This window comes from Pseudomonas sp. B19125 (assembly GCF_044218855.1).
GTDB lineage: Bacteria > Pseudomonadota > Gammaproteobacteria > Pseudomonadales > Pseudomonadaceae > Aquipseudomonas > Aquipseudomonas edaphica.
Map to the genome: position 1 here is coordinate 5,212,144 of NZ_CP162589.1, position 108,954 is coordinate 5,321,097.

At 60.7% G+C, this 108,954-nt stretch carries 114 protein-coding genes, 2 tRNA genes, 1 pseudogene and 1 riboswitch (1 of these 118 only partly in view); of the genes and pseudogenes, 59 read left to right on the forward strand and 58 right to left on the reverse strand.

The annotated features are described in order from the left end of the window. Positions 1-220: 220 nt before the first annotated feature. Complete coding sequence (locus tag AB4P96_RS23620; RefSeq protein ID WP_177032575.1) at positions 221-2,008, reverse strand: ABC transporter transmembrane domain-containing protein; 1,788 nt, start codon at positions 2,006-2,008, stop codon at positions 221-223. A 235-nt stretch (positions 2,009-2,243) separates the two neighbouring features. Here AB4P96_RS23620 and AB4P96_RS23625 point away from each other — a divergent pair, with 235 nt between their 5' ends. Further along, positions 2,244-2,417, forward strand: a complete 174-nt coding sequence (locus AB4P96_RS23625) for a PA1571 family protein (RefSeq protein WP_017137411.1) — start codon at positions 2,244-2,246, stop codon at positions 2,415-2,417. 193 nt (positions 2,418-2,610) lie between these two features. On the opposite strand, the gene pdxB is transcribed toward AB4P96_RS23625, so the two are convergent. Continuing rightward, positions 2,611-3,753 carry a 4-phosphoerythronate dehydrogenase PdxB gene (gene pdxB / locus AB4P96_RS23630; protein ID WP_177032577.1) on the reverse strand — a complete coding sequence of 381 codons (1,143 nt, stop codon included), beginning with the start codon at positions 3,751-3,753 and terminating at the stop codon, positions 2,611-2,613. Between the two features lie 208 nt (positions 3,754-3,961). On the opposite strand from pdxB, the gene AB4P96_RS23635 reads away from it, so the two are divergent. Beyond that, complete coding sequence (locus tag AB4P96_RS23635) at positions 3,962-5,344, forward strand: MATE family efflux transporter (RefSeq protein ID WP_395600136.1); 1,383 nt, start codon at positions 3,962-3,964, stop codon at positions 5,342-5,344. Here AB4P96_RS23635 and tusA read toward each other — a convergent pair. Further along, the gene (gene tusA / locus AB4P96_RS23640; protein ID WP_395600137.1) at positions 5,341-5,586 is read right to left on the reverse strand and encodes a sulfurtransferase TusA; all 246 of its coding nucleotides are present in this window, start codon (positions 5,584-5,586) and stop codon (positions 5,341-5,343) included. The genes AB4P96_RS23635 and tusA overlap by 4 nt on opposite strands. A 125-nt stretch (positions 5,587-5,711) precedes the next feature. Further along, positions 5,712-6,788: a 23S rRNA (cytidine(2498)-2'-O)-methyltransferase RlmM gene (rlmM, locus tag AB4P96_RS23645; protein WP_017137407.1), complete on the reverse strand. Its 1,077-nt coding sequence runs from the start codon at positions 6,786-6,788 to the stop codon at positions 5,712-5,714. 196 nt (positions 6,789-6,984) lie between these two features. Between rlmM and acnA the strand changes: the two genes are divergently transcribed. Next, the gene (acnA, locus tag AB4P96_RS23650) at positions 6,985-9,726 is read left to right on the forward strand and encodes an aconitate hydratase AcnA (RefSeq protein WP_395600138.1); all 2,742 of its coding nucleotides are present in this window, start codon (positions 6,985-6,987) and stop codon (positions 9,724-9,726) included. A gap of 64 nt (positions 9,727-9,790) precedes the next feature. On the opposite strand, the gene AB4P96_RS23655 is transcribed toward acnA, so the two are convergent. After that, entirely contained in the window at positions 9,791-10,729 is a 939-nt protein-coding gene (locus tag AB4P96_RS23655; RefSeq protein ID WP_017137405.1) for an aspartyl/asparaginyl beta-hydroxylase domain-containing protein, read from the reverse strand. Positions 10,730-11,041: 312 nt separating this feature from the next. Continuing rightward, a complete protein-coding gene (gene cysK / locus AB4P96_RS23660) occupies positions 11,042-12,016 on the reverse strand; it encodes a cysteine synthase A (RefSeq protein WP_395600139.1) in 975 nt (324 codons plus the stop codon). A 124-nt stretch (positions 12,017-12,140) separates the two neighbouring features. Between cysK and AB4P96_RS23665 the strand changes: the two genes are divergently transcribed. The 3 genes from AB4P96_RS23665 to AB4P96_RS23675 all read left to right on the forward strand — a co-directional run bounded on the left by AB4P96_RS23665 (position 12,141) and on the right by AB4P96_RS23675 (position 15,478). Then, on the forward strand, positions 12,141-13,217 hold the full coding sequence (locus AB4P96_RS23665; RefSeq protein WP_395600140.1) for a DUF748 domain-containing protein: 1,077 nt from the start codon (positions 12,141-12,143) through the stop codon (positions 13,215-13,217). Between the two features lie 237 nt (positions 13,218-13,454). Continuing rightward, positions 13,455-14,300 (forward strand): MoxR family ATPase, encoded by an 846-nt coding sequence (locus AB4P96_RS23670; RefSeq protein WP_138816245.1) that lies wholly within the window; start codon positions 13,455-13,457, stop codon positions 14,298-14,300. Continuing rightward, positions 14,300-15,478, forward strand: coding sequence for a VWA domain-containing protein (locus tag AB4P96_RS23675; RefSeq protein ID WP_395600141.1), 1,179 nt, complete (start codon positions 14,300-14,302; stop codon positions 15,476-15,478). Before AB4P96_RS23670 ends, AB4P96_RS23675 begins: the two co-directional genes overlap by 1 nt. Positions 15,479-15,584: 106 nt before the next feature. Here the strand turns inward: AB4P96_RS23675 and AB4P96_RS23680 are convergent, their stop codons facing one another. Genes AB4P96_RS23680 through AB4P96_RS23690 form a run of 3 tightly spaced genes read right to left on the reverse strand, consistent with a single transcriptional unit; the run spans position 15,585 to position 17,937 of the window. After that, complete coding sequence (locus tag AB4P96_RS23680; RefSeq protein WP_099548666.1) at positions 15,585-16,499, reverse strand: biotin-dependent carboxyltransferase family protein; 915 nt, start codon at positions 16,497-16,499, stop codon at positions 15,585-15,587. After that, positions 16,496-17,200: a 5-oxoprolinase subunit PxpB gene (pxpB, locus tag AB4P96_RS23685; RefSeq protein ID WP_395600142.1), complete on the reverse strand. Its 705-nt coding sequence runs from the start codon at positions 17,198-17,200 to the stop codon at positions 16,496-16,498. Before pxpB ends, AB4P96_RS23680 begins: the two co-directional genes overlap by 4 nt. Next, complete coding sequence (locus AB4P96_RS23690; protein WP_395600143.1) at positions 17,197-17,937, reverse strand: 5-oxoprolinase subunit PxpA; 741 nt, start codon at positions 17,935-17,937, stop codon at positions 17,197-17,199. Before AB4P96_RS23690 ends, pxpB begins: the two co-directional genes overlap by 4 nt. Positions 17,938-18,112: 175 nt before the next feature. On the opposite strand from AB4P96_RS23690, the gene AB4P96_RS23695 reads away from it, so the two are divergent. Continuing rightward, positions 18,113-19,027 carry a LysR family transcriptional regulator gene (locus tag AB4P96_RS23695; protein ID WP_017137397.1) on the forward strand — a complete coding sequence of 305 codons (915 nt, stop codon included), beginning with the start codon at positions 18,113-18,115 and terminating at the stop codon, positions 19,025-19,027. Positions 19,028-19,131: 104 nt separating this feature from the next. Here the strand turns inward: AB4P96_RS23695 and AB4P96_RS23700 are convergent, their stop codons facing one another. The 3 genes from AB4P96_RS23700 to AB4P96_RS23710 are packed head-to-tail and all read right to left on the reverse strand — an operon-like array spanning position 19,132 to position 21,029. Next, entirely contained in the window at positions 19,132-19,674 is a 543-nt protein-coding gene (locus tag AB4P96_RS23700; RefSeq protein WP_099548664.1) for a DUF2937 family protein, read from the reverse strand. Between the two features lie 11 nt (positions 19,675-19,685). After that, positions 19,686-20,462, reverse strand: coding sequence for a class II glutamine amidotransferase (locus AB4P96_RS23705; protein WP_017137395.1), 777 nt, complete (start codon positions 20,460-20,462; stop codon positions 19,686-19,688). A gap of 30 nt (positions 20,463-20,492) precedes the next feature. After that, a complete protein-coding gene (locus tag AB4P96_RS23710; protein ID WP_017137394.1) occupies positions 20,493-21,029 on the reverse strand; it encodes a hypothetical protein in 537 nt (178 codons plus the stop codon). A gap of 21 nt (positions 21,030-21,050) precedes the next feature. Between AB4P96_RS23710 and AB4P96_RS23715 the strand changes: the two genes are divergently transcribed. Then, positions 21,051-23,093: a S9 family peptidase gene (locus tag AB4P96_RS23715; RefSeq protein ID WP_395600144.1), complete on the forward strand. Its 2,043-nt coding sequence runs from the start codon at positions 21,051-21,053 to the stop codon at positions 23,091-23,093. 70 nt (positions 23,094-23,163) lie between these two features. Continuing rightward, on the forward strand, positions 23,164-23,637 hold the full coding sequence (locus tag AB4P96_RS23720) for a cyclic nucleotide-binding domain-containing protein (protein WP_017137392.1): 474 nt from the start codon (positions 23,164-23,166) through the stop codon (positions 23,635-23,637). Here the strand turns inward: AB4P96_RS23720 and AB4P96_RS23725 are convergent. Further along, positions 23,634-23,918 (reverse strand): hypothetical protein, encoded by a 285-nt coding sequence (locus tag AB4P96_RS23725; RefSeq protein ID WP_026013726.1) that lies wholly within the window; start codon positions 23,916-23,918, stop codon positions 23,634-23,636. The two genes, AB4P96_RS23720 and AB4P96_RS23725, sit on opposite strands and share 4 nt — an antisense overlap. Positions 23,919-23,996: 78 nt before the next feature. Between AB4P96_RS23725 and AB4P96_RS23730 the strand changes: the two genes are divergently transcribed. Further along, positions 23,997-24,683 carry a spermidine synthase gene (locus tag AB4P96_RS23730; protein ID WP_065929156.1) on the forward strand — a complete coding sequence of 229 codons (687 nt, stop codon included), beginning with the start codon at positions 23,997-23,999 and terminating at the stop codon, positions 24,681-24,683. A gap of 140 nt (positions 24,684-24,823) precedes the next feature. Here AB4P96_RS23730 and AB4P96_RS23735 read toward each other — a convergent pair whose 3' ends face one another. Further along, positions 24,824-25,744 (reverse strand): ParB/Srx family N-terminal domain-containing protein, encoded by a 921-nt coding sequence (locus AB4P96_RS23735; RefSeq protein WP_099548661.1) that lies wholly within the window; start codon positions 25,742-25,744, stop codon positions 24,824-24,826. A gap of 151 nt (positions 25,745-25,895) precedes the next feature. Between AB4P96_RS23735 and AB4P96_RS23740 the strand changes: the two genes are divergently transcribed. The 3 genes from AB4P96_RS23740 (at position 25,896) to AB4P96_RS23750 (ending at position 27,312) form a co-directional block, all read left to right on the forward strand. After that, complete coding sequence (locus AB4P96_RS23740) at positions 25,896-26,270, forward strand: YajD family HNH nuclease (RefSeq protein ID WP_003210675.1); 375 nt, start codon at positions 25,896-25,898, stop codon at positions 26,268-26,270. Between the two features lie 165 nt (positions 26,271-26,435). Further along, positions 26,436-26,903, forward strand: a complete 468-nt coding sequence (locus AB4P96_RS23745; protein WP_003189607.1) for an RNA methyltransferase — start codon at positions 26,436-26,438, stop codon at positions 26,901-26,903. A 67-nt stretch (positions 26,904-26,970) separates the two neighbouring features. Continuing rightward, entirely contained in the window at positions 26,971-27,312 is a 342-nt protein-coding gene (locus AB4P96_RS23750; RefSeq protein WP_017137388.1) for a DUF2892 domain-containing protein, read from the forward strand. A 55-nt stretch (positions 27,313-27,367) separates the two neighbouring features. Here AB4P96_RS23750 and AB4P96_RS23755 read toward each other — a convergent pair whose 3' ends face one another. Both AB4P96_RS23755 and AB4P96_RS23760 read right to left on the reverse strand, forming a co-directional pair. Continuing rightward, the gene (locus AB4P96_RS23755; RefSeq protein ID WP_395600145.1) at positions 27,368-28,588 is read right to left on the reverse strand and encodes a hypothetical protein; all 1,221 of its coding nucleotides are present in this window, start codon (positions 28,586-28,588) and stop codon (positions 27,368-27,370) included. Between the two features lie 13 nt (positions 28,589-28,601). Beyond that, positions 28,602-29,051: a YcgN family cysteine cluster protein gene (locus tag AB4P96_RS23760; protein ID WP_017137386.1), complete on the reverse strand. Its 450-nt coding sequence runs from the start codon at positions 29,049-29,051 to the stop codon at positions 28,602-28,604. Between the two features lie 153 nt (positions 29,052-29,204). Between AB4P96_RS23760 and AB4P96_RS23765 the strand changes: the two genes are divergently transcribed. Beyond that, positions 29,205-29,789, forward strand: coding sequence for a nitroreductase family protein (locus AB4P96_RS23765; protein WP_017137385.1), 585 nt, complete (start codon positions 29,205-29,207; stop codon positions 29,787-29,789). Positions 29,790-29,925: 136 nt separating this feature from the next. Here AB4P96_RS23765 and AB4P96_RS23770 read toward each other — a convergent pair whose 3' ends face one another. From AB4P96_RS23770 to AB4P96_RS23790, 5 genes are all read right to left on the reverse strand, one after another. After that, a complete protein-coding gene (locus tag AB4P96_RS23770; RefSeq protein ID WP_395600146.1) occupies positions 29,926-30,858 on the reverse strand; it encodes a D-2-hydroxyacid dehydrogenase in 933 nt (310 codons plus the stop codon). Positions 30,859-30,966: 108 nt separating this feature from the next. Beyond that, on the reverse strand, positions 30,967-31,260 hold the full coding sequence (locus tag AB4P96_RS23775) for a YcgL domain-containing protein (protein WP_017137383.1): 294 nt from the start codon (positions 31,258-31,260) through the stop codon (positions 30,967-30,969). Continuing rightward, the gene (gene rnd, locus AB4P96_RS23780; RefSeq protein ID WP_017137382.1) at positions 31,257-32,390 is read right to left on the reverse strand and encodes a ribonuclease D; all 1,134 of its coding nucleotides are present in this window, start codon (positions 32,388-32,390) and stop codon (positions 31,257-31,259) included. Before rnd ends, AB4P96_RS23775 begins: the two co-directional genes overlap by 4 nt. 122 nt (positions 32,391-32,512) lie before the next feature. Beyond that, on the reverse strand, positions 32,513-33,112 hold the full coding sequence (locus AB4P96_RS23785; protein ID WP_017137381.1) for a class I SAM-dependent methyltransferase: 600 nt from the start codon (positions 33,110-33,112) through the stop codon (positions 32,513-32,515). A gap of 240 nt (positions 33,113-33,352) precedes the next feature. Further along, entirely contained in the window at positions 33,353-34,723 is a 1,371-nt protein-coding gene (locus tag AB4P96_RS23790) for a glutamine synthetase family protein (RefSeq protein WP_169985532.1), read from the reverse strand. Between the two features lie 333 nt (positions 34,724-35,056). On the opposite strand from AB4P96_RS23790, the gene AB4P96_RS23795 reads away from it, so the two are divergent. Beyond that, positions 35,057-35,821, forward strand: coding sequence for a transporter substrate-binding domain-containing protein (locus AB4P96_RS23795; protein ID WP_186618444.1), 765 nt, complete (start codon positions 35,057-35,059; stop codon positions 35,819-35,821). A gap of 50 nt (positions 35,822-35,871) precedes the next feature. After that, a complete protein-coding gene (locus AB4P96_RS23800; protein ID WP_017137378.1) occupies positions 35,872-36,708 on the forward strand; it encodes a cache domain-containing protein in 837 nt (278 codons plus the stop codon). Between the two features lie 71 nt (positions 36,709-36,779). On the opposite strand, the gene AB4P96_RS23805 is transcribed toward AB4P96_RS23800, so the two are convergent. Next, positions 36,780-38,297, reverse strand: coding sequence for an MDR family MFS transporter (locus AB4P96_RS23805; protein ID WP_169985528.1), 1,518 nt, complete (start codon positions 38,295-38,297; stop codon positions 36,780-36,782). A gap of 67 nt (positions 38,298-38,364) precedes the next feature. Then, positions 38,365-39,549, reverse strand: a complete 1,185-nt coding sequence (gene pobA, locus AB4P96_RS23810; protein ID WP_170040596.1) for a 4-hydroxybenzoate 3-monooxygenase — start codon at positions 39,547-39,549, stop codon at positions 38,365-38,367. Between the two features lie 190 nt (positions 39,550-39,739). Between pobA and AB4P96_RS23815 the strand changes: the two genes are divergently transcribed. After that, the gene (locus tag AB4P96_RS23815) at positions 39,740-40,615 is read left to right on the forward strand and encodes a helix-turn-helix domain-containing protein (RefSeq protein ID WP_017137374.1); all 876 of its coding nucleotides are present in this window, start codon (positions 39,740-39,742) and stop codon (positions 40,613-40,615) included. Between the two features lie 76 nt (positions 40,616-40,691). Here AB4P96_RS23815 and AB4P96_RS23820 read toward each other — a convergent pair whose 3' ends face one another. After that, positions 40,692-40,868 (reverse strand): hypothetical protein, encoded by a 177-nt coding sequence (locus tag AB4P96_RS23820; RefSeq protein WP_167353682.1) that lies wholly within the window; start codon positions 40,866-40,868, stop codon positions 40,692-40,694. A gap of 99 nt (positions 40,869-40,967) precedes the next feature. Continuing rightward, positions 40,968-41,873, reverse strand: coding sequence for a LysR family transcriptional regulator (locus tag AB4P96_RS23825; protein ID WP_170040559.1), 906 nt, complete (start codon positions 41,871-41,873; stop codon positions 40,968-40,970). Positions 41,874-41,977: 104 nt separating this feature from the next. Here AB4P96_RS23825 and AB4P96_RS23830 point away from each other — a divergent pair, with 104 nt between their 5' ends. Next, entirely contained in the window at positions 41,978-42,844 is an 867-nt protein-coding gene (locus AB4P96_RS23830; RefSeq protein ID WP_395600147.1) for an MBL fold metallo-hydrolase, read from the forward strand. A 33-nt stretch (positions 42,845-42,877) separates the two neighbouring features. Further along, complete coding sequence (locus AB4P96_RS23835; protein WP_177032600.1) at positions 42,878-43,492, forward strand: NAD(P)-dependent oxidoreductase; 615 nt, start codon at positions 42,878-42,880, stop codon at positions 43,490-43,492. A 250-nt stretch (positions 43,493-43,742) separates the two neighbouring features. Here the strand turns inward: AB4P96_RS23835 and AB4P96_RS23840 are convergent, their stop codons facing one another. Then, positions 43,743-44,615 (reverse strand): LysR substrate-binding domain-containing protein, encoded by an 873-nt coding sequence (locus tag AB4P96_RS23840; protein WP_099548654.1) that lies wholly within the window; start codon positions 44,613-44,615, stop codon positions 43,743-43,745. A gap of 111 nt (positions 44,616-44,726) precedes the next feature. On the opposite strand from AB4P96_RS23840, the gene AB4P96_RS23845 reads away from it, so the two are divergent. From AB4P96_RS23845 to AB4P96_RS23855, 3 genes are all read left to right on the forward strand, one after another. Continuing rightward, complete coding sequence (locus tag AB4P96_RS23845) at positions 44,727-46,352, forward strand: 5-guanidino-2-oxopentanoate decarboxylase (protein ID WP_395600148.1); 1,626 nt, start codon at positions 44,727-44,729, stop codon at positions 46,350-46,352. Further along, positions 46,349-47,791: an aldehyde dehydrogenase family protein gene (locus AB4P96_RS23850; protein WP_395600149.1), complete on the forward strand. Its 1,443-nt coding sequence runs from the start codon at positions 46,349-46,351 to the stop codon at positions 47,789-47,791. Before AB4P96_RS23845 ends, AB4P96_RS23850 begins: the two co-directional genes overlap by 4 nt. A gap of 266 nt (positions 47,792-48,057) precedes the next feature. Next, entirely contained in the window at positions 48,058-48,993 is a 936-nt protein-coding gene (locus AB4P96_RS23855) for a LysR family transcriptional regulator (RefSeq protein ID WP_395600150.1), read from the forward strand. A gap of 3 nt (positions 48,994-48,996) precedes the next feature. Here AB4P96_RS23855 and AB4P96_RS23860 read toward each other — a convergent pair whose 3' ends face one another. The 3 genes from AB4P96_RS23860 to AB4P96_RS23870 all read right to left on the reverse strand — a co-directional run bounded on the left by AB4P96_RS23860 (position 48,997) and on the right by AB4P96_RS23870 (position 51,576). After that, positions 48,997-49,359, reverse strand: a complete 363-nt coding sequence (locus AB4P96_RS23860) for a 5-carboxymethyl-2-hydroxymuconate Delta-isomerase (protein WP_099548650.1) — start codon at positions 49,357-49,359, stop codon at positions 48,997-48,999. A 68-nt stretch (positions 49,360-49,427) separates the two neighbouring features. After that, complete coding sequence (locus tag AB4P96_RS23865; RefSeq protein WP_395600151.1) at positions 49,428-50,615, reverse strand: low temperature requirement protein A; 1,188 nt, start codon at positions 50,613-50,615, stop codon at positions 49,428-49,430. A 25-nt stretch (positions 50,616-50,640) separates the two neighbouring features. Continuing rightward, complete coding sequence (locus AB4P96_RS23870) at positions 50,641-51,576, reverse strand: LysR substrate-binding domain-containing protein (RefSeq protein WP_017137363.1); 936 nt, start codon at positions 51,574-51,576, stop codon at positions 50,641-50,643. Positions 51,577-51,705: 129 nt separating this feature from the next. Here AB4P96_RS23870 and AB4P96_RS23875 point away from each other — a divergent pair, with 129 nt between their 5' ends. Continuing rightward, the gene (locus AB4P96_RS23875) at positions 51,706-51,885 is read left to right on the forward strand and encodes a hypothetical protein (protein WP_017137362.1); all 180 of its coding nucleotides are present in this window, start codon (positions 51,706-51,708) and stop codon (positions 51,883-51,885) included. A gap of 31 nt (positions 51,886-51,916) precedes the next feature. Then, positions 51,917-52,309, forward strand: coding sequence for a VOC family protein (locus tag AB4P96_RS23880; RefSeq protein ID WP_017137361.1), 393 nt, complete (start codon positions 51,917-51,919; stop codon positions 52,307-52,309). A 125-nt stretch (positions 52,310-52,434) separates the two neighbouring features. On the opposite strand, the gene AB4P96_RS23885 is transcribed toward AB4P96_RS23880, so the two are convergent. After that, complete coding sequence (locus AB4P96_RS23885) at positions 52,435-52,587, reverse strand: hypothetical protein (protein ID WP_157786503.1); 153 nt, start codon at positions 52,585-52,587, stop codon at positions 52,435-52,437. 191 nt (positions 52,588-52,778) lie between these two features. Here AB4P96_RS23885 and AB4P96_RS23890 point away from each other — a divergent pair, with 191 nt between their 5' ends. Then, positions 52,779-54,083 (forward strand): MFS transporter, encoded by a 1,305-nt coding sequence (locus tag AB4P96_RS23890; RefSeq protein WP_017137359.1) that lies wholly within the window; start codon positions 52,779-52,781, stop codon positions 54,081-54,083. Next, positions 54,083-54,841: a substrate-binding domain-containing protein gene (locus AB4P96_RS23895; protein ID WP_017137358.1), complete on the forward strand. Its 759-nt coding sequence runs from the start codon at positions 54,083-54,085 to the stop codon at positions 54,839-54,841. Before AB4P96_RS23890 ends, AB4P96_RS23895 begins: the two co-directional genes overlap by 1 nt. Here AB4P96_RS23895 and AB4P96_RS23900 read toward each other — a convergent pair. After that, positions 54,833-55,735, reverse strand: coding sequence for a LysR family transcriptional regulator (locus AB4P96_RS23900; RefSeq protein ID WP_017137357.1), 903 nt, complete (start codon positions 55,733-55,735; stop codon positions 54,833-54,835). The genes AB4P96_RS23895 and AB4P96_RS23900 overlap by 9 nt on opposite strands. Before the next feature lie 345 nt (positions 55,736-56,080). Between AB4P96_RS23900 and AB4P96_RS23905 the strand changes: the two genes are divergently transcribed. Genes AB4P96_RS23905 through AB4P96_RS23915 form a run of 3 tightly spaced genes read left to right on the forward strand, consistent with a single transcriptional unit; the run spans position 56,081 to position 57,602 of the window. Further along, on the forward strand, positions 56,081-56,362 hold the full coding sequence (locus AB4P96_RS23905; RefSeq protein ID WP_176991364.1) for a type II toxin-antitoxin system ParD family antitoxin: 282 nt from the start codon (positions 56,081-56,083) through the stop codon (positions 56,360-56,362). Further along, complete coding sequence (locus AB4P96_RS23910) at positions 56,359-56,673, forward strand: type II toxin-antitoxin system RelE/ParE family toxin (protein ID WP_177032608.1); 315 nt, start codon at positions 56,359-56,361, stop codon at positions 56,671-56,673. Before AB4P96_RS23905 ends, AB4P96_RS23910 begins: the two co-directional genes overlap by 4 nt. A gap of 50 nt (positions 56,674-56,723) precedes the next feature. Further along, entirely contained in the window at positions 56,724-57,602 is an 879-nt protein-coding gene (locus tag AB4P96_RS23915) for a hypothetical protein (RefSeq protein ID WP_017137354.1), read from the forward strand. 92 nt (positions 57,603-57,694) lie between these two features. Here the strand turns inward: AB4P96_RS23915 and AB4P96_RS23920 are convergent. The 6 genes and pseudogenes from AB4P96_RS23920 to AB4P96_RS23945 form a co-directional block, all read right to left on the reverse strand. After that, a pseudogene (locus tag AB4P96_RS23920) lies at positions 57,695-57,930 on the reverse strand (histone deacetylase family protein); the annotation flags it as partial. Positions 57,931-57,950: 20 nt separating this feature from the next. Beyond that, on the reverse strand, positions 57,951-58,718 hold the full coding sequence (locus AB4P96_RS23925) for an anti-sigma factor (protein WP_176991236.1): 768 nt from the start codon (positions 58,716-58,718) through the stop codon (positions 57,951-57,953). Further along, a complete protein-coding gene (locus tag AB4P96_RS23930; RefSeq protein ID WP_017137351.1) occupies positions 58,715-59,212 on the reverse strand; it encodes an RNA polymerase sigma factor in 498 nt (165 codons plus the stop codon). Before AB4P96_RS23930 ends, AB4P96_RS23925 begins: the two co-directional genes overlap by 4 nt. 60 nt (positions 59,213-59,272) lie before the next feature. Continuing rightward, on the reverse strand, positions 59,273-59,824 hold the full coding sequence (locus AB4P96_RS23935; protein WP_017137350.1) for a tetratricopeptide repeat protein: 552 nt from the start codon (positions 59,822-59,824) through the stop codon (positions 59,273-59,275). Positions 59,825-59,864: 40 nt separating this feature from the next. After that, positions 59,865-60,416 (reverse strand): cytochrome b, encoded by a 552-nt coding sequence (locus tag AB4P96_RS23940; RefSeq protein ID WP_017137349.1) that lies wholly within the window; start codon positions 60,414-60,416, stop codon positions 59,865-59,867. Between the two features lie 143 nt (positions 60,417-60,559). Beyond that, positions 60,560-60,814, reverse strand: a complete 255-nt coding sequence (locus AB4P96_RS23945) for a hypothetical protein (RefSeq protein ID WP_017137348.1) — start codon at positions 60,812-60,814, stop codon at positions 60,560-60,562. A gap of 276 nt (positions 60,815-61,090) precedes the next feature. Here AB4P96_RS23945 and AB4P96_RS23950 point away from each other — a divergent pair, with 276 nt between their 5' ends. The 4 genes from AB4P96_RS23950 (at position 61,091) to AB4P96_RS23965 (ending at position 64,523) form a co-directional block, all read left to right on the forward strand. Further along, entirely contained in the window at positions 61,091-61,963 is an 873-nt protein-coding gene (locus AB4P96_RS23950) for a DUF6216 family protein (protein WP_099548643.1), read from the forward strand. A 392-nt stretch (positions 61,964-62,355) separates the two neighbouring features. Beyond that, complete coding sequence (locus AB4P96_RS23955; protein ID WP_017137346.1) at positions 62,356-63,582, forward strand: MFS transporter; 1,227 nt, start codon at positions 62,356-62,358, stop codon at positions 63,580-63,582. Positions 63,583-64,006: 424 nt separating this feature from the next. Continuing rightward, entirely contained in the window at positions 64,007-64,246 is a 240-nt protein-coding gene (locus tag AB4P96_RS23960) for a type II toxin-antitoxin system RelB/DinJ family antitoxin (RefSeq protein ID WP_026013721.1), read from the forward strand. After that, positions 64,236-64,523: a type II toxin-antitoxin system RelE/ParE family toxin gene (locus AB4P96_RS23965; protein WP_170040570.1), complete on the forward strand. Its 288-nt coding sequence runs from the start codon at positions 64,236-64,238 to the stop codon at positions 64,521-64,523. Before AB4P96_RS23960 ends, AB4P96_RS23965 begins: the two co-directional genes overlap by 11 nt. 69 nt (positions 64,524-64,592) lie before the next feature. Here the strand turns inward: AB4P96_RS23965 and AB4P96_RS23970 are convergent, their stop codons facing one another. From AB4P96_RS23970 to dapA, 7 genes are all read right to left on the reverse strand, one after another. Next, positions 64,593-65,042 (reverse strand): DUF86 domain-containing protein, encoded by a 450-nt coding sequence (locus tag AB4P96_RS23970; RefSeq protein ID WP_017137342.1) that lies wholly within the window; start codon positions 65,040-65,042, stop codon positions 64,593-64,595. Then, positions 65,032-65,427, reverse strand: a complete 396-nt coding sequence (locus AB4P96_RS23975; RefSeq protein ID WP_017137341.1) for a nucleotidyltransferase domain-containing protein — start codon at positions 65,425-65,427, stop codon at positions 65,032-65,034. The genes AB4P96_RS23970 and AB4P96_RS23975 overlap by 11 nt, the downstream gene beginning before the upstream one ends. Positions 65,428-65,546: 119 nt before the next feature. Then, positions 65,547-65,636, reverse strand: a tRNA-Ser gene (locus AB4P96_RS23980). Between the two features lie 83 nt (positions 65,637-65,719). Next, positions 65,720-66,433 (reverse strand): phosphoribosylaminoimidazolesuccinocarboxamide synthase, encoded by a 714-nt coding sequence (gene purC, locus AB4P96_RS23985; protein WP_017137340.1) that lies wholly within the window; start codon positions 66,431-66,433, stop codon positions 65,720-65,722. 27 nt (positions 66,434-66,460) lie between these two features. Next, positions 66,461-67,219: an MBL fold metallo-hydrolase gene (locus AB4P96_RS23990; RefSeq protein WP_017137339.1), complete on the reverse strand. Its 759-nt coding sequence runs from the start codon at positions 67,217-67,219 to the stop codon at positions 66,461-66,463. A gap of 4 nt (positions 67,220-67,223) precedes the next feature. Beyond that, positions 67,224-68,339 carry an outer membrane protein assembly factor BamC gene (gene bamC / locus AB4P96_RS23995; RefSeq protein WP_017137338.1) on the reverse strand — a complete coding sequence of 372 codons (1,116 nt, stop codon included), beginning with the start codon at positions 68,337-68,339 and terminating at the stop codon, positions 67,224-67,226. Positions 68,340-68,356: 17 nt separating this feature from the next. Continuing rightward, a complete protein-coding gene (gene dapA, locus AB4P96_RS24000) occupies positions 68,357-69,235 on the reverse strand; it encodes a 4-hydroxy-tetrahydrodipicolinate synthase (protein WP_017137337.1) in 879 nt (292 codons plus the stop codon). Between the two features lie 273 nt (positions 69,236-69,508). On the opposite strand from dapA, the gene AB4P96_RS24005 reads away from it, so the two are divergent. Beyond that, positions 69,509-70,069: a glycine cleavage system protein R gene (locus AB4P96_RS24005; protein WP_017137336.1), complete on the forward strand. Its 561-nt coding sequence runs from the start codon at positions 69,509-69,511 to the stop codon at positions 70,067-70,069. 10 nt (positions 70,070-70,079) lie between these two features. Beyond that, a complete protein-coding gene (locus AB4P96_RS24010; RefSeq protein ID WP_395600152.1) occupies positions 70,080-70,553 on the forward strand; it encodes a peroxiredoxin in 474 nt (157 codons plus the stop codon). 144 nt (positions 70,554-70,697) lie between these two features. On the opposite strand, the gene AB4P96_RS24015 is transcribed toward AB4P96_RS24010, so the two are convergent. Next, positions 70,698-71,768, reverse strand: a complete 1,071-nt coding sequence (locus AB4P96_RS24015; protein WP_017137334.1) for an AI-2E family transporter — start codon at positions 71,766-71,768, stop codon at positions 70,698-70,700. A 31-nt stretch (positions 71,769-71,799) separates the two neighbouring features. Next, a complete protein-coding gene (locus AB4P96_RS24020) occupies positions 71,800-72,039 on the reverse strand; it encodes a sulfurtransferase TusA family protein (protein ID WP_017137333.1) in 240 nt (79 codons plus the stop codon). A 95-nt stretch (positions 72,040-72,134) separates the two neighbouring features. On the opposite strand from AB4P96_RS24020, the gene AB4P96_RS24025 reads away from it, so the two are divergent. After that, complete coding sequence (locus AB4P96_RS24025) at positions 72,135-73,568, forward strand: M48 family metalloprotease (protein WP_017137332.1); 1,434 nt, start codon at positions 72,135-72,137, stop codon at positions 73,566-73,568. Between the two features lie 67 nt (positions 73,569-73,635). Here the strand turns inward: AB4P96_RS24025 and AB4P96_RS24030 are convergent, their stop codons facing one another. From AB4P96_RS24030 to rpoE, 4 genes are all read right to left on the reverse strand, one after another. Next, a complete protein-coding gene (locus AB4P96_RS24030) occupies positions 73,636-75,075 on the reverse strand; it encodes a DegQ family serine endoprotease (RefSeq protein ID WP_017137331.1) in 1,440 nt (479 codons plus the stop codon). 234 nt (positions 75,076-75,309) lie between these two features. Continuing rightward, on the reverse strand, positions 75,310-76,269 hold the full coding sequence (locus AB4P96_RS24035; RefSeq protein WP_099548637.1) for a MucB/RseB C-terminal domain-containing protein: 960 nt from the start codon (positions 76,267-76,269) through the stop codon (positions 75,310-75,312). A 16-nt stretch (positions 76,270-76,285) separates the two neighbouring features. Beyond that, the gene (locus tag AB4P96_RS24040) at positions 76,286-76,873 is read right to left on the reverse strand and encodes a sigma-E factor negative regulatory protein (RefSeq protein ID WP_034096393.1); all 588 of its coding nucleotides are present in this window, start codon (positions 76,871-76,873) and stop codon (positions 76,286-76,288) included. A gap of 32 nt (positions 76,874-76,905) precedes the next feature. Then, positions 76,906-77,487, reverse strand: coding sequence for an RNA polymerase sigma factor RpoE (rpoE, locus tag AB4P96_RS24045; protein ID WP_003172477.1), 582 nt, complete (start codon positions 77,485-77,487; stop codon positions 76,906-76,908). 463 nt (positions 77,488-77,950) lie between these two features. Here rpoE and nadB point away from each other — a divergent pair, with 463 nt between their 5' ends. Beyond that, complete coding sequence (nadB, locus tag AB4P96_RS24050) at positions 77,951-79,567, forward strand: L-aspartate oxidase (protein WP_017137328.1); 1,617 nt, start codon at positions 77,951-77,953, stop codon at positions 79,565-79,567. Here nadB and AB4P96_RS24055 read toward each other — a convergent pair. Together AB4P96_RS24055 and AB4P96_RS24060 are read right to left on the reverse strand one after the other, a co-directional pair. Then, a complete protein-coding gene (locus AB4P96_RS24055; protein ID WP_395600153.1) occupies positions 79,536-79,982 on the reverse strand; it encodes a protein YgfX in 447 nt (148 codons plus the stop codon). The genes nadB and AB4P96_RS24055 overlap by 32 nt on opposite strands. Further along, positions 79,966-80,220, reverse strand: a complete 255-nt coding sequence (locus AB4P96_RS24060; RefSeq protein WP_017736358.1) for a succinate dehydrogenase assembly factor 2 — start codon at positions 80,218-80,220, stop codon at positions 79,966-79,968. The genes AB4P96_RS24055 and AB4P96_RS24060 overlap by 17 nt, the downstream gene beginning before the upstream one ends. Before the next feature lie 140 nt (positions 80,221-80,360). On the opposite strand from AB4P96_RS24060, the gene AB4P96_RS24065 reads away from it, so the two are divergent. Then, a complete protein-coding gene (locus tag AB4P96_RS24065; RefSeq protein ID WP_099548636.1) occupies positions 80,361-81,302 on the forward strand; it encodes a folate-binding protein YgfZ in 942 nt (313 codons plus the stop codon). 36 nt (positions 81,303-81,338) lie between these two features. Continuing rightward, positions 81,339-82,160, forward strand: coding sequence for an HDOD domain-containing protein (locus AB4P96_RS24070; protein WP_017137324.1), 822 nt, complete (start codon positions 81,339-81,341; stop codon positions 82,158-82,160). Here AB4P96_RS24070 and AB4P96_RS24075 read toward each other — a convergent pair whose 3' ends face one another. Both AB4P96_RS24075 and AB4P96_RS24080 read right to left on the reverse strand, forming a co-directional pair. Then, complete coding sequence (locus AB4P96_RS24075) at positions 82,161-83,546, reverse strand: sensor histidine kinase (protein ID WP_017137323.1); 1,386 nt, start codon at positions 83,544-83,546, stop codon at positions 82,161-82,163. Next, entirely contained in the window at positions 83,539-84,210 is a 672-nt protein-coding gene (locus AB4P96_RS24080) for a response regulator (RefSeq protein ID WP_017137322.1), read from the reverse strand. Before AB4P96_RS24080 ends, AB4P96_RS24075 begins: the two co-directional genes overlap by 8 nt. Before the next feature lie 235 nt (positions 84,211-84,445). On the opposite strand from AB4P96_RS24080, the gene AB4P96_RS24085 reads away from it, so the two are divergent. Genes AB4P96_RS24085 through AB4P96_RS24105 form a run of 5 tightly spaced genes read left to right on the forward strand, consistent with a single transcriptional unit; the run spans position 84,446 to position 89,817 of the window. Continuing rightward, a complete protein-coding gene (locus tag AB4P96_RS24085; protein ID WP_395600154.1) occupies positions 84,446-85,735 on the forward strand; it encodes an OprD family porin in 1,290 nt (429 codons plus the stop codon). A 33-nt stretch (positions 85,736-85,768) separates the two neighbouring features. Further along, positions 85,769-86,752: a tripartite tricarboxylate transporter substrate binding protein gene (locus AB4P96_RS24090; protein ID WP_017137320.1), complete on the forward strand. Its 984-nt coding sequence runs from the start codon at positions 85,769-85,771 to the stop codon at positions 86,750-86,752. Positions 86,753-86,812: 60 nt separating this feature from the next. Then, positions 86,813-87,271: a tripartite tricarboxylate transporter TctB family protein gene (locus tag AB4P96_RS24095; RefSeq protein WP_099548634.1), complete on the forward strand. Its 459-nt coding sequence runs from the start codon at positions 86,813-86,815 to the stop codon at positions 87,269-87,271. A gap of 1 nt (position 87,272) precedes the next feature. After that, on the forward strand, positions 87,273-88,787 hold the full coding sequence (locus AB4P96_RS24100; protein WP_058419550.1) for a tripartite tricarboxylate transporter permease: 1,515 nt from the start codon (positions 87,273-87,275) through the stop codon (positions 88,785-88,787). Beyond that, a complete protein-coding gene (locus tag AB4P96_RS24105) occupies positions 88,780-89,817 on the forward strand; it encodes an AbrB family transcriptional regulator (protein WP_026013720.1) in 1,038 nt (345 codons plus the stop codon). The genes AB4P96_RS24100 and AB4P96_RS24105 overlap by 8 nt, the downstream gene beginning before the upstream one ends. A gap of 126 nt (positions 89,818-89,943) precedes the next feature. Here AB4P96_RS24105 and ung read toward each other — a convergent pair whose 3' ends face one another. Further along, positions 89,944-90,636, reverse strand: a complete 693-nt coding sequence (gene ung / locus AB4P96_RS24110) for a uracil-DNA glycosylase (protein ID WP_138453928.1) — start codon at positions 90,634-90,636, stop codon at positions 89,944-89,946. A 135-nt stretch (positions 90,637-90,771) separates the two neighbouring features. On the opposite strand from ung, the gene AB4P96_RS24115 reads away from it, so the two are divergent. After that, positions 90,772-91,884 (forward strand): enoyl-CoA hydratase/isomerase family protein, encoded by a 1,113-nt coding sequence (locus tag AB4P96_RS24115; RefSeq protein ID WP_236460897.1) that lies wholly within the window; start codon positions 90,772-90,774, stop codon positions 91,882-91,884. Positions 91,885-91,938: 54 nt separating this feature from the next. Here AB4P96_RS24115 and AB4P96_RS24120 read toward each other — a convergent pair whose 3' ends face one another. Next, positions 91,939-92,304, reverse strand: coding sequence for a hypothetical protein (locus AB4P96_RS24120; RefSeq protein WP_017137314.1), 366 nt, complete (start codon positions 92,302-92,304; stop codon positions 91,939-91,941). Between the two features lie 305 nt (positions 92,305-92,609). Here AB4P96_RS24120 and AB4P96_RS24125 point away from each other — a divergent pair, with 305 nt between their 5' ends. The 12 genes from AB4P96_RS24125 to AB4P96_RS24180 all read left to right on the forward strand — a co-directional run bounded on the left by AB4P96_RS24125 (position 92,610) and on the right by AB4P96_RS24180 (position 106,655). After that, positions 92,610-94,232 carry a methyl-accepting chemotaxis protein gene (locus tag AB4P96_RS24125; protein ID WP_395600155.1) on the forward strand — a complete coding sequence of 541 codons (1,623 nt, stop codon included), beginning with the start codon at positions 92,610-92,612 and terminating at the stop codon, positions 94,230-94,232. A gap of 157 nt (positions 94,233-94,389) precedes the next feature. After that, positions 94,390-94,493, forward strand: a riboswitch (guanidine-I (ykkC/yxkD leader). 60 nt (positions 94,494-94,553) lie between these two features. Continuing rightward, the gene (locus AB4P96_RS24130; RefSeq protein ID WP_395600156.1) at positions 94,554-95,621 is read left to right on the forward strand and encodes a putative urea ABC transporter substrate-binding protein; all 1,068 of its coding nucleotides are present in this window, start codon (positions 94,554-94,556) and stop codon (positions 95,619-95,621) included. A gap of 12 nt (positions 95,622-95,633) precedes the next feature. Further along, positions 95,634-96,449, forward strand: coding sequence for an ABC transporter permease (locus tag AB4P96_RS24135; protein WP_176991240.1), 816 nt, complete (start codon positions 95,634-95,636; stop codon positions 96,447-96,449). Continuing rightward, positions 96,446-97,210 (forward strand): ABC transporter ATP-binding protein, encoded by a 765-nt coding sequence (locus AB4P96_RS24140; protein WP_176991241.1) that lies wholly within the window; start codon positions 96,446-96,448, stop codon positions 97,208-97,210. Before AB4P96_RS24135 ends, AB4P96_RS24140 begins: the two co-directional genes overlap by 4 nt. Continuing rightward, positions 97,207-97,932 carry an urea amidolyase associated protein UAAP1 gene (locus AB4P96_RS24145; RefSeq protein ID WP_138453786.1) on the forward strand — a complete coding sequence of 242 codons (726 nt, stop codon included), beginning with the start codon at positions 97,207-97,209 and terminating at the stop codon, positions 97,930-97,932. The genes AB4P96_RS24140 and AB4P96_RS24145 overlap by 4 nt, the downstream gene beginning before the upstream one ends. A gap of 9 nt (positions 97,933-97,941) precedes the next feature. After that, entirely contained in the window at positions 97,942-98,571 is a 630-nt protein-coding gene (locus tag AB4P96_RS24150; protein WP_186617463.1) for an urea amidolyase associated protein UAAP2, read from the forward strand. A gap of 241 nt (positions 98,572-98,812) precedes the next feature. After that, positions 98,813-102,451 carry an urea carboxylase gene (gene uca / locus AB4P96_RS24155; protein ID WP_395600157.1) on the forward strand — a complete coding sequence of 1,213 codons (3,639 nt, stop codon included), beginning with the start codon at positions 98,813-98,815 and terminating at the stop codon, positions 102,449-102,451. Between the two features lie 28 nt (positions 102,452-102,479). Next, positions 102,480-104,252, forward strand: coding sequence for an allophanate hydrolase (gene atzF / locus AB4P96_RS24160; RefSeq protein WP_138451931.1), 1,773 nt, complete (start codon positions 102,480-102,482; stop codon positions 104,250-104,252). Positions 104,253-104,303: 51 nt separating this feature from the next. After that, positions 104,304-104,516: a cysteine-rich CWC family protein gene (locus AB4P96_RS24165; RefSeq protein ID WP_099548626.1), complete on the forward strand. Its 213-nt coding sequence runs from the start codon at positions 104,304-104,306 to the stop codon at positions 104,514-104,516. Next, on the forward strand, positions 104,516-105,208 hold the full coding sequence (locus AB4P96_RS24170) for a 16S rRNA pseudouridine(516) synthase (RefSeq protein ID WP_395600158.1): 693 nt from the start codon (positions 104,516-104,518) through the stop codon (positions 105,206-105,208). The genes AB4P96_RS24165 and AB4P96_RS24170 overlap by 1 nt, the downstream gene beginning before the upstream one ends. 304 nt (positions 105,209-105,512) lie before the next feature. Beyond that, on the forward strand, positions 105,513-106,397 hold the full coding sequence (locus AB4P96_RS24175; protein ID WP_099548624.1) for an alpha/beta fold hydrolase: 885 nt from the start codon (positions 105,513-105,515) through the stop codon (positions 106,395-106,397). Between the two features lie 184 nt (positions 106,398-106,581). Beyond that, positions 106,582-106,655: transfer RNA gene (locus AB4P96_RS24180), tRNA-Gly, on the forward strand. Positions 106,656-106,849: 194 nt separating this feature from the next. Here the strand turns inward: AB4P96_RS24180 and AB4P96_RS24185 are convergent. Further along, a complete protein-coding gene (locus AB4P96_RS24185) occupies positions 106,850-107,089 on the reverse strand; it encodes a DUF6124 family protein (protein WP_395600159.1) in 240 nt (79 codons plus the stop codon). Positions 107,090-107,553: 464 nt separating this feature from the next. On the opposite strand from AB4P96_RS24185, the gene AB4P96_RS24190 reads away from it, so the two are divergent. Then, positions 107,554-107,847: a type II toxin-antitoxin system RelE/ParE family toxin gene (locus tag AB4P96_RS24190; RefSeq protein ID WP_138451919.1), complete on the forward strand. Its 294-nt coding sequence runs from the start codon at positions 107,554-107,556 to the stop codon at positions 107,845-107,847. Between the two features lie 2 nt (positions 107,848-107,849). Then, a complete protein-coding gene (locus AB4P96_RS24195; RefSeq protein WP_017137300.1) occupies positions 107,850-108,158 on the forward strand; it encodes an addiction module antidote protein in 309 nt (102 codons plus the stop codon). On the opposite strand, the gene AB4P96_RS24200 is transcribed toward AB4P96_RS24195, so the two are convergent. Further along, positions 108,143-108,954: the 3' portion of an MFS transporter gene (locus AB4P96_RS24200; RefSeq protein WP_236472918.1), read on the reverse strand. 388 nt of this gene lie beyond the right edge of the window; the window shows 812 of its 1,200 coding nt (coding positions 389-1,200); its start codon lies off the right edge, out of view; its stop codon occupies positions 108,143-108,145. The two genes, AB4P96_RS24195 and AB4P96_RS24200, sit on opposite strands and share 16 nt — an antisense overlap.

Below are 108,954 nucleotides of genomic sequence, written 5' to 3' on the forward strand. Positions count from 1 at the left end.
AAGTGCGATCAGCAGGCTTGCTGTGGCCAACAGGTTTCATTTGGCCACCAGGCTTGTTGTGGCGAGCAGCCTTGTTGTGGCGAGCAGGCTTGCCCTGCGCTGGAGTGCGAAGCGCTCCCTATTCAGCCCCGCCACGGTGTAACTGATAGACCGAGTCGGCAGGTTTTGGGGCTGCTACGCAGCCCAACGCGGGGCAAGCCCGCTCGCCACATAGATCGAGCTAGCCTTCGTTTTTCACAACCTCACCGCCATCACTGAACTGCAACGCCGCTAACCGTGCATACAACGGATTACTCGCAATCAACTGTTGATGCGTACCCACTGCCACCAGCTTGCCCTGGTCCATCACCGCAATCCGGTCGGCGTTCTTCACCGTGGCCAACCGATGCGCAATCACCAGCGTGGTGCGGCCCTGCATCAGTTGCGGCAAGGCTTGCTGAATCAGGTGCTCACTCTGCGCATCCAGGGCGCTGGTGGCTTCGTCCAGCAGCAGGATCGGCGCATCCACCAGCAACGCGCGGGCGATGGCCAGGCGTTGGCGTTGGCCGCCGGACAGGCCCATACCGCCGTCGCCCAGATGGGTCTGGTAGCCATCGGGCATTTGCAGGATGAAGTCATGGGCGTGGGCGATGCGTGCCGCGGCTTCGACCTGTTCGCGGGTGGCGGACGGGTTGCCATAACGGATGTTTTCTTCAACGCTGCCGAAGAACAGCGCCGGGCTCTGGGAAACCAGCGCGAAATGACGGCGCAGGTCCATTGGCTCGAGTTCGGTCAGCGGGTGGCCCTCAAGCAGGATGCGGCCGTGCTGCGGATCGTAAAAGCGCAGCAGCAAATCAAAGATCGTCGATTTACCCGCGCCGGATGGGCCGACCAACGCCAGGGTTTCACCGGGGTTGATGCTCAGGCTCAAACCGTCGATGGCGTAGCTGTCCGGCCGCGACGGGTAGGAAAAACGCAAGTCTTGCAGTTCCATACGACCGCTGACCCGCTCCGGCAACTGCACGCTGCCTTCGGCGGGTGCCTGGATGTCATTGCTCGACTGCAACAGTTCGCCAATCCGCTCAGCGGCACCGGCGGCACGTTGCAGCTCACCGAGCACTTCGCTCAGAGTGCCAACCGCACTGCCGACGATCAGGCTGTAAAACACGAACGCCGCCAGTTCACCGCCGGAAATCCGCCCACTGATCACATCCATACCGCCCACCCACAGCATCACCCCCACGGCGCCGAGCACCAGCATGATCACCAGTGTAATCAGCCAGGCGCGCTGCGCGATGCGTTTACGCGCCGTGGCAAACGCCTCTTCCACGGTGATGGCAAAGCGCTGTTCGTCCTGCACCTGGTGGTTATAGGCCTGCACGGTCTTGATCTGGCCAAGCGTCTCCGACACGTAACTGCCCACATCGGCAATACGGTCCTGGCTCAGCCGCGACAGGCTGCGCACGCGGCGACCGAAGATCAGGATCGGCGCAAGCACCAGCGGCAGCGCCACCACCACGATGCTGGTGAGCTTGGGGTTGGTGACAAACAACAGCACGATGCCGCCGATCACCATCAAGGCGTTGCGCAGGAACAGCGACAGCGACGAGCCGATCACCGATTGCAGCAACGTGGTGTCGGTGGTCAGCCGCGACTGGATTTCCGAACTGCGGTTGTTCTCGTAAAAGCCTGGGTGCAGGTAGATCAGATGATTGAAGACTTGCCGACGAATGTCCGCCACCACCCGTTCGCCGATCCACGACACCAGGTAAAACCGCGCAAACGTACCCACGGCCAGGCCCAGCACCAGCACCATGAACAGGCCAATGGACTGGTTGAGCAGGTGCGGCGACTGGGTCATGAACCCCTGGTCCACCAGCAGGCGAATGCCCTGCCCCATGGACAAGGTGATGCCCGCAGTGACGATGAGTGCCAACAAAGCACCCAGTGCCTGCCAGCGGTACGGCGCGATAAAGCGGCTGGCCAGGCGAATGGCACGGCGTTGACGGACTGAGAACATGGCGGGCATACCGATGAGGAACCTGTACACCAACATTGGGGGAACTTAGCTAAATAACAATGCGTCAGGTTAATTATGCCCGCCGATGTTGATGCCTAGAGGCTATCGGTCTAACGCCTGGGTGGAAATTTGTATCGGTTTCTGCTGGACTGGGCGTTCGAAGCGGTGATCGTGTAAGCAGTTGTAATAGCGCGGTCACGCGCAGGTATTAGATTAGGCACACAACCTGATGAGGAGACAGGCCATGACCTTGCAAAACAGCAGTGACGCCAAAATTGAAGTGATTCGCCAGCCGCAGCACCTGCCTTGCTCGTATATCGACGCCAAGGGCCGCGAAGTGCAGATTACCGAAGAAATGATCCAGCAAGCGTGCAGCGACCTGGAACAGCGACTGGTCAAACCTGCCAAGCAAGGCTGACGCGCCCACGCTCTTTCAGACCCGGCCTTGATGGCCGGGTTTTTTATGCCTGTTTTTTGTGGTCCGCCTTTTGTGGCGAGGGAGCTTGCTCCCGCTGGGCCGGGCTGGCGCTCCAGTGCGCAGCGCCCCTGAAAGCCTGCGACTGCTGCGCAGTCGAACGGGAGCAAGCTCCCTCGCCACAGGCGTAACAGTCCTATAAAGGCATGGCGCCCAATGCAGTGACGATGTTCGACAACACTGCCGACTCGCCATTGATCCGCACCTTCAAGCCATCTATCTCGCGACGCTCCGGGTAATGCTTGCGCAGCAGGTCGAACGCCTTGCGTTGCTCTTCCACGGTTCCCACAAGGCTGCGGCGCAAATCCGCATCATCGCGGCGCGGGTCGTACACACTGCGGCACAAGGTCGCCAGCGCCCAGGCCGGGTCTGTCGATGCATTCAAGTGCACCTCGGCCAGCCATGGCTGCGGCAACAAATCACTCAACTGGATACTGGGTTCCTGGCCCATATGGGCGCACAAAGCCTGGTAGATCTGCGCGGTGCCACGCTGTTTGCCGTCGAGGCTGTAGCCGGCGATATGCGGTGTGGCCAGCACGCACAGGTCGGCCAGGTCGACGTCCACTTCGGGCTCGCCTTCCCACACGTCCAGCACGGCTTGCAGGTCTTCGCGCTCCAGCAGTACTTCGCGTAAGGCCGCGTTATCGACGACAGGGCCGCGACTGGCGTTGATCAGCCAGGTGCCGGGCTTGAGGCGACCAAGGCGTTCACGATCAAACAGGTGCCAGGTGGAGCCGTTACCAGACTTGGTCAGCGGCGTGTGCAGGCTGATCACATCGCACTGCTCGATAATCTGCTGCAGGCTGACGTAATCACCGTCTTCGGCAATCTGGCGCGGCGGGTCGCACACCAGCACGTTCCAACCCAGACCTTTAAGCACCTTGACCAGGCGCCCGCCCACTTCACCGGCACCGACGATGCCATAAGTGCGCTGGTTCAGGTCGGCGCCTTCGATCTCGGCCAGGGTCTGCAAGCTGCCCAGCACATAGTCCACCACGCCTCGGGCATTGCAGCCCGGGGCGCTGGACCAGGTGATACCGGCCTGTTTGAAGTAATCCAGGTCCAGGTGATCGGTGCCAATGGTGCAGGTGCCCACAAAGCGCACTTGAGTGCCGTCCAACAAGGCACGATTGACGTTGGTTACCGAGCGCACCAGCAGCACATCGGCCTGCTCGACCATGGCGCGGTCGATGGAACGGCCGGGTACGCGGCGAATTTCGCCAAACCCTTCAAAAAAGGCATCGAGCAGCGGGATATTTTCGTCGGCAATAATCAGCATGGCAGGCTCCTTTCGCGGACCAGCAGTGTACAGGGATGCGTAGTTCGAGTGTGGGAGCTGGCCAGCTCCCACATGGGCCAGTTCCCACAGGGGTTTATCCTCTACCGGGAAAGCGCATTACAAATCAGCAACACAGGTTTTTTCCTGACCACAGCGTCAACGCGTAGACTTCGCCGTCCTTTGCAACTCTTTTACTGGACAACCGCACGTGAACACCGCCACCGCCACCCTCTCCCGCCCCGCCCGCGTCAGTCGCGAGGTGCGCAGCCTGCTGACCCTGGCCCTGCCGATCATGATCGGCCAACTCGCCACCACGGCCATGGGCTTTGTCGATGCGGTGATGGCCGGGCGCGTGAGCCCGCGAGACCTGGCGGCGGTGGCCTTGGGCAACTCGATCTGGATTCCGGTATACCTGCTGATGACCGGCACGCTGCTGGCCACCACGCCCAAAGTCGCCCAGCGCTTCGGCGCCGGTCACCACACCGAGATTGGCCCGCTGGTGCGCCAATCCCTGTGGCTGGCAGTGGTGGTGGGCATCACTGCCCTGCTGATGCTGATCAGCGCCGAGCCGATCCTGCACGCGATGAATGTCGACCCCGAGCTGATCAAACCCTGCATGGCCTACCTGCACGGCATCGCGTCCGGCATGCCCGCCATCGCCCTGTATTACGTGTTGCGTTGCTTCAGTGATGGCCTGGGCCGTACGCGCCCCAGCATGGTCATGGGCCTGTGCGGGCTGGCATTGAATATTCCACTGAACTACGTGTTCATTTATGGCCACTTCGGTGTGCCGGCCATGGGCGGCGTGGGCTGTGGCTGGGCTACAGCCATTGTGATGTGGGTGATGATGCTCGGCCTCGCCGCCTGGACCCGCTGGGCACCGGCGTACCAGAGCAGCGAGTTGTTCAAGCGTTTCGACTGGCCGCAATGGGCCGTGATCAAGCGCGTGCTGGGCATCGGCCTGCCGATCGGGATCGCGGTGTTTGCCGAATCGAGCATCTTTGCGGTGATCGCCCTGCTGATCGGCAGCCTGGGCGCCAACGTGGTGGCCGGGCACCAGATCGCGCTGAACTTCAGCTCGCTGGTGTTTATGATCCCCTATTCGCTGAGCATGGCGGTCACGGTGCGGGTCGGCCAGGCATTGGGCCGTGGCGAGCCGCGTGAAGCACGCTTTGCCACCGGGGTCGGCATGGGCACGGCACTGACCTACGCGTGCCTGTCCTGCAGCCTGATGCTGCTGTTTCGCGAACAGATTGCCACGATTTACACGCCTGACCCGCGGGTGATCCACGTGGCATCGATGCTGATCGTGTTTGCGGCGCTGTTCCAGTTCTCCGACGCGATCCAGGTCACCGCAGCCGGCGCGTTGCGTGGCTACCAGGACACACGGGTGACCATGGTGCTGACCTTGTTTGCTTACTGGGGCGTGGGGTTGCCGGTGGGTTATGCCCTGGGGCTGACCGATTGGCTGGGCGCAGCAAGTGGGCCGAGTGGGCTGTGGCAAGGGCTGATCGTGGGCTTGAGCTGCGCCGCGGCGATGCTGGTGATCCGCCTGGCACGCAGCGCGCGCCGGCGGATTCGCCTGGTTTAAGCAGACTTCTTGCGAATCCAGTACAGGTATTTGCCGGCCTGTTCCTGCTGATCCACCAGTTCGTGGTCAAGGAACACACAGAACTTGGGAATATCGCGACGGGTCGACGGGTCGGTCGCGATCACCTTGAGCAGGCCGCCAGGCGGCAGGTCGCGGATGTGCTGGTGCAACATCATCACCGGTTCCGGGCAGTTGAGGCCGGTGGCGTCGAGGGTGCCGTCGATAGGCAATTCAATACTCATAATCACTCCTGAAACTGGCCCGCTCCAGTGTGGGAGCGGGCTTGCCCGCGATGACCGGGGCACATTCAACATAGATTTCAACCGTTATACCGCTATCGCAGGCAAGCCAGCTCCCACATTGGGTTTCAGCGACCTTTAGGTTTTTTTGCATCAACCAGCCGACGCAGGTGGCAAGTCACTTCCTCTCGGTCGTGATACAGCTGCTTGCAGCCGATTTCCACCCGAATACCACGAGCCTTGAAGCCGTCTTCGATGCGCTCAAGCAAACGCTTTACCTCAGCATAACGCTGCTTCATCGGCAGTTTGAGGTTCACCACCGCTTCGCGGCAATGCCCTTCGCCAATCCAGGTTTCCAGCAGCGCGGCGTTACGTGCCGGTTTCTCGACGATATCGCAAACCATCCAGTCCACCGGCTGCTTGGGCACGAAGGTAAAACCGTCGGCCATCAAATGCTGCACCAGGCCGGTGTCCATCAGGCTTTCGGCCATGGGGCCGTTGTCGATGGCGGTCACCAGCATGCCACGGTTGACCAGTTGCCAGGTCCAGCCGCCCGGCGCGGCGCCGAGGTCGACGCCGGTCATGTCGCCATGCAGGCGCTCGTCCCACTGATCGCGGGGGATGAAGTGGTGCCAGGCCTCTTCAAGCTTCAAGGTCGAACGGCTTGGCGCGTCACGCGGGAACTTGAGGCGTGGGATGCCCATCGGCCACATCGCCGAGTTGTTCGACTCGGCCAGGCCCATGAACACTTCGCGACCGCTTTTGAAGGTCAACAGCAGGCGCGGCTTGCTCGGGTCGTCCACCAGCTTGCCGGCGTTGAGCAAGGCTTTGCGCAGGTGCACTTCAAATTTCTTGCAGAAGTTCGACAGCTCTTTGCCGTCGTTGGTGTCGACCATCTCCAGCCACAGGCTGCCGCACACCGGGAATTCGCGCAGGTGGGCGAGGATCACGCTGATGCGGTCGGTTTCCGGCAGGTCGATGAATACCCCGCGCGCCCACTGCCTTGGGAAGATCAGCTCGGCAAAGCGCTGGCCGTGCATGAGGCGCTGGGCGCCGTCTTCTTCGGTGCAGACAAATTCGGCGCAGGCGCTGCCGGTCTTGGCCTTGGCGTAGCCGGAAACGTTCAGGCGCGCGGCGTGTTCCGCGATCTCGGAACAGACTTCGCCTTCAAAACCCGGGCGGCAGTGCATAAAAAGGGTGTTCATCAACTCTCCTGGTGACTCAACCGGCCTTGCGCTATCGCAATACCTGTCATGAAAACGCGCGCATGATAGCCGAGTTCGGAACCTTGGACTTAACGATAGAGTCCAGTTATTAGCCTGCTAATGAAAACAGGGCTAAGTTGAAAGCTCTGTTCGTCCCGTCAGGTCCGTAGCCGTGCGGACCATAAGGAGTCATGTAATGTCATCGCTAGATAGCCTGAGAACCCTCAAAACCCTGCAAATCGACGACAAGACTTACCACTACTTCAGCTTGCCCGAAGCCGCCAAGAGCCTGGGTGACCTGGACAAGCTGCCGATGTCCCTCAAGGTGCTGCTGGAAAACCTGCTGCGCTGGGAAGACAACAAGACCGTCACCGGCGCCGACCTCAAGGCCATCGCCGCCTGGCTCAAAGAGCGCCAGTCCGACCGCGAGATCCAGTACCGCCCGGCTCGCGTATTGATGCAAGACTTCACCGGTGTGCCCGCCGTGGTCGACCTGGCCGCCATGCGCGCCGCCGTGGCCAAGGCCGGTGGCGACCCGCAGCGCATCAACCCGCTCTCCCCCGTGGACCTGGTGATTGACCACTCGGTGATGGTCGACAAGTTCGGCAGCACCAGCGCCTTTGAACAGAACGTCGACATCGAGATGCAGCGCAACGGCGAACGCTATGCCTTCCTGCGCTGGGGCCAAAGTGCGTTCGACAACTTCAGCGTGGTGCCACCGGGCACCGGCATCTGCCACCAGGTCAACCTTGAGTACCTGGGGCGCACGGTGTGGACCAAGGACGAAGACGGTCGCACTTACGCCTTCCCCGACACGTTGGTGGGCACCGACTCCCACACCACCATGATCAACGGCCTGGGTGTACTGGGCTGGGGCGTGGGCGGTATCGAAGCGGAAGCGGCGATGCTCGGCCAGCCGGTGTCGATGCTGATTCCGGAAGTGATCGGCTTCAAGCTGACCGGCAAATTGAAAGAAGGTATTACTGCCACTGACCTGGTGCTGACTGTCACCCAGATGCTGCGTAAAAAAGGCGTAGTGGGCAAATTCGTCGAGTTCTACGGCGACGGCTTGGCCGACCTGCCCCTGGCCGACCGCGCTACCATCGCCAACATGGCCCCGGAATACGGCGCCACTTGCGGCTTTTTCCCGGTGGATGAAGTGACGCTGGACTACCTGCGCCTGTCGGGCCGCCCGGCAGAAACCGTCAAGTTGGTGGAGGCCTACACCAAGGCCCAGGGCCTGTGGCGTAACGCCGGCCAGGAACCGGTGTTCACCGACACCCTGGCGCTGGACATGGGCAGTGTCGAAGCCAGCCTGGCCGGGCCGAAACGCCCGCAGGACCGTGTGTCACTGCCCAATGTTGGCCAGGCGTTCACGGACTTTCTCGACCTGCAGTTCAAACCCGCCAGCAAAGAAGAAGGTCGCCTGGAAAGTGAAGGCGGCGGCGGGGTTGCCGTGGGCAATGCGGATTTGGTCGGCGAGACCGATTACGAGTACGACGGCCACACCTATCGCCTCAAAAACGGCGCGGTGGTGATCGCCGCGATTACCTCCTGCACCAACACTTCCAACCCCAGCGTGATGATGGCCGCAGGCCTGGTGGCGAAAAAGGCCGTGGAAAAAGGCCTGACCAGCAAGCCGTGGGTGAAAACCTCCCTGGCGCCCGGCTCCAAAGTGGTGACCGATTACTACAAGGCGGCCGGCCTTACCCAATACCTCGACAAGCTGGGCTTTGATCTGGTCGGCTACGGTTGCACCACCTGCATCGGCAACTCCGGGCCATTGCCTGAGCCGATCGAAAAAGCCATCCAGAAGGCCGACCTGGCGGTGGCTTCGGTGCTGTCGGGCAACCGCAACTTCGAAGGCCGCGTGCACCCACTGGTGAAAACCAACTGGCTGGCTTCGCCGCCGTTGGTGGTCGCCTATGCCTTGGCGGGCACCGTGCGTATCGACATCAGCAGCGAGCCGCTGGGCGAAGGCAAGGACGGCAAGCCGGTGTACCTCAAAGACATCTGGCCGAGCAGCAAAGAGATTGCCGACGCGGTGGCGCAGGTCAGCACCGGTATGTTTCACAAGGAATATGCCGAAGTGTTTGCCGGCGACGAGCAATGGCAGGCGATTGAAGTGCCGCAGGCCGCGACCTATGTATGGCAGGAGGACTCCACCTACATCCAGCATCCGCCGTTCTTTGACGATATTTCCGGGCCGCTGCCGGTGATCGAAGACGTCAAGGACGCCAACGTGCTGGCCCTGCTGGGCGATTCAGTGACCACCGACCACATCTCCCCCGCCGGCAATATCAAGACCGACAGCCCCGCCGGGCGCTACCTGCGCGAGCAAGGCGTGGAGCCACGCGACTTCAACTCCTACGGCTCACGCCGGGGCAACCATGAAGTGATGATGCGCGGCACCTTTGCCAACATCCGTATCCGCAACGAAATGCTCGGCGGCGAAGAAGGCGGCAACACGCTGTACATCCCCACCGGCGAGAAAATGCCGATCTATGACGCCGCCATGAAGTACCAGGCCTCGGGCACGCCGCTGGTGGTGATTGCAGGCCAGGAATATGGCACCGGCTCAAGCCGCGACTGGGCGGCCAAGGGCACTAACCTGCTGGGGGTCAAGGCGGTGATTGCCGAGAGTTTCGAACGGATTCACCGCTCCAACCTGGTGGGCATGGGTGTGTTGCCGTTGCAGTTCAAGCTGGATCAGAACCGCAAGGCGCTCAAGCTGACCGGCAAGGAGAAGATCGACATTCTTGGGCTTACCGATGCCGAGATCGAACCACGGATGAACCTGACACTGGTGATTACCCGCGAAGACGGCAGCAGCGAGAAGGTTGAGGTGCTGTGCCGGATTGATACGCTTAATGAGGTGGAATACTTCAAGGCCGGTGGCATCTTGCACTATGTGCTGCGCCAGTTGATCGCGTCCTAAGCAACACGGGAGATCAAATGTGGGAGCTGGCTTGCCTGCTCCCACAGTTTTGACCGTGTTCAGATCAGCCGAACAGCCACTTCCACAGCAGCACCAGCACAACCACAGCCAGCACCGGCCGCGCAATGCGGTAGGCCTTGGGATGCTTGCGTTTCCACTGCTTGACCACACCACTGAACTTGTCACTGAACGTCTTGCTCCAGGCATACGCCTGGTTGATCCCGCCCACACGCTCGTCATCCAGGTTCTGCGGCGCAGTCGCGCGACCCAGCTGCTTGCTGACCCAGCGGTTGATGCCGGTCATGAGGCGGTTGCTCAGCGGGCGTTCGATATCGCAGAACAGAATCACACGGGTCTTTTCAGTTTCGTTCTTCACCCAATGCACGTAGGTTTCATCGAACATCACGTCTTCACCGTCGCGCCACGCGTAGACCTGGCCGTCGACGAAGATGCGGCAGTCGTCGGAGTTCGGCGTGGACAGGCCCAAGTGATAACGCAAGGAGCCTGCAAACGGGTCACGGTGCGGGTTGAGGTGGCTGCCGCCCGGCAACAGCGCGAACATCGCGCCCTTGACGTTAGGGATGCTGCTCACCAAGGCCACGGTTTTCGGGCACAGCGCCTCGGCCGATGGCAGGGGTTTGTCGTACCACTTGAGGTAGAAACGCTTCCAGCCCTTCTTGAAGAACGAGCCGAAACCGGCGTCGTTGTTCTTTTCGGCGGCGCGGATATAACCCTCGTCGAACAGGTGCATGGCCTCTTCGCGGATCACTTCCCAGTTATCCTTGAGCACATCCAGTTCCGGGAACTTGCTGCGATCCAGGTACGGCTTGGACGGCACGGCCGAGAACAAGTACATCAAGGCGTTATACGGGGCGAACAGCGCCGAATGGTTGACGAACTGGCGCAACACCGGCAAACGCGCCTTGCCGCGCAAGTGCACATACAGAATGCTGCCGATAAACAACGCCAGCACCGACAGTTTGGCGGCCAAAGAAAAGGTCATGCAGCAACTCCTGAAAATAAGCGCCTGGCCAGCAACCTCCCGTCAACGGGAAACCAGACGTAGCAGCCGGCCATGATAAACACTTGGGCCATTATGCAGAAGGCCCAGGCCGACCGGCTGATATACATCAACTCCGATGATGAGCGGAGCCGTTGTGGCAAGCAGGCTTGTTGTGGCGAGCAGGCTTGCCCTGCGTTGGAGTGCGAAGCACTCCCAATTCAGACTACGCGGTGTACCTGATAGACCGATTCGTCGGGTTTAGGGCTGCTTCGCAGCCCAGCGCAGGGCAAGCCTGCTCGCCACAGGAGATCATCACGCCTGGTTTTCTTGATCGGTAAACAGATCGCTGAACAACATGCTCGACAGGTAACGCTCGCCGGAGTCCGGCAGGATCACCACGATGGTCTTGCCCTGCATTTCCGGCTTCTCGGCCAGACGCACGGCCACAGCCATGGCGGCGCCGCAGGAGATACCGCACAAAATCCCCTCTTCCTGCATCAGGCGCAGGGCCATGGCCTTGGATTCGTCGTCGGTCACCAGCTCCACGCGGTCAACCATCGACAGGTCGAGGTTTTTCGGCACAAACCCGGCGCCGATGCCCTGGATTTTATGCGGGCTCGGCTTGATCTCTTCACCGGCCAGCGCCTGGGTGATCACCGGCGATACCCTCGGCTCAACCGCCACCGACAGAATCGGCTTGCCCGCAATGTTCTTGATATAGCGCGAAACGCCAGTAATGGTGCCGCCAGTGCCCACGCCCGCCACCAGCACGTCCACGGCGCCATCGGTGTCGTTCCAGATTTCCGGGCCGGTGGTTTTCTCGTGAATAGCCGGGTTGGCCGGGTTTTCGAACTGGGCCGGCATAAAGTAGGTGGCCGGGTCGCTGGCGACAATCTCGCCAGCCTTGTCGATAGCGCCTTTCATGCCCTTGGCCGGCTCAGTCAGCACCAACTCGGCGCCCAGGGCCTTGAGCACTTTGCGTCGCTCGATGCTCATGGAGGCCGGCATGGTCAGCAGCAGCTTGTAGCCACGGGCGGCGGCGACAAATGCCAGGCCGATGCCGGTGTTGCCGGAGGTCGGTTCGACAATGGTCATGCCCGGCTTGAGTTTGCTGGTGCTTTCGGCGTCCCAGATCATGTTGGCGCCAATGCGGCACTTCACCGAGTAACCCGGGTTACGCCCTTCGATCTTGGCCAGGATGGTCACGCCACGCGGCGCAATGCGGTTGATCTGCACCAGGGGCGTGTTACCGATGGAGTGCGCGTTGTCGGCAAAGATACGGCTCATGACGGGTCCTTAAGGCAATTTCAAGAAGGCCCCAAGGGTATGCCTCAGGCCTTTGGGCGTCCAGTCAGAGGAACGTTGCGCCCGCGCGTGCGGTCCATCGCCTATACCGTTGGAGAGCATTGACATGAAACGTAGCTACAGTGGGCTGCTATGGATCGTCGCCGTACTGGTGGTAGTACTGATCGCCCTGGACCTGGCCCTGCCCTATCTGGTGCGCAATTACCTGAACGACAAGCTGGCCGACATGGGCGACTACCGTGGCCAGGTCACTGACGTGGACCTGGCCTTGTGGCGTGGCGCCTACCGCATTAATGGCCTGAAAATCGTCAAGGTCGACGGTAAAGTACCTGTGCCGTTCGTCAACGCGCCGCTGATTGAATTTGCCGTCAGCTGGCACTCGCTGTGGTACGACCATGCCGTCGTCGCCGAGGGCCATTTCGTAAAGCCTGAAATCAACTTCGTCGACGGCGGTGCCAACAAACAGGCGTCCCAAACCGGTAAAGGCACCGACTGGCAGCAACAGTTGAAAAAACTGCTGCCGATCACGCTGAATGAAGTGCGCATTGAAGATGGCAAGATCGCCTTTCATAATTTCAGCTCCAAGCCCCAGGTGAACATCAAGGCCACCGAGGTCAATGCCAGTCTGTACAACCTGACCAACGTGGTAGACCTCAAAGGCAAACGCGACGCGCGATTCGAAGGCAAGGCCCTGCTGCAGGGCCAGGCCCCTATGGAGGCCAACGCAACCTTTGATCCTTTAAATAATTTTGAAGACTTCGAATTCCGCTTCCGCGCCCGTGACTTGCAACTTAAACGCATGAACGACTTCGCCTCGGCCTATGGCAAATTCGACTTCAAGGCTGGCACCGGCGACGTGGTGATTGAAGCCCAAGCGGAAAAAGGCCAGCTCACTGGCTATATCAAGCCGCTGCTGCGCGATGTAGAAGTGTTCGACTGGAAACAGGACGTGGAGAACAAGGACAAAAACATCTTCCGCTCGATCTGGGAAGCCGTGGTAGGCACCAGCGAAACCGTGCTCAAGAACCAGAACAAAAACCAGTTTGCCACCCGCGTGGAACTCAGTGGCAGCGTGCATCAGCAAGATATCAGCGCGTTCTCCGCATTTTTGGCGATTTTGCGTAATGGCTTCATCCAGGCGTTCAATGCGCGCTACGAACAACCCAAGCCTTCCGCCAACTAACCCTGGGAGCTGGCTTGTGTGGGAGCTGGCTTGCCTGCGATAGCATCAACTCAGTCTGCCTGAATCACCGAGGTGCTCGCATCGCAGGCAAGCCAGCTCCCACACAAGCATAAGCATGACCCCGCCCGTTGGCCTGCGATGTGACCGGCCATTCAGAGACTGAATAACCCGTCTGCGTTCACAGTCGCCGGGGCTGCGCGGTATAGTCCGGGCATTGATGAATTCGAGGAATGACCGATGAAGTTCGAAGGCACCCAGGCCTATGTGGCTACCGATGACCTGAAACTGGCCGTCAACGCCGCCATCACCCTGGAGCGGCCGCTGCTGGTCAAGGGCGAACCGGGCACCGGCAAGACCATGCTCGCCGAGCAGTTGGCTGAATCCTTCGGCGCCAAGCTGATCACCTGGCATATCAAGTCGACCACCAAGGCGCATCAGGGCCTGTATGAGTACGACGCGGTCAGCCGCCTGCGCGACTCGCAACTGGGCAATGAGAAAGTCCACGATGTGCGCAACTACCTGAAAAAGGGCAAGCTATGGGAAGCCTTCGAGGCCGAGGAGCGCGTGATTCTGCTGATCGATGAAATCGACAAGGCCGACATCGAGTTCCCCAACGACCTGTTGCAGGAACTCGACAAGATGGAGTTCTACGTCTACGAAATCGACGAGACCATCAAGGCCAAGAAACGCCCGATCATCATTATTACTTCCAACAACGAAAAAGAGCTGCCGGACGCCTTCCTGCGCCGCTGCTTCTTCCACTACATCGCCTTCCCCGATCGCAGCACCCTGCAAAAAATCGTCGACGTGCACTACCCCGACATCAAGAAAGACTTGGTCAGCGAAGCGCTGGACGTGTTCTTCGACGTGCGCAAAGTGCCGGGCCTGAAGAAAAAGCCGTCTACCTCCGAACTGGTCGACTGGCTCAAGCTGCTGATGGCCGACAACATCGGCGAAGCGGTGCTGCGCGAGCGCGACCCGACCAAGGCTATTCCGCCGCTGGCCGGTGCCCTGGTCAAGAACGAGCAAGACGTGCAGTTGCTGGAGCGTCTGGCGTTCATGAGCCGTCGCGGTAATCGCTGATGCTGCTCAACCTGTTCAATGAGATGCGCGCCGCCAAGGTGCCGGTGTCGGTGCGCGAGCTGCTCGACCTGATCAACGCGCTTAAACAGCGCGTGGTCTTCGCTGACATGGACGAGTTTTATTACTTGGCCCGGGCGATCCTGGTCAAGGACGAACGGCACTTCGACAAGTTCGACCGCGCGTTCGGCGCCTATTTCAATGGGCTGGAAAAGCTCGACGACCACCTGCAGGCGTTGATCCCCGAGGAATGGCTGCGAAAAGAGTTCGAGCGCTCGCTCAGCGATGAGGAACGCGCGCAGATCCAGTCCCTTGGCGGCCTGGACAAGTTGATCGAAGAATTCAAGAAGCGCCTGGAAGAACAGAAAGAACGCCACGCCGGCGGCAACAAGTGGATCGGCACCGGCGGCACCAGCCCGTTTGGCTCCGGCGGCTACAACCCGGAAGGTATCCGGGTTGGTGATGCCGGCAAACGCCAGGGCAAAGCCGTAAAGGTCTGGGACCAGCGCGAATACAAGAACCTCGACGATCAGGTCGAGCTGGGCACGCGCAATATCAAGATCGCCCTGCGCCGCCTGCGCAAATTTGCGCGTCAGGGTGCGGCTGAAGAGCTGGATATCGACGGCACCATCGACCACACGGCGCGGGATGCCGGCTTGCTGAATATCCAGATGCGCCCGGAGCGGCGCAACACCATCAAGCTGTTGCTGCTGTTCGATATCGGCGGCTCGATGGACGCTCACGTGAAGATCTGCGAAGAGCTGTTTTCGGCGTGCAAAACCGAGTTCAAGCACCTGGAGTACTTCTACTTCCACAACTTCGTGTACGAGTCGGTGTGGAAGAACAACCAGCGCCGCACTTCGGAGCGCACCTCAGCCCAGGATCTGCTGCACAAGTACGGCGCCGACTACAAAGTGATCTTTATCGGCGATGCGTCGATGGCGCCGTATGAAATCACCCAGGCCGGCGGCAGTGTCGAGCACTGGAACGAGGAGCCTGGGTATGTGTGGATGCAGCGCTTCATGGCCAAGTACAAGAAGCTGATCTGGATTAACCCGTACCCGAAAGACACCTGGGGCTATACGGCGTCGACGGGGATTGTGCGTGAGTTAGTGGAGGATCAGATGTATCCGCTGACGTTGCGTGGGCTGGAAGAAGGCATGCGTTTTCTGTCTAAGTAGGTGGTGTATTCACTGACGCTATCGCAGGCAAGCCAGCTCCCACAGGGGAGTGCATTCCAAAGTTGAAATGCATTCCCCTGTGGGAGCTGGCTTGCCTGCGATGCTTTTAGCGATTCAAAAACCGCTGCAAAAACTCGATGTGCTGCCGATGCGCAGTCTCCTGCACCACTGGCGCCAGCCTCACCTTCTCCCCCGGCAAACACTGCGCCAGCCGCGCCAATGCCAACGGCGTCAGTGCGCCCAAACGCGGATAGCCGCCAATGGTCTGCCGATCATTGAGCAACACAATCGGCTGCCCATCCGGCGGCACCTGGATCGCGCCCAACGGGATGCCTTCAGAGATCAACGACGGCCCCTGGTACTGCAACGGCGTGCCCAGCAGGCGCATGCCCATGCGGTCGGCGCGGCTGTCCAGCGACCAGTCGGTATTGAATGCATCGAACAGGCTCTGCCCACTGAACTGGCCGATCTGCGCGCCGACAATCACGTCCAGCGGCGTTTTTGCCGGCAGATCAGGCGTGCTCAGCACTTTCATCGCACCGCCCGTACCGGAATAAACCAACCGCCCGCCTTCGGCCAAGGCCTTGCCGAAACCGTCCAGCCCACCTAATGCCTCACGTACCACCGTGGAACAACTGCCTAGCACAGCCGGCGCATCAAACCCGCCGGGCGCCGCCAGGTAAGCCCGCGCACCACTGAATGGCTGGGTAAAGCGCAGACGCTGGCCCTTTTGCAGGATAAAACTGCGCCCAGGGCTGATGGCGCGTTCGTCGATATAGGCGCCCAAATCCGCCCCGGCCAATGCCAGCAAACAATAGTCTTCGGCCTGCACGGTAAACCCGCCCAAGGTGATTTCCACCACCGGTGCATCCAGCGCATTGCCCAGCAGCCAATTGGCCCAGGACATCGACACCCAATCCAGCGCCCCGCCCTGGGTCACGCCCAGGTGGCGCACGCCAAAGCGTCCGGCGTCCTGTAACAGGCACAGCGGCGTGCTGGCCTCGATCAACAAGCGGCTCATGCCTGCGCCTCCAACGGCGTGTCATCGCCCCCCAAATGGATGAATTCGGTGTGGCCGACCGCTTCGAAACGCACGGTATCGCCCGGCTGCATCAGGCTGTAGCCGTCACGCTCACGGTCGAACAGTTTGGCCGGGGTGCGACCGATCAGGTTCCAGCCGCCCGGCGACACCACCGGGTAGGCGGCGGTTTGCCGCTCGGCAATGCCGACACTGCCGGCCGCCACGCGTTTACGCGGCGTGTTGAGCCGTGGTGTGGCGAGGATTTCGTCGACCAAGCCCATAAAGGCAAAACCGGGCGCGAAGCCGAGGGCAAAGACTTGGTATTCGTGGGCACTGTGGCGATGGATCACCTGCTCGATCGACAAGCCGCTGCGCTGGCTGAGCAACGTCAGTTCCGGGCCGACACTCAGGTCGTACCACACCGGCAACACGTGGCACTGGCCGCTGCCCTGCGCCTGGGGTTGCAAGTCGGTCAGCGCCTGATCGATCAGTTCCCGCGCTTGAGCGGGGCTCAGCGCAGTCAGGTCGTAATGCACCATCAAGGTCGTGTAGGACGGCACCAGATCCACCAGCGCGTCACCAAAACCTTCACGCAGACGTTGGGTGGCGGCGAGCATCCACGGCATGTTGGCTTCCGCAATCACCTCAAACAGACGCACCATCAGGCAGTCGATGGCCACCACTTCAATGCGTGGCTTCATGCTGGTTTCAACGCCTCGCGGATGCGCTGCACAGCGGCGATCGAGCTGGCGTTGTCGCCGTGTACGCACAGGGTGTTGGCCTGCAACACCAGGGCGCTGCCGTCGCTGGCCGTCAGGGCTTGCTCACGGGAAATGGTCAGGGCTTGCTGCACGATGGTGTCGGCGTCGTGATGGACCGCGCCCGGCAACTGACGCGAAACCAGATGGCCCTTAGGGTCATAGGCGCGATCAGCGAAGGCTTCGAACCACAGTGTCAGGCCGAATTCATCGCCCATCGCCTGGGCTTCGCTGTTGTCGCTTTTGGCCAGCAACATCAAGGGCAAATCGCCATACGCGGCCACAGCCTGCATCACCGCTCGCAGTTGCGCCGGTTTGGCCATCATGTCGTTGTACAGCGCACCATGGGGTTTGACGTAGCTGACGCGGGTACCCTGCGCACGGCAGATGCCCTCAAGGGCGCCGATCTGGTAGTGCATGAGGTCCTGGATTTCCTGCGGCGTATAGGCCATGGAACGGCGGCCGAACCCTTGCAGGTCCTGGTAGGCCGGGTGCGCACCTATTTGCACGCCATGCTTGAGTGCCAGGCTGACGGTCTGGCGCATGATGCTCGGGTCGCCGGCATGAAAACCACAGGCCACGTTGGCGCAATCGATGAACGGCATGACCTCGGCGTCCAGACCCAGGGTCCAGTTACCAAAGCTTTCGCCGATGTCGCAATTCAAAAGCAGACGGCTCACGGTGGTTGCTCCTGTAGGCTTTGTATTTTTTGTAGTGTGGGATTTTTTACGCAGAACTCGCAACTTGTCCTGACACCCTAACGGCGCTTATCGTGGAATGCCTCGATTTTTGGCGTTTGCCGGGTGCGGCGTCCAACTAATAAAAACCGATCCAAGCATAAGAAAAGTTGATCCCATGAATTTGAAGTTCCTCGAAACTTTCGTCTGGGTGGCCAAGCTCAAGAGCTTTCGCCTGACCGCCGAAAAGCTGTTCACCACCCAGGCCTCGATTTCCAGCCGCATCGCCGTGCTCGAAAGCGAACTGGGTGTGAAGCTGTTTCTGCGCGATTCACGCGGCGTCAGCCTGACCCCGGAAGGCTTGAAGGTGCTCGATTATGCCGAGCAGATGATGGTCACAATGCAGGGCTTGAAGCAGTCCCTGGAGACCACCAGCAGCAAGGTTGGGCGCATCCGCATCGGTGCCATGGACACGGTGATCCACACTTGGCTGAGCCCATTGGTGGCGCAATTGATGGATCACTTCCCGCGGGTAGAAATCGAACTGGTCGCCGATACGGCGCTTAACCTCAGCGATCAGCTGCAAAAAGGCTTCCTCGACCTGATCCTGCAAACCGACCTGCTGCGCCTGGAAACCGTGCGCAGCCTGGAGCTGGCCAGCCACCCCATGGCCTGGATAGTCGCCAGCCACTCCATCTACAACCGTGACTACGCCTCCCTCGCCGAACTGGCCCAGGAGCGCATCATCACCTACTCGAAAAATTCCCACCCACACCAGGATGTGCTGAGCCTGATGCAGGCCAACGGGGTGGCCTCGCCACGCATGAACTGTGTGAACTCGGTGTCGGCGATTACCCGCTTGCTACGCGATGGCTTCGGGATTGGCGCGTTACCGCCGGTGCTGGTGATGGAGGAATTGGCCAGTGGGGAGTTGGTGATGCTGCCAATGGCGCAACGCTTGCCGAACTTGCAGGTGGTGGTGTCGTGGCGTGTGGGGGTGGAGTTGGTGGAGGAGATTGTGGGGTTGTGCCAGAAGGTGGTGGCGCGGTATGCCGAGGAAGTGGGTGAAGAAAGGATGGTACTAAGCCAATGATCGTTCCCACGCGTGGGAACGTAGCCCGGGACGCTCTGCGTTCCAAAGCCTGACGCAGAGCGTCACAAGAGGCGTTCCCACGCAGAGCGTGGGAACGATCATCTTTAGAGGCCTTTAAGGTCGCGCTCTTCGATCGGCCGGCTCTGGCGCAGGCGCTTGCCGCCCAACACCACCCAGTCGATCAGGCGGAACAGGCATTCGATGCCGAACGACAACAGCATCGCCCCGCCCAAGCCCCAGCCCATCGCCTCAGGCGTCAGCAAAATCTGGTAGCTGTAGCCATTCCAGGTTTCCAGGCGGATATCCGGGTCGGCAGCCACCGCCACCTGCAGCGCGCGGATGTACCACGGGCCTTGCATGGCCTGGAACTGCTTGTCCAACGCCACCTGACGATCGAGCAAAGTGCCCAGGCTGTTGGCATCGCTGCGAAACACCGGGTCATCACTGGCGCGGTAATGGGCCACCAACGCCTGCAAGTCCCCATTGAAGAACTGCTGCGCCGTGGCATCAAAGCCGCGCAGGCCGGTCTGGGCTTCGATCAAATGGGCTTCAACGCGCTTGGCGTAGTCGTTGATAAACCCCGGCACTTGCACGCCGACCAACAAGCCAATGGCAAACAGCACCAACCGCAGATAACTGAGCAACATGGTCGATATCCTTACTCGGTAACGCCTTGACTGACGCATTCACCGCGTCGCCACAGGCTCCATTGGCCCGGTTCGTAGCGGGTCCAGTTTTCATTGTCGGTCAAGGGCTCGGTGGCGATCACCGTGACTACGTCATCAGGCGTGGTTTCGGCCTGAAAATCGACGATCACGTCGACATCTTTCAAACGCGCCGGGCCAAACGGGGCGCGCCGGGTGATCTGCGCCAGTTTGGTCGAGCAGTAGCAAAACAGCCAGTCGCCGTCGCTGAGCAGGCAGTTGAACACGCCTTTGCTGCGGTATTCGGCGCACGCGGCGATCAGGTCCGGCAGCACCTGCTCGATCTCCACCGGCTCCGGAAAGGCTTCGCGCACGCGATTGAGCAGGTCGCAGAACGCCGCTTCGCTGTCGGTGTCGCCCACCGGCCGGTAGAACGTGGCGCGCGGGTTGAAGTCGGCCAATTGGCCGTTATGCGCAAAGCACCAGTTACGGCCCCAGAGTTCACGCACGAACGGGTGCGTGTTGGCCAGGCTCACCTTGCCCACATTGGCCTGGCGGATATGGCCGATCACCACTTCACTTTTGATTGGATAACGCTGCACCAGCAGGGCGACTTCCGACTCGCTGCTCGCGGCCGGGTCCTGGAACAGCCGCAGGCCACGGCCTTCGTAAAACGCGATGCCCCAACCGTCGCGGTGGGGGCCGGTACGCCCGCCCCGCTGCATCAGCCCGGTAAAGCTGAACACGATATCGGTGGGGACGTTGGCACTCATGCCCAATAATTCACACATGCCAGGGCTCTCGCTGCAGGGCTTACAACGTTAAAGACGCGGCTCAACCCGCAGATTGCCGGCAGGCGGCGGGCGACGGAAAGGTTCGTCGTCTTCGTCTACCGGCTCGGCGGCCAGTGCGGCGTCGGCGGCGGCCTTGCGCTCACGGCGGGCGTTGGCGGCACGCTCGATGGGCCAGCGGATCAACACGAACACGATATACACGCCAAACGCGATCATCGTGTACATGAACAGGTCGGAGATGGCCCGCCAGGCGTTATTGCCCACGTGCAGCACCAGGTCCAGGGCGGTAATGGCCACGGCTGGCGCAAACTGGGTCTTGACCGGGTCGACGATGGTCGGGCTGAACAGCAACACCGCCATCAACAATTGCAGCGGCTCACGCAGCCAGCGCCAGATCCAGCGGGTCATGCGCCACCACACCAACAGGCAGCCCAAAGCGGCGAAGGCGTAAAGGCCCCAAGCGGTCAGATAGTCGTTCTCGGTCATGGTGTCCATGGCAAGGCTGGCAAAGAGGCGGCTATGATAACGGCTTTTGCGTGTCTCGGCTGCAATGCCTGCCACCATCCGCCAGACAGAGAGTGATCCATGCCTATATCGACTGCCCCGATCGCCCGCAAGGCCCAAGGCCCGGACCCGTATGCCTGGCTGCAGGAACGTGACACACCTGAAGTCCTCGATTACCTCAAAGCCGAAAACGCCTGGCAGGAAGACCAGCTCGCCGGCCAGCAAGCCCTGCGTCAAAGCCTGTTCGAAGAAATCAAGGGCCGCATCCTGGAAACCGACCTGTCGTTGCCTTCGCCGTGGGGCCCGTACCTGTATTACACACGCACCACCGCCGGTGATGAATACGCCCGCCACTACCGCTGCCGTCGCCCGGCGGATGACAGCAACACGGTGGACGAAAGCAGCGAAGAATTGCTGCTGGACCCGAATGTGCTGGCAAACGGCGGCTTTTTCTCCCTGGGCGCGTTCAGCATCAGCCCCGACCACCTGCGCCTGGCCTACAGCCTCGACACCAGCGGTGAAGAGATTTACACCCTGTACGTGAAGGAATTGGCCACCGGCAAGGTCAGCGAACTGGAGTTTGAAGACTGCGACGGCAGCATGACCTGGGCCAACGACAGCCTGACGCTGTTCTTCGGCGAACTGGACGACACCCATCGCCCGCACAAGCTTTACCGCTACCGCCTGGATGGCACGGCAGCGCAGGAAGTGTTCCACGAGCCCGACGGGCGGTTCTTCCTGCATTGCTACCGCTCCAGCTCCGAGCGCCAATTGCTGCTGGCCCTGGGCAGCAAGACCACCAGCGAAATCTGGGCGCTGGACGCCGACCAGCCACAGCAGGCTTTCACCTGCCTGGCGCCACGGGTCGAAGACCATGAATACGATGTCGACCACGGCATGCTGGATGACCAATGGACCTGGTTTATCCGCAGCAACCGTGACGGCATCAACTATGCGCTGTTCATCGCCGCCGACACTGGCAGTGTGCCAAGCGAGGATCAATGGCAGAACCTGGTCCCCCACAGCGATGACGTGATGCTCGACGGCGTGACCCTCAATGCCAGCGCCATGACCTTGAGTCTGCGTATCGGCGGCCTGCCGGTGATCGAAGTGCACCCGCAGGGTTCGAGCGCCTACCGCGTGGAATTGCCTGACGCCGCCTACAGCCTTTACGTGCAGAACAGCCTGGAATTTGCCAGCGACAAGATCCGCCTGCGTTATGAAGCCCTGAACCGTCCGGCCCAGGTGCGCCAGCTTGAACTGGCCAGCGGCGCGCAGGTGGTGCTCAAGGAAACCCCGGTACTCGGTGTGTTCAACGCCGACGATTATGTCAGCCAACGGCTGTGGGCGACTTCTGCAGATGGCACTCAGGTGCCGATCAGCCTGGTGGTCAAGCGTGATCAGCTTGGCCAACCCACGCCGCTGTACCTCTATGGCTACGGCGCCTACGGCTCAAGCCTCGACCCTTGGTTTTCCCATGCGCGCCTGAGTTTGCTGGAGCGTGGCGTGGCATTTGCCATCGCGCATGTACGCGGCGGCGGTGAGCTGGGTGAAGCCTGGTACCGCAATGGCAAGCAGGAACACAAACAGAACACGTTCAGCGACTTTATCGCCTGCGCCGAGCACTTGATCGCCGAAGGGCTGACCACCTCCAAGCAGCTGGCTATCAGCGGCGGCAGTGCCGGCGGCCTGTTGATCGGCGCGGTGCTCAATCAACGCCCGGAGCTGTTCCAGGCGGCGATTGCCGAAGTGCCGTTCGTCGACGTGCTCAACACCATGCTCGACCCGGAACTGCCGCTGACCATTACCGAGTACGACGAGTGGGGCAACCCGCAAGAGCCCGAGGTGTATGAACGCATCAAGGCCTACGCGCCCTATGAAAACATCCAGGCCCAGGCTTACCCGCACATGCTGGTGATTGCCGGCTACAACGACAGCCGCGTGCAGTATTGGGAAGCGGCCAAGTGGGTGGCCAAATTGCGCGACACCAAAACCGACCACAACCTGTTGCTGCTCAAGACTGAACTCGGTGCCGGCCATGGCGGGATGAGCGGGCGTTACCAGGGATTACGTGACGTAGCGCTCGAATATGGATTTGTCTTCAAGGCCCTGGGGCTCGTTTAAGGAACTTAGCAAGGCGGTCCTGTCTGAACACAAGACCGCCCGACTTGATTGACGGACCAAGATTGCAGCTATGCCACTACCGACTCTGATGAACAACGAAATCCGCGACATGCTCATGGATTGCGGCCTGTTCGACCCGCTGTTACCGGAAGATTTTCACGTGGCCGCCGGCTACTTCAATATCAGCAGCATTGCCCGCGATGAGGTGATTTTCCTCGAGGGCGATGCAGGCACCTTCATGTGCATCCTGCACAGCGGCCAGGTGGCCGTGCAAAAAACCAATCACACCGGCCAGCGCCTGACCATCGCCACCCTGCGCAGTGGCCGGGCTTTTGGCGAGATGGCCGTGCTTGACGGCGAGCGGCGCTCCGCCAGTTGCGTGGCCGCCAGTGATTGCGTGCTGTTGAACCTGGGCAAAGATGCGCTGGAAAAAATGCTCAACGAAGCCCCCAGGGTAGCGGCCAAGATCATTCGCGCGATTGCGATTGCCTTGTCCAAGCGCCTGCGCATGGCCGACGGGCAATTACTGTCCCAGCAATTTTAACCGCCGGGCGTCTTCGGCTTGCTGTCATTTTGCAGCAGGCCGGGCACCGTCTGATCCTTGGGCGGCGTTGGCAACACAATCGGCACCAGCGCCGGTGAGCCGTTCGCGGTGGTTTTGGGCGCCACGGGCGGAGTGACTTGCGGGTACAAGGTGGGCGTCGGCGTGCCCGGCGCACCGGGGGTTGGCGTAGGCGCCACGGGCACGGTTTGCGCCTCTTGCGCCTGCGCCGCACCCAATGTGAGCGCGCTCAACGCAATGACCGTTAGAATGCTGCACTTCATCGATGGCTCCATGGCCTGACCGGAATGTCGTAAGGCTACTCCCAACCGCGCAAGAATGCCCTTCCCAATGAGATTTCCATGAAACGTTTCGTTCTGCTCGACACCACCCCAATCCCCGACAACGGCGGTGCCTTGTGCCTGTTCGAATACGGCGAGGATTTTGTCATCAAGATCCAGGGCGGTGACGGCGGCCAGTTGATGAACACGCGCATGCATGGCTCCGAAGACGCGCTGGCGGAGATTCCTTGCCGTAAAGTCGCCGGTCGGCCGGGTTCGCGGGTGCTGATCGGCGGCCTGGGCATGGGCTTTACCCTGGCCTCGGCACTCAAGCATTTGGGCAAGAGCGCTGAAGTGGTGGTGGCGGAATTGGTGCCTGGCGTAGTGGAATGGAACCGTGGCCCACTGGGGGAAAAATCCGGCCGCCCGCTGCTGGACCCACGCACGGTGATCCGCATGGAAGACGTGGCCAAGGTGCTGCAGGCCGAGCCGCAAGGCTTTGACGCGATCATGCTGGATGTGGACAACGGCCCCGAAGGCCTGACGCAAAAAGCCAACAGTTGGCTGTATTCGGCCGGTGGCCTGGCCGCGTGTGCCAAAGCGCTGCGGCCTAAAGGCGTGCTGGCGGTGTGGTCAGCCAGCGCCGACAAGCTGTTCAGCGACAAACTGCGCAAGGCCGGGTTCAAGGCCGAGGAAGTGCAGGTGTTCGCCCATGGCAACAAGGGCACCCGGCATACCATCTGGATTGCCGAGAAGCTCAAGGGCTGAGTCCCCCAGACACCACAAATTCCCTGTGGGAACTGGCTTGTGTGGGAGCTGGCTTGCCTGCGATACCGGCACCTCGGTGATTCAGGTAGAACGAGGTGATGCAATCGCAGGCAAGCCAGCTCCCACATTTTGGTCCCGTGTCAGCCCCGGGATTTTCGATAGTCGATCACATACGGCACTTTTTTCTCGAAGGTCTTGTCCAGCTCGCCCTGATCCAGTTGGGTCATACCGCCCAGTTGCCTGGCAGTAAAACCGCTGCTGCCCACCTGCGAACCCGGCGCCAGGCTGACCATGCGCTTGGCAACCGCCTCAATCGCGTCCTTATAGCCGCCCTTCTTGTTCAGGTTGTACGCCTTCAAATCAATCTGCGTACGCAGCCAATTGCCCCAGTAGAACTCCAGGAATTCCGGCGCAATCGCGCCATCGTCCGGCTTGCCGTAGGCGGCCTTGCGGGTGAAATACACCAGGCTGCGAAACGTGTCGTCCTGCAGGTTCTTGAAGCCCAGGTGCGCAGGCAGCTGTTGCGGCGGCAGGGTCTGGCCTTGATTGTCCTTGAGCCAGACCTTGCGGGCCGCCTCCATGCGCTGCCAGAAGGTATTCATGTCGGCGCTGTTGCTGAAGTCATCGGTTACCTTGACCCACATTTTCAGCTGCGGGCCGCCGCCGGGCACTTCCCACAAGGTGGTAAAACTATGGTGACCGTCGGTCAGGTACAACTGGCCACCGGGGCCAACCACCACGGTTTTCATGTCGTCGGGGTGGGTGCCCACCGGGTCTTTGCAGGTGAAACTATCGGGTTGGTGCAGGTCGGCTTTCTTCGGCACGTTGTCGGCGGCGCCCTGGCCGTTGGTTTCGCAGTATTCGTCGAACACCTTGGCCGGTTTGTCGGCGAACAGCCCCAGGCTGTAGTAGATCTGGTCAAAGCCCACCACGGCCTGGGTCGGGTGCAGTTGCTCAAGGGCCACCTCGATCACCTGGCCGGGCTTGGGTGTGGAGAACGCCTGGGCTTGAGCGGCCAGGGCGCTGAGCAGCAGGGCTGCGGTCCATGTGTACACACGCATAGGTTTCAGATCCTTGTGAAGTGAATATGCCGATACTACAAACGTTCGCTCAAGCGCAGCTGTACCGCGGCTGAAAAAGCCAGCGGTCATTTGCCTCGCGAGCGGCTAGAATCAACCCTATCCGTGAACCCCCAAATAGCCAGGAGCCATGATGAGCTCGACCAACCCGCCCTCCCACACCGCCAAGCTGGACCGCATCCTCGCCGATGCCCAGCGCGACCGGGAAATGGGCTACCGCGACAAAGCCTTGAAGATGTACCCGCACGTGTGCGGCCGCTGTGCCCGTGAGTTTGCCGGCAAACGCTTGAGCGAACTGACCGTACACCATCGCAACCACAATCATGATGACAACCCCCAGGACGGTTCCAACTGGGAGTTGCTGTGCCTGTACTGCCACGACAACGAACACTCGCGCTACACCGACCAGCAGTATTTCGGCGAAGGCTCCACCAGCAGCCCGACGATTGCCAAGGCGACGCACAACCCGTTTGCGGCGTTGGCGGGGTTGATGAAGAAGGACGACTGAAGCCCTTCTTTGCCTGTGCGGGCCGCATCGCAGGCAAGCCAGCTCCCACAGGGGAATGCATCCCAAGTGTGGGAGCCGGGCTTCTTGCCCGCGATAGCGATCGCCCAAGCAACACATGCCTCCAAGGCCGTATAATCGCGGTTTTCCTCCAAGGCACCCTTCCCCGTGGGCAATAAACGCTACAGCTGCATCGGTCTGTATAACCCCAAATCCCCCGAAAACGTCGGCTCGGTGATGCGCGCCGCCGGCTGCTACGGCGTGGCCTCGGTGTTTTACACCGGCGTGCGTTACGAGCGCGCCCGGGACTTCATCACCGACACCAAGAAGGTCCACCACGACATTCCGTTGATCGGCATCGATGACTTGAAAAAGATCCTGCCGCTGGGCTGTATCCCGGTCGCCGTAGAGCTGGTGGAAGGCGCCCGCCCGCTGCCCGAATACACGCACCCGGACCGCGCGCTGTACATCTTCGGCCCCGAAGACGGCTCGCTGGACAAAGAGATCCGCGACTGGTGTGAAGACGTGGTGTACATCCCGACCACCGGCTGCATGAACCTTGCCGCCACCGTCAATGTGGTGCTGTACGACCGTCTGGCCAAGGGCAACAACACCCGCTCAGGCCCCAAGTACTGATATTTCGGGAACATCCGGCGCCTGCAAACAGTCAGCTACTTACACTTGCCTTTGTTGGAGACAAACCATGAGCGACAGCAAAACCCTGCGACCTATCATCGAACACCTGCAACCAGCCCCCAAAAGTGAGCAAAACGTACACGGGTCGGAACGCATTCTTTCGGTGGCCGGCGGTGTGATGATGGTCGGCAAAGGCCTGCGCCGTGGCGGCATCTTCGGGCTGATCCAGGTGGCGATTGGTGGCGTGGCGCTGGTGCGCGGCGTGACCGGGCACAGTTCGCTCAAGGACAAGCTGGAGCAAGGCCGCCAGGAAATGAACAGTGTGCGCACCAAGATCGAACGCGCGGGCGAAGAGTTGAAGAACTTGAAGACCAAGGCTGAAGTGGCGGCAGAGAAAGCCACTAAATAGCCCGGCCAACCCCAATCAACTGTGGGAGCTGGCCAGCTCCCACAGTTGTTTTGGGTCAACGCAATAATTTGTTGTCCAGCACCACCGACGACTCGCCGATCACACTTTCAGCCAACTGCACAAACTGCGCCGTATTAACACTGTTCGCCCGCATCACCGCCTGCGCCAGATCATCCAGCGAGCGCTTGTTGTGGGTCTTGACGCGGATCTCGCGGTCCAGCTCCTGCAACACCAGCACCGCCCGCGCCACGGTCGCAGCGTTGACTTGATTGCCGCGCAGGCTGATCACGCCCTTGCCCTCCTTGGCCAACCGCGTCTGTATCGCCGCATACCGCTCATCGGTAATGCCGCCGGCACGCCTCAGCAGTTCAATGGCGTAATACTCGCCCAACCCTTCGCTGATCCAGTCACTGGTATCGTGGTCGTTAAAACGGCCAATGGCTTGCACCACTTCGCGCAGCAACGGGCTGCTGCCGTTTTCGCTGATCAGCGGCGTGCGGCTGTTGAGGTAGATCGAATCGCGCGATGAGAAAGCGCCACGGCGCATCGGGTCGCTGGCGCCGACGATCAACAGCTTGGCAGGATGGCGTGGCAGTGCGGCTTCGACTTGCGGCCAGACGAACGTCAGCAGCGTCAGCACGTCCATCCGGCGCATGGCCTGCCCCTTGGGCGAGGCCACGGTGACGTCGGTTTCACCCAGGCGCACGCGACGACTGCCGAGGCTGCCAGCGAGCATCCAGCCGGTAGGCCGGTCGAACAGGCGGGACACATTGTCGATACGGAATTTGTGCTTGCCGATACGCGGCCAGGCGGTTTCGACGCTCTTCCAGCCGGCCGGCAATTCAAACATCAGGCGCGACACCAACTCGGTACCGTCCTGCTGGTCCAGCCGCGCAACCGGCACCAGGTCTTCGCCGCGAAACAGCGCCCAGCTCGGCGTCATCCGCGCCTCATACACGCCCGCCTTGCGCGCATGGGCGAGGAGCACGCGGTAAGTCAGGCTGGCTTTGTCGGCGCTGGGTTGCCACAGGCCACGGCTGCCGGTGACCTGCCATTGGCCGTCGGCCTTGAAGTCACTGTAGTCGCCGTCACGGCCCAGGTCGAAGTTCAGGCTGCGCACAGCCGAGCCCTGGGACAGGCTCACGCGGACCTCGGCCTGATCACTCTGGGGCAGCAGCTTGACGTGATAATCGAGGTCGACTTTCTTCGCGCACCACGCAGGCAGGCTCAGTGCCAGCAGCACCAAGGATGCCGCCAGCCGGGTTGCCACCCTCATACACACTCCTTTTTCAGCCTGCGCGGAAGATCAGGTAATCCTCCCAGTCATCTTCGGGCACGCTGCCTTCGGCGAGCATGCGCCCGGACTGGGAAATGCGTTCATGGTGCACAGCATCGCGGTCGCCACACACCAGGTGATGCCACAGCGGCAAGTCCTTGCGTTCGCTGACCAGGCGGTAGCCGCAGGTCGGCGGCAGCCATTTGAACTGGTCGGCCTGGCCCGGCGTGAGCTGGATGCAATCGGGCACCGAGGCGCGGCGGTTGGTGTAGTCGCTGCACTGACAGGTTTTCAGGTCGAGCAATTTGCAGGCGATGCGCGTGTAATAGACGCTGTTGTCTTCTTCATCCTCAAGCTTTTGCAGGCAGCACAGGCCACAGCCGTCGCACAACGACTCCCACTCCTCCTGGTCGAGGTGTTCAAGGGTTTTGCGTATCCAGAAAGGTTCGACTTTGGCGGCCATGGCTCTACATCAGTATCGGAAGGTGAAAAGGCCGCCAGTCTAGTGCCCAAGGCGCCTGGGGCCAAGCGCTTACGACTGGCGGTGTAACAACACTTGTCAGTCTAGTGGGCGCGCAGTAGCTTTGAAGGCCGAATTGACGATCAGGAACTGCCCATGACACGCGTTGCCGATTACCCGATCCACACCCAATTCACCGAGCGCTGGTCGCCCCGCGCCTTTACCGGCGAAAGCATCCCGCAGGAGACGCTGCTGAGCTTCTTCGAAGCCGCACGCTGGGCGCCGTCGGCCTACAACTCGCAGCCATGGCGCTTTCTCTACGCGCGCCGCGACACACCGAACTGGGAGCGTTTCCTGGGGTTGCTCAATGAATTCAACCGTGGTTGGGCGCAACACGCGTCGGCCCTGGTGATCATCGCTTCAAAAACCGACTTTACCGCCCCCGGCGCCAGCGAAGAAACCCCGGCGCTGTGGCACACCTTCGACACCGGTTCGGCGTGGGGCCACCTGGCGCTGCAAGCCAGCCTCAGCGGCTGGCACACCCACGGCATGGCCGGTTTCGATCAGGAGCTGACCCGCAAAGAGCTGAAGATTCCAGAAGGTTATGCCCTGCACGCGGCTGTGGCCGTGGGCAAGCTGGGGGACAAGTCGAGCTTGCCGGAGTACCTGCAAGGTCGTGAAGCGCCAAGCCCGCGTCGGCCGCTGAGCGAACTGGTGTCCGAGGGTGATTTCAGCCTGTAAGCCTTGCATAGATCCAATATGTGCGGGCTTGTGTGGGAGCTGGCTTGCCTGCGATGAAGGCACCTCGGTGAATCAGGTAGACCGAGGTGATGCTATCGCAGGCAAGCCAGCTCCCACATAAGCCCAGCTCACACGTTTAATAGCCCCTTTCGAAGCTGACTTCCCCGCGCAGTGCATCCTTGGCCTGATAAGCCCGCAGGTTCTGCACAAACAATTCCACCATCATCCCCGGCGACGTCGGCGCGGAACTGTGCCCGGTCAACAGCAAGCCCCAGGCAGTCCAGAACGGATGGCGTTGCGGCAAAGGCTCCTGACGGCACACGTCGATCACCGCACCGGCCAAGTGCCCCTCTTTAAGCGCCTCGACCAAATCGGCATCGACCACCGCCACGCCGCGCCCGACGTTGATAAACAACCCCGTCGGCTTGAATTGCTTGAACAGCGCCGCGTTGTACAAATCATGGGTATCAGGCGTGTTCGGCAGCAGGTTGATCACGTAGTCCACCTCGCCCACCAGCCGGCTCAGTTGGTCCAACCCGGCCACTTCGATAAACGGTGCCTGTTTCCGCGCGCTGCTGGCAATCCCGTAGAGCTTGACGCCAAACGGCAGCAAAAAATCAGCAACGCTCTGGCCGATATCGCCGGTGCCAACCACCAGCACCTTGCGTCCCGCCAGGCTTTGGCCCATGCGGTTGTCCCACTTGCGCTCGACCTGGCTGACCAGTCGCGCCAGCACTTCGCGCTCATGGCCGAGCATATAGGTGAGCACGAACTCGGCCATGACCTGGCCAAAGATGCCGACCGCGCGGGTCAGGCGATAGTCGCGCGGCAAGCCATCGGCCAGCAGCGGCGTGATACCCGCCCAGGTCGATTGCAGCCATTGCGGCTTATGGCCCTGGCGCAGCAAGGTGGCGAGCAGGTCCGGCTGGCCCAGCCAAACCGGGCAATCGGCGGCCAGGCGCGACAGTTCGGCCGAGTCGCCGCTGGTCAGCACCTCAAGGTCCGGGGCCGCTTCGCTCAGCAATTGGGCGTAGAGCGGGTGATCCTGTTCAGCAATCAGAACACGCATGGTTCAAACCTTTCAAAAACAGTGCAGACGGCCGCCCGCTTCCTTACGGCCACCGCCAAACGAATACGAGTCCATAAAAGAATGTGCCCGGGACAGGGCACTGACCGGTTACATCGGGTCGTTGCGGCGCAGCAGCTCTTCGGGCAAGTGCTCGATGTACTCGTCCTCGGCCGGTGGCATTTGCAGGTGGTAGCCCTGCTTGTCGAGGTTTTCCAGGACCACGGTAATGTCCTCGCGCGACAACTTGCGCTCCGGCGTGAGTATCATCTCGAATGCAAGATGGGCTTTGCCGAAGGCAGTCATCAAGGGTTCCGGCACACGCTCCAGCGCATCGCTTTTGAGCACGTAGAGGTACATCCCGTCTTTTTTCAAGCTGCGATAAATGGAGCAAATACGTTTCAAGGCTGTTCTCCGGCAGTGGCCAGGCTGTCGAGCAGCGCCTGGCCCATCAACTCGCGGCGCCAGCCACGCAGCGAGTCTGGCAATGTATAAGGCCCATCGGGGTAGCCGCTCTTGACCAGGGCTTCGAGGGTTTTCTTGCGCAGCATCAGTTCCGGCGCCATCTCCAGGCGCTCGGCCTCGGCCTGGCCGAGGGCGCGCAGTTGCTTGATCAGCACAGCAGCGTCCACCGGCAGCGGCTCAGCCACGGCGGGCGGCCACTGGTCCATCGACACGCTGCCGGCGCGCTTGATCAGGTCCAGCAGAAACTGGCCGTCCTGACGCACAGTGCGCGGGTGCATGTCTTCGATCTTGCCCAGCGCAGCGAGGTTATCCGGCTGGGATTTGGCCAAGGGCCACAATGAGTGTTCGCGAATGATGCGGTTGCGCGGCAGGTCACGGGCACGGGCCTGCTGCTCGCGCCAGGCGCACAGCTCACGCAATACGGCGAGCTGGGCACGCGAGAGTTTCCACGCCAGCTTGGCGTCACGGTACACCTCATACGGGTCGACTTCGCGGCGCAGGTTGGCCACCAGTTCGGCGCCGTCTTCCAGTACCCAGGCATATTTGTCATCCGACAGCTGCGGGCGCAAGCGCACATAGACTTCGGCCAGGTGCACCGCGTCTTCGGCGGCGTAGCTCACCTGAGTCTCGGACAACGGCCGCTGCAGCCAGTCCGAGCGGGTTTCGCCCTTTGGCAGCTCGATGTCGAGTACAGCCTGCACCAGGCGCGAGTAGCCCATGGAGAAACCGAGGTTCAGGTAAGCCGCTGCCAATTGAGTGTCGAACAACGGCACCGGCAGGCTGCCGGTCAGGCGCAACAACACTTCCAGGTCTTCGCTGCAGGCGTGCACCACCTTGATCACCGCCGGGTTCTCCAGCAAGGCGGCCAAGGGTTGCCAGTTATCGATGGTCAGGGGGTCGATCAGGTAAGCGCGAACGCCATCACCGATCTGGATCAGCCCGGCAATGGGATAAAAGGTGTCGACCCGCATGAATTCGGTGTCGAGGGCGACGAATGGCAACTGCTGCCATTCGGCGCAATGCTGGCCGAGGCTATCGTTGTCGCAGATCCAGTGAATATCGATGGCCACACGGCTCTCCCTTGAAGAATGGCGCGCAGTATATATCGCGAAAGGGACTTGCGAGCATCCGCAGTGCACACACCATCATGAAAACTCTGACAAGAGAGGAAGAATAGTCCGACAGGCGGGACTTAGCCTCTCTTACGCAAGACGTAGACACGCCACAGCTTGGAGCCCGGCAGGAACTCCTGCTGATGGAGGACCTTGAAACCGGCCTGGCGGAATTCGTCCTCCACCGGTGTGCGCGAGCTCACCGCGACAATCACTGTGTCGCGACTGACACGGTGAAATTCGCGCAACAGCGCCATGCGTACGTCGCTGCTGGGCACATGACGAAACAGTTCCAAACAGAAAATACAGTCCACGGCGTTGGCCGACAGACCGATGGAAAACGCCGAACCCTGGAACGTTTTGACCCGTTTGAGCAACGCCGCCGGGTGATGGGTGCGCGCATGGTCGAGCATGTCCTGGGAGTTGTCGGATGCCAGGATCACCCGGTTGACGTGTTCGGCCAACACGGGCCAAAACCGGCCGGAGCCACACGCCAGGTCGAGGATCAACCCAGGCTCACCGGCCACTTTCAACGCTTGGCGCACCAGCCGTTCATCGCGCCAGGCCGCCAGACGCTTGAGCAGCGCGGGCGGACGCGTGTCGCCGCAGACCTGCGCATGCTCGCGGTCACAGCGCTCGGTGAATTCGATCTCGATAGAGGATGGAGGTTGTGGCGACATCGCGGGCTCATGTGGGTGGAACGGTGGTGAACGACCTTGATCCGCAGCTTAACCACTGCAACGTGAAAAAAAGGTTGAAACCGTGACGCCTGTAAAACACCGACGTTCGACTGTGGGAGCTGGCTTGCCTGCGATGCTGGCACCTCGGTACATCGGGTACACCGAGTTGATGCCTTCGCAGGCAAGCCAGCGCCCACAGAAAAGCAGCTCTTCGGTGTATCCAAATCTGCTGCCAGCGGATCACGCCTGATGCAGATACCAGCGCCAATCCTGCTCGCCCACCTCCCCCATGAACTGACGATATTCCTCACGTTTCACCGCCAAATAGACGCCGAGGAATTCACTGCCGAACGCCTCCCGTGCCCAGCTTGAACCCTCCAGCGCACGCAAGGTGGTCAGCCAGTCAGTGGGCAGCAACTCCTTGGCCTGGGCGTATCCGTTACCTTCCACCGGCGCACCGGGGTCGCGCTGCTCGCGAATGCCTCGGTGAATACCCGCCAGGATGGCAGCAGCCGCCAGGTATGGGTTGGCGTCGGCCCCGCAAATCCGGTGTTCGATATGCCGCGAATGAGCCGGCCCGCCCGGTACGCGCAAGCTGACGGTACGGTTATCCACGCCCCAGGTGGCCGCCAGCGGCGCATAGCTGTTGGTCTGGAAGCGCCGATAAGAGTTGGCATTCGGGCAAAACATCAGCAGCGAATCGAGCAAGGTGCTGAGCATGCCGCCCACCGCCTGGCGCAGCAGCGGCGTGCCATCGGCGGCCTCGCTGGCGAACAGGTTATTGCCCTGGGCATCCGCCAGGCTCACATGCATGTGCATGCCGGTGCCCGCCAAGTCATCGAATGGCTTGGCCATAAAGCAGGCGGTCATTGCGTGCTTATGCGCCACGCCCTTGACCAGACGCTTGTAGCGCACCGCTTCGTCCATGGCTTGCAGGGCATCGGCGCGATGTTCCAGGGTGATTTCCACCTGGCCCGGCGCATACTCGGAAATCGCCGTGCGCGCCGGAATGCCTTGCAGCTTGCAAGCGCTGTAGAGGTCGGCCAGGAACGGCTCGATTTGCTCCAGCTCACGCAGGCCGTACACCTGGGTCGAGCGCGGGCGATTGCCGTCCACATCCCGTGCCGGTTGTGGGCGGCCGTTGCTGTCGGGTTTCTGGTCGAGCAGGTAAAACTCCAACTCCGCCGCCATCACCGGGTAATAACCGTCGGCCTTGAGGTCGTCGATCACCTTGGCCAGCAAATGTCGAGGGTCAGCCACGGTGGCCGGCAAGCCTTCGGTGGGGTGCATGCTGACTTGCACGGCGGCTGTCGGGATCAGGCGCCACGGCATACGCTGCAAGCTGCCGCTGACCGGGTAGGCGCGGCAGTCGATATCGCCGACTTCCCACACCAGCCCGGAGTTTTCCACGTCATCGCCGTTAATCGTCAGGCCCAGGATGGTGCTGGGCAACGGGCGGCCACTTTCATACACCGCCAGCAGCTCATCGCGGTGCAGCAACTTGCCGCGTGGCACGCCGTTGTTGTCGAGGATAAACAGCTCGAACATTTCGATGTCCGAGTGCTGTTCAAGAAAAGACTGGGCTTCTTGCAGGCTGGCAAAAACACTCATGGGAACTCTCATACGTTTGCGTCAGGCAGGCGCACAGGTGCGCGTCATTCATGGGGCAAATCAACGTAAGAGAAAGGTATCCGGTGGGCGCGCGTGTCGGCAGTGGAACAAGGCCCAGAAGGCCAGCGCGGACGGCAGTGTCGCGAGGTGAGTGTCAGGGGAGCCGTCCATGCGAGATTCACAGTGAGGTAGATGCCCGGCAGCGTCACACGCCCACAAAGGTTGTTCAATTCAGGGTTGACGGAGTTTGGTTGCAGCCTGGCTAAACAATTGCCATCCCTGCGCATAGCTGGAAATAATGGCGACCCGAGCATGCCCCAAGGATTTGACCGCATGAAAGCTCCCCTGGCCTTCTGTTTACTGGCAAGCGTGGCCACCCACGCCCTGGCCGATTCACGCCTGGACGAGGTGCTGCAAAACGGCACCCTCACCGTCTGCACCACCGGCGACTACAAGCCCTACACCTCGCTGCGAGCCGACGGGCGCTACGAAGGCATTGATATCGCCATGGTCGAGTCCCTGGCCAAGAGCCTCAACGCCAACATCAAATGGGTGCCCACTACCTGGAAAACCCTGATGCCGGACTTCCTCGCCCAGCGCTGCGACATCGCGGTGGGCGGTATTTCGGTGTCGTTGGAACGCCAGAAAAAAGCCTTCTTCAGCCAGCCTCTCGGCGTCGATGGCAAGATCCCGCTGGTGCGCTGCGCCGATGTACAGCGCTACCAGAGCGTCGAGCAGATCAACCAGCCGCAGGTGCGTGTGATCGAGCCGGCGGGCGGCACCAACGAGGTGTTTGCCCGCGCCCACCTGGCCAAGGCGCAAATCCGCCTGCATGACAACGTGACGATTTTCGACGAACTGCTGGCGGGCAAAGCCGACGTGATGATCACCGACGCCAGCGAAGCGCGCTTCCAGCAAAAACAGAAACCTGGGCTGTGTGCGGTCAACCCCGAGCGGCAGATGCAATACAGCGAAAAGGCCTTCCTGCTGCCCCGCGATGATGTGGCGTGGAAAAGCTACGTCGACCAGTGGCTGCACCTGAGCATGGCCACCGGGGTGTATGAAGGCATCGTCAATCAGTGGCTGGCGGCGCCCTGAGCAGGAGCCGTCTACGCTGTGCTCACATCAACCATAACGAGGGATCGGTAATGAAGGGATTGCTCCGACTCACCTGCCTGCTGCTGTTGGGGTTCAGCCAGGTGCACGCGACCACTCAGGATGAGGACGCTCGGGCCGCCAAGGCTCTACTGGAAAAGGCTGTGACTTACTTCCAAAGCAACGGCGACAAAGCCTTCGCCGCGTTCAGCCGCCAGGGTGAGTTTATCGACCATGACCGCTATGTGTTCGTGGTCGACACCAAGGGCGTGTTGTTAGCCAGCGGCGGGCCTTCCTCTGCATTGATCGGCCGTGATGTGTCCGAGGTGCTCGGGCCAGACCTGCAAGCTTCGTTCAAACAGGCGCTGACCGTGCCCGAAGGCCAGGGCATCCAACAAGCCGACTACCGCTGGCAGAACTGGAACGACGGCAAGGTTGAGCACAAGCACGTGTTTTATCAGCGCGTGGGTGAACGCATCCTGGCGGTGGGTTACTACCTGCCACGGGCCACACCGGAACAGGCCCGAGCGTTGCGCAACAAGGCTGTGAAGGCGCTGGTCAAGGATGAGGCAGGCACGCTCAAGGCGATCAATTCATTGCAGGGCGGGTTTCTGCAGGATGATTTGTATGTGTTTGTGGTCGATCTGAACACCGGGCGGTATGTGGCGCATGGCACCAACTTGCGACTGGTCAATACCGACTTTCGCAAGATCAAAGACCCGGATGGCAAGCCGGTGGGTGAACCCATTCTGAAGCTGATGGCCGAGCAGGATCAGGGCGAATACAAGTACCGCTGGAAGAACCCGGTGACCGACAAGGTTGAGAACAAGCATGCGTACGTGCGCAAGGCCGGGCATTTTATGGTGGCGGTTGGGTACTACAGCCCCTGATCTGAGTTGGAATGCAATCCATTGTGGGAGCTGGCTTGCCTGCTCCCACAGTTTGATCATCGTTGTGTCAGTTAACGTGCTTTGTCTTCACGCCCACGCAGCACACGATTGGGCATCGCAATGGCCGCCGCCAACCCCAGCAACGACACCGCCGCACTCACCATCAGCAAATGCCGGAATGTCACCGCCAGCTCCCCGCGCAAGGCATCCTGCGCAGGCCCCGGCGCGGCGTTCAGGCCGTCGAGCAACACGTTGCCGGAACTGCCTTCAGCCCCCAGCGCGCCGCTGGCCAAATGCGCAAAGCTGGAATCCTGCAACAACGCCAACAGCAGTGCCGACATGCACGCCACACCGACCGCCCCGCCCAACGAGCGGAACAGGTTAGTCGTGCTGGTGGCCACGCCAATGTCGCGCTGCTCCACCGAGTTCTGTGTACCCACCAGGGACGTCGGAAACTGCATCCCCGCCGCAATCCCGCACAGCAGCATAAACACCGCCGTAAGCTCCACCGCCTGCGGCGCGCTGTAGGCCATGCCGAGAATCGCCAGCGGGCTCAAGCATGCGCCGGTGAGGATCATCGGTTTATAACGCCCGGTCACCGAGGTCATGCGCCCGGCGAAATAGGCCCCCATCGGCAAGCCCATGGCCAATGGCAGCAAGTGCAAGGCGGCGCTGTCGGCCCCCGAGCCGGTCACCGTCTGATAACGCAACGGCATCAACACCGTCAGGGAAATCGCCTGGAAGCTGGTGAAGAAAATCGTGCACCAGCACAGCACTGCGCTGCGATTGGCGAACAGGTGCATCGGCAACAATGGCTCGCGCGCCCGGCGTTCGTGCCACACGAACACCGTCAAGGCCACCAACGCGCAGGCCAACAGCCCCAGTACTTGCTCGTCACGCCAATGATGGCCCTGGCCGATTTCGGTGATGCCCAGCAGCAAGGCGGTCAGGCCGATGATCATCAGCACGGTGCCGAGGTAATCGATAATCGGCTTGCGCTGCGGCACCGGCAGCCCTACCAGTGTGCGGTGCGCCACATACCAGGCCCCGGCGCCCAGCGGCAGGTTGATCAAAAACACCCAACGCCACGACAGGTATTCGGTCATGTAGCCGCCCAGCACTGGCCCGGCCACACTGGCCACCGCGTACATGCTGCTGAAATAGCCCTGGTAACGCCCACGCTCACGGGGCGCGATGATGTCGCCAATGATCGCCTGGCTGACCGAGATCATCCCGCCGGCACCGATGCCCTGGAGAATCCGCGCCAGCACCAACTGCTCCATGCTTTGCGCCATGCCGCAAAACAGCGAGGCCAGGGTGAACACACCCATGCCGATCAACATCATCGGCCGGCGCCCGTACAGGTCGCCGAGCTTGCCGTAGATCGGCACGGCCACGGTCATCGCCACCATATAGCCGGAGATCACCCAGGCCAGCAGGTTTACATCGTGAAACTGCGCGGAAATCGCCGGCATGGACACGGCGACAATGGTCTGGTCCAGGGCGCCGAGGAAAATCGCCAGCATCAAGGCGGCGAGCACACTGCGAACGGCAGGAACGGGCTGAGCGGGTTGGTTGAGGCTGGTCACGGCAGAACCTTCGAGCAAGGCCCGCAGGCAAGGAAGAGCCTGCGGGAATGCTGGATACGATAGCAGGCTACTCGATAGCTTCGTAAGGAAGTCCGACGTAATTTTCTGCGATGGTTTTGCGCCCCGCCTGCGAATGGATGAAATACTCAAGCTCGCTCTCGGCAATTCGCTGGCTGAAGCCGTCGGCGTCCGGGAACTGGTGCAACATCGAGGTCATCCACCAGGAAAACCGCTCGGCCTTCCACACCCGGCGCAGGCAGATGGCCGAGTATTTTTCCAGCAAGTCCACGCGGCCCTCGCGGTACACCTTGAGCATGATCCGAAACAGCGTGCTCACATCACTGGCCGCCAGGTTCAAGCCTTTGGCGCCGGTGGGCGGCACGATATGCGCGGCGTCACCGAGCAGGAACAGGCGCCCGTACTGCATCGGCTCCACCACAAAGCTGCGCAGCGGCGCGATGCTTTTTTCGATTGACGGCCCGGTGACCAGTTGCTCGGCCAACTGGCTGGGCAGGCGGGTTTTCAGCTCGGCCCAGAAACGCTCATCCGACCAATCATCCAGAGGCTCATCGACCGGCACCTGCAGGTAATAGCGGCTGCGGGTCGGCGAACGCATGCTGCACAACGCAAAGCCACGCGAATGTTTGGCATACACCAGCTCGTCATGCACCGGCGGTGTATCGGCGAGGATGCCCAGCCAGCCGAACGGATAGACGCGCTCGAACACCTGCAACGCCTCAGGCGGAATCGCCTGGCGCGCCACCCCGTGGAAACCGTCGCACCCGGCGATGTAGTCGCAGTCCAGGCGATAGGTTTCGCCGGCATGTTCGAAGGTGAGCCAGGGCCGATCAGTTTTAAGGTCATGGGGCTGCACGTCGCGCGCTTCGTACAGGGTCACAGCCCCGGCAGCCTCGCGGGCGGCCATCAGGTCGCGGGTGACTTCGGTCTGGCCGTAGATCATCACCGACTGACCGCCGGTCAAGCCTTTGAGGTCGATATGGGTCAGTTGGCCATTGAGCGCCAGCTCAAAGCCATCATGCACCAGGCCTTCGGCGTCCATGCGTCGGCTGACGCCGGCCTCGCGCAGCAGGTCGACCATGCCTTGTTCCAGCACACCGGCGCGGATGCGGCCTTGCACGTAGTCGGCGCTCTGGCGCTCTAGAATCAGGGTCTGGATACCAGCGTTATGCAGCAGTTGGCCGAGCAGCAATCCGGAGGGACCGGCGCCAATAATGGCGACTTGGGTTTTCAGCGTTTTCATTATTTTTATGGCTCGCAAGCTTCACCCGAACGGATAGGGTGAAAGAGTTGTCATTCATCCTGTTGCTGATCATTTTTCACTTGAGTGGCCGCCATAAGAAGGTGAAAACTGAGACAAAGCCTGCGCTTTTTGCCAATTGGGGCGATTACCGCACCACTATCCTGAGTATCGGATTGAAACCATGACCAAAACTGCCAGTACCGCGATTCCGGTCTTCAAGCTTTACGGAGAAAGTCAGCAATGGCCGACTCCGGATTTGTTGCACTGTGAAACCATTTCCCGACGGAGCCGGGAATACCAGTGGGAAATCCAACCCCACCGGCACGCGGACCTGTGCCAGTTGCTGTACGTACACAGAGGCCAGGCGCAGCTGGAAATCGAAGGCCAGCGTACTACCCTCAGCGAAGCCACCTTGCAGGTGCTGCCGCCGTTGTGTGTACACGGGTTTCGGTTTTCTGAAGATGTGGAAGGTTTTATCCTGACGCTGGCCGCGCCGCTGGTCAGCCATTTGCAGACACAGTTGGGCGCGACGGTGGACGGTTTGCAGGCCCTGGGCAATTACCCCGCCGGCAAGGACAGCGATTACCTCAACAGCCTGTTCGCTCGACTGCAGGATGAGTACGCCGATGAACAACCGGCCCGCGACATGATGATGCACGCCCTGGTCAGCGTGCTGCTGGTGTGGATCAGCCGTCAAGCCATCCAGCGCCGCCACCCGCGTGCCCCACGTGGCCGGGAGTATTTCCGTCGCTTCACGCAGTTGGTCGAGCAGCATTACCGCGAACACCCGAAGATTGAAGACCTGGCGCACAAGCTGGGTATCTCGGTCTCACACCTGAACGGTACGTGCAGAGAATTGGGTGGCCAGCCTGCCTTGCAGATCATGCATGACCGCCAGTTGCTGGAAGCCAAGCGCTTGCTGACCTACACCAGCATGACCATCAATGAAATGTCGGAGGTGTTGGGGTTTTCCGACCCGACCAACTTCTCCCGGCTGTTCCGCCGCCGGGTGGGGTTTTCGCCCAAGGCGTTTCGCGAGCAGCTGAAGGCGGATTGACGCGGGACGCGGAGCGTCCTGGGCTGCATTACCACGCGGAGCGTGGGAACGATCACATTCCCCTGCGTGGGAACGATCATCTGAGCGCGCTGAAACTACCGGTACGCGGCACACACAGATCCTGATGGCAACTGATCGCAAAGGTCGGTTGCATACGGGTCTGTTCGACCCGGTAGGCGGCCGTGCCGTACAGCGCGGTGGCTAACGCGGACAGGATGAAAATCATCAGGTACTTTCTAATTTTTAGGGTCATGGCACACCTCTGAATAGATCGACTCGGTGCTGTTTAAAGCATAGGTCAGTCAGGGCGAGTTGCCATTATTGGGCGTCATTCAACATCTTTATGTCGGCTTTACAGACCGATATCCCACACCGGCTCTTCCGGGAACCGCAGCACCAGAAAATCCAGCAGGCTGCGCAACGCCAACGGCATGTGTTTACGCGAGGCATACACGGCGTAGACGTTCATTTGCTGCGGCTCAGCCTCGGGCAGCAGCCGGATCAATTCGCCACTGCGGATGTAGTCCCCCGCCTGATAACTGGGCAGCCGCGCCACCCCGGCGCCCGCCAGCGTCACCCGCAGCAAGGTCGTGGCCTCGTTGGCGGTGATATTGCCCTGCACCGCCACCGAGACTGCTTCGCCGTTCTCGGTGAAGTGCCACAGGCTTTTGCCGAAGTAAGAATGCGTCAGGCAGTTGTGCTCCGCCAAGTCGTGGACTTGCCGAGGCTGCGGGTGTTCCAGCAGGTACGCCGGTGACGCGCAGATCACCGAGCGACACAGCGTGAGCTTGCGCGCGATCAGGTTGGGGTCCAGCTCAAAGCTGGTGCGGATGGCCAGGTCGATACGCTCATCCACCAGGTTTACCGTGCGGTCGAGCATCTGCAGGTCGATGCTGACCAACGGGAAGCGCTTGACGAATTCGGCCACGGCATCCGCCAACTGCGCCTGGCCGAATGAGCTGCTGACACTCAGGCGCAACTGGCCACGCGGCGCTTCATCCGGCTCACTGACGGCCGCCTGCATGTCACTGCACAGCTCCAGCATTTGCCGGCAGCGCGGCAGCGTTTCACTGCCGGCGGCGGTGAGGCTGAGCTTGCGCGTGGTGCGATGCATCAAGCGCGCACCGACCCAATCCTCAAGTTCAGCCAGATAGCGCGAGACCACCGGCCGCGACAGGTCCAACTGATCGGCGGCGGCGGACTGGCTGCCCAGGTCAACTACCGTGACAAACACCCGCATTGCTTGAAGACGATCCATGATTTGCACGCTTTTAGAAACAAACTATGTCCAAGCATCGCATTTTTTGTTGTGTTTGGTGCAACTAAGCTCTGTGCATCACTTACCTGCTGCTGGAGCTGCACATGATCTCGGTACTTAAACGATTTGCCCTGGCTTCGGCCGCCCTGGCGTTCGCTGCCCATGCTGCGGCTGCCGACCTGAAGCTGGATGCCTACAACCCTGGCACCTCGGCCATGATGCCGGTCAGCTCGGTACTGGTCAGCGGTGAAAAAGACCTCATCCTGGTCAACGCCCAGTTCGGCAAGACCCAAGCCGAGCAACTGGTGCAGAAAATCCGCAGCAGCGGCAAACACCTCACCACCATCTACGTCAGCGACGGCGACCCGGACTTCTACTTCGGCCTCGACACCCTGACCGCCGCGTTCCCCGACGCCAAAGTGCTGGCCACCCAGCCGGTGGTGGACCATATCAAGGCCACCGTCGAGCAAAAAATCGCATTCTGGAGCCCGAAACTCGGCGCCGACAAGCCAAGCAAAGCCATCATCCCGCAGGTGTTGCAGGGCCATACCCTGACGCTGGAAGGCAAAAGCCTGGAAGTGATCGGCCTGGAGGGTCCGCAACCTGAGCGCACCTTTGTGTGGATCCCCTCGATCAAGGCGGTCGTCGGTGGCGTCGTGGTGTTTGAAAACACCCACGTGTGGATGGCCGACACGCAAACCGCCAAATCCCACACCGACTGGCTGGCCACCCTGCAACGTATCCAGGACCTGAAACCGGCCACCGTGATCCCTGGCCACTACCTGGGCACACCGACCGTGCAGTCCGTGGCCTTTACCGCCGACTACATCAAGGCCTTCGATATCGAGACCGCCAAGGCCAAGGACTCGACTGCGCTGATCGCGGCGATGAAAAAGCGTTACCCGAACCTTAAAGACGAAAGCAGCCTGGAACTGGGTGCCAAAGTCGCCAAGGGCGAAATGAAGTGGTGATTGGTTTTAAACCCTAACGTACTGGAGAACGTCATGAGCAAGATTGCAATCATTGGTGCCACCGGCCGTGCCGGCAGCCAACTGCTGGAAGAAGCGCTGCGTCGTGGGCATACCGTTACTGCCATTGCGCGTAATACCGACACGCTGGCTGCACGCCCAGGCCTTACCGTTAAAAAGGTCGACGCCCTTGATGCGGCTGCCTTGCAGCAAGCGGTGAGCGGCAACGACGTGGTGATCAGCGCGGCGCACTTCGCCACCCTGCCCGCCAGCGCCGTGATCGGCCCGGTGAAAAAAGCCGGCGTAAAACGCCTGCTGGTGGTAGGCGGTGCGGGTTCGTTGTTGTTGCCAGGTGGCGGTCGAGTGATCGACAGCGAGGGTTTCCCGGCTGAATACAAAGCCGAAGCCAGCGCCGGCGCTGAGTTTCTCGACGTGCTGCGTCAGGAAAAAGAACTGGATTGGACCTTTCTATCGCCGTCGGCGGAGTTTGTTGAAACCGAGCGCACCGGCAAATTCCGTCTGGGCCAGGACGATCTGCTGGTGAGCGCCGAGGGCCGTAGCTGGATCAGTTTTGCTGACTTTGCCATCGCCCTGATCGACGAAGTGGAATCGCCGAAGCACTCGCGCCAACGCTTCACCGTCGGTTACTGACTCTGAGGGAACTGGCTTGTGTGGGAGCTGGCTTGTGTGGGAGCTGGCTTGTGTGGGAGCTGGCTTGTGTGGGAGCTGGCTTGTGTGGGAGCTGGCTTGTGTGGGAGCTGGCTTGTGTGGGAGCTGGCTTGTGTGGGAGCTGGCTTGCCTGCGATGGCATCAGCTCGGTTTAACAGATAGACCGAGTTGCCCGCATCGCAGGCAAGCCAGCTCCCACACAAACCCGGTTCCCACAGTTGGATACTCAGTGTTAAGACTGGTGTGCCTCGCTCACCAGCCACGCCATCAACGCTTGCAGCCCAGCCGACGGCTCGATCCCCGGCGGGTACACCAGGTAATAGCCCATCCCCGTCGGCACCCGCAGTTCAAACGGCGTCGCCAGCCGCCCGGCTTTCACATCCTCACCAATCAGCGCACTGTCGCCAATCGCCACACCTGAGCCTTGTGACGCCACCGTCATGGCCAGGTCCAGCGTCTCGAAATGATGCCCCTGGGCCAGGTTGCTCAACCGCGTATTCGCCGCCTTTAACCACAACGCCCAATCCCGCTCGTCCCGCGTGGGGTGCAGCAGCACTTGTTGCTGCAAGTCTGCCGGGGTATCCAAAGCGCCGAGCAGCGCCGGTGCGCACACTGGCGTAAGTTGCTCATCAAACAGGTGCCGTGCCTCAGCCGACTGCTCGGCGATGGGCGCATAGATCACCGCCGCATCAAATTGCTCACGACGAAAGTCCACGGTATAGGCCACGGTGGTGGTGAGTTCCACCGGCACATCCGGGCGCTCCTTCTGCCATTGCAACAGGCGCGGCAGCAGCCAGCGCATCACGCAGGTGGAGGCCTTGAGTTGCAGGGTCGCGCGGCGGCTGCCGATCTGCTCCACCGCGTCACCGATCAGGCCGAATACTTGCTGCGCACGCAGTGACCACTCGCGGCCTTCTTCGGTCAGGCTCAAGCCCCGTGCCTGGCGCTGAAACAGGGCGTAACCCAAATGGCTTTCCAGGCCGGCAATCTGGCGGCTCACTGCGCCCTGGGTGATGTGCAGTTGCTCGGCGGCGCGGGTGAAGTTGCAGCACTGGGCAGTGACCCAAAACGTGTGCAGCGCAGGCAGCGGCGGAAGGCGTTTCATCGTGCGTGAGCCATGACGTGGGGACATGGCTAGTATGACTTTTTATCGATTGTTGCGGCTACGGGCCAGCCGCTCCAATAGCGCCTCGAATCCATAACAAGAGCGACATGTATGGCGACCTGCGGCGAAGTATTGGTCAACCTCCTGGAAAGCTACGGCGTGGACCAGGTGTTCGGCATTCCCGGCGTACACACCGTTGAGCTGTATCGCGGCCTGGCGCATTCCGGCATCCGCCATGTCACCCCGCGCCACGAACAGGGCGCCGGCTTCATGGCCGACGGGTATGCACGCACCAGCGGCAAACCCGGCGTGTGCTTCATCATCACCGGCCCGGGCATGACCAATATCACCACTGCCATGGGCCAGGCCTACGCCGACTCGATCCCGATGCTGGTGATTTCCAGCGTGCAGTCGCGCAGCCAATTGGGCGGCGGGCGCGGCAAACTGCATGAGCTGCCGAACCAGAGCGCGATGATCGCCGGCGTGGCGGCGTTCTCCCACACGTTGATGTCGGCGGCGGAGTTGCCTGGCGTGCTGGCGCGGGCGTTTGCGTTGTTCCAGGCGGGGCGACCACGCCCGGTGCATATCGAAATCCCGCTGGATGTGCTGGTGGAGAATGCCGACGCGTTGCTGGGCAGCGAGCCGGTCAGCGTTGCCCGCGCCGGTGCGTCGCCGTCGGCGGTCAAGCAGATGAGCCAATTGCTCGCAGCGGCCAAACGCCCGCTGATCCTGGCCGGTGGCGGTGCCATCGATGCCGCGCCAGAGCTGACGCGCCTGGCCAACACCCTTGACGCGCCGGTGGCGCTGACCATCAATGCCAAAGGCATGCTGGCATCGACCCACCCGCTGCTGATCGGCTCGACGCAAACCCTGGTCGCCACCCGTGCGCTGGTCGCTGAAGCCGACGTAGTGCTGGCCATCGGCACAGAGCTGGCAGAAACCGACTACGACGTGACCTTCGCCGGCGGCTTCGAGATCCCCGGCGCACTGCTGCGTATCGACATCGACCCCGACCAGACTGTACGCAACTACCCGCCGCACGTGGCACTGGTAGCCGATGCACAGATAGCCGCCGACGCCTTGCTCGCCGAATTGGATAAAACCCCATTGCCTGCCCGCAACCGCGATTGGGGCGCTGAACGAGTCGCGCGTTTGTGGGCCGAACTGGCGCCCAACTGGGACGCTGCCACCCGCGCACAAACCCTGTTCCTCAACACCGTGCTGCAAGCGCTGCCCAACGCCGTGCTGGTGGGCGACTCCACCCAGCCGGTGTACAGCGGCAACCTGACCCTGAACCTTGACCACCCACGCCGCTGGTTCAACTCCTCCACCGGCTACGGCACTTTGGGCTACGCCCTGCCCGCTGCAGTCGGTGCCTGGCTGGGCCGAGGTGACGGCCAGCCGGTGGTGTGCCTGATCGGCGACGGCGGCCTGCAATTTTCCCTGCCGGAACTGGCCACCGCGGTAGAGGCGCAGGTGCCAGTGATTGTGCTGCTGTGGAATAACCAGGGCTATGAAGAGATCAAGAAATACATGCTCAACCGCGCCATCGAGCCGGTCGGTGTGGACATCTACACCCCGGACTTTATCGCCGTAGCCAAGGCCTTGGGTTGCGCAGCGGAAAGTGTCCAGGGCATCGAGCCTTTGCGCAGCGCGTTGCGCACCGCCGCGGATCGCCAGGGGCCGACACTGATTGAAATCAACCAAGGGCTCTGGATGCAGGAGGTGGCGGTATGAGCGCAGTCTTGAACGGTGTGTTTATCAACGGCCAATGGCAGGCGGGCCATGCGGTGCTGGAGGTGATCAACCCGGCTACCGAAGCGACCTTGGCCCATGTCAGCGTGGGCGATGCCTCAGCAGTGGAACTGGCGGTCGACGCGGCCAGCGCGGCTTTTGTCGACTGGTCGAAAAGCAGTGGCCGTGATCGCGGCGCCCTGTTGCGCAAGGTCGCCCAAGGTGTGAGCGAGCAACGTGAACAACTGATGCAGTTGCAGTCGAGCAACAACGGCAAGCCGCTGTTTGAAGCGGCTATTGATGTGGATGACGTGATTGCCACCTTCGAATACTACGCGGGCATCTGCGACGCAATGGACGCAGGTCAAGACTGCAAGGTGGCATTGCCCAGCGACGATTTCAGCGCACGCCTGCGCCGCGAACCCTGTGGCGTGGTGGGTTTGATCGTGCCGTGGAACTTCCCGATGGTGACCACCGCCTGGAAGCTTGCCCCCGCGTTAGCGGCCGGTTGCTGCGTGGTGCTTAAGCCGTCGGAAGTCACGCCCCTGGCGGAGTTGCAATTGGCGCGGATTATTGCCGAAGCAGGCTTCCCGGCGGGTGTGTTTAACCTGGTGTGTGGCACGGGGCTGGCGGTCGGTGCACCGCTGGCTGCGGACCGTCGCGTGGCGAAAATGTCCTTTACCGGCAGCAATGCGGTGGGCGTGCAGGTGATGCAGCGCGCCGCCGAAACCATCAAGGGTGTGAGCCTGGAACTGGGTGGCAAATCGTCGTTGCTGGTGCTGGCCGATGCCGACCTCGACCTGGCAGTGGAGCTGGCCTGTGGCGGTGGTTTTTTCAATGCCGGGCAGATCTGTTCGGCCACCAGTCGCGTGCTGGTAGCCGACAACCTGGCGGATGAATTCCTGCAGCGTTTGCAGGCGCGGGCTGAAGGGATTCGCGTGGCCGACCCGTTTGCCGAGGATGTGGAGATGGGCGCGCTGATCAACCGTGCGCAGTATCAGCGGGTGCTGGGGCATATCCAGCGTGGTATCGACCAAGGCGCGCGCTTGTTGTGCGGCGGCGCTCGCCCGGCTGATCTGGAAAAAGGCTTTTTCATTCGCCCGACAGTGTTTACCGACGTGCCGCTGGACAGCGCCTTGTGGAATGAAGAGATCTTTGGTCCGGTGCTGTGCGTACGACGTTTTGCTACGGAGGCCGAGGCCATCGCCCTGGCCAACGACAGCGATTTCGGCCTGGTCGCCAGTGTGGTGAGCGCCAATGCCGAAGCCGCCGAACACGTGGCCAATGCCTTGCAGGCGGGCCTGGTGTGGATCAACGCACCGCAGGTGATCTTCCCGCAGACGGCGTGGGGCGGTTACAAACAAAGCAGCATCGGCCGCGAACTGGGGCCGTGGGGGTTGGCGGCGTTTCAGGAGATCAAGCACGTGATTCGCGCTAGCTGACACCACGGTCCCCTGTGGGAACGATCAGTCATCTTCAGCCCGCAACCCCTCGACCTGCTGTGGCCTGGTGGTCACTGTGCTGATCGTCACACGCTTGAACCCAAAGCATTACAGCCGACATATTCACTGACGTCGTATTGCCAACATTTTATGTCCCACACCAAACATAGAAACGCCCTACAGCGCTTTCTATTGGTACGACCGTTCCGTTAAGCTTTTGCCAGTCTTGTACTGAGTTCGGTACAAAGGGTTTACGGACGAAACCGATGCTAAACAGTAACTTGCTCAGAAAGCTTGATATGCAGGACTTGATGGTGTTTATCGCCGTCTATGACCAGAGCAGCGTTACCGAGGTGTCCGAGACGCTGTTCGTCAGTCAGTCAACCGTGAGCTACAGCCTGAAGAAGCTGCGCACCAGTTTTGAGGATGAGCTGTTTATCAACACGCGGGCCGGCATGCGCCCGACGTACAAGGCCACAACCATGTACGAACACGTGCAGAAGATCCTTGAAAGCATCAACCTGTGCCATGCCGGCAGCCAGGCCTTCGACCCGACGCAGCAGGCGGTGACCTTCAATGTCTGTGCCCCGGAATACTTCGAGCAACTGATCCTGCCACGCCTGTTGAAGAACTTCGACCAAGCCGACTTGCCGGTGATCATCAATGTGCAAAAGCTGGAAACCGAGCTGCCCGCCGAGGACCTGCGCGAAGGCCGTCTCGACCTGGTGATTTGCTTCGGCCCGCACCTTCACCGTGCCCACAAAGACTTCAAGACCCAGATGCTGCTGGAAGACGATTTAGTGTGTGTGTTTGATAAACGCGCCACGCCGCGCGAGCCGGCCTTCAGCCTGCAATCGTTTGTCGAACGGCGCCACGTGTTCCCCGCGCCCTGGACCTCCGACACCAACATGATCGACGGCTGGCTGGCACGCCAGGCTCACAAGCGCCAGGTGATTGCCCGTGCCAACAGCTACAGCGCCGCCTTGAAGATGATCAGTGGCACCGACTTTATCGTCACCCTGCCCCGTCGCGTGCAAAAGCTGCTGGCCCCGGCCACCGTGTTCGGCCATTGCGAAGCGCCGAACGGGTTACCGGGGTTTACCCTGGACATGCAGTGGAATGAAGCCAGTGGCCAGGACAGCGCCAATACCTGGTTTCGCGAGCAGATCGTCAAGGTGTGCGCCGATCAATGCTTGTTGTAACCCTTAGCCGATAGCGACTTTGCTGTAGGAATCACGATCCATGTCCATCAACTGCACACTGAGTTGAACCTGCAGATCGGCCGGCCACTCAGCCGCGTCCTGCAGGGCCGCCAACAAGCTTTCCGACAACTGCTGCTTGACCTGCGGTGAGCGCCCGCTGAGCAGCGAGAGCTTTACCGCAATAAAACCGCGCGGGCTGAGGGAAGTGCCCACCTGGAAACTCTCGACCTTGATTGCGCGGCTCTTGATATCGAACTCGGAACCGAACTGCCCGGACGCCATCAGCACGTTGTTCAGGCGCAGCAGGGTTTTCTCGACGGCAAGGCCGGTCAGGTTGGCGGTGTATTCCAGGTGCAGGTGCGGCATGAAAAGCTCCGAGTGGGCTTGAAAAGAAACCTACGTATAGCATGCAGTTGAACGAAGGCAGACCGATTTCAATGTGAAACTTCGGTCAGCCCCCGCAGCGAACGATTTTCCCAGAACGCCACGATCACCAACACCGCCGTGGTCAACGCGCCCAGCGCCAGCGCCGAAAACATATGCTGCAACCCCAGCGGCAACAGCACCAGCAACATCAGCAGCCCGCCCAGGTGCGAGAGCGGTGGCAACGGTCGGTCACTCATCACCCACTTGAACAACGCACTGCCGAGCAAAAACAAAAACGGCCCGGCAATCATCGCCAGCACGCCCGCCTGGCTGGCATGCCCTGGATGCACCAGCACCAGTTCGTCGGCCACCGCGCTGACGATGATCCCGGCGACGATCAGCACATGCAGATAGGTGTAGGCGATACGCGCCTGGCGGCCGGGGTCGGCGGAGCTGGCAATCCGGTGATGGGCGCGCTCGGCGCCGCTGTCGAAATAGATCCACCACAGCGCAATGCTGCCCACCACGGCCACCAGGAAAGCACCCAGGCCTACGACGCTCCACGGCAACTCGGCGAATGTGGCGCCGGTCACCAGCAAGGATTCACCCAGGGCGATAATCACAAACAGGCCGCAACGCTCGGCCATGTGGTTGCCTTCGACATTCCAGTCCGCCAGGGTCGAGCGCCCAAGCCCTGGCACCCAGAAATACACCGACGGCGATATCAGTTCTATCAGCAGCGCCAGCGCCCAGAAAGCCAGGCGTTGCTCGCCTTCGAGCAGGCCGCCGGTGAGCCAGAACACCCCGGAACACAGCATCCACGCCAGGATCCGCTGGAAGTTGCGGGTCATGTTCAGCGACTCGCCGCGAACGGCCCACAACGCAAACAGCGTGCGGCCCACCTGCATGAAGACGTAAGCGCCGGCGAACAACAGGCCGCGATCGGTAAAGGCTTTGGGGATTGATGAAGACAGCAACAAGCCGGCGACCATCAAGCCGAACAAGCCGATGCGGATAGGGATTTTTTCCGGGTCCAGCCAGTTGGTGATCCACGAGGTGAAGATCCACACCCACCACACCGCGACCATCATCAGCGCCACCTGCACCGCGCCGCCGAGGCTCAGGTGGGCCAGCAGCGAGTGGGACAACTGGGTCACGGCGAACACGAACACCAGGTCGAAAAACAGCTCGACCATGCCCACCTTGCCGCTTTCATGACTGCCGCGCCCACGCAGCAAAGAACGGGATGAAGTCATCGGTGGATCTCCCTGAAGGCTTATCTCAAGATTTTTCCGCGATTACCGGCAGCCTGTCGCGTTCACTCATGAACGCTTCCAGCCGTGAACGCATCCAGCGTTCGGCAGGGTCCGTGTCGACGTGGCTGAGCCAGACCATGGACAGGTCCAGGGTCGGGGTTTCGAACGGGAACGGCTCGCAAAACAGGTTGCCGCCGGCGGCCATGGCATGGGCGGTGTAATCCGGCAGGCTGGCGATCATGTCGGTGCCGGCGAGCAACGCCGGCAATGCGCTGTACTGGGGTACGGACAGCACCACGTGGCGCTTGCGACCAATCTCGGCCAGCCACTCGTCGGCAAACCCCGACACGTTGGCGGTGTGAGACACCAGCACATGGGGACGGGCGCAATATTCGTCGAGGGTCAGCGGTGTGTCCGAGGCGTCGGCGCGCAACAGGCAGGGGCGAATATGCCGTAACAACTTGCGCTTGGCATTGGCCGGCAGGCCGCGGGTCTGGGTGATGCCCACGGTGATATCGCCGGAAGCCAGCAGGTCGGGGATGCGCCAGTAATCGACGTGTTGCACCACGAACACCACCAACGGTGCTTCCTGGCGCAAGGCCCGCAGCAGCGGCGGCAGCAGGCCGAACTCGACGTCATCGGACAGGCCGATGCGGAAGGTCATGGTGCTTTGGGTCGGGTCGAAATCGTGGGTCAGGCTCAAGGCCGACGACAAAGAGTCCAGGGCCGGCGACAGGTGCTGGATGATCTCCTCGGCCCGCGCGGTGGGCTCCATGCGGTGACCGACGCGAATAAACAGTGGGTCGTTGAACAAGGTGCGCAAGCGGTTGAGCGCCGAACTGATGGTCGGCTGGCCGAGAAACAGCTTCTCTGCCACCCGCGTCACATTGCGCTCGAGCATCAGTGCTTCGAAGACCACCATCAGGTTGATGTCGGCCTTGCGTAATTCATTGCGATTCATCGGCGCCTGCCCCTTTCCCCAAGACAAGCCGCAGTTTAGAAAGCCCGCGGGGCTGCGTCTATGTGAACACTGTTCATCCGGCGCCTTTGGGACTATAAATCAGCGCTTGAAGGTCAAAGGAACGCCATCGTGCTGGTCATTATTGCCTTGGCCATGGTCGTGGCCGGGCTCTGCCTCTGGGTCGTCCGGTTCATTGCCAACCCTACCGTCAGGACACTGACGCGGGTGTTTATTGGCTTATGCCTGGCCGCGGCAGTGGCCTATTGGGTGCTGGCGTGGGGTTTTCCTATCTCAGTATTGGCTTCATGAACTGTCACTTTCTCTGCAAGGACTGCCTATCTTGAAATTCGCCTACACCATTATCTATGTGCCCGACGTTGCCGCGTCACTGGCATTCTTTGAAGCAGCCTTTGGGTTCAGTCGCCGGTTTTTGCATGAATCCGGCACTTATGGCGAGCTGGAAACGGGTGACACCACGTTGTCGTTTGCCGCGCATGAACTGGGCGAAATGAACTTCGACGGCGGGCACGTCGAGGCGCACGCCTCCCGAAAGCCGCTGGGGATGGAGGTGGGGTTTGTCACCGAGGATGTATTCGTCGCCCATGCCAAGGCGCTGTTACACGGTGCGAAGGAGCTGTCGCCACCGAGCACCAAGCCCTGGGGGCAAGTGGTGTCTTATGTGCGCTGCCCGGATGGCACGCTGGTGGAGTTGTGTACGCCGATAGTGGGCTGAACACAGAAACATTGTGGGAGCTGGCTGGCCTGCGATAGCGGTGTGTCAGGCACAGATGTAGAGACTGACCCGCCGCCATCGCAGGCAAGCCAGCTCCCACAGTTTGATCATCATCGCCTTGGAATTCACGGCTTGAGCGGTCGCTCCTGATCGCGCTCGGACAGCTCGGTGCCGTCGTCCGGATGTTTCCAGGTCTGCGGCTTGTCTTCTTCGCGTTGCCGCCGGGCCTGCTCGTGCTCCGGCTCGTCCTGACGTTTGTGCTCGTCACCCATACGCACCTCCCTTCCATAAGAAATTGGTCACTTCTGAAGCATAGAACAGCAGTGAGATTTTGGCGGACCTGCTGATTGATAGCCAAAACGCATCAATGCATCCAAATTACTCACTTATCATTTCTAAATGTGTCAGCCACTATCCGCGGTCTTAAGCGAAACAAGCACTTTAAAAAGAACGCTGGAGACACAAAACCATGACTAGCCCTTCCCGGCCCGACTCTGCCCGCTCGAAAGTTGGTGCGGTATTCCGCGTTACTTCGGGCAACTTCCTCGAACAGTTCGACTTCTTTCTGTTCGGCTTCTACGCCACCTATATCGCTGCCGCGTTCTTCCCCGCCGCTAATGAGTTTGCGTCATTAATGATGACCTTCGCCGTGTTCGGTGCAGGCTTCCTGATGCGGCCCCTGGGCGCGATTATCCTGGGTGCCTATATCGATGACGTCGGTCGTCGCAAAGGCTTGATCGTGACCCTGTCGATCATGGCCAGCGGTACGTTGCTGATCGTGCTCGTGCCGGGGTACCAGACCATTGGCCTGTGGGCGCCGTTGCTGGTGCTGCTGGGCCGCCTGCTGCAAGGCTTCTCGGCTGGCGCAGAACTGGGCGGTGTGTCGGTTTACCTGTCTGAAATGGCTACGCCAGGCCGCAAAGGCTTCTACACCAGCTGGCAGTCGGGCAGCCAACAGATCTCCATCGTAGTGGCCGCCGCACTGGGCTACGGCCTGAATGTGTGGATGGAACCCTCGGTCGTTGCCGATTGGGGCTGGCGCATTCCGTTCGCCCTCGGCTGCGTGATCATCCCGTTCATCTTCGTGCTGCGCCGCAACTTGCAGGAAACCGAAGAGTTCGCCAACCGCAAGCATCGTCCGACCATGCGCGAAGTGCTGGCGACCCTGGTGAAAAACTGGAGTGTGGTAATCGGCGGCATGCTGATGGTGGCCATGACCACCACCGCGTTCTACTTGATCACGGTATACGCGCCGACCTTCGGCAAGACCGTGCTGCAACTGAGCACCTCCGACGCCCTGCTGGTGACCTTGCTGGTGGCCGTGTCGAACTTTGTCTGGCTGCCGATCGGCGGCACCCTGAGTGACCGCTTTGGCCGCAAGCCGGTGCTGGTCGCAATGACCGCCCTGACCGTGATCACTGCCTACCCGGCGCTGTCGTTCGTGGTCAGTGCGCCAAGCTTTGCGCATATGCTCGAAACCCTGCTGTGGTTCTCGTTCCTGTACGGCATGTACAACGGCGCGATGATCCCGGCGCTGACCGAAATCATGCCGGTGGAAGTGCGTGTGGCGGGCTTCTCCCTGGCCTATAGCCTGGCAACGGCGATCTTCGGTGGCTTCACGCCGGCGATCTCCACGTGGTTCATTCACATCACTGGCGACAAAGCCTCGCCGGCCTATTGGATGATGTTTGCCGCGTTGTGCGCGCTGTGCTCGACCCTGGCGCTGTACCGACGTGCCAACACGCGTGGCCAAGTCATGCAGGGGGCGGTGTAATGAAGACGCTATTGAAAACCCTGACGGCCCTGGCCCTCGGCGCCCTGGCGCTGACGGCCCAGGCCGAACAGCTCAAGGTGATGACCTCCGGCGGTTTCACCGCCGCCTATAAACTGCTCGGCCCGCAATATGCCGAGCACAGCGGCGACACCCTGGACACCATCCTCGGCCCGTCGATGGGCAAGGCGCCGGAGGCGATCCCCAACCGCCTGGCCCGTGGCGAACACGCCGATGTGGTGATCATGGTCGGCTATGCCCTGGATGACTTGATCAAACAAGGCAAGGTCGACCCGGCGTCCCGTGTGGAACTGGCGGATTCGCGCATCGGCCTGGTGGTCAAAGCCGGCGCAGCCAAACCTGCGATCGGCACCGATGCCGAGCTGAAGGCAGTGCTGAGCCAGGCCAAGTCCGTGGCGTATTCGGACAGCGCCAGCGGTGTGTATGTCGAGAAGGAGCTGTTCAAGAAGCTCGGCATGCCCGCCAAGGGCAGCATGATCGAACGCATCCCGGTGGCGTCAGTGGTCGCCAAGGGTGATTACGAGGTGGGCCTGCAGCAAGTGGCCGAATTGTTGCCGGTGCCGGGCGTGACCTACGTGGGCAAGATCCCGGAAGACGTGCAGTCGGTGACGCGCTTTGCGGCGGGCATTCCGGTCAACGCCGAACACCCGGCCCAGGCCAAGGCGTTGCTGCAGTTCCTGGCCTCGCCCGAAGCGCAACCGGTGGTGCAATCCACCGGCCTGGACTCGGTTTCACACTGACCGAAACGGCATCTCGCGCACCAACCGCTCCAACTCCAGCGCCGCTGGCGGCAATGTCCGCCCGCGGCGTTTTATCAAGCCCACATGGCGCATCACCTGCGGCTCGATCAGCGGCACACTCACCAGAATCGGGTGTTCGCACGCCGGCATCGCAATCGACGGTACCATCGCCACGCCCAGCCCCGCCTCCACCAGCCCGATCATGGTGGTCACGTGGTGGGTCTCGCAGATACTCGGCTTTTTCACCCGCACGCCGCGCAAAGCCTGGTCCAGCAGGAAGCGGTTGCCCGACGTTTTGTCGACGGTGATGTAGTCGTGCTCGTAGGCTTCGGCCCAGCTTACGCTGTCGCGTTCGGCCAACTCATGGTCACGGCGGCAGGCCAGCACATAGCGCTCCTGGAACAGCAACTCGAACTCCACTTCATCGGCCAGGCTGCCGCTGAAACTCACGCCGAAATCCGCCTCACCGCTTTCCACCGCATTGCACACCTCACCGGCGCTGGCATCCAGCACACGCAGGCGAATCTTCGGGTATAGCTTGTGAAATTCGGAGATCACGTGGGGCATGAAGTAATACGCGGTGGACGGCACGCAGGCGATGGTCACGTTGCCCATGCGCGTGGAGGCGACGTTACTGATACCCATCAAGGCGATGTCGAGGTCGTCGAGAATGCGCTCCACCTGAGGCAGAAACGCGCGCCCGACCATGGTCAGGCTGACCCGGCGCGTGGTGCGTTCGAACAGCTTGACGTCGAGGGCCGATTCAAGTTTTTCGATACGCCGGCTAAGGGCTGGCTGTGAGATGCGGATGGCCTCGGCGGCGCCGCGAAAACTGCCCTTGTCTACCACGGCGCGGAAGGCTTGGAGGTCGTTGAGGTCGAAGTTGATGATCACGGGGGATGGGCCAGTGTGGTCGATTTGGGGGGCATTATCGTATGGCCGGGGGTAAGGCGCCATGCGTGCCGGGGGCGGTTGGCGTTAATAACCCTGCTACAAATATGAAGTCATACATATCAGTGCGTTATTGGCTGAGTGGCGCCACGCAATCGCTGAAAAGCGTCAATACTTGCAACCTGAGTTAGTCAACAGGAGAGAGAAACGCTCATGGAAACCTGCCAGAACCCCTACCTATTTTGGATCGACGATGAGATGCCGGACACCGACATCGGTCAGTTGCTCCTTGCAACACGCCAGTGGTCGAGTAGGATTGAATCCTACCCACTGTCCGCAGGCTTCGACATGCGCTCAACCCAGCAAATGAGCATTACCTTGCCACTCGAGATGGCCGCCCTGGTCAAAGCCAAGGTCACCTCCGGTGAATATGCGAGCGAAAGTGAAGTGATACGCGACGGCCTCAGGGCGCTGATGGCCCGTGATCGCGCCATGGAAGACTGGTTGCGCGACCAGGTGATCTCCGCCGCCGCCGCTCTCGAGGCAGCCCCTGGCCGAGCGCTCTCCACCGAGCAGGTTCGCGAACACATGGCAGCCAAACGCCAGCGAACCGGTACAGAAAAACCGTGAGCTATACGGTAGCCTTTGCGCCTGAGGCGTTAGCCCAACTGGACGCCCTTGAAGACTACATCAGCAAAACCGAAGCCCCCGATGCTGCAGCACGTTTTATCGACAACATCATCGGCTACTGCGACAGCCTCAGTGTGTTTCCATTGCGCGGTAAATGCCGTAACGACCTGCTGCCTGCCTTGCGCATCACCCATTACCGGCACACCACCGCCATCGCATTCAGCGTGGCCGCCGAGACTGAAACCGTGTCGATCCTGGGCGTATTTTACGGCGGCCAGGATTACGCCGCTCAATTTCAGAATCACGGGTGAGAGCAGGCCTCACGCCCACCGATGGCGTGCCCAAAAACAAGGAAGAAAAAATGACTGACACCCCAAACCCGCGCCGACCTTTGCGCTGGGTGTTAAGCCTGACCGGCTTGCTGGCTGTTGCGACCCTGGGCTTTTTCGCCTGGCAAAGCTTCTACCCCGTCAGCGCGGCGACCGGCTGGAGCGTGCAAACCGTGCACAGTGACGTGCCCAAAGCCGCGTCATTGATGCCCATGCCGGATGGCTCGCTGATGATCAGCCAGGAACTCAATGACGCCAAAGGCAGCATCGTGCGTATCCATCCCGACGGGCGACGTGACGTGGTGGTGGGCAGCCTGTCCAAGCCCGATGGCATGTTCGCCACCCATGGCGGTTGGGTATTCAGCCAGGAAACCGGCGACGCCCCGGTCAGCTTTCTCAAGGACGGCGTGGTGACCGAGCTGTTTCGCGGCGAAAACGTGCAAGGCCTGTGGGTCGAGGGCGACGACCTCTACGCCATCGAAGACCGCAAAGACAACGGGCGACTTTTGCGTTACCGCTGGAGTGACCAATCGCTGACTGTCATACGCGACAAGCTGCACGAAGGCGAGTCCATCACCCGTTGCACCGACGGCCGAATGCTCTACACCGAAAAGAAAAAAGGCGTGGTGCGCGAACTGACCGACGACGGCAGCGATCCGGTGGTGCTGGCAGGCCTGAACAAACCCACGTTCTTGATGTGCGATGAGCGCGGGCTGTGGGTGAATGAAGATTCGACGCACCGAGCAAGATTGCTGCTCATTGATAAACAGGGGCGGCAACAGACGATTTTGTCGTTCCTGAAGGCGCCGCAGTCAATTGTGCCGACGAATCGAGGCACTTACCTGCTGGCGGAAGGCGGGAGGAATCGGGTGTTGGAGTTGACGCCTGAGACTCGCACGCTGTCGCCTTAAAAAATTTTGCAGTACGGGCCAATTTGAATGCTCGCGAACCTGTCATAAAATCAACAGGACATCTTCTATCGCGACACCACCTCTCGCCAGACGCGCGTCACCGCGACTTTGCTTTGCGGGTCCAGCTCGCAAATTTCAAAGCCCAGGGACAACCCCAGCGCATCCGCCGAAAAGTCCTTCAGCGCCGCAGGGCCAGTTCGAGCTTGTCGAAGAACACGGCTTCACGGGCGCCGTGGATGGACACATACAGCACGTCGTCCCGCTCGTAGAAAATCTCCTGGAAACCTTGACCGTGGTGCAGGTCGGTGTCGAGCACGGCGACGCGCTGCGGACGACGACTCACTGAGGTCAGGCCGGCAAGCGGCTCTCGACACCAATGGCCATGTGCTGCAAATCCTCAACCGGGTTTTTCCCAATCAGCATGAAAGCGTGGGCAGGGTTGGCCCAATACACCACGTTCAGGCCTCGGCGCTGTTCGCTGGCCAACGGCTGCATGCCCTTTTTACTGGCGGTGATGCACAGTGCCAAAGGCCCGTGGCGTGGGTCGAGGTAGGTGAGTTGACCGATCAACACGCCGTCATAGTCGAGGATCTGCGCCCGTCGGAATTCGGCGCCAGGCAGGCTCACGGACTCAGGCGATAACGACACGCCCAGTTGTGCGCCCACGGCGGTCAACTGGGCCGTGTGGGAGGCCGGGTCGAGGCTGAGGTTTTCCAGGGTCTGGGGCGTGTACAAGGCCATGTATTCGGCCACCGAGGCCCGCCAGCCTTGGCCGGGTTCAGTACGTTGCCACCCCAAGAACAGGCGATCGGCCGCCACGCCAGCTACTGCGAAACTCGCAGCCACGGCAAGAAAACGCCGACGGCTCCAGGCTTGGGGCGGCGCCGGTGGCAAGGCGTTGAGCATTGCGTGCAGGCGTTCAGTCGGGGCGTGTTCCAGCACCGTGTCGAAGGCGGCCTTGAACGGCAAGTCAGCGCAGCGCAATGCGTCCAGGCGTGCGGCAAGCGCCGGGTCAGCGCTGGCCTGGTCGGCGATCCGTTGATGTTGGTCTGCGCTCAGTTCGCCATCCAGATAAGCCGATAACTGCTCATCGGACGGTGTGTCAGTGTGGCTCATCGCCGTTCTCCGTTGGCTTTATCCTGCCGGGCTGTTGGGGAGGCGGCTTCGGCCAGCTTAATGCGGGCGGCCGCCAACCGGCTCATCACCGTGCCGATAGGTATCTGCAGGATTTCGGCAATTTCCTTGTATGAAAGCCCTTCGACATACGCCAGAAACACGGTTTCGCGCTGCGCTTCGGGCAAACCGTTAACGCGCTTGATCACTTGTGCGGCCAGTATCTGTTCCTGCGCCTGGCGCTCGCCATCAAACGACAGCACCTGCTCGGCATCAACAAACCCCTGCCCTTGGCGCACCCGTTGCGAGCGCAGTTCGTTGAGCCAGATCGAGTGCATGATCGCCAGCAACCAGCGATCCAGGCGCGTGCCGGCTACAAATTGCCCGGCACGCTCCAACGCCCTTACGCAGGTGGCCTGCACCAAATCTTCGGCCAAGTGCTTTTGTCGCGATAACACCCACCCGTATCGCCATAACCGGGGCAACAACTGACCCAACTCGCGGCGAAACTCAGCGTCCCGAATGATGGCTGCCTCCTGCGGACAGGTTCACGGCGTTCAAGCCTGTGGCGCTGCGGCGATGGCTGCGGCCAGGTCTTCGTATTCTTCGCAGGTGGTACTGCACAAGGCTTTGATTTTCACCAGTTGCTCTTGCGCCAGGTCGACCCGGCCCTTGATCACATAGGCCTCGCCCAGGTACTCGCGAACCTGTGCGTAGTTGGGGTCAAGCGCGACCGACTTCAGGTAATAACCGATGCCTTCATCGGTGCGCCCCAGCTTGCGCGTGGCGTAGCCGCGATAGTTGAGGGCCTTGGCGGTGTTGGGATTTTGCAGAGTGTCGAGCAAGGCCAGCGCCTCATCAAAGCGCCCATCCTTGGCCAGGCGGTAGGCGTAATCGGTGCGGTCGGCGTCGGAGGTGGCCTTGCTGGTTTGCAGCACGCACTTGCCGGTCTTGGTGTCCCAGACCTGGCCCTTGGGGCAGTTGGGCTTGGGCGGGGCCGACTCATCGCCGGAGGCGTGGGCCTGGCCTGCGAGCAAAGCGGCGGCCAGGCAAGCGCCGAAGACCAGCGCGGTGCGGTAGGTGACAGGGTGTTCGTGGCGAGCCTTCATGGTTGTCTTACTCCGTAATGATAGGGAGGAAACATCACTGTTAAAGCGCATTGCGTGCGCCCGGCAACATCCGGCGCAAGGTGCTGTCGCCCAGCACGTAGTGATGCCAGAGCGCAGCTATGGCATGCACGCCCGCCAGCAAGATGATCGCCCAGGCCACATTGTTATGCAGGCCGCCCAAGGTGCCCCGCCAGGCATGATCGATCACAAAAGGCGCGGGCACGGCAAACAGTCCGAAAAAATTGAAGGGTTCACCTTGAGCCCAGCGAAACAGGAAGCCCAACACAATCTGCGACACCAGCAACAGGTACAGGCAACCATGCGCCAATTTCGCCAGCAGGTTAAGCGCCGGGTGACTGTCGGCCTTGGGCCGATTGCCGCCGAACATACGCCACACAATCCGCGCGGCAATCAACAGCGCCATGACGATACCTAAAGAGATATGCACCGCTTGCAGGCCCTTGCGCAGTGGTGTGCCCTTCTCCAGGTTTTCCCAGATATGCGCACTGGCAAACATGAAGATCACCACGGCGGCGGTCAGCCAGTGGAAGCTGCGGGTCAGGCGGTCGTAGCGGTCGGATGCTGTGTTCATAGGCGTTTCCTGGGTGGTCTGTGAAGTGAACACCGCAGTGGCGAAAGTTATTCGGTGGGGGGCAAATAATTTTTGCTGATCGGGAAACCAAGAAGCCCCGTCGCTGATTCAACGACGGGGCGTTTTTATGCGGTTTTTATGACTCAGTTTCCCCGCTCTTTGTTGGCTTGGGACAGGACTGAGGCCGCCAAGGACTTGGTTTCCTCACTGTATTTATCGCTTTGAAGGGCTTTGCCGGCCTTTTCCTCCATGTGTGCACTCGTCTGCTTATCAGTACCGGTCTGGGACAGCGCCGACGCAGCCAGGCTCTTGGCTATGGCCGAGGCGTTTGGATTATTCAAGGTTTCGGCGGCCAACGTCGCCAGGGTGCTGGAGGTCTTTTTGGTGTTTTTGCTCATGGTGCATTTCCTTTGCGTTTGAGGGGAAAGCCTACGAGTGAACGTCTCGTAGTCAGAAGATAGTGAGTTAAATATCCGTTCGCAACGAACTGGCTGTAGCCTTTGTTTTTAAACCACGTAAGAAAGATTCCAGCGTTATGTAGTACCCGCCCAGTTCGAAGTTCAACGCAATGATAATGTTTGAAAAGTCGTCTTGTTTTTATTAGATTTTCGCCCGGCCAGTCACAGCAACTTCGCTGACGCACCGCTCTAATAACCCTTCAAGGATGACCCTGCATGTCCCAACCTGTACTCAACGATAATATCGTCACATGGACGTTTCAAAACTATGCCGCCATCGTCGGGCTGCTCAGTGGCCTGGCAATATGTGCGCTGGTTTTATATATCTACTCGCGCTCAGGCTCGCTGATTTTTCTGCGTGACTTGATGTGGCGGTTCTTCGGTGGCTCGACCACGTTTGAAAACCCAAAATATGAAGCCACCCGCAAAGACCTGCGCGAAGTTGAATATTATCGGTTCGAATTCAATATCCCCGCGCAAAACCTGGAACACGCGCGGCAAGCCGATCAGTGGATCACTGACAACAACTTCAGTTACAACGATGTGGCCAGGATCAGAAAGTACATTGACTGGAAAGACTTCACTCAGTTATCGCTTAAAGAGGCAATGATCACCCCCTTCAAGCGTAATTGGTTTTTGGGGTTGGGCGCCTTTTTCCTGGCGATTATCAGCATCACGCCGCCATTGGCTGACTCCAGCTACCTGATGGTGTCCTTGAAAAAAGCCTCGGATGTGCCGTCTTTCTATCTGTCGGAAAACAACGCCAAATTCCACTTCTGGCCCAGCGAAACGCTGTCTGTGGACGAGTGCAAATCACCAACGGCACTGGAAAAGTTCTATAACGAGGACTTCTCGGAAAGCACCATCAATACCATTTGCACGCTATTTCTTTCGCCCACTTATGGTGAAAATGTAAAAACCGGGTTGAAAGAGCAAAAAGGCTTTTTGCTGTTCATTGCCTGCCTGTCGATATGTGCGGTCTTCTGTATTTTGACCAAGCTCTCGCGTTTGGGCGTTGCCCGCAAACTCCATGACCAGATGACCGCGCAGAGTACAAATACGACCGCAGAGACCGCCGCTCAACCGTAAACACTGTCACTGTGGCAAGCAGGCCTGTTGTCCTTGATGTAGCAAGCAGGCTTGTTGTGGCGAGCAGGCTTGCCCTGCGTTGGGCGGCGAAGCCGCCCCATCCCAGGCGCCGAGTGTCAGGGGGGGATCACGGTGGCAGGTTTTAGGGCCGCTACGCAGCCCAACGCAGGGCAAGCCTGCTCGCCACAAAAAGCCTGCTCGCCACAAGGCTACTTGCCATAGCAGGCTGGCTCACCGACCATCAAGGCCGTCCCAGAGCGTCGAATCGATTGCACTGATGGTTATTATCGAAACGAGCGCCTGTGTGATTGCCAGCACCGGTTCCTATAATCGCCTCCACTTTCCCTCCCCTTCGCCTGGCTTCAGGCGACATTCCTTCTGGAACCGACACTATGCCAAGCCCCAGCCAGGCCCACAGCGGCCGTCCCGAACATAATCAACAAAGTGTCAAACAGCAGTGGCTGGCGATTCTCTCGGTCGCCGTAGGCGCTTTCGCCCTGGTAACCAGTGAGTTTCTGCCGGTGGGCGTGCTCAATGACGTCGCCAGCGACCTGGGCATCAGTGCCGGTCACGCTGGCCTGATGGTCACGCTGCCCGGCATCATGGCCGCCCTCGCCGCGCCGTTGCTGTCGGTGATCATTGGCGGCATGGACCGTCGTTACCTGCTGATCGGCCTGACGCTGATCATGATCATCGCCAACACGGTAGTGGCCTACGCCAGCGACTTCAGCCTGCTGCTGTTCGGCCGTGTCCTGCTCGGCATCAGCATCGGCGGCTTCTGGGCCACGGCCATTGCCCTCAGCGGCCGCTTGGCGCCCAAGGGCGTAGGCGTAGCGAAGGCTACCTCGATCATCATGATGGGCGTGACCCTGGCCACCGTGCTGGGCGTACCCGTCGGCACCTGGCTCAGTGGCCTGATGGGCTGGCGCATGACCTTCCTGGTGACCGCGATTGTCGGCGTGCCGGTGCTGCTGGCGCAGGTGTTCCTGCTGCCGCGACTCACCCCGGAAAAGGCCATCCAGATCCGTGACCTGCCGGCCTTGTTTATCAACCCACAAGCGCGGGTCGGCTTGATCGCCGTGCTGCTGATCGGCCTGGCGCACTTTGCTGCCTACACCTATGTCGCGCCGTTCTTCAAAAACAGTTCCGGCTTCGACGGACCGACCATCGGCTCTCTGTTGCTGCTGTATGGCGTGGCCGGCGTGATGGGCAACGTCTTTGCCGGTTTCGCCGCCAACCGCAGCGTGCGTCACACCCTGCTGCTGGTCGCGCTGATGATCGGCACCAGCACCGCGCTGTTCCCTCACTTCGCCACCGGCATGACCGGCGCCGCGATGCTGATCGCACTCTGGGGCTTCGCCTTCGGCGCCTTCCCGGCCTGCGCGAGTATCTGGATGTTTGTGGTCGCACCTAAAGACGTCGAACGCGGCATGCCGCTGTTCGTTGCCCTGTTCCAAGTGATCATCGCCCTGGGTTCATTCTTTGGCGGCCGGATCGTGGACCAAATGGGCAGCGCAATGCTCTTGAGCCTGGCCACGGCGCTGGTGGGGCTTGGGTTTGTGACCGTGCTGGTGTTGGGGCGTAATGTGAGTAATAGCTTGGCTGCGCAGCCGGGCTGACACGACTCGGTAACCACTAAAAAGCCTGCTGAGCATTGAGCTCGGCAGGCTTTTTTTGTTTCAGGGGTAGAGGGATAGTTGCCTGGTTTATCCGTTGGGCATGACGCTCAAGTGCAGCGTCGACCAATGCCTGAGCATTCTCGATCAATTGCGCGAGGCCCATGATAGCTGCAGAGCCAATGCCACCGGGAATCACGCTTTTGGAAATGCTCAGTAATGAGTGTTCCCAAAATGAAGCTTGTGTACCCAAGCCCCTGGGCTAGCCTAAAAAAGATCGCTGGTGTGCTGAGGAGCCTCTATGACACATGGACATTGTGACGCGCTAACAAGGGAGTATGCGAACGCCATACATCCCGACAGGCTTGCCAATAAGCCCCTCTTGATCCAATGTAATGACCAACGTCATTACACGAGGATCTTTCCCATGGCGACTATAAGCATCCGTATCGATGACGACCTGAAAGCGCGCGCCTATCTCGAACTGGAAAAGCTCGGCGTTACGCCTTCCGAACTGATGCGCCAGGCCCTGCAATACGTGGCGGATCGCGGCCAGCTACCTTTCAAGCCCGTTCTGATGACTGAGGAAGATGAAGCGTTGATGGCCACCGTCCGGGAACGATTAGCATCGCCTCAACGGGTAAAGGTTTCTATAGATGACCTATAGCCTTGATTTCGATGCGCGTGCATTGAAGGAGTGGCAAAAGCTCGGCGACACCATTCGTCAGCAGCTCAAAAAGAAGCTGGCGGCCATCCTGAACAACCCACGTATTGAAGCCAATCGCCTGCATGACCTGCCCGACTGCTACAAAATCAAGCTACGCAGCAGCGGTTACAGGCTGGTTTATCAGGTGATCGATCAGGAAATCACAGTGGTGGTGGTGGCCATTGATAAACGGGAGCGTGAACAGGCTTATCGTAAAGCGGGCGAGCGTTTGAGCTAGCAGTAGATCTGACATCCTTCGCAATATTGCGCTTGGACAGAAAGCCCAGGGGGACCAAGTCAAGCTCGTTCAAATGAACCCAGTATCTGCGACAACCGCTGACTGCCCTGCATCCTTAGTCAGGATAAATGCGCTAAATGCCAGAAAATCACCTAAATGCTGAGTGATGATTGCAACAGTGATCGGCAACTGAAGCGTTTGATACTCATGCACTGCGATATTGCGGAAACCGACCATGTTTTTCAGGTTGGTCAGCAGAGACGATTGGACCCAACCGCCTCGTGACAGCAACTCAAACACGTCTCGAGCACCCTGAGGAACACCCAGTCGTTCACGTCGAATTAGATGCTGCCCCATATCCAGAGCGGCCTCACACGCACGCTGAATATTAAGAATCGCCGCATCCTGACGGGTGAAATCAGTAGCGAAACTGGTGGGGTTCTTGTCGTATTCCTCGCGAGCGCGAGCGACACAACGCTCAATGCTCGACGCTTTGTTGATGAGCACATCATCGACCATGCACTTTCCCTTCCTTCTGGATATCGGCCAGCAACCCTGCCCTTGCAGTGTCCAGCTCGGTTTTTTCGCTGAGGATGTAACTCTCGAAAATACCTGCTTGGCTGTCCTTGTTCCAGAGCCTGCGCCCTGTTGTTATGACTTGATATTGCATGACGGTGGACGCCGCCCGCAGGTCGAGTAAATCAACGGGCACCGCCACAATGTCAGCAAGCTCTCCAGCTAACCGCCACAACAGCAGCGGATCCACAGAGCCCGCAACAAGCACTGCCAAGTCCAGATCGCTGTCAGCATGTGCCTCGCCTGTCGCCTGACTGCCAAAGACATAAACCGCGATCAGATCAGGAATACCGGCCAATAAGTGAGCCAACACTTGCTCAACGTTCATGTTGCGCTCCACGTGTCATCTGATGAATGACCGTAGCAGAAATCGCCTCGACATTTCTGCCCCAAACAAAAAACCCCCAACAACAATTAAGTTATCGGGGGTTTTTCGTTATTCAATAATGGCGGAGAGATAGGGATTCGAACCCTAGGTACCGGTGAAGGTACAACGGATTTCGAATCCGTCCCATTCGGCCACTCTGGCATCTCTCCAACGGCGCGCATCATAACAGTGTGTTTCGCGAAAGCAAACCAAAAAAGCGATTTTTTTCCGTGCTATCAGATGCTTGCGTCGGTTACAGCGGTACGCCGAGACGGTTGGCGACTTCTTCGTAGGCTTCGATGACGTCACCGAGGCCTTGGCGGAAGCGGTCTTTGTCCATCTTTTTCTTGGTGGCTTTGTCCCACAGGCGGCAGCCGTCCGGGCTGAATTCGTCGCCCAGGACGATGGTGCCGTCGTGGAACACGCCGAATTCGAGTTTGAAGTCGACCAGCAGCAGGCCTGCGTCGTCGAACAGCTTGCTCAGCACGTCGTTGACCTTGAGGGACAACTCCTTCATGCGTACCAGTTGCTCAGCGGTGCCCCAGCCGAATGCCACCACGTGGGATTCGTTGATGAACGGGTCGCCCTTGGCGTCGTCCTTCAGGAACAGTTCGAAGGTGTAAGGGTTGAGCTTGAGGCCCTCTTCCACGCCCAGGCGCTTGACCAGGCTGCCGGCGGCGTAGTTACGCACGACGCATTCGACCGGGATCATGTCGAGCTTCTTGACCAGGCACTCGTTATCGCCCAGCAGTTTGTCGAATTGGGTCGGAATGCCGGCCGCTTCGAGTTTTTGCATGATGAAGGCGTTGAACTTGTTGTTCACCATGCCTTTGCGATCAAGCTGTTCGATGCGCTTGCCGTCGAACGCCGAGGTGTCGTTGCGAAACAGCAGGATCAGGCGGTTGGCGTCGTCGGTCTTGTATACCGACTTGGCTTTGCCGCGGTAGAGTTCTTCACGTTTTTCCATGATGGGCTCCGCTTGCTAAATGGTGGGCTAGGCGATGTGTCGCCAGTCGAGCCCTGAATCTTGATCGGCCAGTTGCAGCCAGTCCGGGTCGCACCCAAGGGTGTCGACAAAACATTGCCGCGCAAGCGCAGGCAGGTTGTTCTTGCTGCTCAGGTGGGCCAGGACCAGGTGTTGCAAGTCTTGCCAGCCCAACTCATACACCAGGTACGCCGCCTGGTGGTTGTTCAAATGTCCCAGTTCGCCGCCTACCCGCTGCTTGAGAAAGTAGGGGTAATGACCACGTGCCAGCAGGTCGCGGCAGTGGTTGGACTCGATCATCAAGGCATCGAGGTCACGGTAACCGTCCAGCACCTTGGAGCAGTAGGAGCCCAGGTCGGTGAGCACGCCGAAACGCCGCTGACCGCCACTGAATACATACTGCGTCGGTTCCTGGGCGTCGTGCGCTACGGCAACTACGTCAATGCTCAACGCACCGATCTGCAGCGTCTCGCCACCGGCCAGGAAGCCTGCGGGTTCTATGGGTTTGCGCATCCCGCGCAAGGTGCCGCGACTCAGGTACACCGGAAGATTGTAGCGCCGAGACAGCAAACCCACGCCATGCACGTGGTCGGCATGTTCGTGGGTCACCACAATTGCGCTCAGCTGCGAGGGGTGAACCCCCAGGCGCAGCAGGCGCCGCTCGGTTTCTTTTAACGAGAAACCACAATCCACCAGCACATACGTGTCGTCATGTGCGACCAGCGTGCCGTTCCCTTGGCTACCGCTGCCGAGAACGGCAAAACGCATCGGGTCAGCCCAGGTTGTCCTGAATCACGCCCAACACTTTGCGCGCTGTTTCAGCCGGCGCAACGGTGTTGATGTTCTTCTCGACGGTCACTTGTACGCTCTCGCCCACCTTGCTCAAACGAACCTGGTAACGCTCGGCACGTGTTTCGATCTCTTCCTTGGTCGGCTTGCTGCCGAACAACTTGCCGAAGAAACCTGGCTCGTCGTCTTTCTTCTCGGCCTTTTCCGCTACGTTGATGTAGTACAGGCCCAGGCTGCGGTTGATGTCTTCAACGCGCCATGGACCTTGCTCCAACGCACGGCCAACACTGGCCCAGGCACGGTCGAGGTCTTCACCCAGGGTGAGCACCACGTTGCCGCTGCCGTCTTCGGTGAGGCTGACGCGGTTAGGCGTGTCGAAGTTACCGGCGGCGAGCAGGGAAACCGAACCGCCCTTCTCGGAGATACGGCTCATGCTGGCCAGCATCTCGTCGACCAACGCGGCGTCTACGCCCATGTTGACCGAACGCGGGGTGAAATCGACGTTGGCAGTGCTGCCGGCAGGACGCTCGGCGCTCACCACGTAGACTTCACTGGTATTGCGCTGCACGCCTGGCTCGATGCGCACACGCACACGGGCTTCGCTGTCGGGCGCTACACCGCTCGCCTGCAGACGCTTGGCCATGCTGGCGGACAGTTCGCTGCCATGCTGCCATGCCGTGGTGAACTCACCGGTTTGCGGGCGTTGTTGATCAATGCTGAAACCGTTGTCCTGGAAGAACTGCACCGCCACTGGCCAGACTTCAGCCGGTGGGCGTTGGGCCATGATCCAGCGGTTGTCGCCGCTCTTTTGCAGGCTGTAGTCGCTGGTGTCCGCCACGGCCGAGATCGGCTGCGGGCGTGGCACTACGTACTCGCCCTTGGTGGTGTCATCGGCGACGTTGCGCGGAATCGGCAACAACGGGTCAAGGCGCTTGGCGACGTTGACGTCCGGCGGCAGTTGCATCGGTTTGGTTGCTTGGGCTTCCAGGTAATCGCTGCCGCGGTCACGGAAGTAGCCTTCCGGGCCCCATACCCAACCGCAGCCACTGGTGCTGGAGATAATCAAGGCAAGTGCGGAAAGTCCGGCCAATCGCTTCATGCGTAGTGCTTCCTCAATTAAACCAGGACGCCGGACTGGCGCAGGGCCTGTCGCAGCGGTTCGTGACAGGCTTCGCTGAGCCGGGTGAGCGGCAGACGGATACCGTCCGGCATCAAGCCCATCTCAAACAGCGCCCATTTCACGGGAATAGGGTTGGATTCAATAAACAGTGTCTTGTTGAGCGGCATCAGTTGCTCATGGATCGCACGGGCTTTTACGGCGTCACCGGCGATGGCGGCGGCGCACATGTCGCTCATGGCGCGTGGCGCGACGTTGGCGGTCACCGAGATGTTGCCTTTGCCGCCCAGCAGGATCAGCTCGACCGCCGTGGCGTCGTCACCGGAATACACCAGGAAGTCGCTGCTCACGCCGGCCAGGATGTCCTTGGCGCGCTGCAGGTCGCCGGTAGCTTCCTTGATGCCGATAATGTTCGGCACGGTGGACAGGCGGATCACGGTCTCGGCCTTCATGTCACAGGCCGTGCGGCCAGGAACGTTGTAGAGGATCTGCGGGATGTCGACGGCTTCGGCGATGGCCTTGAAGTGCTGGTACAAGCCTTCCTGGGTCGGCTTGTTGTAGTACGGGGTTACCAGCAGGCAGGCATCGGCGCCGGCTTTCTTGGCGTTCTTGGTCAGCTCGATCGCTTCACGCGTCGAGTTGGCGCCTGTGCCGGCGATTACGGCAATGCGGCCCGCCACGCGCTTGACCACGAATTCGATGACCTGGATGTGTTCTTCCACATCAAGGGTGGCCGATTCACCTGTAGTGCCGACCGCCACGATGGCGTTGGTGCCTTCTTGCAGGTGGAAGTCCACCAGTTTGCCAAGGCTGTCCCAGTCGAGATGACCTTGTGCATCCATGGGTGTGACCAGTGCCACCATACTGCCCGCAATCATGCAACCGCTCCTGCCGGAAAAAGAGAGCCGTAATGGTACTGGCGCCAAGATGCTTGTACAAGCGAAGTACCGCCTGAGGATGCGTTCTGGGGCAACTAAACGACGGGCAATGCCATCATTGGGCCAAAGCGCGGCTTGAAGCACGCTGAAATCAGACCGATCGCGTAATGAAAACGCCACCTCCTAGCCCTTGGCGATGGTTTTCGCTACCCTTCATCCTTTGATCGATACAGCCCACACGGTATCGACCGCTCATCGCTTTAGGAAGGCTGCATGTCCACCCCCACAGTTCGCGAACAATTCCTTGTTATCAGTGCCCTCGGCGCCAACCCCATGGAGCTGACCAACGTCCTGTGCCGCGCCAGCCATGAGAACCGCTGCGCCGTCGTGACGTCCCGCCTCACCCGCCACGGCGAGTGCAGCGCGTTAGTGCTGCAGATCTCCGGCAGCTGGGACGCCCTGGCGCGCCTCGAAACCGGCCTGCCGGGCCTGGCCAAGAAGCACAACTTCACCGTCAACGTCGTGCGCAGCGCCGCCCTGGAAAACCGCCCGCAGGCCCTGCCTTATGTGGCGTATGTCAGCTCGGCCTACCGCTCGGACATCGTCAATGAGCTGTGCCAGTTTTTCATCGACCACAACGTCGAGCTGGAAAACCTGACCTGCGACACCTACCAGGCCCCGCAAACCGGCGGCACCATGCTCAACGCCACGTTCACCGTGACCTTGCCGGCCGGCGTGCAGATCAGTTGGCTGCGTGACCAATTCCTGGATTTCGCCGATGCCCTGAACCTCGACGCACTGATCGAGCCATGGCGCCCACAGAACCCAATGTAAGGAAGTACCTATGCCGGTAGCCATCGACACACCCGTGACCGATTTCGAAGCCCAGGCCACCAGCGGCCAGACGTTCAGCCTTGCAGCCCTCAAGGGCAAGCAAGTGGTGATCTACTTCTACCCAAAGGACAGCACCCCGGGTTGCACCACCGAGGGTCAGGGTTTTCGTGACCAGTACGCCGCGTTCAAGGCTGCCAATACCGAAGTGTTTGGCTTGTCGCGAGACAGCGTGAAGTCCCACGAGAACTTCAAGGCCAAGCAGGAATTCCCCTTCGAGCTGATCAGCGACAAGGACGAAGCGGTTTGCCAGCTGTTTGATGTGATCAAGCTGAAGAAGCTGTATGGCAAGGAATACCTGGGCGTGGACCGAAGCACGTTCCTGATCGACAAGGATGGCGTGCTGCGTCAGGAATGGCGAGGTGTGAAAGTGCCGGGCCATGTGGATGCGGTGTTGGCGGCGGCACAGGCATTGAATAAAGCTTGACCCCTGCTGAACTAGCTTGCTGTGGCGAGCGAGCTTGTTGTGGCGAGCGAGCTTGCTCGCGCTGGAGTGCGAAGCGCTCCCGCTTTTACGGGGCCGCTACGCAACCCAAAGGGAGCAAGCCCCCTCGCCACAATAAGGTTGCTGCTACAACAAAGGTGCAACCACCGGCTCTTGCCGCGGCCACGCATCCAGTACGGCCTTGAACAGCGTCGCCAGCGGGATTGCAAAGAACACGCCCCAAAACCCCCACAGCCCTCCAAACAACAGCACCGCGCAGATGATCGCCACCGGGTGCAGGTTGACGGCCTCCGAGAACAGCAGCGGCACCAGCACGTTGCCATCCAGGGTCTGGATAATCCCGTACACCGCCATCAGGTAGATGAACTGGTCGCTCCAGCCCCACTGGAACAACGCGATCAACATCACCGGCACGGTCACCACCACCGCGCCCACATACGGCACTACCACCGATACACCCACCAGCAAGGCGAGCAGCGCCGCGTAGTTCAGCCCGAGCGCGACAAACGCGATGTAGGTGACGCCGCCACAGATCACAATCTCAATGACCTTGCCGCGAATATAGTTGGCAATCTGCCGGTTCATTTCTTCGGCCACTCGGGTGATCAGCGCCCGTTCACGCGGCAGATAGCCGCTGACCCAGCGGCCGATCATTGCGCGGTCCTTGAGGAAGAAGAACACCAGGATCGGCACCAGCACCAGGTAGATCATGATGTTGACCAGGAGCGGCAGGCTGGACAGGGAAAAAGTCAGCGCCCATTGTCCGAACTTTCCGATCTCGCCGCGCGCCACTTCAATGGCCTGCAACACCTGCTCGTCCGATACCAGGTGTGGATAACGCTCCGGCAACAGCAGCAACAGCGATTGCCACTTGGCGAGCATGCCCGGCAACTCGTTGAACAAGGTGATCAACTGATGCCACAGCAATGGCAGCACCACGACGATAAACACCACCAACAGCCCCATGAACAGGGCAAAGACCAGCCCTACCGCCACACCGCCGGGCAAACGCAGACGTTCCAGGGTAGTGACCAAACCTTGCATCAGGTAGGCCAGCACCATACCCGCCAATACTGGCGCCAGCATGCCGCCCAAGGTGAGCACGGCGGTAAAAGCCAGGAATAGCAGGACGGCCAGCACCACCGCTTCTTCATCGGAAAAATAGCGCTGAATCCAGTCTCGTAACACTTTGAACATCAATCAACCTCGGGCGGTGGGGGCGAACAGTTCAGGCCTTGCGCAACCAGTAACGGTACACACCGGCGGCATCTTCTTCATGCAGCAGGGTGTGCCCGGCCAGCTTGGCAAAGGTGCGAAAATCGCGCTGGGAGCCTGCGTCCGTGGCGATCACCTTGAGCACGGCACCGCTGGCCAAGCGGTTGAGTTCCAGCTTGGCCTTGAGCAGGGGCAGCGGGCAATTGAGGCCACTGGCATCGAGTTCGGCGTCAAAGGCTACAGCGTTGGTCATCGGTTTGCTCCGGGCATGCGTTTGGAGTGCTTAGAATATCTGGTCCGAAGCTCAGTGTCCGGCTACAGTAAGCTCTTTGTCGAAAGGCTTTGTGCATGACTTTTTTGCGCCCTACCCTGCTGACGCTGGCTTGCCTGCTGGCCTCCCCGGCCTTCGCTGACGACCTGCCGTCACTCGGCGACGCCAGTTCTGCCATTGTCTCGCCGCAACAGGAATTCCAACTGGGCCGCGCATGGCTGGCCTACCTGCGAGGCCAGGTCTCGCAACTCAATGACCCGCAGCTCAAGGATTACGTCGAAACCAGCGTGTACAAGCTGGTGGAGACCAGCCAGGTGAATGACCGACGCCTGGAGTTCATCCTCATCGACAGCCCGCAACTCAACGCCTTTGCCGCACCCGGCGGGATTGTAGGGGTTAACGGCGGCTTGTTCCTGAATGCTCAGACTGAAGGCGAATATGCCTCGGTACTCGCTCACGAATTGGCTCACCTGTCCCAACGTCACTTCGCGCGAGGTGTGGAAGCGCAGTCGCGCATGCAGATTCCGATGATGGCCGCCCTGCTCGGCGGCATTATCGCGGCGGCAGCGGGTGCAGGTGATGCTGGCATTGCCGCGATTGCGGGCAGCCAGGCGGCAGCTATCCAGGAACAGCGCAGGTTTTCGCGCCAGAACGAACAAGAGGCTGACCGTATCGGCATCCTCAACCTGGAAAAAGCCGGTTACGACCCACGCTCCATGCCGACGATGTTCGAACGCCTGATGCGCCAATACCGTTTCGATGCCAAGCCACCGGAGTTTTTGCTGACTCACCCGGTGACCGAGTCGCGGATCGCCGACACCCGCAACCGTGCCGAACAAGCCAAGCAGGGCGGCAAGGAAGACAGCTTGCGCTACCAACTGATTCGCGCACGGGTGCAGTTGCAATACGAAGACACGCCGGGGCTGGCCGCCAAGCGCTTTCAGGCGCAATTGGACGAGAACCCGAAAAACGATATAGCGCGTTATGGCCTGGCCATCGCGCAGATCAAGGGTACCCAGTTCAAAGAGGCACGGGAAAGCTTGCAGCCGCTGCTGGCCAAGGCGCCCAACGACATTACCTACAACCTGGCGCAGATCGAGTTGGATATCGACAGCAACCGCCTGCCGGATGCCCAGCAACGTACTGATCGGATGCTGGCCCAGTACCCCGGCAGCTATCCGCTTAATCAGATTCGCATAGATGTGCTGCTCAAGCAGAACCGTACGGCCGATGCTGAAAAGGCACTGGACGGGTTGCTCAAGTCGCGCCCCGATGATCCGGATGTGTGGTACCAGGTGGCAGAGACTCGCGGCCTGTCCGGCAATATCATTGGTCTGCATCAGGCACGCGCCGAGTACTTTGCTTTGGTGGGTGACTTCAAGCAGGCTATTCAGCAATTGGACTTTGCCAAGCGCCGGGCCGGCAACAACTTCCCACTGTCCTCGCGTATCGACGCGCGCCAGCGTGAGCTGATCGAACAGGAACGCTTGGTGAAAGGGATGATGAGCTAAAACCATCGCCCACAAAAAAGCCCCGCTTTCGGTAACCGAAAGCGGGGCTTTTTATTGAGCTAGCGGATTACTCGGCCAGCTTGAAGGTGATGAAACTTGCACGGCCCTGACGCAGCACGCGCATCGACACCGAGCGATTCTTCGGCAACGCTTTGGCGATGTCGGTGAATTCCTTGGTGGAGTTGATCGCCTGGTTGTTCAGGTGGGTGATCACGTCGCCCGGCTGCAGGCCGATCAAGGCGGCTGGGCCGTCCTGGACTTCTTTGATCACAACACCGCTCTTGAGGTCGAAGCTCTTCTTCTGCTCGTCGGTCAACTCAACCACGGCAATGCCCAAGCGATTGCTGCTGCGCTCAACGCCTGGCTTGGCGTTGCCCAGTGCGTCCAGGGTTGCACCCTCTTCCGGGATCGCGCCGACGGTCAGCTCAACGGTCTGGCGCTTGCCGTCACGAATCACTTCCAGCTTGGCTTTGCTGCCGGCTTTCAGAGCGCCTACCAGATGCGGCAGGTCGGCGGACATGACGATCGGCTGGCCATTCATGCTCAGGATCACGTCGCCCACTTGCAGGCCGCCCTTGGCAGCCGGGCCGTCGTCCTGAATCTGCGCGACCAAGGCACCGGCCGGCTTGTCGAGGCCGAACGATTCAGCCAGGTCTTTGTTCACTTCCTGGATCACCACACCCAACCAGCCACGGCTGACTTTGCCGCCGCTTTTGAGCTGGTTGGAAACGTCCATGGCCACGTCGATCGGGATGGCGAAGGACACGCCCATGAAACCACCGGAACGGGTGTAGATCTGCGAGTTGATCCCCACCACTTCGCCCGCCAGGTTGAACAGCGGACCACCGGAGTTACCCGGGTTGATCGGCACGTCGGTCTGGATGAACGGTACGTAGTTTTCATTTGGCAGGCTGCGACCGATGGCGCTGACGATACCCTGGGTCACGGTATGGTCGAAGCCAAACGGTGAACCGATCGCAACCACCCATTGCCCGGCTTTAAGGTCCTGGGATTTACCCAGTTTCAGTACGGGCAGGTCTTTACCTTCGATTTTCAGCAAAGCCACGTCGGAACGCGGATCGGTGCCCACCAGCTTGGCTTTCAACTCACTGCGGTCGGCCAGGCGCACGAGAATTTCGTCAGCGTCGGCAATCACATGGTTATTGGTGAGGATGTAGCCGTCTGGCGAAATAATGAAGCCCGAGCCCAGGGACTGCGCCTCACGCTGCCCGCCACCGCCGCCACGCGGGGATCGTTGTTGCGGCATACCGCGCTCAAAGAACTCGCGCAGCATGGGCGGCAAGCCTTCCAGGTCAGGCATCTGCTGGTTCGAGACTTTGCGATCCGGCAGCTTCTGCGTGGTACTGATATTCACCACGGCAGGCGAAGCCTGCTCCACCAATTGGGTGAAGTCAGGCAGCTCGGCCGCTTGCGCGGACACTGCCTGACCCAGCACCAATACCGTGGCGACTATGGTTAGGTAAGACTTCAAACGTGGTATCGACATACAGCTCCCGTTACGACGAGCAGGGTTGAGCGACAGGGTTCAAGAAACGCCGAAAACTTCGACCGGCATTTTTGTTCCGCGAACAAAATAAGGTCAGAGCCGACAAGCTCTGACCTATAAAAAACATGGGGATGTTTTGCAAGTGAAAATACTGATCCAGAAATTTCATGCTCTCAGCCCCCAACCGCGCAAAGGCTCACATTGAAAGGTCAGGATGAACATAGGATTAACGACTCATGGCTTGGCGGCGGTCTTTTCGCCGCGCACCGACAGCGCGATGCGTTCGGCGGTGCCGATGGGGATTTCGCCTACAACCGTCACCATGACTTCGCCATCGACCGTGTTCAGACGGCGCGACACGGCCACAGTTGGGCCAAGCTGCGTGCGTGTTTCGCTCACACTCGCACCGTCGGTGGACTCAAGAAACACTGAGAAACGTGCAAGCCCGTCGTCGTACATCAGACTGTCGACAGTGGCGTGGGTCTGAGTATCTTTTCGCGAGACGCTGTTGGTGAGCTGAAAACCTGGAGGCAACCAGTCCAGATGCCATGCGTGGGTGGCGGGCACCTCGGGTGCTTTGGTGCTGGAAACAGCCACAGGTGAGCATTCGCTGCTGGGCAGTAAGTCATGATCTGATGGCGCAGCCGAAGTGTTCAGTCGAGTGAACTGGAAGCGCTCCAACAACTGACCCTGCTCATTGAGTAACAGGGACTTTAGCGGCAGCGCGGTTTCACGATCCAGGTGCAACTCAAAGCCATATCGGTATTGATCACGGGGAGTAATTGACACAATCACCGCATTCCGACCGGCCACGCGAGATTTGCCAATGACGGCCAGTTCGTAGAATTGAGTTAGTTTTTGCGGATCCAGAGCGCGCGAAGGCGCATCAGGCGAGTTGCCAAGGCCGGCAACCAAGGTGCCACTGACACACTGCGTGCGTCCATCTACGCGCACCAGTTCCTGGGCAGAGCCGTCGAGTTGCAACAGCCGCTCGCGGACGTGACCGTCCTGGACGCGATGCCAGATGTCATGGGTAGAGAAACTGCCGTTACGCTCGTAGACGAACGTACCTGCAAAGCTTTGCTGCTGTTCTGCACGCCCAAGTCGAGTCAGCCAGTCTTGGGCTTCGTCGGCATGGGCGGATAGTGCAAAACAACCACTGAGCAAAAGCGTAAGGAGCGGTATGGCGCGCATAGTGCCCCTTAGCGGTTTAGCGGTTTTCCAGGCTGGCTGCACGAGCGTATGGCAGAGCGCTTTCAGTGCCTTTCAAGGCCGATTCCTGTGCGTGTTGGCGCAGGTAGCCTGGAAGACGCTGGTCCTGCCAGCCGGATTGCCCTTGAAGTACGCCGTTGGCCATAGGGCCGGTGGCATCAGAGCTTTCCTTGTAGCCGGCCAGTACCGCTGGGCCTTTGACTTGCGGACCGGCCATGACCGGTTGCTGAGTCTGCTGGGCCAGTTCGGCACCGGCAATTTCGTCCTGGTTGTACAGGCGAACACCGGCCAACACGGCAACAGTCACCGAGGCAGCTACTGCCAGGCGACCCAGGCTACGCCATGGACCACGAGCAGCTTTTGCCGGAACGGCTTCATCGGCCAACGCGGCAGAAACGGCCGCAGCAATATCCAGACGAGGGATTAAAAGATCCTTGTGCATCACCGCCCGAGCGACTTGGTAACGAGACCAGGTATCACGGGTTTCGGCATCATCAAATGCGTTGAGCACCCGACGAAGTTCCAGTTCATCCGCTTCGTTATCCATCACTGCGGACAGCGATTCCTGCAGGGCATCACGACTCATGGCGGTTCCTCTCTTGGCTGTCGCCGCTGTCTTTAGTTTTCCTGCAACAACGGTTGCAAGGCTTTGTCGATGGCTTCCCGGGCCCGGAAAATCCGTGACCTTACAGTCCCCACCGGACATTGCATGACGCTCGCAATGTCTTCGTAACTGAGACCATCGAATTCACGTAAAGTTAACGCCGTACGCAAATCTTCTGGCAGTTGCTGAATAGTGCGATGAACGGTGCCTTCGATCTCGTCGCGCAGCAAAGCACGTTCCGGCGACTCGAGATCTTTGAGGCCGTGATCACCATCGTAAAATTCTGCATCTTCTGAACTTACATCACTGTCCGGTGGGCGGCGGCCGCGAGACACCAGATAGTTCTTCGCCGTGTTAATGGCGATGCGGTACAGCCACGTGTAAAACGCACTGTCACCGCGAAAATTGCCAAGTGCACGGTACGCCTTGATAAAGGCTTCCTGTGCAACGTCCTGCGCTTCATGGGTGTCGTGCACAAACCGCACGATCAACCCGAGAATTTTGTGCTGGTATTTCAGCACTAGCAGATCAAATGCTCGCTTGTCGCCACGTTGAACGCGCTCGACCAGCTGCTGATCCTCTTCCTGGGTTAGCATGAACACTCCTCGTTGTACTCGCAGGAGGCTTGCATAACTAAACGATCAGGCTTGCAAACATAGACTAGGACTTCTCGCAAAAGTTCTCCCCCTCCAAGCAAGTTTCCGGCATGCACTGATTTGGCACACACGAAAAACGCAGCACGGGCTAGGCCGGCTGCGCGAATAATCTTGTCGCCGGTTTTCTGACGCGTCCAATGCTCCCGACGGGCCAATAAACTCAACGTTTTCCCAGCTTTCGGGCAACCTGCTATTGAGTCGGGGCTCATGCAAAAAGTTCCCATCTCAATAGCCGGCCCATATGACCCCAGCTGTGCACCGTAATTTCACTTTGCCACGAATGCCCGACTATTGTGCCGCTCCCCCCCTCTATATACTAGTGGCCCGTGTGACCCTTTGATTCGCCGATCCAGGCGTCCTGTTTGCGCCAGCCCTTTGGATCGCTTTTTGCGGAATCCTTCAAATGAGCCAACAGTTTCAACACGATGTTCTGGTGATCGGTAGCGGTGCGGCCGGCTTGAGCCTGGCACTCACCCTCCCCAGCCACCTGCGCATTGCGGTCCTGAGCAAGGGCGACCTGGCCAATGGCTCGACATTCTGGGCCCAAGGCGGTGTCGCCGCGGTACTGGACGACACCGACACAGTGCAATCCCACGTCGAAGACACCCTTAACGCCGGCGGCGGCCTGTGCAACGAGGACGCGGTGCGCTTCACCGTCGAGCATAGCCGCGAAGCCATCCAATGGCTGATCGACCAGGGCGTGCCGTTCACCCGCGACGAACACGCGGGCAGCGATGACGGCGGATTCGAGTTCCACCTGACCCGCGAAGGTGGCCACAGCCATCGCCGCATCATCCACGCCGCCGATGCTACTGGCGCCGCCATCTTCAAGACCCTGCTCGAGCAAGCCCGCCAACGCCCCAACATCGAATTGCTGGAGCAACGCGTCGCCGTCGACCTGATCACCGAAAAGCGTCTGGGCCTGGACGGCGAACGCTGCCTCGGCGCCTACGTGCTCAACCGCGCCAGTGGCGAAGTGGACACCTACGGCGCACGCTTCACCATTCTCGCCTCAGGCGGTGCCGCCAAGGTCTACCTCTATACCAGCAACCCCGACGGCGCCTGCGGTGACGGTATCGCCATGGCCTGGCGTTCAGGCTGTCGGGTGGCCAATCTGGAATTCAACCAGTTCCACCCCACCTGCCTGTATCACCCGCAAGCCAAGAGCTTCCTCATCACCGAAGCCCTGCGCGGTGAAGGTGCGCACCTGAAACTTCCCAACGGCGAGCGCTTCATGCAGCGCTTCGACCCCCGCGCCGAACTGGCGCCACGGGATATCGTGGCCCGCGCCATCGACCACGAAATGAAGCGCCTGGGCATCGACTGCGTCTACCTCGACATCAGCCACAAGCCCGAAGCCTTCATCAAGACGCACTTTCCCACCGTCTATGAGCGCTGCCTGGCGTTCAACATCGATATCACCAAAGGCCCGATCCCGGTGGTCCCGGCCGCGCACTACACTTGCGGTGGCGTGATGGTCGACCAACACGGTCGCACCGACGTGCCCGGCCTGTATGCGATCGGCGAAACCAGCTTCACCGGCCTGCACGGCGCCAATCGCATGGCCAGCAACTCGCTGCTCGAATGTTTCGTCTACGCACGCTCGGCGGCCACCGACATCCTTGAACAGCTACCCCGCATCCCGGTGCCCGCTGCCCTGCCGCGCTGGGACGCCAGCCAGGTGACCGACTCCGACGAAGACGTGATCATCGCCCACAACTGGGACGAACTGCGGCGCTTCATGTGGGACTACGTAGGCATTGTGCGCACCAATAAGCGCCTGGCACGGGCTCAACACCGCGTGCGTTTGCTACTGGACGAAATCGACGAGTTCTACAGCAACTACAAAGTCAGCCGCGATCTGATCGAGTTGCGCAACCTGGCCCAGGTTGCCGAGTTGATGATCCGCTCAGCCATGGAACGCAAGGAAAGCCGCGGCCTGCATTACACCCTCGACTACCCGCAGATGCTGCCCGAAGCCCGCGACACTATTCTGGTGCCAGCCACCTACGGCGACTGAACTTCAAGCGCACCCGCAGGCGCCGGTGCACATCGGCGACCTGCGAATCCATAGGTACACAGACCGAACGCACCCACCACTCGCCCTGCACCCGATAGCGCAGCACCACGATCAGCGGCAACGCCAGGCTGTCCGGACGCAGTTGTACGCTGTGCCAGCCGCGCTCGGCACTGAACAATTGCCAGCCATCTTCGTCACGGCGCAGGCCACGAATCGACGAACGGTGAGTCAGCAGGATATGACGCGGCAACACCCAGGCGGCATGGGCCAGGCACACCAGAATGCCAAGGCTTGCGAAGGGCAAATCGATAAACAACAAGGCACCCAGCGCGAACAAATGGGCAAGCAGGTACGCCGCCAGCAACAGCCGTGAGGCCTGCCAGCGGCATTCGAAGCGATTACTTGGGCTGGACACGATCCAGGATCATCCGAACCATGCGCTGCAACTCCGGGTCTTCAGATTCGGCGCGTTCCATGAACCAACCGAACATGTCCTGGTCTTCGCACGTCAGCAGCCGCACATAGAGATCGCGGTCTACCTTATCCAGCGTCGCGTACACTTCTTTAGTGAACGGCACCAGCAACACATCCAACTCCAGCATGCCACGGCGGCTGTGCCAGTAGAGGCGGTTGATTTCTACATCTTCGACCATGGACTGCTCCTCAAATAGCGCGCAAGTATACAGGCCCAACGGCAGCGGAACACTCGGCTTTGGTCGCCCCATACGGAAACTATCCATTTGCCGGGCGCCCCTCTATGATGCACGCATGACTTTTTGACCTGCGAAGACCCATGGCCGACTCTGCATTTTTCTGCCCCCTGACACACGAAGGCGTCCTTGCCGTCCGCGGCTCCGACGCCGCCAAGTTCCTGCAAGGGCAACTGACCTGCAACCTCAATTACCTGAGCGACACCCAGGCCAGCCTTGGTGCGCGTTGTACGCAAAAAGGCCGCATGCAGTCGAGTTTTCGCATCCTGCTGCAAGGTGACGGCGTGTTGCTGGCCATGGCCACTGAGCTGCTCGAACCGCAACTGGCAGACCTGAAGAAATACGCGGTGTTCTCCAAATCCAAACTCACCGACGAAAGCGCCGCCTGGGCACGCTTTGGTCTCTCGAATGCGGATCAAACCCTGGCCACCCTTGGGCTTGAGCTGCCAACTGAAACCGACAGCGTGGTGCGCACCGACACATTGATTGCCATTCGTGTCTCCCAGAACCGCGCCGAACTCTGGGTGCCTGCCGAACACGCCGAAGGCGTACGCCAGCAATTGGCCAGCCAACTGCAACAAGCTGACTTGAATGACTGGTTGCTCGGCCAGATCCGCGCCGGCATCGGCCAGGTCATGCCGCAGACCCGCGAACTGTTTATCCCGCAGATGCTTAACCTGCAGGCCGTAGGCGGCGTCAGCTTCAAAAAAGGCTGCTACACCGGCCAGGAAATCGTCGCGCGCATGCAGTACCTGGGCAAACTCAAGCGTCGCCTGTATCGCCTGAGCCTCAATGCGGCGCAATTGCCCGAGCCAGGCACTCCGCTGTTCTCGCCCAACCATAACAGCGCGATCGGCGAAGTCGTCATCGCGGCAAAAGCTGACCATTCCATTGAACTTCTGGCCGTGCTGCAAGCCGAAGCTGCCGACAGCGGCGATGTGCACGTCGGCACCCTGGAAGGCCCCGGCTTACAACTGCTCGACCTGCCGTACCTACTGGATCGAGATAAAGAGATCCAGCGTTAATCGCCGCACCTTTTTGCAACACCCTAGAGAGCATGAATGAACAAGCTGGCGGAAAAAGTCCAACAGGCTTTAGTAACGGCCATCGACAACGATGACCTGGTTCTGCCGACATTACCGGAAGTGGCCTTGAACATTCGTCAGGCCGCGGAAGACCCGGAGATCAGCATCAGCCACTTGAGCAAAGTGATCGGTCGCGATACCGCGCTGTCGGCGCGCCTGATCAAAGTGGTGAACAGCCCGCTGCTACGCGCAACCCAGGAAGTCACTGATCTGCATACCGCCATCACGCGGCTGGGCACCAACTACAGCAGCAACCTGGCCATCGGTCTGGTCATGGAACAGATCTTCCACGCCCGCTCCGAAGTCGTCGAACTGAAAATGCGCGAAGTGTGGCGCCGCAGCCTGGAAGTGGCGGGCGTGAGTTATGCCTTGTGCCGCAACCACAGCCACCTCAAGCCGGACCAGGCCGCCCTCGGCGGGCTGGTGCATCAGATTGGCGTGCTGCCGATCCTCACCTACGCCGAAGACCGTTACGAGCTGTTGGCCGACCCGGTCAGCCTCAACCATGTCATCGACAGTATTCACCCGTTGCTGGGTGACAAACTGCTGGGTGTGTGGGATTTCCCGGAAATGCTGGCCAAGCTGCCGGGGCAGTACCTGGATTTGGAGCGTGACTCCCCAAGCCTGGACTACATCGACGTGGTGCAAATCGCCGTACTGTATTGCCACCGAGGCACCGCGCATCCATTGGCCAACGTAGACGTTACCAGCCTGCCGGCGCTCAAGAAGCTGCGCATCGACCCCTACAGCGAAACATTGCGTGCCGAGCTGGATGAAGCGCGCTCGATGTTCTATTGACTACCCCGCGATAAAACTCACCCGCACCTTCAACCCCGCCAATTCACCATCATGCAGGCTGATCTGCGCCAAATGCGCCCGGCAGATCTCGCCGACAATCGCCAGCCCCAAGCCCGAGCCCATGCCCTGCTGGCTGCGGCGGTAGAAACGTTCGAAAACCCGGTCCCGCTCATCCAGCGGGATGCCTGGGCCGTCATCTTCAACTTCCAGGATCGCCGGCGCGGTCACCCGCAGAATCACGTTCCCGCCCGATGGGGTGTGGGCCAGGGCGTTATCCACCAGGTTGCTCAGCAGTTCATTCAGCAAGGTCGGCTCACCGCGCAGCCACACCGGTTCGTCCGCCTCCAATGCCAGGGCAACGCCCCGCGCGTGGGCCAGCGGCGCCATGGCCATGCCCAGTTCCCGCGCCAGCTGGCTGAGGTCAAGCAATTGCGCACCGCCCTCGGCAATCGCCCGCGCGCCGTTTTCGATGCGTGCCAAGGACAGCAATTGGTTGGCCAAGTGGGTCAGACGGTCGGTGCCTTGGGCTGCGGTTTCCAAGGTACTGCGCCACGTCGCCGGGTCGCTGCTGCGCAGGCCCAGCTCAAGCCGGGCCTTGAGCGCCGCCAGCGGGGTGCGCAATTCGTGGGCGGCGTCGGCGATAAACTGCGCCTGGCGCTCGAACTGGCCGCGCAAGCGCTCGGTGAAATGATTAAGCGAGCGCACTAACGGGCCGAACTCATGCTGCACCTCCACCAGCGGCAGCGGGCGCAAGTCGTCGGGCTGGCGTTCTTCCACGGCGGTGCGCAGGCGTTCCAGCGGGCGCAGTGCCGCACTCACGGCAAACCACACCAGCAATAACGCACCGACCGCCAGCATGCCCAGGCGCAGCAGAGTGTCGGCCATCAGGCTGCGAGCCATGCTCTCGCGAGCTTCGTCAGTTTCGGCCACGCGAATTTCCGCCATGCCGTTCATGTTCGGCTCTGACACCGCCTTGAGCAGGCTGACCACCCGCACATGCTGGCCCTGGTACATGGCGTTGTAGAACCGCGCCAACGCCGGGTAATCATCGGTGCGCGGCGTGCCCGGCGGTGGGCCAGGGAGGTTTTCGTAGCCGGAGATCAATTTTCGGTCGATGTCATTGACCTGATAATAGATCCGCCCGGCACTGTCGTAGGCGAAGGTATCCAGCGCCACATAAGGCACATTGGCACTCAGGGTACCGTCCACCTGGGTCAACCCGGCGGCGATGGTGCGCGCAGAAGCCAGCAAAGTGCGGTCATAGGCGGTGTCGGCGGCTTCGCGGCCATTCCAGTAAGCACTCATGCCGCTGGCGAGCATCAGCACCACCAGCAGCAGCGCCAGGTTCCACAGCAGCCGCCAGCGCAGGCTGCTGGGCTTATGCATCACGGGCTTCCAGCAAATAGCCAAGGCCACGGAAGGTCACGATGGCGATGGGCTGGCCGTCGAGTTTCTTGCGCAGGCGGTGCACGTAGATTTCAATCGCGTCGGGGCTGGCTTCCTCGTCCAGGCCGAACACCTGGGAAGCCAGTTGCTCCTTGCTCATCACGCGGCCGGGCCGCGCGATCAGCGCCTCAAGCACCGCCTGCTCGCGAGAGGTCAACGTCATCAGCTCGCCGCCCACGGTGAAACGCCGGGTATCCAGGTCGTAGACCAGCACGCCGCACGCCTGCTGACGCTCGCCGCCAAGCACGCTACGGCGCAGCAGCGCCTTGACTCGCGCTTCCAGCTCGGTCAACTCGAAGGGCTTGGCCAGGTAGTCATCAGCGCCCAGGTTCAGGCCATGCACACGGTCTTTTACATCACTGCGCGCCGTCAACATCAGCACTGGCAGATTTTTCCCACGCGCCCGCAGACGCGCCAACACCTCAAAACCATCCATGCGCGGCAGCCCCACATCGAGGATCACCACCGCATATTCCTCGCTGCTCAAGGCCAGGTCCGCGGCCACGCCGTCGTGCAGTACGTCGACGGTCAAACCCGTGCTCTTGAGCGCTTGGGCAACACTTTCGGCGAGTTGCAGATGGTCTTCAACCAAGAGGACACGCATGGATTTTCACCTCGTTCGGGCATGGTCGACGCCACGCTTTGGCGGGCAGTTTACAGGCGCCGCCTGCCCTGTGAAGCCCGAAAACCTTGAAAGGCAGCTGAAAGGTTAGTGAAAGCTTCGCCCTTTAGCATCCAGCAACGGTGGGTAATGCCCGCCGAGCTACCTGATCCGTAGCGATCGAAAAGCGCCTCGAAGCGTTTTCGCCAGAATAAGAACAATAACGGAGTACACCACGATGCTGTCGACCCAGCCCCAGGCTTGCCCGCCTGTGCGTTTTTCCCGTCTTGCCAAGACCGCCCTTGCCAGTGCCACCGCCCTTGCCGGTTTTTCGCCGCTTTCCCAGGCTGCCTTCTTTGAAGACAGTAGCGCGACCCTGGAAACCCGCAATATGTACTTCAACCGCGACTTTCGCGACGGCACCAGCGCGCAGCAATCCAAGCGCGACGAATGGGCTCAGGGCTTCATGCTCAACCTGCAATCGGGCTACACCGACGGCACCGTCGGCTTTGGTGTGGACGCGCTGGGCATGCTTGGGGTCAAGCTCGACTCCAGCCCCGACCGCACAGGTTCTGGCTTGCTGCCCACTGACAACGGCCGCGCTGTCGACGACTACGCCAAACTCGGCCTGACCGGCAAAGTGAAGATCTCCGCCACCGAACTCAAGATCGGTGCGCTGATCCCCGAACTGCCGACCCTCAAGCCCAACGACGGCCGCATCCTGCCGCAGACCTTCAACGGTGGCTTGCTGACCTCCAAAGAATTCAAGAACCTGGTGTTTACCGGCGGCCGCCTGGACAAAGCCAAAGACCGCGATTCCACTGACTACGAAGAAATCGCCCTCAATAACAAGAACAGCCGTTTCGTCAGCGGCGCTACCGGCAAGCACTTCAACTTCGGCGGCGTTGACTACAAGTTCGCCGACAAGATCACCGGCAGTTACCACTTCGCCCAACTCGATGACGTGTACCGCCAGCACTTTCTCGGCCTGGTTGCCTCGCGCCCGCTCGGCCCCGGCACCTTCGGCACCGACCTGCGCCTGGCCATCAGTGATGACACGGGCGCGGCCCATGGCGGCAAGATCGACAACAGATCCCTCAACGGCCTGTTCAGCTATGCCCTCAATGGCCATAAGCTCAGCGCCGGCTACCAGCACATGTCCGGCGACAGCGCCTTTCCGTATGTGGATGGGGCCGACCCGTACCTGGTCAACTTCGTACAGATCAACGACTTTGCCGGCGCCGAAGAACGCTCCTGGCAAGCGCGCTACGACTACGATTTCGCCAAGCTGGGCATTCCCGGCTTGAGCTTCATGAGCCGTTACCTGTCGGGTGACAACATCAAGCTCAAGAACGGCGAGACCGGCAAGGAGTGGGAACGCAACAGCGAGATCCGCTACATCGTACAAAGTGGCACGTTCAAGGATGTCGCGTTTCGCCTGCGTAATGCCACGTACCGCTCCAACTACTCGGCCCGTGATGCGGATGAAGTACGCGTGCTGGTCAGCTATAGCGTCGCACTTTGGTAGTAGCCCCTAAATAACAACAAGACGGAGATTCAAATGACCTATTCACTGCGTAAATTGGCCCTCGCCGCCGGCTGCATGTTGTTCGCCGGCCAACTGCTGGCCGCCGACGAACCCAAACGCCCGGAATGCATCGCCCCAGCCTCCCCCGGCGGTGGTTTTGACCTGACCTGCAAACTGGCGCAAAGCGCGTTGGTCAATGAGAAGCTGCTGAGTAAACCGATGCGTGTGACCTACATGCCCGGCGGCGTGGGCGCGGTGGCCTATAACGCGGTGGTAGCACAGCGCCCAGCGGACGGCGGCACACTGGTGGCCTGGTCCAGCGGTTCGCTGTTGAACCTGGCCCAGGGCAAGTTCGGCCGTTTTGATGAAAGCGCCGTGCGTTGGTTGGCAGCGGTCGGCACCAGCTACGGTGCCATCGCAGTGAAAAGCGATTCGCCCTACAAGACCCTCGACGATCTCGTCAAAGCCTTGAAGAAAGATCCGGGCAGCGTGGTGATCGGTTCCGGCGGCACCGTAGGCAGCCAGGACTGGATGCAAACCGCCCTGATCGCCAAGGCCGCCGGCATCAACCCGCGCGAACTGCGTTATGTCGCCCTCGAAGGCGGCGGTGAAATCGCCACCGCCCTGCTCGGCGGCCACATCCAGGTGGGCAGCACCGACATCTCCGACTCCATGCCGCACATCCTCAGCGGTGACATGCGCCTGCTAGCGGTGTTCGCCGAAGAGCGCCTGGACGAGCCGGAAATGAAGAACATTCCGACCGCCAAAGAGCAAGGCTACGACATCGTCTGGCCAGTGGTCCGCGGTTTCTACCTCGGGCCAAAAGTCAGCGATGCCGACTACGCCTGGTGGAAAGAAGCGTTCGACAAACTGCTGGCCTCCGAAGAGTTCGCCAAGCTGCGTGACCAGCGCGAGCTGTTCCCGTTTGCCATGACCGGCCCGGAGCTCGACACCTACGTGAAGAAACAGGTGGCTGACTACAAAGTGCTGGCCAAAGAGTTCGGCCTGATCCAGTAATCGCCCCTCTTTTGCACGGCTGCGCCCTCTTTAACGGGCGGCGCGGCCCAGGAGTTCCACATGCTCTTACAACGCATTTTCGCCTCGGTGATGCTGCTGGTCTGCGCCGGCCTGGCACTGATGGCCTGGCCGTATCAGGCGGCGTTTTCCTACGAGCCGGTCGGCCCACGTGCCTTTCCGCTGCTGATGCTCGGCCTGATGAGCCTGGGCCTGATCTACATGATCTTTCGCCCGCAGCCAACCAAGCACACCGAAGAAGAACCCGCGCTGGACCGCGAAACCCTGATCAAGATCAGCCTTTGCGTCGCGCTGCTGATCGTGTTCGCCGGCACTTTCGAGCCATTGGGCTTCATCCTCAGCAGCATGTTGATCGGCATTCCAATGGCACGCCTGTATGGCGGCCGCTGGTTGCCCAGCGTAGTGATCGTCACCCTCATGGCTATCGGCCTGTACCTGCTGTTCGACAAGGCCATGGATGTACCGCTGCCCCTCGGCCTGCTTGAAGTTCTGGAGAACTGATATGGATACGTTCAGCTATTTGGGCCAGGGCTTCGGCGTTGCACTGACCCCTTACAATCTGGTGACCGCGCTGTGTGGCACCCTGATCGGCACCGTGGTCGGCCTGTTGCCGGGCCTGGGCCCGATCAATGGCGTGGCCTTGTTGATCCCCATCGCGTTCGCGTTGGGCCTGCCGCCGGAATCGGCGCTGATCCTGCTCGCGGCTGTGTACCTGGGCTGCGAATACGGCGGCCGTATCAGCTCGATCCTGCTCAACATCCCGGGCGAAGCTTCTACCGTAATGACTACCCTCGACGGCTACCCGATGGCCCGCAAAGGCCTGGCCGGTGTGGCGTTGTCGCTGTCAGCATGGAGTTCGTTCATCGGCGCGTTTATCGCCACCTGCGGCATGGTGCTGTTTGCGCCGCTGCTGGCCAAATGGGCGATTGCCTTCGGCCCGGCGGAATATTTCGTACTGATGGTGTTCGCGATTGTCTGCCTGGGCGGCATGGCCGGTGACAAACCGCTGAAGACGTTTGTTGCAGCGCTGATCGGCCTGTTCCTCTCGGCCGTGGGCATCGATGCCAACAGCGGCGTGTACCGTTTTACCGGCGACAACATCCACCTCACCGACGGCATCCAGTTTGTGGTGTTGGTACTGGGCCTGTTCTCCATCAGCGAAATCCTGTTGCTGCTGGAAAAAACCCACCGTGGCCAGGAAGCCGTGAAAACCACTGGGCGCATGATGTTCAACGTCAAGGAAGCCGCATCAGTGTTTGTCGTGAACATTCGTTGCGGCGTGCTCGGCTTTATCATGGGTGTCTTGCCGGGTGCCGGCGCGACCTTGGCCAGTGCCGTGGCCTACATGACCGAGAAGCGCATCGCCGGCGCCTCGGGCGAATTCGGTAAAGGTGATAAACGCGGTCTGGCTGCACCGGAAACTGCGATCGGCGCGGCCGCTTGTGGCGCTCTGGTCCCCATGTTGACTCTCGGCGTGCCAGGTTCTGGCACCACCGCAGTGATGATCGGCGCCCTGTCGCTGTACAACATCACCCCCGGCCCGCTGTTGTTCCAACAACAGCCGGACATCGTCTGGGGCCTGATCGCTTCGTTGTTTGTCGCCAACATCATGCTGGTGATCCTTAACATCCCGATGATCCGCATCTTCACGCGCATCCTCGCCGTGCCGAACTGGGCGCTGGTGCCGGTGATCGCCATCATCACCGCCATCGGTGTGTACGCGGTTCACGCCACCACCTTCGACCTGTTCCTGATGGTCGGCATCGGCATCTTCGGTTACATCCTGCGCAAGCTGGACTTCCCGCTGTCGCCGGTACTGCTGGGCTTTATCCTCGGTGGCCTGATGGAGCAGAACCTGCGCCGCGCGCTGTCGATCTCCAACGGTGCGCTGGAAATACTCTGGTCCAGCCCGATCACCTTTGGCGTGTGGGTGCTGACGGCGATCATGTTGTTCGTGCCGCTGCTGCGTATCTGGCGTAAACGTGCCCAACAGCGTCGCGCCCTGGCCGATGTCTGAGGTCACCTTTAAACAATGGTGGGCAACACCGCTGGTCGGCCTGGCCGGCGGTTACCTGGCCAGCCTCGTCGGCTGGCCTTTGCCGTATATGGTCGGCTCGTTGCTGGCGATCATCCTGGTGCGTTGCCTCACGCCGTGGCAGTTGGCGGAGATTCCCGGCGGGCGCAAATGTGGCCAATGGGTCGTAGGCATCGGCATCGGCCTGCACTTCACGCCGGTGGTGATCGAACAGGTAATGAGCCACTTCGGGCTGATTTTCTTCGGTGCGCTGATCACCAGCCTGTCGAGCGTGGTCGGCGTGTGGTTGATGCGCCGCAGCGGCGAAGACCGCGCCACCGCGTTTTTCTCCAGCATGCCGGGCGGTTCCGGTGAAATGGTCAACCTCGGCGCCCGTAATGGCGCAGTGCTCAGCCGTGTCGCAGCGGGGCAAAGTTTGCGTGTGCTGGTGGTGGTGCTGTGTGTGCCGGCGATCTTCAAGTACTTGCTCGAAGGCGGCACGCCGCAGTTTCACCCGGCGCCAGTGAGTTGGGGTTGGCTGGCGCTGCTGTTCCCGCTGGGCGCGCTGGTGGCTTGGGGCTGGCAGCGTTTACGTCAGCCAAACCCGTGGTTGTTCGGGCCACTATTGGTCAGCGCGACTGCCAGTGTTGTCTGGGACTTGCATTACGGCCTGCCGGACGGCGGCAGCCAGATCGGCCAGTGGCTGATCGGCAGCGGCCTGGGCTGCCACTTCAACCGTCAGTTCTTCCGTCGTGCGCCGTCGTTCATGGGCCGTACCTTGATCGGCACCGCCTTGACCATGGCGCTTGCGACGTTGGCGGCGGTGGGCTTGAGCGCGCTGACGCAGCTGGATTTGCGCTCACTCACCCTGGGCATGATGCCGGGCGGCATTGCCGAAATGAGCCTCACGGCAGAGACTTTGCAGCTGTCGGTGCCTTTGGTAACGGCAATGCAGGTAATGCGCTTGTTGTTTGTGCTGTTTTTGGCTGAGCCGTTGTTCAGGCACTGGAATCGTCAGCCGGAAAAAATCTAAGCCTTCACAAAATTCCAATGTGGGAGCTGGCTTGCCTGCGATAGCGGTGGTTCAGTCAATAAATGTATCGGCTGACAGACCGTCATCGCAGGCAAGCCAGCTCCCACATTAGTTTGTGACTAACCTTTAGAGTGGCGGCAACCGCCACTCAATCGGCGTCTCGCCATTCTGCTCAAGAAACTTGTTGGTACGACCGAAGTGCCCACACCCCAAAAACCCGCGATACGCCGACAGCGGCGACGGGTGCACCGAGGTCAGCACCAGGTGCTTGGTCGCATCCACCAGCTTTTGCTTGCCTTGCGCATGGGCGCCCCACAACAGGAACACCAGGTGCGGCTGGTGCTCGCTGACCACTTCGATCACACGATCGGTAAAGAACTGCCAACCCTTGCCCGCGTGGGCATTGGCATTCGCGCGCTCCACGGTCATGGTGGTGTTGAGCATCAGCACGCCCTGGTCGGCCCAGCTTTGCAGGCAGCCGTGGTTGGGAATGTCGATGTTCAGGTCGCGCTTGAGCTCTTTATAGATATTGACCAGTGACGGCGGCGTCGGCACGCCCGGTTGTACCGAGAAGCACAAGCCATGAGCCTGGCCGGGGCCGTGGTACGGGTCCTGGCCGAGGATCACCACCTTGACCTTGTCCAAAGGCGTTGAATTGAGCGCGTTGAAAATCAACGGGCCAGGCGGGTAAATCTCTTTGCCGGCGGCATGTTCCTGGCGCAGGAACTCGCGTAGTTCGGCCATGTAGGGCTTGTCGAACTCATCCCGCAGGGCGTGTTTCCAGCTGGGTTCGAGTTTGATGCGGTCGCCTTCGGTCATGGTGTGTTCATCGTGTAAAAAAGAATGGGCGAACCCTAGGAAAGCCGACCCCGCTTGTCAATTGATCTGACACATCATCGGCACTTTCCTTTGAAGCGTTCATACTGAACCTTCACTTTCTCGATTGAGGTCACGATGAACCTGCACTTCGAAGAGCTGACCGGCAGCGACGGTGCCCGCCTCGGCATCGCCAGCCTGGACGCGGAAAAATCCCTCAACGCACTGTCCCTGCCCATGATCCTGGCCTTGGACGAACGCCTGGAGGCCTGGGCCAAAGACCCGAATATCGTGTGTGTACTGCTGTGCGGCAATGGCCCCAAAGCCTTTTGCGCCGGTGGCGAAGTCCGCAGCCTGGCCCAGGCCTGCCGTGAACTCCCCGGCGAAGTGCCCGCCCTGGCCGCGCAGTTCTTCGCCGCTGAATACCGCCTCGACTACCGCCTGCACACCTACCCCAAACCGCTGATCTGCTGGGGGCACGGTTATGTGCTCGGCGGTGGTATGGGCCTGCTGCAGAGCGCTTCGGTGCGTATCGTCACGCCGAGCAGCCGCCTGGCCATGCCCGAGATCAGCATCGGCTTGTACCCGGATGTGGGGGCCAGTTGGTTCCTGTCGCGGTTACCGGGCAAGCTGGGGTTATTCCTTGGCCTCACCGGCGCCCATATCAACGGCCGCGATGCGTTGGACCTGGGCCTGGCCGACCGTTTCCTGCGCGATGACCAGCAGGAAGCGTTGATAGATGGCCTGCTGCAATTGAACTGGCAGGAACAAACCGCGATGCAGCTCAACAGCCTGCTCAAGGCGCTCGCCCAGGAAGCCGTCGACCAGCAACCCGAAGCGCAATGGCTGCCGCGCCGTGCGCAGATCGACGAATGGCTGGATGTGGCTGATGTGCGCTGTGCCTGGCGCGCCTTGAGCCCGTTACGTGAGCACGCCGACCCGCTGTTCAGCCGCGCCGGCAAAAACCTGAGTGAAGGCTGCCCGCTGACCGCGCACCTGGTGTGGGAGCAGATCCAGCGGGCGCGGCACCTGTCGTTGGCCGAGGTGTTCCAGATGGAATACACACTGAGCCTCAATTGCTGCCGTTACCCGGAGTTTGCCGAAGGCGTGCGGGCGCGCTTGATCGACAAGGACCAGACGCCCCATTGGCACTGGCCGGATATCAATACGATCCCGGACGCGGTGGTGCAGGCGCATTTCAACAAGGTGTGGGAAGGCCGGCATCCGCTGGCGGATTTGTCCGATTACTGAAAAGTGTCGCCCACAAAAAACGGCGCTTCCTGCGCCGTTTGCATTCAAGGCCTGTCAGCGGTGACCGCCGCGGCCACCTCCATGATCGCCACCCCGACCGTGCCCGCCTCTGCCGCCGTGATCGCCCCAACCCTGGTTCGGATAAGGCCGGTAACCGCCCCTTGGGCCCGAGGGGTAGTAGCGCGGGGCCGGTTGGTAATAACGCGGCGCCGAGTAGTAACGCGGTGCGGGGGCGTAATAGCGCGGAGCCGGTGCGTAATAACGTGGCGCCGAATAGTACGTGCCACCGCCGTAGTAATACGCCGGCGCCGGCGCGGTGTAGACCTCGGATCGATAGTAGCTACCGCCTCCATCGTAGTAGGGCACACAAGCAGAAAGGGTAAGACCGAGTAAAGCGCTGAGCAGCAGTCGTCGATACATGGCGGCCTCCTGGACCGCGGAAGAGCACCTCCAGCGACGCGGGAGGGCGGCACCCGGCTTTCGCCGAATGACACAGTATCGGACATCGAAAACCAGATCTGGTGCGTTTTGGTAACAACTTGATACATGACCGTAGGCGGTCGATACGATCCGTTGCGCATCCCGGTAACTATCAAGTTACTTTATCGATTCAGTAAATTTTGCTGGCCCGGAACCTTGTCGATTGCGATGATGTCACTATGACATCGCACATGGCCAGGGAGGCTCTATCGTGCGCCCCTCGCCAATATCGCCGGATTAGAGTCATGAAAATTTCAACCAAGCTGCTGCTTTCATTCCTACTGTGCGCACTGGTCACCCTCGGGGTTGGCCTGCTGGGTATCAAAAGCGTCGTGCGCCTTTCCAGCGCATTGGAACTCACGTTCTCCAACAACCTGGTTTCCGTCAGCAACACGGCAAGTACGCTCAATGGTCTGGTCGCCCACAACCGTGGTCTGTACCGTTTGCTGGACGCCAGCAAGGGCGACGTCTCCGCCCAGGACCGCGACCGCGTGACCCAGGACATCGCCAACGAACTCAAACGCAGCCAGAGCGCCTACGCCACCTACCGCGCCACGCCGCTGGCAGACGACGAACGGGCAGCCGGTGACAAGCTCGACCAGATCTGGCCCACCTACATCAGCAACTCCGAGCGCATCGTCGCGATGATGAACGGCGGCCAGCTCGAGCAGGCGCGCGCTCAGCTCAACAGCACCAACAATGAGCTGTTCCGTCAGGCGCGCGAGCTGATCCGTGTGATTATCGATTCCAACAACCGCCAGATCCAGGAAGGCGCCGCCGCCGCCGCCGACCTGCGCAGCAGCGCGTTGACCTGGATGATCAGCGGCATCGTGCTGGCCTTCATCATCGCCCTCATCATTGGCGTGCTGATCACCCGCCTGATCACCCGCCCTATCGCCCAGGCCGTCGAGAGCGCCCAACGCATTGCCAAGGGTGACCTGACCCAAGCCATCATCACCGACCGTACTGACGAAGCCGGAAAATTGTTGATGGCATTGGCCGACATGCAGGGCGGGCTGAAAAGCACGCTGGTGGAAATCGCCAACGCCGCCGACCAGCTCGCCTCCGCCGCTGAAGAACTCAGTGCGGTCACCGACGAAAGCAGCCGTGGCCTCACGCGCCAGAATGACGAAATCCAGCAAGCCGCCACTGCCGTCAACCAGATGACGGCGGCGGTGGATGAAGTGGCAAGCAATGCGGTGTCGACCTCCGAAGCCTCGCGCCAGGCCACCACTGAAGCGGAGGAAGGCCGTGAGCAGGTGGCGCAGGCCGTGTCCGGTATGAGTTCGATGGTGGTCGAGATCAACGATTCGACACAATCGGTGGCCGACCTGGCCAGCCAGGTGCGCGAGATCGGCAAGGTGATCGACGTGATCCGCGGTATCGCCGACCAGACCAACCTGCTGGCCCTTAACGCCGCCATCGAAGCCGCACGCGCGGGTGAGCAAGGCCGTGGTTTTGCGGTGGTGGCCGATGAAGTCCGCGCGCTGGCCCATCGCACCCAGACCTCAACCGTCGATATCGAAAAAATGATCGGCGAAGTGCAGGTCGGCGCCGATGACGCCGTGGCCGCCATGAACAAAAGCCTGACCTGGGCCAACAACACCCAAACCCTGGCGCAAAACGCCGGCGAAGCCCTGGAACGCATTACCGCCAGCGTGGCGAAGATCAACGAACGCAACCTGGTGATCGCCTCGGCTTCCGAGGAGCAGGCCCAAGTGGCCCGCGAAGTGGATCGCAACCTGCTCAACATCCAGGACCTGTCCACCCAGACCGCTGCCGGTGCCAACCAGACCAACGCCTCCAGCCAGGACCTGTCGCGCCTGGCCACCTCATTCAACGTGCTGGTCAGCAAGTTCCAGTTGTAACCGCCTCATTGCAGTGCGCCAACGCACCCGAGTGGCGCACGCACACCCCTCTTCCCCGCCACGCCCGGCCGTAAACCGGGCCTCTGGCCCAGTTGGCACGACTCTCGCTTTGCCTCTCCCGTGCAGGATTCATCACAGGTTCGCGGCACCACAATTTGCAATGGCCGACTAGGGTTCCGGCTCGCTTGAAAGGCGAGTGGCTGGTCCGAGAGTTGGCGACCTCCAGTTGAGGTTACACGGCGGGATAAAAGCCCGGGAGACAAGCCACCGTTCGCGGTGCCGCGTTGCTCCTGCTCGCCCATGTTCAACTGGAGAAGCCCCATGCCCGCAATCCGTTTACCCGCCCTGCTCGCCGCCGCCCTTGCCGCCGTGCTGAGCTTTCAAACCCAAGCTGCTGCCAAAGACCACTTCAGTGTGTGCTGGACGATCTATGCCGGCTGGATGCCGTGGGAATACGCCGGCAGCCAAGGCATCCTCGACAAGTGGGCCAGCAAGTACGGCATCAAGATCGACATGGTGCAGCTCAATGACTATGTCGAATCCATCAACCAATACACCGCCGGCCAGTTCGACGGCTGCACCATGACCAACATGGACGCCCTGACCATTCCCGCCGCCGGTGGTGTGGACAGCACCGCGCTGGTGGTCAGCGACTTTTCCAACGGCAATGATGGCGTGGTGATCAAGGGCACCGGCAAGACCGTGGCCGACCTCAAGGGCATGAACGTCAACCTGGTGGAACTCTCGGTGTCTCACTACCTGCTCGCCCGCGCCCTGGAGTCGGCTGACCTCACCGAAAAAGACCTGAAAGTGGTCAACACCTCCGACGCCGACATCGCCGCGGCCTTCAACACCGACCAGGTGCAAGCCGTGACCACCTGGAACCCGATGCTCTCCGAGATCAAGGCTAAACCGGGCGTCACCCAAGTGTTCGACTCCAGCAAAGTGCCCGGCGAAATCATGGACATGATGGTGGTCAACACCCAAACCCTCAAAGACAACCCGGCCCTGGGCAAAGCGCTGACCGGTGCCTGGTTTGAAGTGGTCGCGCTGATGAACGCCAAAAACGCTGCCAGCACCGCGGCGCTTGAACATATGGCCAAGGCCTCCGGCACCGACCTCAAGGGTTTCCAGGCGCAACTGGACACCACCAAGCTGTTCGCCACGCCCAAGGAAGCGCTGGCGTTCGCCACCAGCGCGCAACTGCCCGCCACCCTGCGCAAGGTCGCCGAGTTCTCGTTTAAACACGGCCTGCTCGGCGAAGGGGCCAGGGACGCCAGCGCCGTGGGCATGAGCTTCGCCAATGGCGTAACCAACGGCGACACCGCCAACCTCAAGCTGCATTTCGACCCCAGCTACGTACAGATGGCCGCCGAAGGCACGCTGTAAGAGGACCCGGCCATGCGCCTGATCAACCGTCACCCGGAACGCTCCAGCCGCCTGCTGTTGGTGCTGCTGCCGTTCGCCCTGCTGCTGTTCGCCTACTTTGTAGGCTCGGCCGAGCGCCTGGCGGATAACCCCAACGACAAACTGCTGCCCAGCGCCGCGCAAATGGGCGACGCGGTGAAACGCCTGGCGTTCAGCGCCGATACGCGTACCGGTGAATATGTGCTGTGGCAAGACAGCGCCTCCAGCCTGCGCCGCCTGGCGATCGGCTTGGGCATCAGCGCCCTCGCCGGCCTGTGCCTGGGCATCGCCGCCGGCACATTGCCGCTGTTTGGCGCGCCGCTATCGCCCCTGCTCACGGTGCTGTCGATGGTGCCACCTTTGGCGATATTGCCGATTCTGTTCATCGTATTTGGCCTGGGCGAACTGTCCAAGGTGATGCTGATCGTCATCGGTATCACCCCGGCGCTGGCCCGTGACTTGGAGCAACGCGCGCGGGAAATCCCCGTGGAGCTGCTGGTCAAGGCGCAGACCCTCGGCGCGTCCACCTGGACCTTGATGCTGCGCGTGGTACTGCCGCAACTGCTGCCGCGCTTGCTGATCTCGCTGCGGCTGATGCTCGGCTCGGCGTGGTTGTTCCTGATCGCCGCCGAGGCCATCGCCTCCACCGACGGCCTCGGCTACCGGATCTTCCTGGTGCGCCGCTACCTGGCGATGGACGTGATCTTGCCCTACGTGGTGTGGATCACCCTGCTCGCCTGGCTGATGGACTGGGGCCTCAAAACCCTCACACGGCGTGCGTTCCCCTGGTACGAAGGAGCGCGGCCATGAGTTTTATCAGCGTCAACAATGTGTGGCAGCGCTATGGCGAACAGGTGGTGCTGGAAGGGCTCAACCTGCATGTCGATGAGGGTGAGTTTTGCACCCTGGTCGGCACGTCCGGCTGCGGCAAATCGACCTTCCTGCGCTTGTTGCTGGGCCAGGAAACCGCGAGCAAAGGCCAGATCCTGCTGGACGGCCAACCACTTGCCGGCGAGCCGGATGCCAGCCGTGGCGTGGTGTTCCAGCGTTACTCGGTGTTCCCGCATTTGACGGTGCTGGACAACGTTGCGCTTGGCCTTGAGCTACCGCGCTCGCCGCTGCTGGGACGGCTGTTCGGCAAAGCCAAACAAGACGCACGGGAACAGGCCGCCGCCCTGCTGCAAAAAGTCGGCCTCGGCCACGCACTGGACAAATACCCGGCGCAGCTCTCCGGCGGCATGCAGCAACGCCTGGCCATCGCCCAAGCCCTGATCATGAAACCCCGCGTGTTGCTGCTGGACGAACCCTTCGGCGCCCTCGACCCGGGCATTCGCAAAGACATGCATCAGCTGTTGCTGGCGCTATGGCGCGAAACCCGGCTGACGGTGTTCATGGTCACCCACGACCTCAGCGAAGGTTTCAGCCTCGGCACACGCTTGCTGGTGTTCGACAAAGTCCGTGTCGACCCCCACGCCCCCGGCGCCTATGGCGCGCGCATCACCTACGACATCCCTTTGAACAGCGAGCGCCGCAAAGCGCTGGCCGCCGAACTTGGAGCGACTTGCAAATGACCGATTCCATTCAACTGTTCCCACCCTTCGCCGAAGAAATGCTACCCGGCGGCGGCCACCGCTCCTTTGTGCTCAAGCGCGGCCAACTGCTGCGCCTCACGGATATTCGCGGTGGTGCCAACGTCAGCCTGACCCTGCTCAATGCCAATGAAAAAACCGAGCGTCTGAACCTGCCCGACAGCCTCAAATGCCAACACACCGCCAAACTCACCCGCGGCCACTGCCTGTACTCGGACATGGGCCGCGTGCTGGCCGCCATCACCGCCGACACCTGCGGCTGGAGTGACAGCATCGGCGGCGTGCTGTGCGCCGCCGAGGTCGCTGAAAAGTACGGCCAGGGCCGTTATCAGGAGCTGCGCAACGGCTTCTTTCGCAACGGCACCGACAACCTGCTGGTGGAATTGGGCAAGTGGGGGTTGGGGCTTAGCGACCTGCTGATGACCCTCAACCTGTTCAGCCGGGTCAGCGTTGACGAAGGCGGCGGCCTGCACTTTGTGCCGGGCAATTCCAAAGCCGGCGACTACATCGAACTCTACGCGCCGATGGACACACTCGTGGTGCTGACCGCGCTGCAACACCCGATGGACCCCAACCCGAACTACGCGCCGCAACCGCTGAAACTCAGCTGGATGAACGCCGATTCCAGTGTCGCCGAACACTGCCGCACTTCGCGCCCGGAAAACGAGCGCGGCTTTATCAACACCGACCGCCTGTTCGCCTGAGGAACTGCCATGTCTATCGCACTGAAACAACCCGAGGCAGCCGTGTACCGCGCCACCATTCCTGCTGGCGAGCCATGGCTGATGGAGGTCAAGGCCGGGCAGACCCTGCGCATCCTCGACCTGGAGGGCAACCAGGCCGTCGACACGCTGTTCTACAGCCGCAAAAACCCCAAGGAACGCTACGACGTACAGCGCACATTACGCCGGCAAAACCGCGTGTACCTGAGCACCGGCAGCGTGCTGTATTCCAACCTTGGCCAGCCGATGCTGACCATCGTCGATGACACCTGCGGGCGCCACGACACCCTCGGCGGTGCCTGTGCCCAAGAGAGCAACACCGTGCGCTACGCCCTGGAAAAACGCTACATGCACAGCTGCCGCGACAACTACCTGCGCGCCTGCGCCCACGACGGTCGGCTGGGTAAAGGTGACATCGGGCCGAACATCAATTTCTTCATGAATGTGCCGGTCACCGCCGACGGCGGGCTGACCTTTGAAGACGGCATTTCCGCGCCCGGCAAGTACGTCGACCTGCGTGCGCAGATGGACGTGATCGTGCTGATCTCCAACTGCCCGCAACTGAACAACCCATGCAACGGCTACAACCCGACCCCTGCGGAGTTACTGGTATGGAACTGAAAATAAAACGCCTGCGTAAGTGGTTATTCGCCCTGTGCCAGTCCCGAGCCGGGCAATGCATCCGAAAACACTAGCGATCAACTGTGGGAGCTGGCTTGCCTGCGATAGCGGTCCATCAGCCAACCGATAAGCTGACTGCCCTACCGCCATCGCGGGCAAGCCCGGCTCCCACACTGACCACAGGCACTGCGGACGACCGCAGTGCTCCCTCACTTTGCGGGACGGCCCGCAGGGTTTTGCCATGTTCGAAAAACTCTTGATCGCCAACCGTGGCGCCATCGCCTGCCGCATCCTGCGCACCTTGCGTGAGCTGCAGGTCAAAGGCATCGCCGTATACGCCGAAGCCGACGCAGCCAGCCTGCATATCCAGCAAGCCGACGAGGCCTACAGCCTCGGCGAAGGCGCGGCGGCGGCCACCTACCTGGCAGTCGAAAAAATCCTCGCCACCGCCAAGGCCTGTGGCGCCAAGGCGATTCATCCTGGCTACGGTTTTCTCTCAGAGAACGCCGCCTTTGCCCAAGCCTGTGAAAATGCGGGGATAGCCTTCGTCGGTCCGACACCCGAACAGCTGCGCGTATTCGGCCTCAAGCACACGGCGCGGGCCTTGGCCAAACACCATCAAATTCCATTATTGGAAGGCACCGAGCTGCTCGACAGCCTCGATACAGCGTTGCTGGCGGCCGAAACCGTGAGCTATCCAGTCATGCTCAAAAGCACCGCAGGCGGCGGTGGCATCGGCATGCGTGTGTGCCGCAATGCGACAGAGCTGAGTGAGTCCTTTGAAGCGGTCAAACGCCTGGGGCAAAACAACTTCAGCGACGCTGGTGTGTTTATCGAGAAATACATCGAGCACGCCCGCCACCTGGAAGTGCAGGTGTTCGGCGACGGTTTGGGCGACGTCATCGCCCTTGGCGTGCGCGACTGTTCCGTGCAACGGCGCAACCAGAAAGTCCTCGAAGAAACACCCGCGCCGAACCTGCCCGACGGCATGGCCGAAGCCTTGTGCACGGCGGCCATCACCCTGGCCAGGGCGGTCAATTACCGCAGCGCCGGCACCGTGGAGTTCATCTTTGACAGCGCTGACGGCCGCTTCTACTTCCTCGAAGTGAACACGCGCCTGCAGGTAGAACACGGCGTCACCGAACAAGTCTGGGGCGTCGACCTGGTGCGCTGGATGGTGCAATTGGCGGCGGGTGAACTACCTGCGTTGAGCGAATTGAAGCTGCACCCTCAGGGCCACGCGATTCAGGCGCGGCTGTATGCGGAAGATCCAGGCAAGGATTTCCAGCCGAGCCCAGGCCTGTTAACCCGTGTGGATTTCCCGACGGCTGAAGGTTTGCGGATCGACACCTGGGTACAAGCCGGTTGCGAAATCCCGCCCTACTTCGACCCAATGATCGCCAAGCTCATCACGTGGGCGCCGACCCGCGAACAGGCGCGTCTGAGTCTGCATCAGGCATTGAGCGACAGCCAGCTCTACGGCGTGGAAACCAACCGCGACTACCTGCGCCAAATCCTGCTGGCCACGCCGTTTGCCAGCGGCCGCCCGTGGACGCGTTGCCTGGAAGGCCTGGTCTACAGCGCCAGCACCTTCGAAGTGCTCAGCGCCGGCACCCAAACCAGTGTGCAGGACTATCCAGGCCGCCTCGGCTACTGGGCCGTCGGCGTGCCGCCTTCCGGGCCGATGGACAGCCGCGCACTGCGCCTGGGCAATCGCCTGCTGGGCAATGACGACGGTGCGGCGGCGCTGGAAATCACCATGAATGGGCCGCTGTTGCGCTTTAACTGCGCGGCGGTCGTCGCTGTTACCGGCGCAGCCATCACGCTGTTGCTGAACGACCAACCAGTGCCGATGAACACCGCGTTGCGCATTGAAGCAGGCGCGGTGTTGAGCCTTGGCAGCATCATAGGTGCCGGTGCGCGCAGCTATCTGTGCCTGCGCGGCGGGTTGCAAGTGCCGGATTACCTGGGCAGCAAAAGCACCTTCACCCTCGGCCAGTTCGGCGGGCACGCCGGGCGCGCTTTACGCACTGGCGATGTGTTGCATTTGCTGCCACTGACAGACGCCGACGCCGGCCAGCAATTGATCGCTGAACCCCTGCCTGCGGTGCGCACGCTGCGGGTGATTTATGGCCCGCACGGCGCGCCGGAATACTTCAAGCCTGAATACATCGACACCTTCTTCGCCACCCAATGGGAAGTGCACTTCAACTCCAGCCGCACCGGCGTGCGACTGATCGGGCCAAAACCTTTATGGGCGCGCACGGACGGTGGCGAAGCGGGGCTGCATCCGTCGAATATTCATGACAACCCCTATGCCATCGGCGCGGTGGATTTCACCGGGGACATGCCCGTGATCCTGGGGCCGGATGGGCCGAGCCTGGGCGGGTTTGTGTGCCCGGTGACGGTGATCGAGGCGGACCTTTGGCAGTTGGGGCAACTCAAGGCCGGGGACAAACTGCGGTTCGAACCGGTGAACCTCAAAACCGCCCGCGACCTCGCCCTGAAATGGGATCAATGTGGGAGCTGGCTTGCCTGCGATCCAGACAACTCGGTACCTCAGGCAGACCACATTGATGCCATCGCGGGCAAGCCCGGCTCCCACATCGACCGTGGCCCACTTACGATCGGATCGCCTGTGGTGCTGGAGTTGGGTGAAAGCGACACCCGCCTCGTCGCCCGCCTCGCCGGCGACACTCACCTGCTGCTGGAAATCGGCGCCCCCGAGCTGGACCTGGTGCTGCGCTTTCGTGCTCATGCACTCATGCAAGCCCTGGAAACTCTCGCCCTGCCAGGTGTCATCGACCTGACCCCAGGCATCCGTTCCCTGCAAATCCACTACCAGCCCGAACAACTGCCGCTGGCCGGTTTACTGGCGTTGATCACCACGCAATGGGCCGCTGTGTGCGCCACCCCCAACCTGCAAGTGCCCTCGCGCATCGTGCACTTGCCGCTGTCGTGGGACGACCCGGCGTGCCAGCTGGCGATCGAAAAATACATGACCACCGTGCGCAAGGACGCGCCGTGGTGCCCGAGCAACCTGGAGTTCATCCGTCGCATCAACGACCTCGCCAACCTCGATGAAGTGCGCCACACCGTGTTCGATGCCAGCTACCTGGTAATGGGCCTGGGTGACGTTTACCTCGGTGCCCCGGTGGCCACACCGCTGGACCCGCGTCACCGTCTGGTGACCACCAAATACAACCCGGCGCGCACCTGGACCGCCGAGAATTCGGTGGGCATTGGCGGCGCTTATTTGTGCGTGTACGGCATGGAAGGCCCAGGCGGTTATCAGTTTGTGGGCCGCACCTTGCAGATGTGGAACCGCTACCGGGAGGTCTCGGCGTTTGATGGCAAGCCGTGGTTATTGCGGTTCTTTGACCAGATCCGTTTTTACCCGGTGACGGCTGATGAGCTGGTGCAGATCCGGCGCGACTTTCCGCTGGGGCGCTTTGAATTGAGCATCGAGCACAGCCAGTTGAACCTCGCGGAGTATCAGGTTTTCCTCGCGCGCGAAGCCGCAAGCATTGGCGCGTTTCGTAAGCATCAGCAGCACGCCTTCAATGCCGAGCGTGAACGCTGGATTGCCAGTGGCCAGGCGCATTTCGACAGCGAAGAACTCGCGGCACCACAAGGTGCAGACACGCCGTTGCAGGCCAACCAAATCAGTGTCGACAGCCCGATCGCCGGCAACCTCTGGCAAGTCCAGGTGGCTAACGGCGAGCGCGTGTCGGCTGGCGATGTGCTGGTGATTCTGGAGTCAATGAAAATGGAAATCCCGGTAGTGGCGCCGTTCGCCGGCACCGTGCGCGAGATCCCCGTGCAACCCGGCAGCGGCATCGGCGCCGGGCAACGGGTGGTGGTGCTCGAACGTGACTGACTCTTCTATTTCTACAGGCGGACAAGCCATGAACCTGCAACTGGACAACCTGCGCAATGCCTACCTGAGCGGCGACACCACGCCCCGTGAAGTGCTGCTGCACCTGCGCGAGAAAGCCGCGCACTTGAACCCCGATTATCACCTGTTTATCCACTTGCTTACCGAAGCGGAGCTGGAGCCGTACCTGGCCGCATTGGACGCGCGTGAACCGGCTGAGTTGCCGTTATTCGGCGTACCGTTTGCGATCAAAGACAACATCGACTTGGCTGGCATTCCCACCACCGCCGCGTGCCCGGCGTTCGCCTATGTGCCGCAGCGCAACGCGAGCATTGTCGAGCAGTTGATCGCCTTGGGCGCGGTGCCAGTGGGCAAGACCAACCTCGACCAGTTCGCCACCGGGCTCAATGGCAGCCGCTCGCCGTATGGCGCGTGCCCCAACAGCGTGTTGCCGGAGTATCCGTCGGGCGGCTCCAGCGCCGGGTCGTCGCTGGCCGTCGCGTTGGGTGTCGCGAGTTTTGCCCTGGGCACCGACACGGCCGGTTCCGGACGGGTGCCGGCGGCGCTGAATAACCTGGTGGGGCTCAAGGCGAGCAAAGGCTTGATCTCCACAGCCGGCGTGGTGCCGGCGTGCCGCACGCTGGATTGCGTCACCACCTTTACCCGCACCGCGCGCGAGGCCAGCCAGTTACTGGCGCTGACTGCCAAACTCGATCCGTTGGATGCGTACAGCCGAGCGAACCCGGCGTGGAATGATGCATCGGCGTTTGGCGCACCCCGCGCGTTTCGTTTTGGCGTACCGCGCGAGCAGGACCTGGAGTACTTCGGCTGCGAGCAAGGCCCGCAGTTGTTTGCGCAAGCCATCGACCGCTTGATTGCACTGGGTGGCGAGCCGGTGACGCTGGACCTGTCGCCCTTCCTGGAAGCCGCGCGCCTGCTCTACGAAGGGCCGTGGGTGGCTGAACGCTACAGCGTGGCCGGTGAACTGATGGAGCAGAACCCCGAGGCCGTGCTGCCGGTAATTCGTGCGGTGCTGGCCAAGGCGCCTGCGGTAAACGGCGTGCAGACCTTCCGTGCGCAGTACCGCCTGCAAGCCTTGAAAGCGCAGTGCGATGGCATGCTTGAAGGCCTCGACTGCGTACTGACGCCGACCATCGGCCGCCCGGTGACGCTGGAAGAACTGCGCGCCGAACCGGTGCTGCGCAACGCCGAGCTGGGCTACTACACCAACTTCATGAACCTGCTGGATTACGCCGCCGTCGCCGTGCCCAGCGGCTTTATGCACAACGGTTTGCCTTGGGGTGTGACGCTGTTTGGCCGAGCTTTCACCGACCAATACCTGTTGGGCGTGGCAGATGCGTTGCAGCGCCAGCACGATACGTCGCTGCCTGTGCCTGTCGGCAGCGCAGGTCATGACTTCACCCGGCTGGTGGTGTGCGGCGCGCATCTGCAGGGGCTGGCGCTTAACGGCCAATTAGTGCGGCGTGGCGCGCGCCTGCTGGAGCGCACCCACAGCTCGGCCGACTATCAGTTGTTCGCGCTGGCCGGTGGGCCACCCTATCGCCCCGGCATGCTGCGGGTGAGCGAAGGCGGCGTGGCTATTGAGGTGGAAGTGTGGGAACTGCCGAGCCGCGAATTGGGCTCCTTCCTCACCGGTATCCCCGCACCGTTGGGCCTGGGCAAGGTGCAACTGGCCGACGGGCGTTGGGAAACCGGCTTCATCTGCGAGCCCTACGGCTTGACCGGCGCCGTGGACATCAGCCACTTCGGCGGCTGGCGCGGCTACCTGCGCAGCTTGCAATAGCGGGGCGGCGCTGTATCGTGCAGGGAACTGCGCGATACAGCCCGAACCGACATGACCACACCCACCCTTTGCCCTGCCTGCGGTGCCCGCAACGACTGCACCCTGGCCGACCCACGCACCGCCGACCAAGCCTGTTGGTGCTACAGCGTCACCATCGACCCGGCGGTACTCGAAGCGCTGCCCGATGAACTGCGCAATAAGGCCTGCCTGTGCCCACGCTGTGCGCAGGTGGATGCGCAGTTGCATGGGGCTGAACAGCCGTAATGCGCGTTGATCGTTTCCTCAGCAACCTGCCGCGTTTCAATCGCCAACAAGTGCGTGTGCTGCTGGTTGAGCGACGGGTGACAGTTGATGGCATGGCCGTCAGCGACCCACACCATGAAGTGCGAGCATTCAGCCGCGTCTGTGTCGATGATGAGGTACTGCAAGCCGGCAAACCGGCGCGTTATTTCATGCTGCACAAACCCCAAGGCTGCGTGAGCGCTACCGCCGACCCGGTGCATCCCACCGTGCTTGATTGGCTGAGTGAACCGGACACGCATGAGCTGCACATCGCCGGCCGTCTGGACTTCAACACCACCGGGCTGATGCTGATCACCAATGATGGCCAATGGTCGCGGCGCCTGACACAGCCCCAGACCAAACTGCCCAAGGTTTACCTCGTTGAAACCGAGCAGGACATTGGTCCTGAGTATGCAGCCACCTTTGCCGCTGGCCTGTATTTCGCCTTTGAAGATCTCACCACTCAACCCGCCGAACTTGAGCTACTCAGCCCTAGGACCGCACGTCTGAGCATCATCGAAGGCCGTTATCACCAGGTGAAGCGCATGTTCGGGCACTTTGATAATAAAGTGATTGGCCTGCACCGCGAGCGGATGGGACCTTTGGTGCTGGATGCCACCCTTGCGCCGGGCGAATATCGGGAACTGACCGACGAAGAAATCCGACAGGTCTGACGACCGTTCAGCCGGTGATGGCAAAAAACCAGCTTGGCGCCTTGCGAGCTGGCGCCTGTGCTGCTTGAATCAAGACGTCAGCCAAATTATGACTGGCGAGTCGCCCCATAACCTCCAAGAAACACCTTGCCCCGCCCGCGCTTGATCTATGGGCGTTCCAGGCAAACAGCCCGCCATAACAACACCCGTCGGCCAGCCGTTATCGGACCGACATGGGCCTCATCTTCCAGGCGTATGCCTACCTGTCATAAAGCTCGTGCAGAGTGATCTGCGCGCCCTACCCGCTTGCCAGGAGTCTTACGACATGAGGCCAGAAATCGCTGTGTTGGATATACAGGGTCAGTATCGGGTTTACACGGAGTTCTATCGCGCGGACGTTGCTGCAAAGACCATCATCCTGGTCAACGGCTCCATGGCCACCACGGCATCCTTCGCTCAAACCGTGAAAAGCCTGTACCCGCAATTCAATGTGGTTTTGTACGACCAGCCCTACGCTGGCCGCTCCAAAATCCATAACCGTCATGAGCACATGCTAACCAAGGAAGTCGAAGGCCAGATCCTGCTGGAACTCATCGAGCACTTCGGCGCCGAACACGTGCTGTCGTTCTCCTGGGGCGGCGCCGCTGCCCTGGTCGCCCTGGCCCACCGCCCGCGCCGGGTGGAAAAGGCCGTGATCAGCTCGTTCTCGCCGGTGATCAACCCCCCCATGCGCGACTACCTCGAACGCGGTGTCGACTACCTCGGCAACCTCGACCGCCACGGCGTCGGCCACCTGGTCAACAGCACCATCGGCAAACACCTGCCGTCACTGTTCAAGCGCTTCAACTACAAGCACGTGAGCGGCCTGGCCGAGCATGAATACGGGCAGATGCACTTCCACATCAGCCACGTGCTCAACAGCGACCGGCTGTGCTACCTAAAAGCCGCCAGGCAGATCGACATTCCGGTGCTGTTTTTGAATGGCGAATGGGATGAATACACCAGCGCCGAGGATGCCAAGCTGTTTGGCCAGCACGTGGCCAACAGCAGCTTCAGCACCATCCAGGCGACCGGGCATTTTCTGGACATGGAGCACAAGGCGGCCTGCCGGGACAGCCGGGATGCGGTGGTGGGCTTTTTGAAACCAGAACGCCAGGTGAGCCGGTTGCGTTATCACCAGGGCCAGACGCAGCATGCGTTTGCTATCTGAAAGGCGGCTTATGTGGGAGCCGGGCTTGCCCGCGATGCAGGCGCTGCGGTGTGCCAGTCACACTCAGGTGATGCAATCGCAGGCAAGCCAGCTCCCACACAAGCTTGATGAACCCAACTTACACATTTTTCGAAGAAAAACTTCAAATCCCGGCGAACATCTGGTACAAAGTCAGCCGCTTTGAGCGGGTATAGTTTAGTGGCAAAACGAAAGCTTCCCAAGCTTTAGTTGAGGGTTCGATTCCCTCTACCCGCTCCACTCAGATTTTGGTCTTGCGTCAGGTTGGTTCTGGCGGGAGATGCACCAAAAAACCGGCCCTTGGTGGCCGGTTTTTTTATGTTCTAAATTTGGCTTCATGCGTGAGCGACCGGTTCCGATGCAGGGTATCTGGCTCCCCTTCCCCTTGGTATGTGCGGCCTGGGAAGGCAAGCCTGTTGCAGGGCGTGAAAAACCTACGCGGCGCGGTCCACGCGGTCTTGCGCCGCTTCTACCAGCATCAGCCCCAGTTCGATCATTTGCTGAATGGCCAAGGCCAGGTATCGATGTTGAGAAGGCAGGCTTTCGGCGAACTCGTTGGTCATGGCACCCGCGCCGGCAATGGTTTCGTAGGCGTTGGCGAGCAAGGCTTCAGTGTTGGCTTCGGGGCGGACGCTGAACAGGGCCGCGGTTGGGTTGCAGGAGTCAGTACACATCTGTTGATCCTCGGTAAGGACCACCTTCCAGAGCTACTAAACAATGGGTGGCGGCTGTATGCAGGTTAGTAGACCGGCGGATCAACGAAACCGGCGCACCCGAAAGTGCCCTGCGTACAGCCACCATTGAGGACAGACATCGAGATGCCTGACTGATAGGACAGCCATACGCCGTTGATCAAATCGGGCTACTAAACCCGACCGCTGATGGGCAGCGGCAGACGAACCTTAAAGCGCTCGTCCAAGGCGTACAACTCAGACGATTCTGTGTGTTGTGTAGGCAATAACGCAACATTCAGGACCGCTGTACCGTTCTCCTTAAGACCGTAAATTCTGGCAATAGGAAAACCCTGAAGAACGTTTGAAACCGGCACGCCCTCGCATCACTCTCCCCAGCCTTCGACACTGACGTGTCTCTTGCCAACCCGTATCCAAGTAGATACAGTGAGATTCTGTGAGGCCCCGTGCGTTATTCGATCCAGCAAACCCAAGCCTTCACTCAATGGTGCTCGGCAATTCGCGATCTGCGAGCAAAAATCACTATTGCTCGACGTATCGAGCGAGCCAGTGTGGGAAATCTGGGTGATTTCAAGATGCTGGGCGGCGGTGTTTCAGAGATGCGGATAGACGTAGGTGCAGGTTATCGCGTTTATTTCACCCTGCGCGGCAGGGAGGTTGTCATCTTGCTGGCAGGTGGCGACAAGTCCTCACAAGAGGCCGATATCCGGCGAGCAAAAAAATTAGCAAAGGAGGTTTGATCATGACTCAAACACTGACGACATTTGATATGGCCGAGCTGCTCGACAGTGATGAGGCCATCAGCGAATACCTTTCTCAGGTGCTGGCTGACGGTGACAACGAAGAGTTCCTTCGCGCCGTAGGCTACGTCGCCAAAGCCCGTGGCATGACAAAGATCGCCACGGATGCGGGCGTAGGGCGCGAGAGCTTGTACAAGGCATTTGCCCCGGGCGCAAAACCTCGTTTTGAAACGGTTCTGAAGGTGCTTCACTCACTGGGCATTGATCTGTTGGCTCGGCCTGGGCATACCAGCAATTATTCGATTGTTTGAGGCGCACACCCCCGCTGCACCACCCACGCCAGCGGCAACGTCACCAACAACATGCCCGCCAATACCATCACCGCCACCGGCACGCCCAGTGCATCGCCCACACCACCAAACAGAACCGGCGCCAGCGCGCCGCCGCCGATCGTACCGGTGTAGAACACAGCAAACGCCTGCTCGCGTTTTCCCGCCGCTGCCAGGTCCGGCACGGCGCCGTACAGCACTGAGGAGGTGCCATTGAGCACCAACCCTAGCAGTGGCAGCATCACCATCAGCCCATTCAGCGGCAGGTACACGGCGGTAATGATCAGCAGCGCCGTGCTGGTTTCCGTCAGCCATACGGTTTTCATCATGCCGATGCGGGCACCGAGGTAGCCGCAGAGCAATTTGCCGAACGCGCCACCGATAAACAGCAGCGTCAACGCCAGGCCGATGCCGGCAGTTCCCGCGCCTTTGGCTTGCAGCAGAAACGGCAGGAAGGTGAGAAAGCCCATGCGCACGGCGCTGTCGAGCGTGCCGGTAAGCATCAGGGCGCGCAGGCCGGTAATGGAACCGGTTCCGCTGAGGGGTTTGGCTTTTTTTACAGAAGCGGTTTCGGACATTTGCGCAGGCACTAACCACCACAACAACCCCGCCGCCGCCACGCCGAGCAAGCCCAACAGTGTGGCACTGGCGCGCCAACTGATGACGGTGAGCAGCAAGCCGACCAACCCCGGAATCAGGGTTTTGCCGATATCGCCGGAAAAGTTGTATTGGGACAAGGCTTGCTTGACCCCGCCGCCGTCCTCATAAGCATCAGTAA

Excerpts from the sequence above, each read along its gene's own strand:
- AB4P96_RS23620 (WP_177032575.1), bottom strand. The coding sequence starts at position 2,008 with ATGCCCGCCATGTTCTCAGTCCGTCAACGCCGTGCCATTCGCCTGGCC.
- AB4P96_RS23625 (WP_017137411.1), top strand. The coding sequence starts at position 2,244 with ATGACCTTGCAAAACAGCAGTGACGCCAAAATTGAAGTGATTCGCCAG.
- pdxB (WP_177032577.1), bottom strand. The coding sequence starts at position 3,753 with ATGCTGATTATTGCCGACGAAAATATCCCGCTGCTCGATGCCTTTTTT.
- tusA (WP_395600137.1), bottom strand. The coding sequence starts at position 5,586 with ATGAGTATTGAATTGCCTATCGACGGCACCCTCGACGCCACCGGCCTC.
- rlmM (WP_017137407.1), bottom strand. The coding sequence starts at position 6,788 with ATGAACACCCTTTTTATGCACTGCCGCCCGGGTTTTGAAGGCGAAGTC.
- acnA (WP_395600138.1), top strand. The coding sequence starts at position 6,985 with ATGTCATCGCTAGATAGCCTGAGAACCCTCAAAACCCTGCAAATCGAC.
- AB4P96_RS23655 (WP_017137405.1), bottom strand. The coding sequence starts at position 10,729 with ATGACCTTTTCTTTGGCCGCCAAACTGTCGGTGCTGGCGTTGTTTATC.
- cysK (WP_395600139.1), bottom strand. The coding sequence starts at position 12,016 with ATGAGCCGTATCTTTGCCGACAACGCGCACTCCATCGGTAACACGCCC.
- AB4P96_RS23665 (WP_395600140.1), top strand. The coding sequence starts at position 12,141 with ATGAAACGTAGCTACAGTGGGCTGCTATGGATCGTCGCCGTACTGGTG.
- AB4P96_RS23670 (WP_138816245.1), top strand. The coding sequence starts at position 13,455 with ATGAAGTTCGAAGGCACCCAGGCCTATGTGGCTACCGATGACCTGAAA.
- AB4P96_RS23675 (WP_395600141.1), top strand. The coding sequence starts at position 14,300 with ATGCTGCTCAACCTGTTCAATGAGATGCGCGCCGCCAAGGTGCCGGTG.
- AB4P96_RS23680 (WP_099548666.1), bottom strand. The coding sequence starts at position 16,499 with ATGAGCCGCTTGTTGATCGAGGCCAGCACGCCGCTGTGCCTGTTACAG.
- pxpB (WP_395600142.1), bottom strand. The coding sequence starts at position 17,200 with ATGAAGCCACGCATTGAAGTGGTGGCCATCGACTGCCTGATGGTGCGT.
- AB4P96_RS23695 (WP_017137397.1), top strand. The coding sequence starts at position 18,113 with ATGAATTTGAAGTTCCTCGAAACTTTCGTCTGGGTGGCCAAGCTCAAG.
- AB4P96_RS23700 (WP_099548664.1), bottom strand. The coding sequence starts at position 19,674 with ATGTTGCTCAGTTATCTGCGGTTGGTGCTGTTTGCCATTGGCTTGTTG.
- AB4P96_RS23705 (WP_017137395.1), bottom strand. The coding sequence starts at position 20,462 with ATGTGTGAATTATTGGGCATGAGTGCCAACGTCCCCACCGATATCGTG.
- AB4P96_RS23710 (WP_017137394.1), bottom strand. The coding sequence starts at position 21,029 with ATGGTGGCAGGCATTGCAGCCGAGACACGCAAAAGCCGTTATCATAGC.
- AB4P96_RS23715 (WP_395600144.1), top strand. The coding sequence starts at position 21,051 with ATGCCTATATCGACTGCCCCGATCGCCCGCAAGGCCCAAGGCCCGGAC.
- AB4P96_RS23720 (WP_017137392.1), top strand. The coding sequence starts at position 23,164 with ATGCCACTACCGACTCTGATGAACAACGAAATCCGCGACATGCTCATG.
- AB4P96_RS23725 (WP_026013726.1), bottom strand. The coding sequence starts at position 23,918 with ATGAAGTGCAGCATTCTAACGGTCATTGCGTTGAGCGCGCTCACATTG.
- AB4P96_RS23730 (WP_065929156.1), top strand. The coding sequence starts at position 23,997 with ATGAAACGTTTCGTTCTGCTCGACACCACCCCAATCCCCGACAACGGC.
- AB4P96_RS23735 (WP_099548661.1), bottom strand. The coding sequence starts at position 25,744 with ATGCGTGTGTACACATGGACCGCAGCCCTGCTGCTCAGCGCCCTGGCC.
- AB4P96_RS23740 (WP_003210675.1), top strand. The coding sequence starts at position 25,896 with ATGAGCTCGACCAACCCGCCCTCCCACACCGCCAAGCTGGACCGCATC.
- AB4P96_RS23750 (WP_017137388.1), top strand. The coding sequence starts at position 26,971 with ATGAGCGACAGCAAAACCCTGCGACCTATCATCGAACACCTGCAACCA.
- AB4P96_RS23755 (WP_395600145.1), bottom strand. The coding sequence starts at position 28,588 with ATGAGGGTGGCAACCCGGCTGGCGGCATCCTTGGTGCTGCTGGCACTG.
- AB4P96_RS23760 (WP_017137386.1), bottom strand. The coding sequence starts at position 29,051 with ATGGCCGCCAAAGTCGAACCTTTCTGGATACGCAAAACCCTTGAACAC.
- AB4P96_RS23765 (WP_017137385.1), top strand. The coding sequence starts at position 29,205 with ATGACACGCGTTGCCGATTACCCGATCCACACCCAATTCACCGAGCGC.
- AB4P96_RS23770 (WP_395600146.1), bottom strand. The coding sequence starts at position 30,858 with ATGCGTGTTCTGATTGCTGAACAGGATCACCCGCTCTACGCCCAATTG.
- AB4P96_RS23785 (WP_017137381.1), bottom strand. The coding sequence starts at position 33,112 with ATGTCGCCACAACCTCCATCCTCTATCGAGATCGAATTCACCGAGCGC.
- AB4P96_RS23790 (WP_169985532.1), bottom strand. The coding sequence starts at position 34,723 with ATGAGTGTTTTTGCCAGCCTGCAAGAAGCCCAGTCTTTTCTTGAACAG.
- AB4P96_RS23795 (WP_186618444.1), top strand. The coding sequence starts at position 35,057 with ATGAAAGCTCCCCTGGCCTTCTGTTTACTGGCAAGCGTGGCCACCCAC.
- AB4P96_RS23800 (WP_017137378.1), top strand. The coding sequence starts at position 35,872 with ATGAAGGGATTGCTCCGACTCACCTGCCTGCTGCTGTTGGGGTTCAGC.
- AB4P96_RS23815 (WP_017137374.1), top strand. The coding sequence starts at position 39,740 with ATGACCAAAACTGCCAGTACCGCGATTCCGGTCTTCAAGCTTTACGGA.
- AB4P96_RS23820 (WP_167353682.1), bottom strand. The coding sequence starts at position 40,868 with ATGACCCTAAAAATTAGAAAGTACCTGATGATTTTCATCCTGTCCGCG.
- AB4P96_RS23825 (WP_170040559.1), bottom strand. The coding sequence starts at position 41,873 with ATGGATCGTCTTCAAGCAATGCGGGTGTTTGTCACGGTAGTTGACCTG.
- AB4P96_RS23830 (WP_395600147.1), top strand. The coding sequence starts at position 41,978 with ATGATCTCGGTACTTAAACGATTTGCCCTGGCTTCGGCCGCCCTGGCG.
- AB4P96_RS23835 (WP_177032600.1), top strand. The coding sequence starts at position 42,878 with ATGAGCAAGATTGCAATCATTGGTGCCACCGGCCGTGCCGGCAGCCAA.
- AB4P96_RS23840 (WP_099548654.1), bottom strand. The coding sequence starts at position 44,615 with ATGAAACGCCTTCCGCCGCTGCCTGCGCTGCACACGTTTTGGGTCACT.
- AB4P96_RS23845 (WP_395600148.1), top strand. The coding sequence starts at position 44,727 with ATGGCGACCTGCGGCGAAGTATTGGTCAACCTCCTGGAAAGCTACGGC.
- AB4P96_RS23850 (WP_395600149.1), top strand. The coding sequence starts at position 46,349 with ATGAGCGCAGTCTTGAACGGTGTGTTTATCAACGGCCAATGGCAGGCG.
- AB4P96_RS23855 (WP_395600150.1), top strand. The coding sequence starts at position 48,058 with ATGCTAAACAGTAACTTGCTCAGAAAGCTTGATATGCAGGACTTGATG.
- AB4P96_RS23860 (WP_099548650.1), bottom strand. The coding sequence starts at position 49,359 with ATGCCGCACCTGCACCTGGAATACACCGCCAACCTGACCGGCCTTGCC.
- AB4P96_RS23865 (WP_395600151.1), bottom strand. The coding sequence starts at position 50,615 with ATGACTTCATCCCGTTCTTTGCTGCGTGGGCGCGGCAGTCATGAAAGC.
- AB4P96_RS23870 (WP_017137363.1), bottom strand. The coding sequence starts at position 51,576 with ATGAATCGCAATGAATTACGCAAGGCCGACATCAACCTGATGGTGGTC.
- AB4P96_RS23890 (WP_017137359.1), top strand. The coding sequence starts at position 52,779 with ATGACTAGCCCTTCCCGGCCCGACTCTGCCCGCTCGAAAGTTGGTGCG.
- AB4P96_RS23895 (WP_017137358.1), top strand. The coding sequence starts at position 54,083 with ATGAAGACGCTATTGAAAACCCTGACGGCCCTGGCCCTCGGCGCCCTG.
- AB4P96_RS23905 (WP_176991364.1), top strand. The coding sequence starts at position 56,081 with ATGCGCTCAACCCAGCAAATGAGCATTACCTTGCCACTCGAGATGGCC.
- AB4P96_RS23915 (WP_017137354.1), top strand. The coding sequence starts at position 56,724 with ATGACTGACACCCCAAACCCGCGCCGACCTTTGCGCTGGGTGTTAAGC.
- AB4P96_RS23925 (WP_176991236.1), bottom strand. The coding sequence starts at position 58,718 with ATGAGCCACACTGACACACCGTCCGATGAGCAGTTATCGGCTTATCTG.
- AB4P96_RS23935 (WP_017137350.1), bottom strand. The coding sequence starts at position 59,824 with ATGAAGGCTCGCCACGAACACCCTGTCACCTACCGCACCGCGCTGGTC.
- AB4P96_RS23940 (WP_017137349.1), bottom strand. The coding sequence starts at position 60,416 with ATGAACACAGCATCCGACCGCTACGACCGCCTGACCCGCAGCTTCCAC.
- AB4P96_RS23945 (WP_017137348.1), bottom strand. The coding sequence starts at position 60,814 with ATGAGCAAAAACACCAAAAAGACCTCCAGCACCCTGGCGACGTTGGCC.
- AB4P96_RS23950 (WP_099548643.1), top strand. The coding sequence starts at position 61,091 with ATGTCCCAACCTGTACTCAACGATAATATCGTCACATGGACGTTTCAA.
- AB4P96_RS23955 (WP_017137346.1), top strand. The coding sequence starts at position 62,356 with ATGCCAAGCCCCAGCCAGGCCCACAGCGGCCGTCCCGAACATAATCAA.
- AB4P96_RS23960 (WP_026013721.1), top strand. The coding sequence starts at position 64,007 with ATGGCGACTATAAGCATCCGTATCGATGACGACCTGAAAGCGCGCGCC.
- AB4P96_RS23965 (WP_170040570.1), top strand. The coding sequence starts at position 64,236 with ATGACCTATAGCCTTGATTTCGATGCGCGTGCATTGAAGGAGTGGCAA.
- AB4P96_RS23970 (WP_017137342.1), bottom strand. The coding sequence starts at position 65,042 with ATGGTCGATGATGTGCTCATCAACAAAGCGTCGAGCATTGAGCGTTGT.
- AB4P96_RS23975 (WP_017137341.1), bottom strand. The coding sequence starts at position 65,427 with ATGAACGTTGAGCAAGTGTTGGCTCACTTATTGGCCGGTATTCCTGAT.
- purC (WP_017137340.1), bottom strand. The coding sequence starts at position 66,433 with ATGGAAAAACGTGAAGAACTCTACCGCGGCAAAGCCAAGTCGGTATAC.
- AB4P96_RS23990 (WP_017137339.1), bottom strand. The coding sequence starts at position 67,219 with ATGCGTTTTGCCGTTCTCGGCAGCGGTAGCCAAGGGAACGGCACGCTG.
- bamC (WP_017137338.1), bottom strand. The coding sequence starts at position 68,339 with ATGAAGCGATTGGCCGGACTTTCCGCACTTGCCTTGATTATCTCCAGC.
- dapA (WP_017137337.1), bottom strand. The coding sequence starts at position 69,235 with ATGATTGCGGGCAGTATGGTGGCACTGGTCACACCCATGGATGCACAA.
- AB4P96_RS24005 (WP_017137336.1), top strand. The coding sequence starts at position 69,509 with ATGTCCACCCCCACAGTTCGCGAACAATTCCTTGTTATCAGTGCCCTC.
- AB4P96_RS24010 (WP_395600152.1), top strand. The coding sequence starts at position 70,080 with ATGCCGGTAGCCATCGACACACCCGTGACCGATTTCGAAGCCCAGGCC.
- AB4P96_RS24015 (WP_017137334.1), bottom strand. The coding sequence starts at position 71,768 with ATGTTCAAAGTGTTACGAGACTGGATTCAGCGCTATTTTTCCGATGAA.
- AB4P96_RS24020 (WP_017137333.1), bottom strand. The coding sequence starts at position 72,039 with ATGACCAACGCTGTAGCCTTTGACGCCGAACTCGATGCCAGTGGCCTC.
- AB4P96_RS24025 (WP_017137332.1), top strand. The coding sequence starts at position 72,135 with ATGACTTTTTTGCGCCCTACCCTGCTGACGCTGGCTTGCCTGCTGGCC.
- AB4P96_RS24030 (WP_017137331.1), bottom strand. The coding sequence starts at position 75,075 with ATGTCGATACCACGTTTGAAGTCTTACCTAACCATAGTCGCCACGGTA.
- AB4P96_RS24035 (WP_099548637.1), bottom strand. The coding sequence starts at position 76,269 with ATGCGCGCCATACCGCTCCTTACGCTTTTGCTCAGTGGTTGTTTTGCA.
- AB4P96_RS24040 (WP_034096393.1), bottom strand. The coding sequence starts at position 76,873 with ATGAGTCGTGATGCCCTGCAGGAATCGCTGTCCGCAGTGATGGATAAC.
- rpoE (WP_003172477.1), bottom strand. The coding sequence starts at position 77,487 with ATGCTAACCCAGGAAGAGGATCAGCAGCTGGTCGAGCGCGTTCAACGT.
- nadB (WP_017137328.1), top strand. The coding sequence starts at position 77,951 with ATGAGCCAACAGTTTCAACACGATGTTCTGGTGATCGGTAGCGGTGCG.
- AB4P96_RS24060 (WP_017736358.1), bottom strand. The coding sequence starts at position 80,220 with ATGGTCGAAGATGTAGAAATCAACCGCCTCTACTGGCACAGCCGCCGT.
- AB4P96_RS24065 (WP_099548636.1), top strand. The coding sequence starts at position 80,361 with ATGGCCGACTCTGCATTTTTCTGCCCCCTGACACACGAAGGCGTCCTT.
- AB4P96_RS24070 (WP_017137324.1), top strand. The coding sequence starts at position 81,339 with ATGAACAAGCTGGCGGAAAAAGTCCAACAGGCTTTAGTAACGGCCATC.
- AB4P96_RS24075 (WP_017137323.1), bottom strand. The coding sequence starts at position 83,546 with ATGCATAAGCCCAGCAGCCTGCGCTGGCGGCTGCTGTGGAACCTGGCG.
- AB4P96_RS24080 (WP_017137322.1), bottom strand. The coding sequence starts at position 84,210 with ATGCGTGTCCTCTTGGTTGAAGACCATCTGCAACTCGCCGAAAGTGTT.
- AB4P96_RS24085 (WP_395600154.1), top strand. The coding sequence starts at position 84,446 with ATGCTGTCGACCCAGCCCCAGGCTTGCCCGCCTGTGCGTTTTTCCCGT.
- AB4P96_RS24090 (WP_017137320.1), top strand. The coding sequence starts at position 85,769 with ATGACCTATTCACTGCGTAAATTGGCCCTCGCCGCCGGCTGCATGTTG.
- AB4P96_RS24095 (WP_099548634.1), top strand. The coding sequence starts at position 86,813 with ATGCTCTTACAACGCATTTTCGCCTCGGTGATGCTGCTGGTCTGCGCC.
- AB4P96_RS24100 (WP_058419550.1), top strand. The coding sequence starts at position 87,273 with ATGGATACGTTCAGCTATTTGGGCCAGGGCTTCGGCGTTGCACTGACC.
- AB4P96_RS24105 (WP_026013720.1), top strand. The coding sequence starts at position 88,780 with ATGTCTGAGGTCACCTTTAAACAATGGTGGGCAACACCGCTGGTCGGC.
- ung (WP_138453928.1), bottom strand. The coding sequence starts at position 90,636 with ATGACCGAAGGCGACCGCATCAAACTCGAACCCAGCTGGAAACACGCC.
- AB4P96_RS24115 (WP_236460897.1), top strand. The coding sequence starts at position 90,772 with ATGAACCTGCACTTCGAAGAGCTGACCGGCAGCGACGGTGCCCGCCTC.
- AB4P96_RS24120 (WP_017137314.1), bottom strand. The coding sequence starts at position 92,304 with ATGTATCGACGACTGCTGCTCAGCGCTTTACTCGGTCTTACCCTTTCT.
- AB4P96_RS24125 (WP_395600155.1), top strand. The coding sequence starts at position 92,610 with ATGAAAATTTCAACCAAGCTGCTGCTTTCATTCCTACTGTGCGCACTG.
- AB4P96_RS24130 (WP_395600156.1), top strand. The coding sequence starts at position 94,554 with ATGCCCGCAATCCGTTTACCCGCCCTGCTCGCCGCCGCCCTTGCCGCC.
- AB4P96_RS24135 (WP_176991240.1), top strand. The coding sequence starts at position 95,634 with ATGCGCCTGATCAACCGTCACCCGGAACGCTCCAGCCGCCTGCTGTTG.
- AB4P96_RS24140 (WP_176991241.1), top strand. The coding sequence starts at position 96,446 with ATGAGTTTTATCAGCGTCAACAATGTGTGGCAGCGCTATGGCGAACAG.
- AB4P96_RS24145 (WP_138453786.1), top strand. The coding sequence starts at position 97,207 with ATGACCGATTCCATTCAACTGTTCCCACCCTTCGCCGAAGAAATGCTA.
- AB4P96_RS24150 (WP_186617463.1), top strand. The coding sequence starts at position 97,942 with ATGTCTATCGCACTGAAACAACCCGAGGCAGCCGTGTACCGCGCCACC.
- uca (WP_395600157.1), top strand. The coding sequence starts at position 98,813 with ATGTTCGAAAAACTCTTGATCGCCAACCGTGGCGCCATCGCCTGCCGC.
- atzF (WP_138451931.1), top strand. The coding sequence starts at position 102,480 with ATGAACCTGCAACTGGACAACCTGCGCAATGCCTACCTGAGCGGCGAC.
- AB4P96_RS24165 (WP_099548626.1), top strand. The coding sequence starts at position 104,304 with ATGACCACACCCACCCTTTGCCCTGCCTGCGGTGCCCGCAACGACTGC.
- AB4P96_RS24170 (WP_395600158.1), top strand. The coding sequence starts at position 104,516 with ATGCGCGTTGATCGTTTCCTCAGCAACCTGCCGCGTTTCAATCGCCAA.
- AB4P96_RS24175 (WP_099548624.1), top strand. The coding sequence starts at position 105,513 with ATGAGGCCAGAAATCGCTGTGTTGGATATACAGGGTCAGTATCGGGTT.
- AB4P96_RS24185 (WP_395600159.1), bottom strand. The coding sequence starts at position 107,089 with ATGTGTACTGACTCCTGCAACCCAACCGCGGCCCTGTTCAGCGTCCGC.
- AB4P96_RS24195 (WP_017137300.1), top strand. The coding sequence starts at position 107,850 with ATGACTCAAACACTGACGACATTTGATATGGCCGAGCTGCTCGACAGT.